113 protein-coding genes and 1 riboswitch (2 of these 114 only partly in view) are annotated in these 110,721 nt (G+C 64.2%); of the genes, 30 read left to right on the top strand and 83 right to left on the bottom strand.

Going from position 1 to position 110,721, the window contains the following annotated elements:
- A protein-coding gene (metG, locus tag RVU70_RS16840) for a methionine--tRNA ligase (protein ID WP_363348352.1) crosses the window boundary here: on the bottom strand, positions 1–331 show its beginning. Its footprint begins 1,235 nt before the window's first position; 331 of the gene's 1,566 nt are visible here — the first part of the coding sequence; its start codon is at positions 329–331; its stop codon lies off the left edge, out of view.
- A gap of 242 nt (positions 332–573) precedes the next feature.
- Between metG and RVU70_RS16835 the strand changes: the two genes are divergently transcribed.
- Positions 574–816, top strand: a complete 243-nt coding sequence (locus RVU70_RS16835) for a hypothetical protein (protein ID WP_405044886.1) — start codon at positions 574–576, stop codon at positions 814–816.
- Here the strand turns inward: RVU70_RS16835 and RVU70_RS16830 are convergent.
- Positions 788–1,981 carry an MFS transporter gene (locus tag RVU70_RS16830; RefSeq protein WP_363348348.1) on the bottom strand — a complete coding sequence of 398 codons (1,194 nt, stop codon included), beginning with the start codon at positions 1,979–1,981 and terminating at the stop codon, positions 788–790. The genes RVU70_RS16835 and RVU70_RS16830 overlap by 29 nt on opposite strands.
- Positions 1,982–2,107: 126 nt before the next feature.
- On the opposite strand from RVU70_RS16830, the gene hemC reads away from it, so the two are divergent.
- Entirely contained in the window at positions 2,108–3,034 is a 927-nt protein-coding gene (gene hemC, locus RVU70_RS16825) for a hydroxymethylbilane synthase (RefSeq protein WP_363348346.1), read from the top strand.
- On the top strand, positions 3,031–3,753 hold the full coding sequence (locus RVU70_RS16820) for a uroporphyrinogen-III synthase (protein WP_363348344.1): 723 nt from the start codon (positions 3,031–3,033) through the stop codon (positions 3,751–3,753). The genes hemC and RVU70_RS16820 overlap by 4 nt, the downstream gene beginning before the upstream one ends.
- Before the next feature lie 279 nt (positions 3,754–4,032).
- Here RVU70_RS16820 and cysG read toward each other — a convergent pair whose 3' ends face one another.
- The 8 genes from cysG to mog all read right to left on the bottom strand — a co-directional run bounded on the left by cysG (position 4,033) and on the right by mog (position 12,727).
- Entirely contained in the window at positions 4,033–5,442 is a 1,410-nt protein-coding gene (gene cysG, locus RVU70_RS16815) for a siroheme synthase CysG (protein ID WP_363348342.1), read from the bottom strand.
- 512 nt (positions 5,443–5,954) lie between these two features.
- Positions 5,955–6,452 (bottom strand): DUF4405 domain-containing protein, encoded by a 498-nt coding sequence (locus tag RVU70_RS16810; RefSeq protein WP_363348340.1) that lies wholly within the window; start codon positions 6,450–6,452, stop codon positions 5,955–5,957.
- Positions 6,453–6,505: 53 nt separating this feature from the next.
- Complete coding sequence (locus RVU70_RS16805) at positions 6,506–8,944, bottom strand: TonB-dependent receptor domain-containing protein (protein WP_363348338.1); 2,439 nt, start codon at positions 8,942–8,944, stop codon at positions 6,506–6,508.
- A gap of 277 nt (positions 8,945–9,221) precedes the next feature.
- Positions 9,222–9,617 (bottom strand): cytochrome c-554, encoded by a 396-nt coding sequence (locus RVU70_RS16800; protein ID WP_363348336.1) that lies wholly within the window; start codon positions 9,615–9,617, stop codon positions 9,222–9,224.
- Positions 9,618–9,829: 212 nt separating this feature from the next.
- Positions 9,830–10,453 carry an alpha-ketoglutarate-dependent dioxygenase AlkB gene (locus tag RVU70_RS16795; RefSeq protein WP_363348334.1) on the bottom strand — a complete coding sequence of 208 codons (624 nt, stop codon included), beginning with the start codon at positions 10,451–10,453 and terminating at the stop codon, positions 9,830–9,832.
- A gap of 30 nt (positions 10,454–10,483) precedes the next feature.
- Positions 10,484–11,110 carry a 2,3-bisphosphoglycerate-dependent phosphoglycerate mutase gene (locus RVU70_RS16790; RefSeq protein WP_363348332.1) on the bottom strand — a complete coding sequence of 209 codons (627 nt, stop codon included), beginning with the start codon at positions 11,108–11,110 and terminating at the stop codon, positions 10,484–10,486.
- A gap of 15 nt (positions 11,111–11,125) precedes the next feature.
- Complete coding sequence (dapB, locus tag RVU70_RS16785) at positions 11,126–11,941, bottom strand: 4-hydroxy-tetrahydrodipicolinate reductase (RefSeq protein WP_363348330.1); 816 nt, start codon at positions 11,939–11,941, stop codon at positions 11,126–11,128.
- Between the two features lie 243 nt (positions 11,942–12,184).
- Complete coding sequence (mog, locus tag RVU70_RS16780) at positions 12,185–12,727, bottom strand: molybdopterin adenylyltransferase (protein WP_363348328.1); 543 nt, start codon at positions 12,725–12,727, stop codon at positions 12,185–12,187.
- Between the two features lie 347 nt (positions 12,728–13,074).
- Between mog and RVU70_RS16775 the strand changes: the two genes are divergently transcribed.
- Entirely contained in the window at positions 13,075–13,554 is a 480-nt protein-coding gene (locus tag RVU70_RS16775) for a septal ring lytic transglycosylase RlpA family protein (RefSeq protein ID WP_405044822.1), read from the top strand.
- 88 nt (positions 13,555–13,642) lie between these two features.
- Here RVU70_RS16775 and RVU70_RS16770 read toward each other — a convergent pair whose 3' ends face one another.
- The gene (locus RVU70_RS16770) at positions 13,643–13,855 is read right to left on the bottom strand and encodes a hypothetical protein (protein ID WP_363348326.1); all 213 of its coding nucleotides are present in this window, start codon (positions 13,853–13,855) and stop codon (positions 13,643–13,645) included.
- A 186-nt stretch (positions 13,856–14,041) separates the two neighbouring features.
- On the opposite strand from RVU70_RS16770, the gene RVU70_RS16765 reads away from it, so the two are divergent.
- Entirely contained in the window at positions 14,042–14,602 is a 561-nt protein-coding gene (locus tag RVU70_RS16765; protein ID WP_363348324.1) for a Uma2 family endonuclease, read from the top strand.
- 14 nt (positions 14,603–14,616) lie between these two features.
- Here RVU70_RS16765 and thiC read toward each other — a convergent pair whose 3' ends face one another.
- Entirely contained in the window at positions 14,617–16,443 is a 1,827-nt protein-coding gene (gene thiC / locus RVU70_RS16760; RefSeq protein WP_363348322.1) for a phosphomethylpyrimidine synthase ThiC, read from the bottom strand.
- Between the two features lie 90 nt (positions 16,444–16,533).
- A riboswitch (TPP riboswitch) is annotated at positions 16,534–16,628 on the bottom strand.
- Between the two features lie 164 nt (positions 16,629–16,792).
- Here thiC and RVU70_RS16755 point away from each other — a divergent pair.
- The 7 genes from RVU70_RS16755 (at position 16,793) to RVU70_RS16725 (ending at position 23,222) form a co-directional block, all read left to right on the top strand.
- Positions 16,793–17,122: a hypothetical protein gene (locus RVU70_RS16755; RefSeq protein WP_363348320.1), complete on the top strand. Its 330-nt coding sequence runs from the start codon at positions 16,793–16,795 to the stop codon at positions 17,120–17,122.
- 123 nt (positions 17,123–17,245) lie between these two features.
- Positions 17,246–19,732 (top strand): cation-translocating P-type ATPase, encoded by a 2,487-nt coding sequence (locus RVU70_RS16750; RefSeq protein WP_363348318.1) that lies wholly within the window; start codon positions 17,246–17,248, stop codon positions 19,730–19,732.
- Positions 19,733–19,818: 86 nt separating this feature from the next.
- Positions 19,819–20,310, top strand: coding sequence for a sulfur carrier protein DsrE2 (gene dsrE2 / locus RVU70_RS16745; RefSeq protein WP_363348316.1), 492 nt, complete (start codon positions 19,819–19,821; stop codon positions 20,308–20,310).
- 8 nt (positions 20,311–20,318) lie between these two features.
- On the top strand, positions 20,319–20,546 hold the full coding sequence (locus tag RVU70_RS16740) for a sulfurtransferase TusA family protein (RefSeq protein WP_363348314.1): 228 nt from the start codon (positions 20,319–20,321) through the stop codon (positions 20,544–20,546).
- 119 nt (positions 20,547–20,665) lie between these two features.
- On the top strand, positions 20,666–21,301 hold the full coding sequence (locus RVU70_RS16735; RefSeq protein ID WP_363348312.1) for an outer membrane protein transport protein: 636 nt from the start codon (positions 20,666–20,668) through the stop codon (positions 21,299–21,301).
- Positions 21,189–21,965 carry an outer membrane protein transport protein gene (locus RVU70_RS16730; RefSeq protein WP_363348310.1) on the top strand — a complete coding sequence of 259 codons (777 nt, stop codon included), beginning with the start codon at positions 21,189–21,191 and terminating at the stop codon, positions 21,963–21,965. Before RVU70_RS16735 ends, RVU70_RS16730 begins: the two co-directional genes overlap by 113 nt.
- 690 nt (positions 21,966–22,655) lie before the next feature.
- Entirely contained in the window at positions 22,656–23,222 is a 567-nt protein-coding gene (locus RVU70_RS16725; protein WP_363348308.1) for a Panacea domain-containing protein, read from the top strand.
- A 919-nt stretch (positions 23,223–24,141) separates the two neighbouring features.
- Here RVU70_RS16725 and RVU70_RS16720 read toward each other — a convergent pair.
- The 24 genes from RVU70_RS16720 to RVU70_RS16605 all read right to left on the bottom strand — a co-directional run bounded on the left by RVU70_RS16720 (position 24,142) and on the right by RVU70_RS16605 (position 46,844).
- Positions 24,142–24,705 carry a hypothetical protein gene (locus tag RVU70_RS16720; protein ID WP_363348306.1) on the bottom strand — a complete coding sequence of 188 codons (564 nt, stop codon included), beginning with the start codon at positions 24,703–24,705 and terminating at the stop codon, positions 24,142–24,144.
- Positions 24,706–24,815: 110 nt separating this feature from the next.
- Positions 24,816–25,382: a hypothetical protein gene (locus RVU70_RS16715; RefSeq protein WP_363348304.1), complete on the bottom strand. Its 567-nt coding sequence runs from the start codon at positions 25,380–25,382 to the stop codon at positions 24,816–24,818.
- Between the two features lie 322 nt (positions 25,383–25,704).
- Positions 25,705–26,730, bottom strand: coding sequence for a hypothetical protein (locus RVU70_RS16710; RefSeq protein ID WP_363348302.1), 1,026 nt, complete (start codon positions 26,728–26,730; stop codon positions 25,705–25,707).
- Positions 26,731–27,053: 323 nt separating this feature from the next.
- The gene (locus RVU70_RS16705; protein ID WP_363351383.1) at positions 27,054–27,221 is read right to left on the bottom strand and encodes a KGG domain-containing protein; all 168 of its coding nucleotides are present in this window, start codon (positions 27,219–27,221) and stop codon (positions 27,054–27,056) included.
- A 679-nt stretch (positions 27,222–27,900) separates the two neighbouring features.
- Entirely contained in the window at positions 27,901–28,119 is a 219-nt protein-coding gene (locus RVU70_RS16700) for a hypothetical protein (RefSeq protein ID WP_363348300.1), read from the bottom strand.
- A 474-nt stretch (positions 28,120–28,593) separates the two neighbouring features.
- The gene (locus tag RVU70_RS16695; RefSeq protein ID WP_363348298.1) at positions 28,594–29,385 is read right to left on the bottom strand and encodes a hypothetical protein; all 792 of its coding nucleotides are present in this window, start codon (positions 29,383–29,385) and stop codon (positions 28,594–28,596) included.
- Complete coding sequence (locus RVU70_RS16690) at positions 29,378–29,926, bottom strand: hypothetical protein (RefSeq protein WP_363348296.1); 549 nt, start codon at positions 29,924–29,926, stop codon at positions 29,378–29,380. The genes RVU70_RS16695 and RVU70_RS16690 overlap by 8 nt, the downstream gene beginning before the upstream one ends.
- Before the next feature lie 13 nt (positions 29,927–29,939).
- Positions 29,940–31,538 (bottom strand): hypothetical protein, encoded by a 1,599-nt coding sequence (locus tag RVU70_RS16685; protein WP_363348294.1) that lies wholly within the window; start codon positions 31,536–31,538, stop codon positions 29,940–29,942.
- A 1-nt stretch (position 31,539) separates the two neighbouring features.
- A complete protein-coding gene (locus RVU70_RS16680) occupies positions 31,540–32,025 on the bottom strand; it encodes a hypothetical protein (RefSeq protein WP_363348292.1) in 486 nt (161 codons plus the stop codon).
- Positions 32,026–33,235: 1,210 nt separating this feature from the next.
- Positions 33,236–34,564 carry an AAA family ATPase gene (locus RVU70_RS16675; protein WP_363348290.1) on the bottom strand — a complete coding sequence of 443 codons (1,329 nt, stop codon included), beginning with the start codon at positions 34,562–34,564 and terminating at the stop codon, positions 33,236–33,238.
- A complete protein-coding gene (locus RVU70_RS16670; RefSeq protein WP_363348288.1) occupies positions 34,561–35,832 on the bottom strand; it encodes a hypothetical protein in 1,272 nt (423 codons plus the stop codon). Before RVU70_RS16670 ends, RVU70_RS16675 begins: the two co-directional genes overlap by 4 nt.
- 172 nt (positions 35,833–36,004) lie before the next feature.
- On the bottom strand, positions 36,005–36,553 hold the full coding sequence (locus RVU70_RS16665) for a hypothetical protein (protein WP_363348285.1): 549 nt from the start codon (positions 36,551–36,553) through the stop codon (positions 36,005–36,007).
- A 40-nt stretch (positions 36,554–36,593) separates the two neighbouring features.
- Positions 36,594–36,800 carry a hypothetical protein gene (locus tag RVU70_RS16660; protein ID WP_363348284.1) on the bottom strand — a complete coding sequence of 69 codons (207 nt, stop codon included), beginning with the start codon at positions 36,798–36,800 and terminating at the stop codon, positions 36,594–36,596.
- A 47-nt stretch (positions 36,801–36,847) separates the two neighbouring features.
- Positions 36,848–37,189 (bottom strand): hypothetical protein, encoded by a 342-nt coding sequence (locus tag RVU70_RS16655; protein ID WP_363348282.1) that lies wholly within the window; start codon positions 37,187–37,189, stop codon positions 36,848–36,850.
- A gap of 65 nt (positions 37,190–37,254) precedes the next feature.
- Entirely contained in the window at positions 37,255–37,908 is a 654-nt protein-coding gene (locus tag RVU70_RS16650; RefSeq protein ID WP_363348280.1) for a hypothetical protein, read from the bottom strand.
- 383 nt (positions 37,909–38,291) lie between these two features.
- Positions 38,292–38,621, bottom strand: coding sequence for an AlpA family transcriptional regulator (locus RVU70_RS16645; protein ID WP_363348278.1), 330 nt, complete (start codon positions 38,619–38,621; stop codon positions 38,292–38,294).
- Positions 38,622–38,734: 113 nt separating this feature from the next.
- Positions 38,735–39,232: a hypothetical protein gene (locus tag RVU70_RS16640; protein ID WP_363348276.1), complete on the bottom strand. Its 498-nt coding sequence runs from the start codon at positions 39,230–39,232 to the stop codon at positions 38,735–38,737.
- On the bottom strand, positions 39,229–40,485 hold the full coding sequence (locus RVU70_RS16635; RefSeq protein ID WP_363348274.1) for a phage integrase central domain-containing protein: 1,257 nt from the start codon (positions 40,483–40,485) through the stop codon (positions 39,229–39,231). The genes RVU70_RS16640 and RVU70_RS16635 overlap by 4 nt, the downstream gene beginning before the upstream one ends.
- A 525-nt stretch (positions 40,486–41,010) precedes the next feature.
- On the bottom strand, positions 41,011–42,120 hold the full coding sequence (locus tag RVU70_RS16630) for an Mrp/NBP35 family ATP-binding protein (RefSeq protein WP_363348272.1): 1,110 nt from the start codon (positions 42,118–42,120) through the stop codon (positions 41,011–41,013).
- Positions 42,121–42,194: 74 nt separating this feature from the next.
- The gene (locus tag RVU70_RS16625) at positions 42,195–42,407 is read right to left on the bottom strand and encodes a GDCCVxC domain-containing (seleno)protein (RefSeq protein WP_363348270.1); all 213 of its coding nucleotides are present in this window, start codon (positions 42,405–42,407) and stop codon (positions 42,195–42,197) included.
- A complete protein-coding gene (locus tag RVU70_RS16620; protein ID WP_363348268.1) occupies positions 42,404–43,363 on the bottom strand; it encodes a 2-oxo acid dehydrogenase subunit E2 in 960 nt (319 codons plus the stop codon). The genes RVU70_RS16625 and RVU70_RS16620 overlap by 4 nt, the downstream gene beginning before the upstream one ends.
- A 4-nt stretch (positions 43,364–43,367) precedes the next feature.
- On the bottom strand, positions 43,368–44,792 hold the full coding sequence (locus RVU70_RS16615; protein WP_363348266.1) for a pyruvate dehydrogenase complex E1 component subunit beta: 1,425 nt from the start codon (positions 44,790–44,792) through the stop codon (positions 43,368–43,370).
- A 166-nt stretch (positions 44,793–44,958) separates the two neighbouring features.
- Positions 44,959–45,960 (bottom strand): pyruvate dehydrogenase (acetyl-transferring) E1 component subunit alpha, encoded by a 1,002-nt coding sequence (pdhA, locus tag RVU70_RS16610; protein WP_363348264.1) that lies wholly within the window; start codon positions 45,958–45,960, stop codon positions 44,959–44,961.
- 107 nt (positions 45,961–46,067) lie between these two features.
- On the bottom strand, positions 46,068–46,844 hold the full coding sequence (locus tag RVU70_RS16605; protein WP_363348262.1) for a DUF1499 domain-containing protein: 777 nt from the start codon (positions 46,842–46,844) through the stop codon (positions 46,068–46,070).
- 188 nt (positions 46,845–47,032) lie between these two features.
- On the opposite strand from RVU70_RS16605, the gene RVU70_RS16600 reads away from it, so the two are divergent.
- Entirely contained in the window at positions 47,033–47,230 is a 198-nt protein-coding gene (locus RVU70_RS16600) for a hypothetical protein (protein WP_363348260.1), read from the top strand.
- A 221-nt stretch (positions 47,231–47,451) separates the two neighbouring features.
- Positions 47,452–47,733, top strand: a complete 282-nt coding sequence (locus tag RVU70_RS16595; RefSeq protein ID WP_363348258.1) for a TonB-dependent receptor plug domain-containing protein — start codon at positions 47,452–47,454, stop codon at positions 47,731–47,733.
- An 89-nt stretch (positions 47,734–47,822) separates the two neighbouring features.
- On the opposite strand, the gene tuf is transcribed toward RVU70_RS16595, so the two are convergent.
- The gene (gene tuf / locus RVU70_RS16590; RefSeq protein ID WP_363348256.1) at positions 47,823–49,013 is read right to left on the bottom strand and encodes an elongation factor Tu; all 1,191 of its coding nucleotides are present in this window, start codon (positions 49,011–49,013) and stop codon (positions 47,823–47,825) included.
- Between the two features lie 190 nt (positions 49,014–49,203).
- On the opposite strand from tuf, the gene RVU70_RS16585 reads away from it, so the two are divergent.
- Positions 49,204–49,518: an endonuclease domain-containing protein gene (locus RVU70_RS16585; RefSeq protein ID WP_363348254.1), complete on the top strand. Its 315-nt coding sequence runs from the start codon at positions 49,204–49,206 to the stop codon at positions 49,516–49,518.
- A gap of 194 nt (positions 49,519–49,712) precedes the next feature.
- Here the strand turns inward: RVU70_RS16585 and gyrA are convergent, their stop codons facing one another.
- The 13 genes from gyrA to RVU70_RS16520 all read right to left on the bottom strand — a co-directional run bounded on the left by gyrA (position 49,713) and on the right by RVU70_RS16520 (position 64,090).
- The gene (gyrA, locus tag RVU70_RS16580; protein WP_363348252.1) at positions 49,713–52,451 is read right to left on the bottom strand and encodes a DNA gyrase subunit A; all 2,739 of its coding nucleotides are present in this window, start codon (positions 52,449–52,451) and stop codon (positions 49,713–49,715) included.
- 350 nt (positions 52,452–52,801) lie between these two features.
- On the bottom strand, positions 52,802–54,829 hold the full coding sequence (locus tag RVU70_RS16575; RefSeq protein WP_363348250.1) for a DUF2167 domain-containing protein: 2,028 nt from the start codon (positions 54,827–54,829) through the stop codon (positions 52,802–52,804).
- 141 nt (positions 54,830–54,970) lie between these two features.
- The gene (locus RVU70_RS16570; protein ID WP_363348248.1) at positions 54,971–55,342 is read right to left on the bottom strand and encodes an iron-sulfur cluster assembly accessory protein; all 372 of its coding nucleotides are present in this window, start codon (positions 55,340–55,342) and stop codon (positions 54,971–54,973) included.
- Positions 55,343–55,361: 19 nt separating this feature from the next.
- Positions 55,362–55,787, bottom strand: coding sequence for a VOC family protein (locus RVU70_RS16565; RefSeq protein ID WP_363348246.1), 426 nt, complete (start codon positions 55,785–55,787; stop codon positions 55,362–55,364).
- A 12-nt stretch (positions 55,788–55,799) separates the two neighbouring features.
- Positions 55,800–56,111: an SUF system Fe-S cluster assembly protein gene (locus tag RVU70_RS16560; protein ID WP_363351381.1), complete on the bottom strand. Its 312-nt coding sequence runs from the start codon at positions 56,109–56,111 to the stop codon at positions 55,800–55,802.
- An 82-nt stretch (positions 56,112–56,193) separates the two neighbouring features.
- Positions 56,194–57,435, bottom strand: a complete 1,242-nt coding sequence (locus tag RVU70_RS16555; RefSeq protein WP_363348244.1) for a cysteine desulfurase — start codon at positions 57,433–57,435, stop codon at positions 56,194–56,196.
- Positions 57,432–58,721: a Fe-S cluster assembly protein SufD gene (gene sufD / locus RVU70_RS16550; protein WP_363348242.1), complete on the bottom strand. Its 1,290-nt coding sequence runs from the start codon at positions 58,719–58,721 to the stop codon at positions 57,432–57,434. Before sufD ends, RVU70_RS16555 begins: the two co-directional genes overlap by 4 nt.
- Before the next feature lie 4 nt (positions 58,722–58,725).
- Positions 58,726–59,478, bottom strand: coding sequence for a Fe-S cluster assembly ATPase SufC (gene sufC / locus RVU70_RS16545; RefSeq protein ID WP_363351379.1), 753 nt, complete (start codon positions 59,476–59,478; stop codon positions 58,726–58,728).
- 80 nt (positions 59,479–59,558) lie between these two features.
- Positions 59,559–59,924 carry a HEPN domain-containing protein gene (locus tag RVU70_RS16540; protein ID WP_363348240.1) on the bottom strand — a complete coding sequence of 122 codons (366 nt, stop codon included), beginning with the start codon at positions 59,922–59,924 and terminating at the stop codon, positions 59,559–59,561.
- The gene (locus RVU70_RS16535) at positions 59,921–60,277 is read right to left on the bottom strand and encodes a nucleotidyltransferase domain-containing protein (protein WP_363348238.1); all 357 of its coding nucleotides are present in this window, start codon (positions 60,275–60,277) and stop codon (positions 59,921–59,923) included. The genes RVU70_RS16540 and RVU70_RS16535 overlap by 4 nt, the downstream gene beginning before the upstream one ends.
- Positions 60,277–61,746, bottom strand: a complete 1,470-nt coding sequence (gene sufB, locus RVU70_RS16530) for a Fe-S cluster assembly protein SufB (RefSeq protein WP_363348236.1) — start codon at positions 61,744–61,746, stop codon at positions 60,277–60,279. The genes RVU70_RS16535 and sufB overlap by 1 nt, the downstream gene beginning before the upstream one ends.
- Before the next feature lie 62 nt (positions 61,747–61,808).
- Positions 61,809–62,969 (bottom strand): aminotransferase class V-fold PLP-dependent enzyme, encoded by a 1,161-nt coding sequence (locus RVU70_RS16525; RefSeq protein ID WP_363348234.1) that lies wholly within the window; start codon positions 62,967–62,969, stop codon positions 61,809–61,811.
- A gap of 65 nt (positions 62,970–63,034) precedes the next feature.
- On the bottom strand, positions 63,035–64,090 hold the full coding sequence (locus tag RVU70_RS16520; RefSeq protein WP_363348232.1) for a hypothetical protein: 1,056 nt from the start codon (positions 64,088–64,090) through the stop codon (positions 63,035–63,037).
- Positions 64,091–64,237: 147 nt separating this feature from the next.
- On the opposite strand from RVU70_RS16520, the gene RVU70_RS16515 reads away from it, so the two are divergent.
- Entirely contained in the window at positions 64,238–64,912 is a 675-nt protein-coding gene (locus RVU70_RS16515; RefSeq protein ID WP_363348230.1) for an alpha/beta hydrolase, read from the top strand.
- A gap of 10 nt (positions 64,913–64,922) precedes the next feature.
- Here RVU70_RS16515 and RVU70_RS16510 read toward each other — a convergent pair whose 3' ends face one another.
- The 7 genes from RVU70_RS16510 to RVU70_RS16480 all read right to left on the bottom strand — a co-directional run bounded on the left by RVU70_RS16510 (position 64,923) and on the right by RVU70_RS16480 (position 74,370).
- Complete coding sequence (locus RVU70_RS16510; RefSeq protein WP_363348227.1) at positions 64,923–65,546, bottom strand: redoxin family protein; 624 nt, start codon at positions 65,544–65,546, stop codon at positions 64,923–64,925.
- A gap of 58 nt (positions 65,547–65,604) precedes the next feature.
- On the bottom strand, positions 65,605–66,720 hold the full coding sequence (locus RVU70_RS16505) for an anhydro-N-acetylmuramic acid kinase (RefSeq protein ID WP_363348225.1): 1,116 nt from the start codon (positions 66,718–66,720) through the stop codon (positions 65,605–65,607).
- 299 nt (positions 66,721–67,019) lie between these two features.
- Complete coding sequence (locus RVU70_RS16500; RefSeq protein WP_363348223.1) at positions 67,020–67,202, bottom strand: hypothetical protein; 183 nt, start codon at positions 67,200–67,202, stop codon at positions 67,020–67,022.
- A gap of 75 nt (positions 67,203–67,277) precedes the next feature.
- On the bottom strand, positions 67,278–69,353 hold the full coding sequence (locus RVU70_RS16495) for a hypothetical protein (RefSeq protein WP_363348221.1): 2,076 nt from the start codon (positions 69,351–69,353) through the stop codon (positions 67,278–67,280).
- A 142-nt stretch (positions 69,354–69,495) separates the two neighbouring features.
- A complete protein-coding gene (locus RVU70_RS16490) occupies positions 69,496–72,270 on the bottom strand; it encodes a DUF4159 domain-containing protein (RefSeq protein ID WP_363348219.1) in 2,775 nt (924 codons plus the stop codon).
- On the bottom strand, positions 72,270–73,190 hold the full coding sequence (locus RVU70_RS16485) for a DUF58 domain-containing protein (RefSeq protein ID WP_363348217.1): 921 nt from the start codon (positions 73,188–73,190) through the stop codon (positions 72,270–72,272). The genes RVU70_RS16490 and RVU70_RS16485 overlap by 1 nt, the downstream gene beginning before the upstream one ends.
- A 181-nt stretch (positions 73,191–73,371) precedes the next feature.
- Positions 73,372–74,370 (bottom strand): MoxR family ATPase, encoded by a 999-nt coding sequence (locus RVU70_RS16480; protein WP_363351377.1) that lies wholly within the window; start codon positions 74,368–74,370, stop codon positions 73,372–73,374.
- Positions 74,371–74,646: 276 nt separating this feature from the next.
- Here RVU70_RS16480 and RVU70_RS16475 point away from each other — a divergent pair, with 276 nt between their 5' ends.
- Entirely contained in the window at positions 74,647–74,904 is a 258-nt protein-coding gene (locus tag RVU70_RS16475; RefSeq protein ID WP_363348215.1) for a DUF6111 family protein, read from the top strand.
- On the top strand, positions 74,901–76,133 hold the full coding sequence (locus RVU70_RS16470) for a CCA tRNA nucleotidyltransferase (RefSeq protein WP_363348213.1): 1,233 nt from the start codon (positions 74,901–74,903) through the stop codon (positions 76,131–76,133). Before RVU70_RS16475 ends, RVU70_RS16470 begins: the two co-directional genes overlap by 4 nt.
- Positions 76,134–76,312: 179 nt before the next feature.
- Here the strand turns inward: RVU70_RS16470 and RVU70_RS16465 are convergent, their stop codons facing one another.
- The 6 genes from RVU70_RS16465 to RVU70_RS16440 all read right to left on the bottom strand — a co-directional run bounded on the left by RVU70_RS16465 (position 76,313) and on the right by RVU70_RS16440 (position 83,227).
- Complete coding sequence (locus tag RVU70_RS16465) at positions 76,313–77,395, bottom strand: DNA polymerase III subunit delta' (protein WP_363348211.1); 1,083 nt, start codon at positions 77,393–77,395, stop codon at positions 76,313–76,315.
- Positions 77,392–78,063, bottom strand: coding sequence for a dTMP kinase (gene tmk / locus RVU70_RS16460; protein ID WP_363348209.1), 672 nt, complete (start codon positions 78,061–78,063; stop codon positions 77,392–77,394). Before tmk ends, RVU70_RS16465 begins: the two co-directional genes overlap by 4 nt.
- On the bottom strand, positions 78,060–79,244 hold the full coding sequence (locus RVU70_RS16455) for a D-alanyl-D-alanine carboxypeptidase family protein (protein WP_405044821.1): 1,185 nt from the start codon (positions 79,242–79,244) through the stop codon (positions 78,060–78,062). The genes tmk and RVU70_RS16455 overlap by 4 nt, the downstream gene beginning before the upstream one ends.
- 106 nt (positions 79,245–79,350) lie before the next feature.
- A complete protein-coding gene (locus tag RVU70_RS16450; protein ID WP_405044820.1) occupies positions 79,351–80,319 on the bottom strand; it encodes a septal ring lytic transglycosylase RlpA family protein in 969 nt (322 codons plus the stop codon).
- 317 nt (positions 80,320–80,636) lie between these two features.
- Entirely contained in the window at positions 80,637–82,445 is a 1,809-nt protein-coding gene (recJ, locus tag RVU70_RS16445; protein ID WP_363348205.1) for a single-stranded-DNA-specific exonuclease RecJ, read from the bottom strand.
- A gap of 128 nt (positions 82,446–82,573) precedes the next feature.
- The gene (locus tag RVU70_RS16440) at positions 82,574–83,227 is read right to left on the bottom strand and encodes a MarC family protein (protein ID WP_363348203.1); all 654 of its coding nucleotides are present in this window, start codon (positions 83,225–83,227) and stop codon (positions 82,574–82,576) included.
- A gap of 126 nt (positions 83,228–83,353) precedes the next feature.
- Between RVU70_RS16440 and RVU70_RS16435 the strand changes: the two genes are divergently transcribed.
- Positions 83,354–84,235, top strand: a complete 882-nt coding sequence (locus tag RVU70_RS16435; RefSeq protein WP_363348201.1) for an aldose 1-epimerase family protein — start codon at positions 83,354–83,356, stop codon at positions 84,233–84,235.
- A gap of 33 nt (positions 84,236–84,268) precedes the next feature.
- Entirely contained in the window at positions 84,269–85,300 is a 1,032-nt protein-coding gene (locus tag RVU70_RS16430) for a cysteine synthase A (protein ID WP_363348199.1), read from the top strand.
- A gap of 26 nt (positions 85,301–85,326) precedes the next feature.
- Here RVU70_RS16430 and mobA read toward each other — a convergent pair whose 3' ends face one another.
- Positions 85,327–85,938 carry a molybdenum cofactor guanylyltransferase MobA gene (mobA, locus tag RVU70_RS16425; protein WP_363348197.1) on the bottom strand — a complete coding sequence of 204 codons (612 nt, stop codon included), beginning with the start codon at positions 85,936–85,938 and terminating at the stop codon, positions 85,327–85,329.
- Between the two features lie 77 nt (positions 85,939–86,015).
- On the opposite strand from mobA, the gene RVU70_RS16420 reads away from it, so the two are divergent.
- The 3 genes from RVU70_RS16420 (at position 86,016) to RVU70_RS16410 (ending at position 87,557) form a co-directional block, all read left to right on the top strand.
- Complete coding sequence (locus RVU70_RS16420) at positions 86,016–86,408, top strand: thioredoxin family protein (protein WP_363348195.1); 393 nt, start codon at positions 86,016–86,018, stop codon at positions 86,406–86,408.
- 1 nt (position 86,409) lies between these two features.
- The gene (locus RVU70_RS16415) at positions 86,410–87,132 is read left to right on the top strand and encodes a cytochrome c biogenesis protein CcdA (RefSeq protein ID WP_363348193.1); all 723 of its coding nucleotides are present in this window, start codon (positions 86,410–86,412) and stop codon (positions 87,130–87,132) included.
- Between the two features lie 149 nt (positions 87,133–87,281).
- Positions 87,282–87,557 carry a DUF1153 domain-containing protein gene (locus tag RVU70_RS16410; RefSeq protein ID WP_363348192.1) on the top strand — a complete coding sequence of 92 codons (276 nt, stop codon included), beginning with the start codon at positions 87,282–87,284 and terminating at the stop codon, positions 87,555–87,557.
- Between the two features lie 64 nt (positions 87,558–87,621).
- Here RVU70_RS16410 and RVU70_RS16405 read toward each other — a convergent pair whose 3' ends face one another.
- Entirely contained in the window at positions 87,622–88,617 is a 996-nt protein-coding gene (locus RVU70_RS16405; protein WP_363348190.1) for a lysylphosphatidylglycerol synthase domain-containing protein, read from the bottom strand.
- A gap of 168 nt (positions 88,618–88,785) precedes the next feature.
- Here RVU70_RS16405 and RVU70_RS16400 point away from each other — a divergent pair, with 168 nt between their 5' ends.
- On the top strand, positions 88,786–89,352 hold the full coding sequence (locus tag RVU70_RS16400) for a Yip1 family protein (RefSeq protein ID WP_363348188.1): 567 nt from the start codon (positions 88,786–88,788) through the stop codon (positions 89,350–89,352).
- 35 nt (positions 89,353–89,387) lie between these two features.
- Here RVU70_RS16400 and RVU70_RS16395 read toward each other — a convergent pair whose 3' ends face one another.
- The 8 genes from RVU70_RS16395 to RVU70_RS16360 all read right to left on the bottom strand — a co-directional run bounded on the left by RVU70_RS16395 (position 89,388) and on the right by RVU70_RS16360 (position 96,079).
- Positions 89,388–90,590 carry an acyltransferase gene (locus RVU70_RS16395; RefSeq protein ID WP_363348186.1) on the bottom strand — a complete coding sequence of 401 codons (1,203 nt, stop codon included), beginning with the start codon at positions 90,588–90,590 and terminating at the stop codon, positions 89,388–89,390.
- Positions 90,591–90,697: 107 nt separating this feature from the next.
- Positions 90,698–92,764 (bottom strand): ATP-binding protein, encoded by a 2,067-nt coding sequence (locus tag RVU70_RS16390; protein ID WP_363348185.1) that lies wholly within the window; start codon positions 92,762–92,764, stop codon positions 90,698–90,700.
- Between the two features lie 109 nt (positions 92,765–92,873).
- Positions 92,874–93,344: a molybdenum cofactor biosynthesis protein MoaE gene (locus tag RVU70_RS16385; protein WP_363348183.1), complete on the bottom strand. Its 471-nt coding sequence runs from the start codon at positions 93,342–93,344 to the stop codon at positions 92,874–92,876.
- Complete coding sequence (moaD, locus tag RVU70_RS16380; RefSeq protein ID WP_363348181.1) at positions 93,344–93,595, bottom strand: molybdopterin converting factor subunit 1; 252 nt, start codon at positions 93,593–93,595, stop codon at positions 93,344–93,346. Before moaD ends, RVU70_RS16385 begins: the two co-directional genes overlap by 1 nt.
- Positions 93,592–94,200 (bottom strand): CDP-diacylglycerol--glycerol-3-phosphate 3-phosphatidyltransferase, encoded by a 609-nt coding sequence (gene pgsA / locus RVU70_RS16375; protein WP_363348179.1) that lies wholly within the window; start codon positions 94,198–94,200, stop codon positions 93,592–93,594. Before pgsA ends, moaD begins: the two co-directional genes overlap by 4 nt.
- Before the next feature lie 95 nt (positions 94,201–94,295).
- Positions 94,296–94,685, bottom strand: coding sequence for a DoxX family protein (locus RVU70_RS16370; protein WP_363348177.1), 390 nt, complete (start codon positions 94,683–94,685; stop codon positions 94,296–94,298).
- An 8-nt stretch (positions 94,686–94,693) separates the two neighbouring features.
- The gene (locus tag RVU70_RS16365) at positions 94,694–95,290 is read right to left on the bottom strand and encodes a malonic semialdehyde reductase (RefSeq protein ID WP_363348175.1); all 597 of its coding nucleotides are present in this window, start codon (positions 95,288–95,290) and stop codon (positions 94,694–94,696) included.
- A gap of 30 nt (positions 95,291–95,320) precedes the next feature.
- Positions 95,321–96,079 (bottom strand): tetratricopeptide repeat protein, encoded by a 759-nt coding sequence (locus RVU70_RS16360; protein ID WP_363348173.1) that lies wholly within the window; start codon positions 96,077–96,079, stop codon positions 95,321–95,323.
- Between the two features lie 231 nt (positions 96,080–96,310).
- On the opposite strand from RVU70_RS16360, the gene RVU70_RS16355 reads away from it, so the two are divergent.
- A complete protein-coding gene (locus tag RVU70_RS16355; RefSeq protein ID WP_363348171.1) occupies positions 96,311–96,568 on the top strand; it encodes an acyl carrier protein in 258 nt (85 codons plus the stop codon).
- 70 nt (positions 96,569–96,638) lie between these two features.
- Here the strand turns inward: RVU70_RS16355 and RVU70_RS16350 are convergent, their stop codons facing one another.
- Entirely contained in the window at positions 96,639–97,166 is a 528-nt protein-coding gene (locus tag RVU70_RS16350) for a Uma2 family endonuclease (protein WP_363348169.1), read from the bottom strand.
- Between the two features lie 149 nt (positions 97,167–97,315).
- On the opposite strand from RVU70_RS16350, the gene ilvD reads away from it, so the two are divergent.
- Positions 97,316–99,154: a dihydroxy-acid dehydratase gene (gene ilvD / locus RVU70_RS16345; protein WP_363348167.1), complete on the top strand. Its 1,839-nt coding sequence runs from the start codon at positions 97,316–97,318 to the stop codon at positions 99,152–99,154.
- Positions 99,155–99,267: 113 nt separating this feature from the next.
- The gene (locus tag RVU70_RS16340; protein WP_363348165.1) at positions 99,268–101,163 is read left to right on the top strand and encodes a CHASE3 domain-containing protein; all 1,896 of its coding nucleotides are present in this window, start codon (positions 99,268–99,270) and stop codon (positions 101,161–101,163) included.
- A gap of 28 nt (positions 101,164–101,191) precedes the next feature.
- Here the strand turns inward: RVU70_RS16340 and RVU70_RS16335 are convergent, their stop codons facing one another.
- The 4 genes from RVU70_RS16335 to RVU70_RS16320 form a co-directional block, all read right to left on the bottom strand.
- Positions 101,192–102,181, bottom strand: a complete 990-nt coding sequence (locus tag RVU70_RS16335; RefSeq protein WP_363348163.1) for an NAD(P)H-dependent glycerol-3-phosphate dehydrogenase — start codon at positions 102,179–102,181, stop codon at positions 101,192–101,194.
- 84 nt (positions 102,182–102,265) lie between these two features.
- Positions 102,266–102,814: a phospholipase D-like domain-containing protein gene (locus RVU70_RS16330; protein WP_363348161.1), complete on the bottom strand. Its 549-nt coding sequence runs from the start codon at positions 102,812–102,814 to the stop codon at positions 102,266–102,268.
- Between the two features lie 3 nt (positions 102,815–102,817).
- Positions 102,818–103,879: a tRNA (adenosine(37)-N6)-threonylcarbamoyltransferase complex transferase subunit TsaD gene (gene tsaD, locus RVU70_RS16325; protein ID WP_363348159.1), complete on the bottom strand. Its 1,062-nt coding sequence runs from the start codon at positions 103,877–103,879 to the stop codon at positions 102,818–102,820.
- A gap of 122 nt (positions 103,880–104,001) precedes the next feature.
- Positions 104,002–104,775 (bottom strand): SDR family oxidoreductase, encoded by a 774-nt coding sequence (locus RVU70_RS16320; RefSeq protein WP_363348157.1) that lies wholly within the window; start codon positions 104,773–104,775, stop codon positions 104,002–104,004.
- A 196-nt stretch (positions 104,776–104,971) separates the two neighbouring features.
- Here RVU70_RS16320 and lysM point away from each other — a divergent pair, with 196 nt between their 5' ends.
- Positions 104,972–105,487, top strand: coding sequence for a peptidoglycan-binding protein LysM (lysM, locus tag RVU70_RS16315; RefSeq protein WP_363348155.1), 516 nt, complete (start codon positions 104,972–104,974; stop codon positions 105,485–105,487).
- 7 nt (positions 105,488–105,494) lie between these two features.
- On the opposite strand, the gene RVU70_RS16310 is transcribed toward lysM, so the two are convergent.
- The 4 genes from RVU70_RS16310 to RVU70_RS16295 all read right to left on the bottom strand — a co-directional run bounded on the left by RVU70_RS16310 (position 105,495) and on the right by RVU70_RS16295 (position 108,288).
- Positions 105,495–106,088, bottom strand: coding sequence for a glutathione S-transferase N-terminal domain-containing protein (locus RVU70_RS16310; RefSeq protein WP_363348153.1), 594 nt, complete (start codon positions 106,086–106,088; stop codon positions 105,495–105,497).
- 74 nt (positions 106,089–106,162) lie between these two features.
- On the bottom strand, positions 106,163–107,008 hold the full coding sequence (locus RVU70_RS16305; protein ID WP_363348151.1) for a 23S rRNA (adenine(2030)-N(6))-methyltransferase RlmJ: 846 nt from the start codon (positions 107,006–107,008) through the stop codon (positions 106,163–106,165).
- A 3-nt stretch (positions 107,009–107,011) separates the two neighbouring features.
- Positions 107,012–107,782 (bottom strand): ribonuclease T2, encoded by a 771-nt coding sequence (locus tag RVU70_RS16300; protein ID WP_363348149.1) that lies wholly within the window; start codon positions 107,780–107,782, stop codon positions 107,012–107,014.
- 32 nt (positions 107,783–107,814) lie between these two features.
- Positions 107,815–108,288, bottom strand: a complete 474-nt coding sequence (locus RVU70_RS16295; protein WP_363348147.1) for a hypothetical protein — start codon at positions 108,286–108,288, stop codon at positions 107,815–107,817.
- A 105-nt stretch (positions 108,289–108,393) separates the two neighbouring features.
- Between RVU70_RS16295 and RVU70_RS16290 the strand changes: the two genes are divergently transcribed.
- Together RVU70_RS16290 and RVU70_RS16285 are read left to right on the top strand one after the other, a co-directional pair.
- A complete protein-coding gene (locus RVU70_RS16290) occupies positions 108,394–109,680 on the top strand; it encodes an SGNH family hydrolase (protein ID WP_363348145.1) in 1,287 nt (428 codons plus the stop codon).
- Positions 109,681–109,804: 124 nt separating this feature from the next.
- Positions 109,805–110,482 (top strand): L,D-transpeptidase, encoded by a 678-nt coding sequence (locus RVU70_RS16285; RefSeq protein WP_363348143.1) that lies wholly within the window; start codon positions 109,805–109,807, stop codon positions 110,480–110,482.
- Between the two features lie 79 nt (positions 110,483–110,561).
- Here the strand turns inward: RVU70_RS16285 and RVU70_RS16280 are convergent, their stop codons facing one another.
- Positions 110,562–110,721, bottom strand: partial view of a hypothetical protein gene (locus RVU70_RS16280; RefSeq protein ID WP_363348141.1) — the 3' portion only. Its footprint extends 50 nt past the window's final position; 160 of the gene's 210 nt are visible here — the last part of the coding sequence; the start codon falls outside the window, past its right edge; the stop codon is at positions 110,562–110,564.

Here is a 110,721-nt window from a genome sequence, read left to right as displayed (position 1 = left end):
GCCAGATCTCGAGCACCGCCTGCTTGTGGCGATCCTGAGTGGTGCGCACGATGTCGTCGGCGCGCGCGTTCAGCGCTTCGCCCATGCGGGCGAATTGCGCCGCCGTGCGGTCCGCCAGACCTTGCGGGGAAAGCCCCTCCTTCTCGGCCGTGCGCTGCATCTTCTGGCCATGCTCGTCCATGCCGGTGACGAACAGCACGTCGTAGCCGTCGAGCCGCTTGAAGCGCGCGAAGGCGTCGGTGGCGATGCGCTCATAGGCGTGGCCGATGTGGGGCGCGCCATTCGCGTAGGGAATAGCGGTCGTGATCATGTAAGTGGGGCGCTCAGACATGCGGCCCGAGATAGCGCGCTTTTGCGAAGCGGGAAAGTCGCGGCCTTCGCCATTGCCGCGCAAAAAGCCGGCGCCTGCCTCGAGCCTGGCGGCATTGGCGGCCGGGCGGGCGCGTCTTCATCTCCTTGAAACAGTCGCCGGATTAAGCCTCGGGAGCAGGGACCAGGCTCATGCGATTCGACTCCCCTTCCGCTGGGCGGCGCGTTATGTTTTGCAGGAACTCGAAGGAAAACGTCATGAGCATGTCCAGGTCGCCGAGGGACATTGCGCGACGGCTCAGCAAGAAAAGCCGGGCCGGAAGCGACAAGGGCGACGGCTGGCGGCGCGAGACCTTCACCCTGCCCCGCACGGACGCCCGCGCCAAAGCACGCGAATGGTTCGACCGCTATCCGAAAGCCGCCTATATGACCGAAATCGAATTCTGGCGGGAGCTCGACGACGGCCGAATCGAATTCGTCATGCGCCGGCTGCCAAGCGCCGACTGATCCACAGAAAAGCGGCGACGGCCGCGATCGCGACCAGCCACCAGCCGAAGACATAGGTTCCCGTCGCGTCCCGCAGCGCGCCGAAGGCCGGCGGCGTCAACACGACGACAATCTGGTTGATCGCCAAAGCGACGCCGATCATCAGGCCAACCGCCCCGCGCGGCGCGGCTTCGGCGACGAGCGCGATCCACGGGCCGAACCAGCCATAGCCGAAAAAGCCGAGCCAGGCGGCGATCAGCGCCACCGCCCAGAGCGGCGCGCCGGGCGCCGCGATCAGCGCCGCCAGCCCGACCAGAATCGCGGCCATGCTCATGACGAGCGTGAACTCGCGCCCCCGCCGGCTGCGGTCGCTCCACGCCGCGAGCGCGACACGGCCGAGGGCGCCGAAGAATTGCGCCAGGAACAGAAGCCTTACGCCGGCCTCGACCGGAATGTCGAAGCGGTCGCGCAGATCGAGCGGCAGATAGACCGTGATGCAGAACTGCACGCTGACGAGCGTCACGCCGGGGAGCGCGATGGGCGGCAGGCGCGGCGCCAGTTCCTGAAGCCGCGACCGCCAAAGCTCCGTCTTTCGATGGCGTTCGGGCAGGGGCTCGGGCGGCGAGCGGTAGAGAAAGGCGAAGAGAAGCCCGCTTCCGAGCGCGGCGAGGGCGCCGAGATCGAAGGCCGCGCGCCAGCCGTGGCGTTCGGCCGCGACGGGCAGGAGCAAAGCGCCGAGCGCCGCCCCCAGCGGCAGGCCGGCCTGCCTGACGCCCAAGGCGAAGCCGCGGGCGTCGGCCGGAAACCAGGCGGCGACGACTTTTCCGCCGCCGGGCTGCACCGTGCAGTAGCCGATGCTGGCGACAAAGAGCCAGAACAGGATGTCCGCATAGGTCTCCCCGCGCCCCGCCACGGCCAGCGCGGCGGCGACCATGGTCGCCCCCAACCCGACGATGAGCCGCTCGCTGAAATGGTCGAGCAGCATGCCCGCGACGATGAAGCCGACGATGGGGGTCGTCTGGGCGGCGGACATGGCGAGGCCGACCTCGGCGGCGTCGAGGCCGAACGCCGCCTGCAGCGCCGGACCGAGCGCGCCGAGCCCCTGCACCAGGAAGCAGCCGCCGACCTGCGCCGACGTGGCGAGGGCGAGAACGACCCAGCGATAGGGCGAGAGGGGTCCGTGCAAGAGGGGTCTCCAAAGGTGGAGCTAAACAACGGCCGCCCCCTCCTCGCAAGCTTGAAAGCGAAGGCGCCTTGCCCTTCCCCGCTCGACCCTTATAGTCCCCCCGTCCTCCCAGGCTGGAAAGGTTTGATGACGATCGAGAGCCTTCGCATCGGCACGCGCGGCAGCCCGCTGGCGCTCGCCCAGACCCATATGGTTCGCGCGCTGCTCGCCAAGGCGCATGGCGTCGCGGAGGATCATATCGCCATCGAGATCATCAAGACGACCGGCGACATGATTCAGGATCGCCCCCTCTCCGAATCCGGCGGCAAGGGCCTCTTCACCAAGGAACTGGACGTCGCGCTGATCGCTGGGACGATCGACCTCGCGGTGCATTCCTCCAAGGACCTCCCGACGCATCTTCCGTCCGAGATCGTCATCGCCGGCTATCTGCCGCGCGAGGATGTGCGCGACGCCTGGATCGGCCGCAATGGCGCGACCATCGACGCCCTGCCGCCGGGCGCGGTCGTCGGCACCGCCTCGCTGCGTCGCGCGGCGCAAGTCAAACGCCGCCGGCCGGACCTGCAAACGACTCTGCTGCGCGGCAATGTCCATACGCGCCTCGCCAAGGTTGAAAGCGGCGAGGTGGACGCGACCCTGCTGGCGCTCGCCGGGTTGAAGCGGCTGGGCCTCGCCGACCGCGCGACGGCGCTGCTGCCGCTGCAGGATTTCCCGCCTGCCGTCGGACAAGGCGCAATCGGGATTACGGCGCGCGCCAAGGACCCCAAGACGCGCGCCGCCTTGGCGCCCATTCTCGACGAGGCGACGGCGCTGGCGCTCGCGGCGGAGCGCGCCTTTCTCGCCGCCCTCGACGGCTCCTGTCGCACGCCGATCGCTGGCCATGCGACTGTCGAGAATGGCGAACTCTCGTTCTACGGCGAGGTTTTGAAATCCGACGGCAGCGAGGTCTGGACGACGCGCCGCAAGGGCCGCGCGATCGACGCGGCGATGCTTGGCGCCGACGCCGGCAATGAAATCGTTCTGAAGCTGCCCCATGGCCTCGCGGGGCTCATGTGACCTGCGCGCTCGTGCTGCGCGCGCGGGAGGACGCCGCGCGCACGGCCGCGAAATTGCGGGAGATGGGCTACACGCCCCTGCTCTCTCCGGTGCTGGAGATCGTCGCGACCGGCGCACCGATTCCGGCCGGAGCCTATGACGCCGTGCTGGCGTCGAGCGCCAAGGGGATCGAATGCGCAGGCCCTGCAGCGGAACCTTTCAAGTCATTGCCGCTGCATGTCGTCGGCGCGAAAACGGCCGATGCGGCGCGGGCGCGGGGCTGGCGGCTGGACATCGTCGACGGAAACGCGGCGGCGGTTCTGCCGCTGCTCGTAAAACGTTATACGCATCCGGCGCATTTCCTCTATCTCGCGGGCCGTGACCGCCAGCCTGCGCTGGAAGCGGGGTTGCGCGCCGGCGGTCACACGATTACCCCCGTAAATGTCTATGAAGCCCGCGCCGCCGCGCGCCTTTCGGACGACGCCCGCGACGCGATTGAGGCCGGAACGATCGATCTGGCGCTTCACTACTCACGACGCAGCGCCGAGATTTTCCTTGATCTCGTCGCAGCGGCAGGGCTGACGCCGGGCCTCAACCGGATGGCCCATGCAGCCCTGTCGAACGATGTCGCAACGCCGCTGCGCGACGCAGGCCTCGATCCGGTGGTCGCTACAAAGCCAGACGAGGCCGGGCTGCTCGAGGCGGCGAAAGGCGCGCTGCCTGGTTTACGCATCACGTAAATAAGCGTTACGCATTGCGTATAAGAGCGTTCTTACTCGGAGCGTAATTATCCATGCCAAGAGTCGCCGTGCGACATTGGAGAGCGGGAGTCGCCGTGCGACGTTGGAGAGCGGCTGGAAATGAGGCGAACGTCGCCTCGGCGCGCCCCACGCCCGACGGCGTCGGCAACCCCGCGACTCCCGTTCTGGTTCAGACGAACCCGTCAGTGTGCGACGTCCGCTGGCTGTCGTTCTAACGCTCGTTCAAACGAACATTTGTTATAACGAGCGGGGGCAGGCTCAGTTCTCGATCAGCGCCCAGCCGATCAGAACCATCACGGGCCCGACGAGATTTTCGTGCGCGACCTTGCCGGGGAGGTCCGCGATCGTTCCGCGGATGATCCGCTCGTCCGGCGTCGAGGCGCGCTCGACCAGGAAGGCTGGCGTGTCATGGGCCATGCCCTCCTCCAGGAGGCGGCGGGAGAGCGCGGGGAGCGTGCGGTTGCCCATATAGACGGCCGTTGTGGCGCGGCGATCGGCGAGCGCGCCCCAATCGAAATCCTCTGGAAACTCGCCGTCCTTGGTGTGGGCGGTGATGAACTGCACGCGCCGCGCCGTCTCGCGGCTCGTGAGCGACGCCCCGAGCGCGGCCGCGCCCGCGCAGGCGGCGGTGACGCCGGGAATGATCTCGATCGAAAAACCGGCTCCGCGCAGCGCCGCGATTTCCTCGTTGGCGCGGCCGAAAATCAGCGGATCGCCGCCCTTGAGCCGCACGACATTCTTGCCCGCCCGGGCAAGGTCGACGAGCAGCGCCGTGATCTCCTCCTGGCGCACCGAAGGCGCATAGCCGCGCTTGCCGACGTTGATGCGCGTCGCTTCGCGGCGGGCGAAGTCGAGGATGCTCGCGGGCACGAGGTCGTCGAAGAGCACCACATCGGCGCCCGCGAGCGCCCGCATGCCCTTGAGCGTCATCAATTCAGGATCGCCCGGCCCTGCTCCGACGAGCGTCACCCGTCCGCGCGCCATATCGTCGCCGGCCGCGCGCGCCTCGGCGAGCAGCGCGTCGCGGTCCGCCTCGGCCGGCGCCCGCTCAATGTCGTTGAAGGCCAGCCGCGTGAAGCGGCGCCAGAAGTCGCGTCGCGCCAGAAAGTCGAGGCCGGAGGACAAGACCTGCGGCCGCCAGTCCTGCGCCGCCTTGGCCCATGCGGCGAAGGTCGCCGGCACGAGCGACTCGATGCGTCCGCGCACCGCCTGGGCGAAGACCGGAGAGGCGCCGCCGGTCGAGACGCCGATCACCAGCGGCGAGCGGTTGACGATCGCCCCCATGATGAAGTCGCTCATCGCCGGCCGGTCGGCAAGATTGAGCGCCACCCCCGCCGCATCCGCCGCCTGGCGGGCGGCGTCGGCCTCGGCGTCGTCGAAGGTCGCGCCAAAGGCGAGCGCCGCGCCCTCGAAGTCCGCCGGCCCCGCGGCGCGCGCATGGAGCTGCACATTGTCCCTGCCATTGGCGATCTCGAGGAGCTTCTCGCACGGATCGCAGGCAAAGACGTCGACCTGCGCGCCCGTGGCCGCCGCGAGATCGACTTTCCAGGCCGCCCCCTCGCCGTCTCCGATCACCACGACCCGCTTGCCGGCGAGGGGATAGAACACCGGCAGCGTCTCGAGCGGCTGCATCAGATTGGAAGAAACTTCGTCGGGTTTACGCGTCACGGTCGGGCCTGTGTGCTGGACGGCACACGCATAGCCCATCCCGCGGCGCCGCAAAAGGCCGGCCGCGGGAGCAACGGCGCCGCGCCCCCTCCGCCGTAAGCGGAGGAGGACGCTCGCGCTCAGCGACGGCAAAGAGGGCGAACCGCCCGTTCATCTCCTCTCGCGACGGCGCTAAACATTATCGTATCTCGCGCAAGGCACCTGGATTGGACGCGTCACCCTGACGGTGCTGAACGGCCGATAGTAGCGACAAGAATGGCTCCAGCCGTCCTCCGATCTCCGATCGCTGAACAGGAAGGATTTATTGTCGACAGCCAGCCCCGCGTGGAACGAAATCAGCCCGACAAGGATCAAGAAGAACGCCCCGCGTTTCAGCATAGCTCGAGCCTCCGCCGGGGAGTTTCGTGGCGGGTCCTTAACTTTTGGTTGCTTTTGGGGCTTTGCACACCCGCAATATCTTGCTCGTCCGGCCGAGGGTTAGCCGCGCGCAGCGCCACCGCCCGGTCGGGCGCTTAGTTGCTTTTTCCGAACAAGACCGCGATCGCCTTTGCCTGCAACTCGCGATTGTGGCCGATCGCGTTTTCGAGGCTGACGCCGCCGCTCGCCACAACGACGCCGGCTTTGGCGAGATCGGCGATGGCTTGCTCGGTCGAACGTCCCGACAGCGGCGCAACCTTGGCGAGAGGCGCGCTGACGATCGCCCGCATCGCCAGTACCGGCGGCGGGAGGCGCTTCTCGCCGGTCCAGGAGAAAAACGAGCCGGCCAAAACGATCAGGCTGAAAGCGATGACGCCGCGGCTGAATGCGCCCGACAGAAAATACCGCTTGAAAGCGGCCCAATTGGCGATGGCGTGCGCGGCGACGCCGCCGACCATCACCAGCCCAACCCACTCATGCGCCAGCTTATTCAGGCCCATCTCGGCATGGAAGAACATCAAGAGGCCGGTCACGCTCATCAGGCTGAAGGCGCCGATGGTGAGGGGCGTCGCCCATTCCCGGGAGATTTGCATCAGGCTTTCCTCTATCGCCGGAGAGGAAGGCGATTAAGCGCTCCTCTCCCGCATCAGAACTTCGCGTTGACCGTCACATAAGCGGAACGCGGCGCGCCGGGCATGATGTTGTTGTTGTTGTGCGCCGAGGCGTAATAATAGGCCCCGAGAATATTCTCCACATTGACCTGCCCATAAATGTTGTCCGTGAGTCTGACATAGACGGCGCCGTCCCAGCGGGCGTAGCCGGGAATGATAACCGCATTGTCGAGCGCCGCGAAGAATTTGCTGTTGTAAATCACGCCGCTGCCCAGTCCCAGAACGCCCGGCGCAAGGCCGATGAGCGACGAGACGTCGTATTTGTTCCAAAACGAGAAGGTGTTCTGCGGCACCGAAGGCACGACCTTGCCGCGCTCGGTGAAAAAGACGCCGCTGCCAGTCCCCGCGAGCGCGATGTTGCGGTCGGAGCTCGTCACATAAGCGTGCTGATTGCCGTAGCCGAGCGAGACTTCCCATTCCTTGGTGAGATAACCGACGAGGCTCACTTCGCCGCCGACCGTGCGCGTATTGGTCAGCACATTGTAGAAGGCGTTGACGGCGATCGGCTGATTGGTGCGGTTGAGATTATACAGGGCGCCCGTGAAGAGGAGCGTCGGCGTGATCTCCGCCTTGAAGCCCGCTTCGGCGTTCTCGAAGCCTTGCGGTTGCAGCGTGGCGGACGACACCGACAGCGTGTTGAACTGATCTCCCGCCGCCGGCAGGAAGGAACGCGAATAGGAGCCGTAGAGCGAGAGCTGCTCGAAGGGATGGAACACGAGACCGACGCGCGGCGACCAGCGGCTCGTGTTGCTGTAGATCGTTTGACCGCGGTAATTGTCGAAGGTCGGATTTGTCCCGGCGAAGTTATTGACGAATTTCAGATTGAAATTGTCGAAGCGCACGCCCGCGATAATGTCGATATATTTCGTGAGCGTGATCTGATCCTGCACATAGCCCGCCGCCAGATCGAGATCGGTATGGCGGCGGAACGCGCCCGTCCCGTTGGCGTTGTTGAACACGACGGGGAAGAATACGGTCGGCGCGCCAAACGAGGTGTTAATGTTCGCCGACCCATTGAAGGGGTTGAGCCAGCGCGCATTGTTGCGGTTGGTGTCCGACTTTTGATTGCCGAACTCCATGCCCGCGAGCAGGACATGCTTGACCTCCGGCGCCATGACGAGCGTGTAGGTCAGATCAGTCTGATTGAAGATGTTCTGGCGGGGGGTCTCGTTGTTATAGCCTGAGAGCTGCACGCAAGGCGGCAGCGCCCCGGCGCAGGCGGCGTTCAGGATGACGCCGCTATTGGCGAAAGTGTTCTGATAGAACTTGGCGTAATTGGCGAAAACGGTCTGGTTCTTGATGTTCAGGCCGAAGTCCGTCGTGTGGTCGATCATCAGCGCGGCGCGATCGACGTCGGTCTTCGCGTAATTGACGGTCGGGTTGCCGAAGAATGTCGAGCGCCATGTCGGCGCCGGATAGCCGGGGAAAAGATAGCCCAGGCCTTGGCTCTGCGCCCTGACGGCGAACGGGGCCAGGTTGAAGTTCGCGGAGGGAATGCCGCGGTCCACCGTGCGGTAATCGAAATAATGCTCGTAGCTGAGCGTGATAAACGTCTTGTCGAGAGGCCTCCAGGTGAAGGTCGGATTGACGCCCCACCGCCGCATGTTGAAAAAGTCGCGGTAGCTGTACGACTGTTCGAAGAGGCCATTGAGGCGGAAAGCGAGTTGATCGTTGATCGCCTGCCCGACGTCGAAGGTGACGCGCTTGCGGCCGAAGCTGCCGGTGCTGATCTGCACGTCGCGCCGCAGCACGCCGTCGGCCTTCTTGGTGACGCGGTTGACGACGCCGCCGCCGCCGCCGCGCCCGAAGATCAGGGCGCTCGGGCCCTTGAGCACCTCGACCGCCTGTATGTTGTAGAGGTCGCGGTAATATTCGGCGTCGTCGCGCACGCCGTCCGTGTAGAAGTCGGCGGTCGTCGGCTGGCCGCGAATGGTGATCTGGTCGCGCTGCCCCTCGCCCTGAGCGACCGTCACGCCCGGCACATAGGTCAGCGCCTGATTGAGCGTCAGGCTGTTGCGGTCTTCGAGCTGCTGCTTGGTGAGGATCGTGATCGACTGCGGAATGTCGAGAATTGGGGTGTTCGTCTTTGTCGCCGTCGACGTGCCGCCCGCGAAATAGCCATGCACGTCCGTCGGCCCGCGCCCGACCTGGACGCCCGCGGGAATGAAGGAGCCCGTTCCGGTCCCCGCGCCGGAGCCGGGCTGGGGCGCCGCCACGACGGAGGGCGCCGCCTGAACGGGCCTGGTCGCGCGCGGGCCCGTCGACGTCGCCGTCCGGCGGGCGCCGCCGACGTTGATGGTCGGCAGAGATTGCTGAGCCCAGGCGCTATCGGCGAAAGCCAGCACGGCGGAAAGCGCATAGAGGCTAACGAGCGACCGTCTGACGGGCTTGGGCGGCAGCAATGCGAACATCATGAAAGGCTCCTCGAAAGCATGCGCCCGACCCTCCGCCTGAGACGGGAGCGTAATTGCTTCCAAGTATTGCTGTGAATGGTTTGCGGTCAATCCAAAGGTCAAAACCTTGGAAAGATTGTAAATTTGTAGCAGTAATTGAGCTAAACCCAACCATATCCTGTGTTAGAAATGTTCCGTTTCGAACAATACTATTTTTTCTTGACTGTTGCATAAATGAAACAAAAAAAGCGGCCCTGAATCAGGGCCGCTTCTCTTCGTAGATAGACTGGGCTTGCGATTACTTCTTGCCCTCGGCGCTAAACTGCGCGAGATAGGCCCAGACGTTTTCCTGATCGGCGTCGTTGGCGAGGCCCTGGAAAATCATCTTGGTCCCGGGCACCTTGGCCTTCGGGTTCTTGATGAACTCCTTGAAGCTGGCCTCATCCCAGGTGATGCCCGAGCCCTTCATCGGCTCTGAGTAATTATAGCCCTCGACCGAGCCGGCCTTGCGGCCGTTCAAGCCGTTGAGTTGCGGCGCGACCGCGTTCTTGGCGCCTTCGCCGACCTGATGGCAGGCTTTGCACTTGGCGAAGACCTTTTCGCCCGCGGCGGCGTCGCCAGCGGCGGAGGCCTGGCCGACGGAGGCGGCGAAAGCGACGCTCGCAGCGAACGTCAGCAGGGAAATCGTCTTCATCCTTGTTCCTTTCCTCTCTTGGCGTTCGCTTACGGGCGATCGCCTTAATTCTTGAAACGCGCCTTGCCAAAGGTCAGCGCCGCAGCGGCGCTCTTTAGACGGGTTGGAAACTACAACGAAGCGCCCGCCCGACACAATACGCCACTCTGCTAGGCGACGGCGCAACCTAGCGGGCGGCAGCTGAATGCGTGCTGAACCAGCAGCCAAGCCTTTCACGTCACGCGTCGCAAGGTGAGATTGACCCGCGCGCCGAGGCCCGCGAGCTGTTGCGGGAGCGGCGTGAGAATCGACGGCAGGATGCGGTCGACGCCGTGAAAGAAGCGGCGCGCCGGGCCCGAGAGAACGAGCGCGTCGCCGCCCGACAATGTAAAGGCGACCGTCTTGTCCCCACGTTTCTGGCCGCCCAATCGGAAGCGGCAGTCTGCGCCGAGCGACAAGGAAAGAATCGGCGCGTCGAAATCGCTTTCGTCGCGATCCTGATGCAGACCCATTTTGGCGTTGTCGGAATAGACGTTGATGAGACAGGCCTCGGGCGGCTTCGGATAGCCCGTCAGCGCCGCCCAGGCGTCGAGCAACATCGAGGGGATCGGCGGCCAGGGCGTGCCGGTTTCGGGATGCGCAGGCTCATAGCGATAGCCCCGATCCTTGTCGCTCATCCAGCCGAGCGGCCCGCAATTCGTCATGCGCACCGACATCGGCAGGCCGGATTTCGGCAGGCGCGAAACGAAGAGCGGCGCACGGGCGATCGCCGCGGCGATCTCGAAGGCCAGCCGCTCCTGCGCGGCGGCGTCGAGCCAGCGGGGATAATGAATGGCGCCGGGCCCGTGTTCGAGCAAGGGCTTGGTCTCTTCTCGCCCGTGGGAGGGTCAGGGCTCCAGCACCGTCTTCGACGCCACCGTCGAATCGGCGTTGAGTCGGTAGATGAGGGGCACGCCCGTCGCGAGTTCGAGAGTCGGAATGCTTTCCGGCGTCATCTGCTCCAGCACCATGCAGAGCGCGCGCAGCGAATTGCCATGGGCGGCGACAAGCGCGCGCTCGCCGCGCATCACCGGCGGCAGGATGCGCTGCACATAGAAGGGCACGACGCGGGCCACCGTGTCCTTGAGGCTTTCGCCGCCCGGCGGCGGCACGTCATAGGAGCGCCGCCAAAGCCGCACCTGCTCCTCGCCCCATTTCTCGCGCGCCTCGTCCTTGTTGAGCCCGGAGAGGTCGCCGTAATGGCGCTCGTTGAGCGCGCGGTCCTTCACGGTGGGCACGTTGGACTGGCCGAGTTCTTCGAAGATGAGTTGCAGCGTATGCTGCGCGCGCAGCAGCGACGAGGTGAAGCCGATGCTGAACAGGAGATCGAGCTTGCGCAACTCGCGTCCGGCGCGGCGCGCCTCTTCTTCGCCGAGCGGCGTCAGGTCCGGATTCTTCCAGCCCGTGAAAAGGTTCTTGGCGTTCCATTCGCTCTGGCCGTGCCGGACGAGGACGAGTGTGCGATTCATGCTCATAGACTGCTCGAGACTTTAGGCGCCGGTGAGGCCGAGCACGTCGGCCATGGAGTAAAGTCCCGGCGCCTTGCCCCGGGTCCAGAGCGCCGCCGCGAGGGCGCCGCGCGCAAAGATGCCGCGATCCTCGGCGCGATGCGAGAATTCGATCCGCTCGCCCATGCCCGCGAAAATTACCGTGTGATCGCCCACGACCGTGCCGCCGCGCAGCGCCGCGAAGCCGATGTCGCCGGGCTTGCGCGGGCCGGTCACGCCGTCGCGGCCGCGCGCGCTATGTTCGGCGAGATCGATCCCCCTGCCCCGCGCCACCGCCTCGCCGAGCAGCAAGGCGGTGCCCGAGGGCGCGTCCACCTTCAGCTTGTGGTGCATCTCGACAATTTCGGCGTCCCAGGCGGGGCCGAGCGCCCGCGCCGCCTTCTCGACGAGGCCAGCGAGAAGATTGACGCCGAGGCTCATATTGCCGGAGCGCACGACGACCGTCTCGCGCGCCTCCTCGGCGATCCGCGCGAGATCCTCCGCCGTCAGTCCCGTGGTGCCGATGACATGGGCGACACGCGCCTTGGCGGCCGCTGTGGCGATAGCGGCCGTCGCCGCCGGCGTGGAAAAGTCGATGACGGCGTCGGCTTCCGACAGCGCCGCGGCGACGTCGCTCGTGACTGGAACGCCCGTCGGCTGCAATCCGAAGGCGGCGCCGCTGTCCGCCCCGAGCGACGCAGCCCCGTCGGCCTCCAGCGCCGCGACCAGCCGCACGCCCAGCGTGTCGGGGATGGTTTGCGTCAGCATACGGCCCATGCGGCCCGCGGCGCCCACCACGACCAGACGCAAATCACTCATCCTTCAAAGCCCTCGCCTGTGGCGCTCCATCGGAGTTCGTCTGTTGCGGCCCGCGACGGGACGCTCGCTCCAGCGCCTTGTTTGGACACGCTTTCGCCCACGACCCGTTGGGGCGGAAAACGCTTCTACGCGCGAACAGGCGACTGAGGCCTTCTGGCGCGTTCCCTCCTATACAGACCGGCGCCCCGGAAGAGAAGCCTTCCTATTGTCGCGGCGGCTCGTAATTCCTACCCGTACGGGCGGCTACTTTTTCGGCCGGAAGGCTTTCACGCGGGCCGGATCGGTTTCGATATAGGCGGCGCCGATGAGGTCGAGACAATAGGGCACGGCCGGCATCACGGCGTTGAGACAAAGCTCGATGGCGGCGGGCTTGCCGGGCAGATTGACGACCAGGCATTTTCCGCGATGCGCCGCCACCTGCCGCGAGAGAATGGCGGTGGGGGTCTGCGCCAGCGAGACCTGCCGCATCAATTCGCCGAACCCCGGCAGTTCGCGTGGACAGGCGGCGAGGGTCGCTTCCGGGGTAAGGTCGCGCGGGCTCGGGCCGGTGCCGCCGGTCGTAACGATGAAATCGCAGCCGACGACGTCGGCCAGTTCGATCAGCGTGTCGCGCACGCTCTCGAAGCCGTCCGGAATGATGCGCCGCTCGATGCGGAAGGGCGTGGTCAGGACGGCTGACAGATAGGCCTCGATCGCCGGGCCGCTCTCGTCCTTATAGACGCCGGCGCTGGCGCGGTCGGAGGCGGTGACGACGCCAATGACGGCCTCTCGTTTGATGTCGGTCATGTGAGAATCTCCCGCCGCCCTTTTGGCGCCTCGCGGGCGGCTTGTCAGCCCGCCGCGCCCGCCGCGCCTAACGCGCCGACAGAGTTTTCTTCTTGGCGGAACAAAAGAGCTTGACGCCAAGAGGAACGCGCGTGGCGCTCAATATCAGCCAGAACAAGGTTACGCTTTGCCACATTTGCCAGGGCAATACGTCAAATTTCTTGGATGTTTTCGCCATGATTAACCGATAGAGACGCTCCCGTCTCATCTCCCGCATTGTCAGTTCGGATCGGAATACATCTGCCTCACCAAATGGAGGCGCATGTATTTCTTCTGACTCGTGGGGTTATACAGGAGTAGACTACCGAATGAAGCGTATCTCTGTTGTGGGCGTCCTGCTTGGTCTAATGACTTTTCCCGCCGCGGCGGAAGTTCTTTCCGCAAGCGGCCCAGGCGCTGATCCACAACAACAGCAGGCGTCCGAGGGTCACTACGGCAAAGCGAATCCGGGCGTTCCCGGCCATGTCATGCCCGAGGGCGCCCGCGCTTTCGTCGCCAACGCATCCTACTATGGCGGCGGTCCACGCCGGTTCGAGCCGAACACGCATACGGCGAGCGGCGAGCGTTTCAATCAATGGGGCCTGACCGCCGCCCATCGCACCTTGCCGCTGGGCACACGGCTGCTGGTGACGCACCAAGGCCGCTCCGTTGTGGTTCGCGTCAACGACCGCGGGCCGGCGGCCTGGACGGGCCGCAGCCTCGATCTGTCGCGGGGCGCCGCATCGCGCATCGGACTGATTTCCAATGGCACGGGCCCTGTGCTGGTGCAGGTTCTCAACGGCGGCTGAGCGGCGACCGCCTAGATTATCAGGCGCCCGGCTTCGCGGAGCCGGGCGCCTTCTTCGGTCCGCTGGCTGAACCGCTGGAGAGCCCGGCTCAGACGAACATTCCGAAGATGCCGGACAGTATGGTGAAGACAATGACCGTCGCGGCGACGATCCCGACCTCGGTGGTGCCCCAGAGCGCCAGGATCAGGCCGAGAACCGCGCCGGCCGCGGCGCAGATGATGACATTCGGGGTGATGGCGAAGTCGAAACTCCGCATGCCGGTATATTTATCCTTCGGCAGGTTGGTTTCATGATTGGCCATGGACAGTCCCTCCTCCATGACGCGCGAGCAAGGGCGCGCCGAATATCCGAAGGGTCACGCAACGCCTCGAGGAGAGACAGACGGTTTGTGGTCAATCTGAGCGCGTTCTTCGCCAAGCCCCTGGCGCGCGGACTTGTGCTTCGTCGGCGCGTGGCGAATTTCGAGCCCTGATGCTAGATTCCACCCATGACCACGCCAAAACAGACGCCGCCGAAAATGACGGTCGAAGAGTTTCTCGCCTGGGCTGAAGGCCGCACCGGTCGCTATGAACTCATCGGCGGCGAAATCGTCGCCCAGGCGTCAGAGCGCGCCAAGCACTGGAAGATCAAGCTCGCGACTCATGTGGCCTTGCTCAATGCAGTAAAAGCGAAAGCTTGTGGATGCCACGTGGTGCCGGATGGGGGGACTGTACGCATCGATACATCGACGGCTTACGAGCCGGATGGAATGGTGTATTGCGGCCCTGAAGTCCACGGCGAGTCGATGATCGTCGAAAATCCACTCATCGTGGTCGAAGTCCTTTCGCCAACAACGGGCCGTAACGACAAGAGTCGCAAGCTTGCCGACTATTTCCGCGTGCCGAGCATCGTGCATTACTTGCTCATCGACGCGGATGCGCCGCTGATCATCCATCACCAGCGGCGTTCGGACGGAGATATACTGACCCACATCGTTCGCGAAGGCGTCGTAACGCTCGATCCGCCGGGAATCACGCTGTCCCTCGCGGACATTTACGCGAGCGGCTGACGCTCGCAGCGCCATCACCGCGCGACATAAATCTCCGCGCCCTTCTCCAGAAACTCCTCCGCTTTCTCCGCGAGGCCCTTCTCGCGTTCGGCGATGGCGGCCGCTTCCTTGCGAAGGTCCTGCGTGATCTGCATGGAGCAGAACTTCGGGCCGCACATGGAGCAGAAATGCGCGACCTTGTGCGCCTCCTTGGGCAGGGTCTCGTCGTGGAACTCGCGCGCCGTGTCGGGATCGAGGCCGATCTCGAACTGGTCGGACCAGCGGAAGTCGAAGCGCGCGCGGCTCATGGCGTCGTCGCGCTCGCGCGCCGCCGGATGGCCCTTGGCGAGGTCCGCCGCATGCGCGGCGATGCGATAGGTGATGACGCCGGTCTTCACGTCGTCGCGGTCGGGGAGGCCCAGATGCTCTTTCGGCGTGACGTAGCAGAGCATCGCCGTGCCGAACCAGCCGATCATCGCCGCGCCGATCCCGGAGGTGATGTGGTCGTAGCCCGGCGCAATGTCGGTGACGAGCGGCCCGAGCGTATAGAACGGCGCCTCGCCGCAGGCCTTGAGCTGCTTGTCCATATTGGCCTTGATCTTGTGCATCGGCACATGGCCGGGGCCTTCGATCATGACCTGGCAGCCCTTCTCCCAGGCGATCTTCGTGAGTTCGCCGAGCGTCTCCAGTTCGGCGAATTGCGCCGCGTCATTGGCGTCGGCGTTGGAGCCCGGGCGCAACCCGTCGCCCAGCGAGAAGGAGACGTCATATTTGCGCATGATGTCGCAAATCTCGTCGAAGCGCTCGTAGAGGAAGCTCTCCTTGTGCTTGGAGAGGCACCAGCGCGCCATGATCGAACCGCCGCGCGAGACGATGCCGGTGACGCGGCTTGCCGTCAAAGGCACATAGGCGAGACGAACGCCAGCGTGGATGGTGAAGTAATCGACGCCCTGCTCCGCCTGCTCGATCAACGTGTCCTTGAAGACCTCCCAATCGAGCTTCAGCGCGTCGCCGCCGACCTTTTCCAGCGCCTGATAGATCGGCACGGTGCCGATCGGCACGGCGGCGTTGCGGATGATCCAGTCGCGGATGTTGTGGATATTGCGGCCGGTGGAGAGGTCCATCACCGTGTCTGCGCCCCAGCGCGACGCCCAGACCATTTTCTCGACCTCTTCCGCGACGGAAGAGGTCACGGCCGAATTGCCGATATTCGCGTTGACCTTCACCAGGAAGTTGCGGCCGATGACGACGGGCTCCAGCTCCGGGTGATTGACGTTGGCCGGAATGATGGCGCGCCCGCGGGCGATCTCCGAGCGCACGAATTCGGGCGTCACGAATTCCGGAATATCCGCGCCGAAGCTCTCGCCGTCGGCGATGCGCGCTTTCGCGACGTCGAGCGCGCGCTCACGGCAAAGGTTCTCGCGATGCGCGACATAGATCATCTCTTCCGTGACGATCCCCGCGCGGGCGAATTCGAGCTGGGTGACAGGCCCCGAGCCGGCCGCGCGATAGAGCTTGCGCTCGGCGGGGCAAGCCGGGACCAGCCGGTCGCCTTCCGCGAAGCCGTTATCCTCGGGCTTGGTCTCACGCCCCTGATAGATCTCGAGGCCGGCGCGTGTCGAAAGCCAGGGCCGCGCCGCCGGCAGGCCCGCCGAGAGGTCGGGGGTGAAATTCTCGCAGCCGTAGGGGCCGGACGGATCATACACGCGCAGCGGCGGCTCGCCGGAGGACGGATCGAGCGGAATCTCGCGGTAGGGAACGCGGATGTCAGGGCGTCCGGCGGGCGAGGAATAGACCTTGCGCGACTTGCCGATCGGGCCGGTGGTGACGGTCAGGGGCGTGCGTTTGTCGTGCAGGTTCATGGTCGCGCTCCAGTAATCGCGCTCCGTCAAGGGGAGCGGATTGGAAGGATGATGCAGACGAAGCGCGGAATCCGGCCTGAAGGGCGCGAGCCGCCCTGCCCCTGGCATTCCCTCCGCCGGCATGACCCGGATCAGGTTCGATGGGTGCTTCTCAGCCGCGACGCGCGGCGCCCCTCGCCAATGGGCGGAAGCTAGCGCGTCGAGTTCACGGGGGCAAGGCGCCGCCGCGCAGGCCGAGCCGTCCTGCGGGCCGGGGGGCGTCACATTTCTTTTTTGTAACTGTGCTTCGCCTTGGGGCGCGAGCGTGAGGCTCTGTCGAACCAACTCCTCCGGCCAACCGAGAGATGCCATGAAAAAGTTTCTGTTTCTCTTCGCGATTCTGCCCACCCTGGCCTACGCCGGCGACGACGCCGTCGACTGCGCCAAGAAAAACGACGGCTCGGTGAAATGTGACGTCAAGAAGGACCAGGTCGTCGTCGACGCCATTGTGGTCAACGGCGGCGATTGCCCCGTGGCCGAAAACGACAAGGTTCTCCATCACGCCTACAAGATCGGCGAGAAATTTACGGTGCCCGCCAAGAGCGACAGCCCCTTGCCGGGCTTTGGCGGCTGCAGCTATGTCCGCGCCGTCACGATCAAAACCAACGACGGCAAGCAGAAGACCTTCGCCCCCTTGTAAGCAGTTGAGCGCAAGATGGCCGCGCCCCCCTCGCGGCCATTTTCTTTTGTCTCGGGGAGGCTTTCTCGGCGCGCCGAAGCCGCGCTAGTTTCCGGCCACAGCGAATCGCCGTCCGGGAGCCGCATGACCCATCCCAGCCTGCCGGGCCTGACTTCCGAAGAGGCCGCCCGGCGCCTCGTGGAATATGGGCCCAACGCCCCTCCCGAGGCGCCCCGGCGCGGCATTCTGCAAATTGCGCTCCGCACGCTGAAAGAACCTATGTTCTTCCTGTTGGCTGCGGCGGCGACCCTCTACCTTTTCGTGGGCGATCTGGGCGAAGGCCTGTTCATGGTCGCCGGCGCGGCCGCCTCTATTTCGCTCGTCGTCATTCAGGAGTTGCGCAGCGAACGCGCGCTGGAGGCGCTGCAGAGACTCGCCGAACCCATGGCGCATGTCCGGCGCGACGGAGTTGAGCAGCGCATACCGGCGCGGGATCTCGTGCCGGGTGACATTGTCCTGATCGGCGAGGGTCAGCGCATTCCAGCCGACGCCCTGCTTGTTGCGGGCGACGCGCTGGTCATCGACGAATCCATTCTCACGGGCGAATCGGCGCCGGTCACGAAGACCTTGGCGGGGGACGGCGCGACGCTGGATTTCCCCGATCCGGGGGGCGACGGCACGCCCTTCGTCTATGCAGGCTCGATGATCGTGCGCGGCTCGGGCGTTGCGCGCGTCGGGCGCACCGGCGCGCTGACGGCCGTCGGCGGCCTTGGCGCCTCGCTTGCCGCGATCAAGGGCGAGCCGAGCCCGCTCCAGAAGCGGACCGGCGAGCTGGTCGCGCGGCTCGGCGCCTTTGCGCTTTTCTTCTGCGCGCTGGTCATTCTCTCCTATGGGCTCGTGCACGGCGACTGGTTCGAAGGCGCCATCGCCGGCATCACGCTCGCCATCGGCCTGCTGCCGGAAGAATTTCCGATGGTGCTGGCGATCTTTCTTGCGCTTGGCGCCTTCCGGCTGGCGCGCCGCAATGTGCTGGTGCGCCGTTCGTCGGTGACGGAGACGCTGGGCTCCACCTCGCTGCTCTGCGTCGACAAGACCGGCACGATCACCGAAAACCGCATGACGGTCGCAGCGCTCTACACGGGGGGCGCCGTCGAGCCCGTTCCGGACTCGCCCGACGCCGATGAGCATCGGCTCATCCGCGCGGCGCTGCGCGCCTCCTCGGAAAACCCGGTCGATCCGATGGACCGCGCGGTGCACGCGCTCGCCGAGCGGCTCGAAATCCCGGCGGGCGGCGCGGTCATCGAGAGCTTTCCGATCCGGCCGGAGCTTCTCGCCTTCACCCAGTCCTGGCGGGTCGAGGGCGGCGCGCTCAAGGCCGCCAAAGGCGCGCCTGAAGCCATTCTGCGGCTCGCGGATGCGGACGCCCCGACCCACGCGCGCTACAGCGCCGTCGTTGAAGAGATGGCGCGCGACGGGATGCGGGTGCTCGCCGTCGCCGAGACCGAGCCGGTCGTGAGCGATCTCGACGCGGCGGCTTATGTCCTGAGGGGCCTCGTCGCCTTCGAGGACCCCATCCGCGACGACGTTCCGCAAGCGGTGGCGGCCGCGCGGCGGGCGGGCGTTTCGGTCGCCATGATTACCGGCGACTATCCCGCCACAGCGCTCGCCATCGCCCGCGACGCCGGCATCGACGCGACCGGCGGGGTGCTGACCGGCGCGGAGGTCGCCGCGACGCCTGTGGAGGACATCGCGCAAAAAATCCGCGATGTGCGCGTCTTCGCCCGCGTCATGCCGACAAACAAGCTGGCCCTCGTCGAAGCCTTCAAGGCCGCCGGCCATATCGTCGCCATGACAGGCGACGGCGTCAACGACGGCCCTGCCCTCGCCGCGGCCCATATCGGCGTCGCCATGGGCCAGCGCGGCTCCGACGTCGCGCGCGAGGCGGCGCATATCGTGCTTCTCGACGACCGCTTCGCCTCGATCATCGCGGGCATCGAGCTCGGCCGGCGCATCTCGAGCAATCTGCGCAAGGCGCTGACCTATGTCACCGCTATCCACATCCCGATCGCTGGCCTCGCCCTCGCGCCCATTCTGATGGGCCTGCCGCCGATGCTGCTGCCGGCGCATGTTGTGCTGATGGAGCTGATCATCGACCCGACCTGTTCGCTCGCCTTCGAGGCGGAGCCCGGCGAAAAAGACGCCATGCTCAAACCGCCTCGCCCGCAGAGCGAGCCGCTGTTCGGGTTGCGGGACCTGATCTTCGGGGCGGTTCAGGGTCTCGCGGTCTTCCTCGCGGTTCTCAGCATTTACGTCCTGGCGGTCAGTTTCGGCGTCGATGAAGCGCAAAGCCGCGGCCTCGCCTTCGCCACGCTGATCGTCGGCAATCTGTCGCTCGCCCTGTCGGACGCTCTGCCGAAGGGCGTCTCGCCCTTCGCACGTGAGAATGCGTTCTTCTGGGTCATTGCGACAGTGGCGCTCTCGGTCGTCGCGGCTGGCCTCTATTTCCCGCCGCTTGCCGCCCTGCTGCGCTTCGCCCCGCCGCCGCCCGAGGATCTCGCCTTGGCGGCGCTTCTCGGGATGAGCGCGGGCGGGTGGTCTGGGTTGTGGCGGCGGCTCGCGTCGTCAGGCTGATTTAGAAAAGCGGGCGTTTGCATTTCCGCCGCGCCGGCTGGTATGGGCTTTGCCTCGCCCGCTGCGGCGCAACCAACGGACACCACGTGACAGCCGAGAATCGCAAATCGCTCTCCATCATCGTCTCCAAAGGGACGCTCGACTGGGCCTATCCGCCCTTCATCCTGGCGACGACCGCGGCCGCCATGGATATGGACGCGACGCTGTTCTTCACCTTCTACGGCCTGGGCCTGTTGAAAAAGCAGCTGGATCTCGAAGTCTCGCCGCTCGGCAATCCGGCGATGAAGATGCCGGTCGGCGGCCTGCATCTCGGCATGCCCAATCTCGTCGCGGCGCTCCCCGGCGTCACCGCCGGCGCCACCGCGATGATGAAGAACATGATCGCCAAGAAGGGCGTCGCCAGCATCGAAGAATTGCGCGACATCGCCCTCGAAAGCGGCGTCAAGCTCGTCGCCTGCCAGATGACCATGGACCTTTTCGAGTTCAAGAAGGAAGACATGATCGAGGGCGTCTGCTTCGGCGGCGCGGCGACCTATCTCGAAGAGGCCGTAAAGGCCGACGTCAATCTTTTCATCTAGGACCCCCGATGACAGACCGGACCTTGGACGCGCGCGGCCTCAATTGTCCTCTGCCAATTTTGCGCACCAAGAAAGCGCTGAAGGAGATCGCGGTCGGCGAGACGCTCGAAGTGCTCGCGACCGACCCCGGCTCGATGGCTGATTTCGCGGCGTTTGCGCGCCAGACCGGGGACGAGCTGGTGAGCGCCGAAGAACTCGACGGCCATTTCCGTTACGTGCTGCGGCGCAACAGCTGACTTGTTGCGCGGATGTCGCACGGCAGGCTTTTCCTTTGAAGCGCGCCGTTCCGCCTTGCGTAAGGCCCGGACATTAGGCTGATCTTCACCATAAGGTTTGCCTAGCCCTGGCCCACGCCATGCGTATGTATTTTTTGCGCTCCGTCGCGCTTGTTCTTCTGATTTTCCTTTTCGCCGACGCCGCTGTCGCCGCGGACGGCTATTTCCTGATTGGCTACGGCCCGCGCCAGAAAGCGCTTGCGGGCGCGGGGGCCGCCGATCAACGCGACGCCATGGCGCTGTCGGTCAATCCCGCCGGCATTGTCGGGTTGAGGCGCCAGTTCCAGCTCGGTATGACGGTCATCAACGCCGAGCGCGGCTATTACACAAGCGGACCGACCCGCGTGATCGCGGCCGGCTATGTGGAAAGCGGCCGCCCCTGGTTCCCGGTGCCGAACAGCGGCTACATCCGTCCGATCGACGACAATTCCGCCTGGAGCGTCGTGAGTTACGCCAATGGCGGCATCAACACCTCCTTCGGCTGGGGCAATTGGCGGGCGCCGAGGGGCGGTCTTTTCGGCGGCGGCTTCGCGGGGGGTCGATCTGCAACAATCTTTCACCAGCGTCGGCTACGCGCGCCGTTTTCCGACGCCGCTGGGCGAGGTGACCCTCGGCGTCGCGCCGACGCTCGCCGTGCAGATGCTCAATGTGCAGGGCGCGGGGGCCTTTACCCCCTATTCCTCCAATCCGTATCGGCTGTCGGACATGGGCTATGATTGGTCCTGGGGCGGCGGCCTGCGCGCCGGCCTCACCTGGGCCTTGACCGGCAACGCCCGCTTCGGCTTCTCGGCCTCGACGCCCTTGTGGATGACGCGCTTCGAGAAATATGCGGGCCTCCTCACACAGAGCGGCAATTTCGACATTCCCGCCACCATGCAGGCGGGCGTGGCCTATGATCTCTTGCCCAATCTCACCGCCATGCTCGATTGGCGGCATGTCTTCTATTCGGCGGTTCCCTCCCTCGGCAATCCGTCCAATCCGCTCACCTACGGATCATTGGGATCGGAGAATGGGCCAGGGTTCGACTGGACCGACGTCGACTCCGGAGCGGTCGGCCTGGAGTGGCGCTATTCGCCGGCGCTGACGCTGCGCACCGGCTACCACTACAGCTCAAACCCGTTGCGGTGGCGCTCGGTGACAGTGAATACGCTGTCGCCGATCACCAACCGCCATCACGCGGCGATCGGGGCCAATTACGCCGCGACTCCCAATTCCGCCTTCGATTTCGCCTTTGTCTACGGCTTCAAGAATTCCTTCACCGGCGTGGAGTGGATTCCGCAGCAGCCGACCCTGCCCTTCGGCTCCGCCAATCCGCGCGCGACGATCACACCCTGGGCGCAGGGCTGGGAATTGACGCTCGGTTATGACTACAAGTCATAATAACCCCGGTTTTTCAAGGCGTTTAACATGATCTTTGCTTTTATACCCACAGCCGTATCACACATGCGCATGACGGGGGCGAGAGCCTGCCGGACGGCTGCGACAATTGCGCGCGCCCCTGCCCCGGTCCCTTATAGCGAGGTCGATTCGGACAAACGACGCAACCCGAGCAATGAGCGGCATATGCGATGGCTTGGCCGTTTGCCTCACGTGAGGCAAACCGTCAAGCTTTTGAACTTGGCTGTGCGCGTCACGTGACACTCACTGTCAAGCCCACACTTGGCCGGGGGCAGGGGGCAACCCTCCCCCGCTTAGTTTTAGGCTAAAGTTAACGGCAAAATTTGCCGTTACCTTTTCTTGACCGCGCCCCACGGCTGGCGTCGCCTCCGGCCGGACCTTTGCCGTTTGTCTTTTGCTGCGCTCGCGTTCGACGCTACCCGGTAAAGGTTTTATGCTCGGTTAGAGTATAAGGTAAGGCCCATGGCGCGCTTTGTCTGCGCTGGCGCTGTGGACATAGGTAGGAACAAACCCACCCATTCAGTTGTTTTTTACTATCCTAAAGGGTCTAATTTTCTATACTTTTGGTGGCTTAGAATCGTCAGCGCTATTGCCCATAATCTAGCGAGCGGACGAACACAGCAGCGTTTCTTGTTGGAGGGAGCGCCCTTCCAAATGGGGCGAGAGAGAGTGATGGCGGTCTATAACGCCAGAAAAGCAGCACAAGTCATAGCATATTTTGCTCTGAAAGAGCCGAGCAAACGTATTGACGTTCTCAAAGCCGTTAAACTCGTTTATCTCGCTGACCGAGAAATGATTAAAGAGCACGGCTTTCCGATTATGGACGAGCCGCATGTGTCTATGCCACATGGGCCTGTAAACTCAAAAACATATTCTCATATTCAAGGCGAGTTTGACTTGGTTAGCTGCGGATGGGCCGATTTCCTGCGCGACCGCGCAAATCATCAGGTTTCGGTAAAACACGAAGCGCCGCTGGATTGGGATGAATTAAGCGACGCAGAAATTGCTATATTGAACCGGGTTTGGGATAGATTCGGTGGCATGAATAAATGGCAGTTGCGGGATTGGACGCACGACCCCGAGAACGTGCCGGAATGGGAAGACCCGGATGGAAGCTCCCTACCGATCCCTCTAGAGCGCATCATGCTTGCTGTTGGCGTCCAAAATCATACGAAGCAGGCTCAATCCGTAAAGGAACAATACGCGCTTGACGACGTGTTTTCTAATTTGAAACAATAATGCCGGGTTATCAACCGTACAGGCGTGGCACGATTTTAGTGCCATCCGGCCCTTCTAACGACCCCGATAAGCGGCACTTATTTGTTATCTGCACGGATAAATGTGAGAAAGGTTGTTTTTTAATCGTGCCCATATGCACATGGATAAACAACCTATGCGATCCAACATGCATCCTTGCGGAATATGAGCACAGCTTTTTGTGCAGGAAGTCGTATGTTCTTTATCGAAATGCGCGAATAGAAGACGAGGATGTTTTAGTTAAGGGCGTTGAGCAAAGGGTTTTTACTAAACATAACGATATGAATGGGCAGACATTTGGCAAAATAAGAAATGGCATTTGTTTATCTCCACACACAAAGCGTCTTATAAGGGCTTACTTCGGTTGTCCTCCTATAGGCAACTGAAAATTCCGCCGCCTGCGTGGTTGCGTCGCCCTTTGTCCCAAAAAATCACCAGCAATCGTCCCCTTCTGACGGTTTAGAGAATGAAACCGGAGCAAGCAATGTCACGTCTGCTTATCGGATTTTTCTCACTGTTTCTACTCGCGACGCGAGCAAGCAGCGAGTCGTTGGATGCGACAATGGGCGACTACTTTTCGTGGTCGAAGGACGAAAGGGCCGCGTTTGCAAGTCATGCAGCCGACATACTGAGACCCAATCATCCAAACATAAATTGGGCATCAATAAAGTCATGCTTGGACCGCCAAACGCAGGCTGCGCGAATGGATTTAAAAAAGGCAGCTATCCTTTGCGTGAACGTTATGGAGCGCATGAAGTGATAGTATTCACTTGTATTTAAACGCCGGCGAAGGGCAAAATCAGCGCCTGTTAAGTTTTTGGGGCATCGTTTGCCTTTATTTGTGTTTGAGTCCCTGCCCTGCAAACGGCCCGCCCATCGCCTCCCGAACGCGGGGCCTTGCCTAACGCACCAATGGCGGCGAGATACTCATGAGTTGATAACAAGCGCCAACAAAACACAGGAGAGATAGCCACCCGACCATGTGCGAAGCAATGAGCGTAAATTGCACCCGGCCCCGTGCTGATTTGGAAAGAATTGTTGACTTTTCCCTTTCATTCTCAAACAACGCCTTATACTCAGGATTAGCGATTACGGCTGGCTGAACAATTCGGACTGAGTGCAATTCCACAGCACAGTCATGATCAGCGTGTCTAGCAATAGATTCATAGTTAAAATATGCGGTCAACGCGCATAAAAGTCCGAAGATTAAGCCGAACGCAAAGAGTAGGCCCGGACAAAACAAGAGAGCAAACTTTCCAGCCCATGGGATCGTGCTGATGCCGATGAAATTTGCTATAACAGGAAGTGCGCCAAGCCCGGCGGCGTTGATCCAAATCAGATTAGTGACCATCAGTTTTGAAAAGTCGGCCGAGAGTCTGGTAGCTTCGAAATATTTTTTCAAATGGAACTCACGCAGTTTCAACTCATATTCTGCCCATTTCAAAGGGTCGCTGATGTTTTCCATATGTAATATCCTCTTCTATAGGAACCTTTGATGTGCGGTTTCACGCGTCATATGCCATGCGTGAACGCGGACGGGACTCTGACCGGCCGGTGCGCGCGACGTTTCCCATGTCATCTATTGCCGCACCGCGATTTTGCCTCAGCCGCAACCCCTGCGAAAAACTCACGCATTGCCGATGAAGATTTCTCCATTGCCGTTGCATCATCCGGCGTAAGTTTCTCTAGAGCGACCTTTGTAACGCAGTCGCAAAGCGATGCTTGGGCAGGCAAGATTTTTCCGCCCATATTATTTTCTGATGCAGCCGCCTGTTTGCAGGTTTTTGCTATCGTTTCCCTGCTTGCTTCTTTAAACTGAGCAAATTGTTTCGGGGTCATTTGCTGATAAGTAATCGTTCCGGGTGTAGGAGAAACTGCTTCTCGCCAGTCAAAATTTCCAACGTAAAAATAATATGCTCCCAAAAATGTCAGCACGACATAACCAAGCTGGCCAAAGATCGGAATCGCGCCTAGGAGGACAGCCGATAGGAGAGCCACCCACCAACTCCAACCCTCAAGCCGCATAAGTGCGATCACGTTGAGCGGCAGAGATAGCACCATGATGATCACAACCGCGAGCCAAGCGCCTATGCCCAACGTGCCTAGGAGCATGCTGGAAAGAATATCGAGAACCTTTTTCATTATATGTGCCCCCTATTCTCGCGAGAAAAAATCCAGAAGAGTTCATTCTTATGGATCACTACCCCAATCATTTGCAAACCGACCGCCACCCAGCGCTGGCGCGGATCACGGCGCGGGCGGCGTAACGGTCACGGCGAAGGCATAACGGTCGCCAGCGTCCGATTTGAACGCCAGCTTGACAATAGACGAGCCATAGAACAGCGTTCCTATGCGTCAAACCGGGTTGGCCGGTATGATCCTGCCTCCCCGGATCGGCGCGCATATGGGCGGGCGGGAGTCCTCGAAAGACGAAGGCCGCAGGTCGGGCGGCGGGCGGCACAGATCACTCTGCCGCGCCGTCTACGGGGTCTGCGGCGACGGGCGCGGCCTTCTTCCGCTTCGCCCTCTTCGCCGCCTCAGTCGGCTTGCGTTCTGCATCATGCGCGCGCTGACGCATGGTGCGTTCGATATGATCCAGCCATTTTCGATCATCGTCCATGCCCAACCCATTCTTAGGGCGGTTTGACCGCTCTATGGTCGTCAATCGTTTGCGTTCGTGCGGTTTCAAAAATTTGTCATGCGCCTTCAAACAGTCGGCGGCGCGGGTTCGATTCTTTTTGCGAATCTCGGCGTTGTGTAGTGTGTCGGATTCGGCCATATGCTTAGAAGCCGCATCATTGTTATTCCCTTCGACCGGCGCGGGTTCCTCTTCAATGTCGTAGCGACCCGAGAGGAAATCTGCGACTTTGCGCCATTTATCTTCCGGCAAAGCGTCCACCAATTGCTTGGCGATTTCTCGCGCGGACGATTCTTCCCATTTCGGCGCAAAGCCGTTTTGATACAATTCGACTTGCTTGCGCAGACGTTCCGCTTCAAACACAGCGTCGTCACGTTGCTTCTGCGCTTCAATGATCGCCTGCCCATCGGTTGGGGCGAGCGCCCCATCAGGCGCTTCCACTTTCGGCTTGCGCGGCGTAGGCGGCTGCGTCGCCCTTTTCCATGCGCGCAGCACGGTGCTCGGATGATTGAGTCTCAGGGCCTTGGTCGCGCCAATATTCTGGCGAAACTCTTCGATGGCGTCCTGATTCGCCATGCAAGTCGCTAGGTGGCTGCGCGTCGCCTTGTCGATCTTGTCGAAGCCATGGGTTTTGAGCCACTCGCTAAAGGCGTGATCGCGGTTGCCCCGCCCCGCTTTCTCGATTTCAGCCTCAACCTGTCTGCGGCCGAATTCGAGGGCTTCGCCGACTTCCAGCCAGTCGAGCCACGTTGCTCCCGATTGAATGCGCATCCAAGCCTCCCGCCCGCTATGCACAATGTTATCGCCCGGCCTAACCTGCCCGGCGACCGTCGCCTGTTCCACGTCAATCATGTCCGCCACCGCCATCCGCCAACGCGAGGGTTAGATCATCTAACCCTCGCATGTGGAGTTAGATCGTCTAACCCTGCGGGCAAGCTTGGCGGCTGGGAGACTCTCCCAAAACGCTTCGTTCACGTTGGAGGCTCAGGCAAGCAACCCTATCCCGCCCTTCGGCGTGGTTATGTCAACCGTCCTGCAACAGTGAAACGGCGTTCATAAATCCGGCCGGCTGCATCTTTGAACAATGTTTAGAGAGGAATACCTGCCTTGGCAGGGTATGAGGACCCCGGCAGCCGGGGTCCGGCGGAATCCCTAGAGAAGTATAGGGAAACCGCTTAAACATAACTATAAAAAAGGAGCCGCGCTTTGCTCGACCCGGTGACGGAGCCGCCCTTCGATCCTGCACGCGCCGCGAGGCTGCGGTCCGTCGAAAACGAGCGTTGCTCCGGTGTAACCGCCTTGCCGCCCATGCGGGCAATGGCGCGTCGCTTCTCGGGGCTCATCGAGGCGAAGCCGCGTCGTGATTTGGCTTTCGTCTCCATCTTGCCGAATTTCTCTGACGGTCACGCCCTCTCGCAAACTCAACAAAACACTGACGCCAAGGTTTCTCGAACGAAGAGTCAAAAAACGATGGTCGATTGACGCCGGTTCGTCTTCGCAATTTGCTCGCTGCCCAATTCAGGACGCACGTTCATTGACGATTGATCTTTTCCACGTGGCGAGGAACGAAATCCAAACAGTCTTCGCCAGCACTTTCCGCCGCGACGCTGCGGTTCCTTGCCCATGGCGATGGCGGCTGCGGTCTTTATGGAGAGCTACCATTGCCCCTGAGCCCCCCGCTTCGTGCGCCACGAGGCGTTCGACAGTGTTCATAATTAGGCTTCGCCGGACGCGGCGCGTCGTCGAGTCCCATCAAAGACGAAAGACGAAGGCCGTGCAGCGCGTAGCCTTCGACGTTAGTTTCATTCCATGCCCCGGCCAGCGTGCGATCATCGTCGCAAAGATTGACTCGGGCGCGCTTAAAGAAGCGGCGGCTAAGCGGAAGGCAGAAGGCCAGAAGAAAGGCCGTGACGTTCGGTATGGGCTGGTTGCTCCCGAAATCGGGAGCAACCAACAAAGCGGATATGTCGAGCGTCAGCTTGCCGACATGGCTGGCGTGGGGAATGGCGCAGGCACACTCACTTACGCCCCGATCAGTTCGCGCAACGCGGCAAGAATACGTTCCTCAAAGCTCTCGCAAGTTTCATCGACGGCGCGCGTCCATTCAAGCGTTCCATCGGCGAAAGAAACATAGACGAGTTGCCCGTGACGGAACCTCCCGATTAACGGCGGCTGCTTCAATCCGCGTCCGGAAAGGCGCTGGAAACGAATGGGTGCAGGGTTCGGAGATTCGACTTTCATTGATCGACTCGGGGCGCATGGCGTCTTCGTTAGGTGACCAACGTGGGTTTAGGGGCGAGCCCGCACCAACCGCCCCGGAAAAAAACGGCGATGCGGGCTCTAAGCGGCGCGTAGGAGATGAAGCCAAAACCGCGTCGCTGTTCGTTTGAAATCGCCGGGAAAAGCTTCGACAAACATTTCCCGACGATCAATTTTTTGCTATGAGATTGCACAGTCGAGCGCCCCATAGCGAAATGAATAAAGAGGCAGGCGGAAAAGCGCATCCTCAAAGCCGCCTGCCCCCAACTCGCACAGAAGACACGGGGCGCTGTGAGCTACGCATCTTCCATGCGTCCCGCAAGGAGAAGAAACTTGCGGGGAACACAGAAAAGAACCGCCGGTCCGTCCAATATCGGATGCAGTTGATACGTGAACGGGCCGGCGTTTCCCACCACGAAGAAACGAGGAAACCCACATGGCGGGAATTAGCGTCATCTAGAGATTCTCGTCTCCTGGCAGTAAGTCGATGGCGAATTGCTCGATCATTGATCGGCTACGCTTTTGTGGGCGGTCTTCGTTGAATTCCGCCTCGGGATCAATGCGCAATCTTGCCCAATAATCAGCAACGCGAGTTGAGAGTTCTTCCCGCATCTTTAGGCCACCACGAATATCGAAGTCGCCCATGACTTCCTCGTGGACCGCCGCTGCGACCGATTGCGGCATTGAGATATTCCGAGTGTGGCCTTGCCCATAGAATTGTCCGCCGGTCAGGCTGCGCGCATTTGGATCACGGCGGACTTGGCGCAAGGCCATGAAGCGAAGGCGAATCGACATTCGACGAATCTCAGCGAGCTTCTGCATAAACTCCTGCGCTAATCGTTCGGCTTCGTCCGCGAAGACACGTTCGCGACAGAGTTCCACGGTGTAATCCGCTTCTTCGGCGGCGCGACGGGCGTCGGTCAATTCAGCTTCCAGAACGGGAAGGGAATCGTGCACCCCGGCAATTTGTTGGTCCAGATGATCCCGCGCGATAAGCGCCGCTGCAAAGCCTCCGGGCTCCTGCAACAAGTGGGCGTTCTCGTCGCCTTGAATTGCGCGTTTCAGATTGTCGGCTCGCGCTCTTCCCATTTCGTCGTCCAGATTTGCGAACTGTTCGTCCCGCTTCTCAACCAACGAGTCATACAGGCTATGGGCGCGATCGAGCATGTTTTCAGCGTGACGCAGTTCGGATAAGGCGGCGGCGCTGGCTTTTATTGCCTCGCGTAACTGTTGCCGGGGATTAGACATTTGAAGCCGCCTTTTCCTTCTTCCAGATTCTGTCGGAAGCTTCCTTCATTCGCTGCGCTATAAGCGTGTTACGTTCATAATCAGCCATCCGAATGGATTTCTCTCTAGCTGCATCTTGCGTCTGCTTTGTGCGCTTCGCTGCATCGGCGGTTCGTTCTCGCACCATGGATTGCGGCGGGAAGCCTTTCGTGACCTTCCCGTTGACATGCTGAACGTGCTGCTCACTTCCAATGTGCTTAACGTGATATTCGCCTACCGCTGCTTGTGGATCGGCGGGAGATTGATAGACCACTTCGAATTGATCAGGCGCATTGCCTTTTTGAATTTCGACGTTCCTCGATTCATTACCAAGTGGGATTATCTCGGGTTCACCCTGCCCATCGAATAGGACGGCAAAACCGTGTTTACGTTGACCACGAAGAGCATCATGGATATGCGCGCAATCGCGGGAATAGCCGCCGATGGCGCGGAGTTGTGCTTCAAGGTCGATAGCGGCGCTTTGCAGGGCCTCGATATGCCGACGCGTGTCGATGGCGGTCATTGGGTTGGTTCCTTTAGAGTTGGATGATCCGTGTGACAGACGAAGATTCGTCGTCGATTGACGAAGGTTCCGCGTCGGCTTGTTCTGCGCCCTTACGGGATTGGCGTTCGGCTTCCTGCTTTCGACGTTCTTCTTCTTCGCGCGCTTTGCGTTGGGCGCGCTCTTCGTAGAGCGTCGGCTTTCCGCCGTAAGCGCGGAGGAACATATCCAGCGAAAAGCCATCTGTATCGCGAATGACCGAAGATAAACCTGCGATAACGTTGGATACGTCGTCATGCATTCCGACAGGATGTGAGACCCTATCTTTGCCAGCGAAGCCTGTTCGACGTTCGAGGTTCGCTAACTGATTTATGCTCTTGGTGTCGTCAAGTAACTGGATTTTCTTTGCGTTGATGGTGCCCAGCAAATTCAGGTATAATTCTGATGTATTGAGTTTGACCGGCTCATAGGCAACGCCCTTTTTGGTGAACAACTCGCGCACGAAGCCGCTTGCGAAATTGTCGCCGTGGACTCGCGTGACGCCATAATAGGAAAGCAGTTCGGAAAGCTCGGTGACAACGTTCTCGGGAGAGAAAGGCGGCGTGAAAGCTCTCAGGGCGTCCACAATCAGCACGTCGCCTTCAAGATGACCAATCGCCATCGCGAAATCGTCCTGTCCTGATCCTGTAGCGGCGTCCACAAACGCAGAGTAAGTTAGGTCAAACGAAGGTGCTATTTCATAAACACCCGGTGCTACGCAGGCGCGTATGGCTTCCATGCTCAGGAAGCCTTCTAGGTCGGTTCTGAATTGGCCCAGCCATTCACTCTGCGCCAGTGCATAATCTTCTTCCAACGCTGCTTGAATTTCGTCTTCGTCGATTGAAGGATTGAAGTCACGACTTGCCCCTTGCGCCACAATGGTTAGAGGATCACCCTTCGGCCCGAAATGTTTGTTATAGAATTTCCAGAGGACGCCTTTGCGAGCATACGGAGAGCTAATGACGATCAACATTCCACGTGTTGTCATTAACGCCGGTTGAATAGCGCCGTTGATAATCTCGCTGTCTGGATTGGTGCTTGCTGATTCTTCCGTAAACCAGAAGGCGGACTCATCGCAGATTGCTGCCACACACGTTACGCCACGCAATCCTCTAAACGACGAAGGACGAACGGAGATTTGAATTCCATTCTTGAAGGTAACCGTTAGTGCCGTGGCATTGGCCAATTCCTTGCACAAAATCGGTTGAGACTGCACAAGTCCCAAGCAATAAGAGAATACGACCTTCGCTTGCTCGACGTTCTGCGCGCACACTAATACGACACCTACCTCCCCGACAGACAGGTTATGTGAATGATCACATAACAACGCAAAATAGATTGCTAACGCGGCTGCTATTCTTGATTTTCCACTTCGTCTTCCTGCAACCACTACAAGCCGCTTTGCGCGTTGCAAGGACTCGCATTCTCTACCACCCGTAAGCTTTGAAAAGATCGGGCGCTCGTCTTCCGTCAATGGTTCGCCCATTGCCGCAATTGCGAGCGTGCGCATGGGAAGCCATGACGCGCCTGACAATTCAGCCCCAAGCAGGTTAGGGTCCGTCAAAGCCTCGCGAATGGGAATGATAGGGAGCATGTCAGTCGCCGCTTTCCAGTGTCACGACTCGGCGCTGGCGCTTTGAAACGTATTGCCCAAGAGAAGGCGTAACGTCCTTGGCGACCTTGTTTCGCAGGGACAGGCCATTCAATGCTTCATGCATTCTTCGAACGTGGCCAGCGACGCGTGCGTAAACGTCGATACTGATGTCCTTGCCCTGCGCCATACGCATTTCCATTTCTTCGAGGCGCAATTCGCAAACGCTCACGCGACGAATTAGGCTCAACTCGGCTTCGGAAAGAGCCTCGCCGCCTGCTCCCCTAGAGAGGCAATCGACATGAAGCGCGATGATATCGCGCAGGCGGCGGGCGAATTGGGAGCGTTCGTCAACGTCGCCCATCAGCAACTTTCCGCCGTTCGTGACCCGGCTGCGCGCCTTCGGTTTGCGCACAGTTCTCTTTCTCTGCATTTTTGCAGAGCTTTCGCTTGTCAGTTCCTCATCTTGCGGGACAGTTTCGAACGTCATTTTTTTGGCTTGGACTTCGGCTTTCAGGGAGGCGGCTATTCGTGCCCCTGCTTTTCTCCCAACTGGTGAGACTGTGCATTGCGCTGTGGGTTACAGAGATGATGTATTCAGAACGGCAGAGATATCAAGCTGTTCCGATTGGAATAGGATTACAATGTATAATCGGGCGACTGGATTCGCTGGCGAAAAGACGCCCGGCGAGCGCCTCGGAGGCGGTCTGGTCTCGGCGCGCGACGTTCCTCGTTTGAATTGCGCAGTTAGAGACTGGTCGAGAGGGCGCGCGGTCGCAGGAAAAATGCTCGGCGAGCGTCTTTGTCTAGTCTCAGGTTTTGAGCCCCATAGCGCCCCGCCCATACGCCAAAATGGTCGAGAGCTACCAATATGGCCCCTGCCCGTGAGAGGCGCACCACGGGCCGGTGGAGAGAGAGGAATACGCCTCACCCGTCTTGTTCTCTCGAACGGGTGTGTGTCCAACTTCGCCATCAAAAACGGGTGTTAAGAGTCATTTCGAACGGGCTTGGTCCTGACCGCCCGCGTTGCAGCGTTGCATCCCTATAGGGGAGGGATGCAACGCAACGCGCAACGCAATGGTGAATTGTCAAGATTGCAACGCAGATGCAACGCAGATGCAACGCAGGTAAACTCTGGCGTTTTTGCTAAACCGTGGCTATTGATGCAACGTAAATGCAACGCACCAAAGCTCCCGCTCTCTACAGCTAAGCGTGCAACGCAAATGCAACGCACCAAAGCTCCCGTTGAAACGCACCCAAGGTCGAGATTCGCCAAACGTCGAAAAAGACAGGCCCACCTACACACACCCCATCTTCTGCATTTTAATCTGCTCGAATACATTGCGGCGCTGATCCGCTTTTGTGCGCCTAAGTCTAGAGATTTCGCTTGGTGTCATACGATGCGCTTGGCACGTCATCAAACAAAACCGGGCGCTGTCTTCATCCGCACTAATCGGAGCAAGCATTCGAAAAGACGCTCCACAAATGACGCATTCCGATTCCCATTCGGCAAGTATCATATCGACTCCGGCCTTCGTTCGATGATCTTTGAAACCGACACACTTCCATATTCGAACGCCGTGAATTGCAGATACATTTTTTATCTCATCTCCAATATTAGCCGAGTTTTTCATAGTTACCCCCTTTCTCCGCTTGGATTTTCAGATTCGCCAAACGACGAAAGACGCCCGTCACCCGCCTTACATCGGACACGCCGGGTCCATCGGGTCCAAAGGCCGCCACACCCACCCGTCCTTCTCTTCCAGCGCCTTGTTATTCAGAAGTTCCATTTTCGCCCTATGAAGCTTGCTCCGGGCGGTGCTGGTCACTTGACCTTTCTTTTCATCGGTTTCCAAATAACCATTGCGCCGCAACTCTTCGCGTATGGCGTTCACTTCAACTTTATTCACCCATGCGCCGTTTCCATCCGTCGCTTCCACCTTCGCCGCGAGTCGATCATAGGCGCGCATGAATTCCCGCCGTATCGTTTCATTCTCATTCTTTGGCCGTTCTGTTTGATAACTTGTCGTTTCGTCTCTATAGACGAAGCCATCCGCCGTATCGTGAATAACCTTCGTAGCGAATTGCTGATAATTGGTCCCATTGCGCAAACGCGCCTTTGTGAATTCCATCTTCAACGCCGCCAAAACTTCGGAAGGATCGGCGTCGGTTTCGATCTTGGTCAATATCGCAACGGTGTCCATTTCCCATTCACGGGTCTTCGTCCCATATCCTCTATTCGCGTCGTGTCCGGTATGATGCAGCCAGATTTGCGCAACGCGCCGCCGCGTTATTTCGCGAATCAACTCCTTCATCGGACTCCAACTTTCCTCTTCCGACATATTGCCGATCATTAGCGACATGATGGCGTCGAAAACGATCAAGTCCGGCTTTACTTTCTCAATCTCGCGCAGCAACCATTCCTGTCCTTGTGGCGTATTGAACGCGGGCATTTCTTCCGGGTTGTTTGTCGTCAGATATTCACGACTATAAGCGAATAGCGCGATATCCTCGCCGTAGCGGTCGGCGACGATGTTCAATCGTTCTTGGAATGTCTCTTGCGATAACTCCCCGTCGAGATACATGACGCGCGCCTTCCGCCGTCCCTCCCAACCAAGGAACTCTCGCCCGGAAGCAATCGCCGCCGCCATATCGAGCGCTAAGAGCGTTTTGCCGACGCCCGTTTCGCCGATAATCAGCATACGCGACGCTGTGGAAAGTAGTTCGCCGAGCAAGAAATCTCTTGGCGGCAACTCCCGCTTTCTCCATGCGGCAAGGGTTAGATCGCTGCGATGGTCGGGATCATAGAATGGGTTACGTGGATCAAACGCGCCACTCGCTTTGCCGTTGCCGCCAGCGCGGTCTTTGATCTTTTCTTGCGTGCGCAGAAACTCGTCTACGTCGCGTTCGATTCTTTGCTGGTCGAAAGCGAATCCAATCGAAGCTTCCGCGATAGCATCGGCGCGTAAACCGGGTGACAATTGCGCAATCTTGAAGATCGCTTCGAAGTAGGCCGGGGGGGCGTTCATTGTCCCGACTCCTCTTCGAATTCGTCTTCGTCATAAACACGCCCCTCTTGTGCCCGCAATTCATCTGGCGTTAGCCGGTATTTCTCGTGCTCCCGTTCTAATACCCAATCGAAACATTCCTCGGTTTCACGTTCATCCTTTCCAGCGGCGATTGCGGCTTCGACAATTTCTTGTCGTGCCGTTCCCTCATCGAGTTCGCCCGATAAAATACTGAGCGCGACGATCCCGCAAGCTCTAAGAATCGCCGAATGACGATCCCCAACTTGCGCTTGTTCTATTTCACCAATGGCAAGCGATAGCAGACTATGGTCGCCAGCCTTTGCATACTGTAAAGGGCGCTGGGCGAAGCTCCTTCGCTCGGTAGTCTTCAATACATCGGCGCTCGGCGGCTTAACGAAGCGCGCGCCATCCAACCAAACGAGTCTGCCGTTCGGCAATGGATCGGCGGATATATCCTCGAAGATCGGCGCGCCTGTGTAGATCACTTGATTGCAAGAGAAAATTGACACGTCAATTTTCACCTTGCTCCAATCTTTCAGCCAGTTGCGCTTCTCCGTTCCCGTTAGCGCACGGTCCAGCATAAAGAACAACCGATAGCGCAACCCCGGTTTCAGTAGATGACTCCCGGTCGCAGCGCCGATACAAGCAACGCCATGAAACGCTTCCGGCAATAGCTTGCGCAGATAACGGGTGACGGCTTCTAGGTCGCGTGGATCGAGCCAATCGGGACACGGAACCGAGTCAAGATCGAGCGCAAGCAAGCGCCGTGGAACGTCGAATAGCGTTGCTCTCTCGCCGGTCTTCATATCGTCACGCATCAAGCGACGGGCGTAGTTTGTATTGGTTCCTTCGACAATCGCGCCATGCACCAAGCAACAATCGGGACGATGTTGCAGCGTGGAGAGTAAATCGAACAACGATTGCAGATTAGCGATATCAACCTTCATCATCTGAAAACGCGCCGCGCTATCGTAATCAGAGATATCGCCATTGCGGTTGACGAGTTTTGCTAGGCGCGGACCTTTGGAGCGCAGCGCCGTGAAGCTCCATTCATCGTCTGTAGCAAGCTTGCCACGGCGGAGTGGATAATCTCGCTTGGCGTCTGCCGCGAGGGTGCGAAAATCAACGCGGTTGTCTTGTGCAGGGTCAGCCGATGTTGTAGATTGATCTTCGCGCTTGCCCGGCGCATTTGTATCCTCAGAAGAGCCCGCGTCCCTTCCACCAAAGGGGTGCGGGTTTTCTGTGTCGTGAATATCGTGCTCACTCATAACGCAATCCTCTCCGTGCGCCTCTTGGGGCGCAATTCGTTTTCAGGAGTGGGTTGCGTTGGTGAAACCTGAAGTCTGCCGTCCCTCCACGGGATCGGACTCACGACTAGCAATCCGTCAGGACTTTGTAGCTCACAGTGCCCTTGGGCGATGGATATTTCGTGGGTTCTCGTTAGAGAGAATCAGAAACTTGTTCTTCTTTTGCGCGTGCGCGAGCGCGTTGTTTCCTTTCAAGACGTTTACTAAATCCAGCTTTGAAGATTTCCATATTATCGAGCCAATAGTCTACGCGAAGATAACGGACTCTCCCGTCAGGGCATAATAAGACAATGGCGCTTAAATCATATGGAGCGTCTTCGAACATCGTGTCATCCTCGATGGTTTCCTCGATTTGTTCGTTTATAAAGGCGCTGAGCCCAACGGGGTAAGTCATCGTCGTTGCACAATCACATATCCAACCGATCACAGGTTCCTTCTCATAAGATGCAACACCATCGCTGTTGATTCTTTCAACAATAATGAAATAACCCGGTTGTGCAGATGAAAAGCTCTTTGCCATTTCTAATCGGCGGACTTGCCAACTATGTATCTGACCGACTAGGACGCCATCCGTATTAAAGACATTCGAGGGGTAGCCGTTCTTTTTATTCGGAGTGATTTTGCCAATTTGCGATACCGCGATGTGATCGCCATTTTCCAGTGATAGTATGATCGGTTGCATTTCATTTACTCCTTTCGGTTCGTAGCTCTAATCGCCCAAATCAGCGGGCGGGGTTGATCGCTTGGGCAATCAACCCAAGTCCGTTCTCGATGTATTCAGCCGCAAAGAGTTTCGAGGCTTGTTCGAAGTCCGATGCGCAGGTTTGCATGAACGCTGCGACCAATTCAGGATGTTTCGCCGCATATCCTTCACCAAGCTTTCCATCAATCGCTCGGACTGCATCGACCATATACGACTGCGCGGTCATTGGCGCTTGCCTAAGTAGTGTCATCCAATCGGCTGATATTCTCTGAGTCATCCGTTTTGCTCCTTCTGTTGCATTTCGAAATAACCGCTTTTCCATAGCGAATGGAACGCGCGCGCAAACTGAGCGGGCAATTCAACGGGTCTCTTGAACGACGCGGGGTCAGGGTCAATAAAGCCTACATACTTTTCAATGAGCAACCGAGTTGCATGAAGATCATGCGGCGGTTCGATACGCGCCTCCCGTGGGATTGCGGCGTTGAGCAACTCCATAACCGGCGTCAATTCAACATCCTTGGCCGGGCAAGGGCATTGTCGTCTTTTGGCTAATTCCAATCGCGCAGTGGGATTGTCATTGTAGTCCCACCATGTTGTTGTTTTGACTTGACCCATTTTTCTTCACTCCCCTTGTTCGAGTCCACTCGAAACGACGAACGCCGCTTATCACGCAGCACCCGTCACAACTCGGTTATGTCTTTCAGAGGGTTCGTCGCTACTGGTTGCAACAGTGGCGTTAATTGACGACGACGCAGCACTTTATGCAGCGTCAGTTTCTGAGCGATGGCGCGAACCACAGGTTCGTTGTCTTTGAGTGTGCGGAATACGACGTGTTGCAATTTGGCTGTGAACGACAATTCTTGCTCGATAAGCCCCGATTTACGCGCGACGTTGCCCGCCAGTCCGTTGAAGATCACCACTTCGTCGAGTGAGCTTCCGAGTTTGTAATCATCGCCAGCGAACAGCATTTCGCTTGCGACTCCCGCGAAGAAGATCATCGCCATATGAGCATCGGCGAGCGCCGAGGTCGTTTCGTCGGTGCGCCATTCTTGCGCGGAGTCGTAGGTCGTGAACCCCTCCCAACGCCAAGCACCGCAAGCGTGCACGCGCCACACCTGCACCTTCTGGACGGGCTCGCCGAGCGTTCGGGCGACGACGGCGTGTCCCGCTTCATGGATGGCGGCGGCCTTGCGGGTCTGGTCGAAGGCGGCCATTCCCTGCGTCTCAAAAGCCATGCGGGCGAGGTCGTGCACGCCGCGCGAGATTGCGTTCGCGGTAGCTTCGTCGTGAAGGTGGAGGCCGGGCGCAGCGAACCGGCGGAGGTCGTCAGTCATGCGCCGCCCTCCCCATGGGGGGCGCGACGATGGCCCCGCGCCGGGGCTGCGGAAGCCGCTGGCTGACGTTTGCGATCAGGCGGGCACATGGGAAGCGGGGGCGAGGAAATAGCCCTAGACGCGCCTCGCGCTCTGGCCTATTTTCGTCGTGTCCAACTACTGCCACTTCGTTACCGGCGCGCTCTCCCTTGCCACAGGGGGCGCGCCTTCTCTTTGGGTGCATGACCTTCAACCTTCTTCTTGACAGCAAAAATCAAACGTCAATTGTCTAGTTACAGAAAACGTAAGTGGCGCATGTAACTCAGGTTGCCGCTGGCGCTGGCCGTTACAGGATGGGCAGGCGTCGGCCGACATATTCCGCAGGTCGCCGACGCCATCGCTGATCACTCCGCAGGCGTTGCCGCCGCCTCCGGCGTCTCGCGCTTGGCGCGGTCCTCGATCCATTTGCGGATTTCTTCCTCGCGCCAGCCGATGGCGCGCCCGCCCTCTACAAGTTTGTAGGGTTGCGGAAACTGGCCGAGCTTCATTAGGTCGTAGAGTCGCGAAGTGCGAAGTCCGACGAGCTCTAAGACTTGCGGGAGACGTAAAATCCTCGGACCTTGCGGCTCTTGCGCGGGTTTCGGCGCGTCGCAAATGGCTTCGTGTATGGCGCTCACGTCGCGAGTGAGGGCGTCGAGCCGTGTCATTATCGAGTGCAGCGAGTCTGTCGCCATGGTTGTCGTCTCTCACGTGTTCCGATGAGAGACAAATAGGCCCGAGAAAACGGTTTGAAAACAACAATAAGCCACTCAAAAGCAGTGGTCGTTTTCAAGCGGCTTTTTCGGCTTCAACGGGGATTCTTTAGCTTGGCGTATGCGCCCCGCTGGCGCGGGAGTCGGTAATTGCGTTCCAATTCCTCGCGCTGGATCGCTTTGCGTAAAACCCCGTCATTGAACGGACCTTTTTCGCATATGTCTTTCACAACGTTATCAAGAGACTCGCCGTTCATTACCCGCGCGAAAGCTCCCGCCGCCGCAACACGGTAACGTTCCCGCGTTTTGTAAGAACGCGGGACTTTCCGTTTTTGAATGACAACTTCAAAGGGTCCGAATGCGCCGACAGAAGGAATATGCGCGCTAATGCGACTCCCGTTCGCGATGAAATCGGCGAGCATCTTCGCCATGTCCGCGTCAAAAGGTTTGCCGCTTTCGACATAATCGGCAAGCGGCTGTTTGTCGCCAAACCATGTCAGACAATAGAACGCTTCTTCGAATGATCCTTCGCCCCACAGTTCTCGCATGTGTTTTCTGTGGTCGAATGGGGCGCTGGCGGACGGCTTTTTCATTTCGCGCGCCCGCGCAATTCAATTACGTTGTCCGTATCCCGTTCTCCGGCGCAAAAGCGCGACCACGCTTCCATCAGCACACGGCGCTTTTCGATCGCTGTTCCGCGTCGATAGGATTGCTCGCTTTTGTCGCCAACTTTATGCGCGAGCGCCGCTTCTGCGATTTCACGCGGGAATTCCGTATGGTCGCCGCACCAATCGCGGAAGCAGGAGCGAAAACCATGAACGGTTACGTCGAGTCCCTCACGTCGAATGACGCCTCGAAGGGCGCGCGCATTCAATCCAGCGCCGCTACGCGGACCAAGAAACACATGGCCGTTCGCCGCTTCCCGATAGACGGATTTGAGGATGGCGACGGCGCGGGCGGACAGGGGGATGACATGCTCCTGCCCGGCTTTCATTCGGTTTGCGGGAATTGACCATGTGGCGGCGTCAAAGTCGATTTCAGACCAGCGCGCCCCTAGCACTTCATTGGCGCGGGTCGCGGTCAGGATGCAGAATTCCAGCGCCTTCGACATGACGCCGCCTTCGGCGCGAAGTGCGGCCATAAAGCCCGGCAAGTCGTCTAGCGCCATCGCCGCATGATGTTGGGTGCGGGCGATCTTGGCGTGCGACTCCAAGGTTTCGGCTAAATGGCGTTGCCATCGGGCGGGGTTGTCGCCAGCCGGGCGAAAACCGTTCACTTGCGCCCATGCTAGGATTTTCTCGATACGAATCCGCAACAGGCTTGCGACCGTGGGAATTGTTTTCCAGATCGGGCGCAACACGCTCAGGACGGCGGCGGTGTCTATGTCGGCTATGGCCATGCTTCCGATGACCGGAAAGACATAACGCGCCATGGTTGAGTTAAAGGCTTGGCGCTGCGCGTCGGTTTTCCACTCGCCAGCCTTCTCTTTGAAGTAGCGTTCCGCCCCTTCCTTGAAGGTCAGCGCCTTGACGTGCTTGGCGATCAGCGCCGCCTTGCGTTCCTTACGGACTTCGACCGGATCGACGCCATCGAGAAGTTGAAGGCGAGCCTCACGGGCTTTCTGCCGGGCCGTGGTCCAAGTGACGAGGGGATAGGGACCGAGCCCCATCCATCGGGTGCGACGGGCAATCTGATAGCGCAATACCCATGACTTAGCCTTTGGGGTTGTGACCTGAAAAAACAGCCCCGCTATCGTCTGATCGGAATAGCGTCCCTTTACCTTTAGCGTCTCTAACTGCTTAGCTGACGTGATGACTTTGGGCTTGTCGCTCGGCTTGAAGGTCACTGTAATCGGTCCTCGGCCCGTTTTTCGGTTCCCCGGCGCTACCCACAGGCGGGCGGTCGGAAGATACCGGATTACATCGGGGCTTTGTGGACCAACTTAAAGGCGCAAGCGACGAAAAAGCCAAGATAAACCTGAATTTCCAAAGGGCTTTATGGAAGTCGCCGGAACGGGAAAATCGCTATGACTACAAATGGGATCAGGGCGACGATTCGCTCGTTCCGCTGCATTTTTGAGAGGGATGCGGCGCCGCCCCTCGTGCTTCGAGACGCCGCCTTCGGCGGCTCCTCATGCTTCGAGACGCCGCCTTCGGCGGCTCCTCATGCTTCGAGACGCCGCCTTCGGCGGCTCCTCAGCATGAGGGGCTCTTGCATCAATCACTTAGGCCTCATCCTGAGGAGCGCGCGAAGCGCGCGTCCAAAAGGGCGTCAGAGGCTCTTGCATCAATCACTTAGGCCTCATCCTGAGGAGCGCGCGAAGCGCGCGTCTCGAAGGACGAGGCGCCTCGCCCCATAATGACGAAGTGGTTCACCCCACGACGATATTGGGCGCGGCGCGATGCTTGGTCGTCTCCAGCAGCGTCTTCACCTTGGCGGCGAGATTGAGATAGACCGCCGCCTGCGGGCTGTTGGGCTCGGCGCCGACGACGGGCTTTCCGGCATCCGACGTCTCGCGGATCTTCATGTCGAGCGGCGCCTCGCCGAGGAAGGGCACGCCGAGCTTTTCCGCGTCGTGACGCGCGCCGCCATGGGAGAAGATTTCCGAGCGGCCGCCGCAATGGGGGCAGAGGAAATAGCTCATATTCTCGATGATTCCGAGAATGGGCGCCTCGACCTTCTGGAACATCGCGACGGCGCGGCGCGCGTCGATGAGCGCAAGGTCCTGCGGCGTCGAGACGATCACGGCGCCGGCGATCGGTGTCTGCTGCGCCATGGTGAGCTGCACGTCGCCGGTGCCGGGGGGCATGTCGACGACCAGCGCGTCGAGGTCGCCCCAGGCGACTTCGCCGAGCAGTTGCGTCAGAGCCTGCGCGACCATCGGCCCGCGCCAGACCATGGGCGTGTCCTCGTCGACGAGGAAGCCCATGGACATGATCTTGATCCCATAGGCCTCGAGCGGCGCGAGCTTGCCGCCCTCGACCTTCGGCTTTTCGTGCAAGCCGAAGAGCCGCGGCGCCGAGGGGCCGTAAATGTCGGCGTCGAGCAACCCGACGCGCCAGCCCTGCGCCGCGAGACCCAGCGCCAGATTGGCCGAGGTCGTGGATTTCCCGACGCCGCCCTTCCCCGACGCCACGACGACGATGTAGCGGATCTTGTCGAGCGTCGGCGACATGCCGCGGCGCTGCGGCGGCGGCGGCGCGGCGTGGGAATGGCCATGATGGTCATGCCCGGCGGCCCCGGCCGCGCGCTCGGCGGTGAGCGTCACGATGGCGGCTTCGACGCCGGGCAGCGCCCTGATGGCCTTCTCGGCGTTGACGCGCGCGGCCTCCCAGCCCTCCGGCTTGGCCGGGTCGCCGGACAAAGAGACGAAAGCCTTGGCGCCGGAGAGATTGACGCCGCTCACCGTCTTGGCCAGCGACACGCCGCCGGGGCCGTAGAGATTTTCGAGGGCTTTGAGAATGTCAGCTTCCGTCGCCACAGGCCGCTCCTTGGCTGTTTAGAGTAATTCTAGACAAGGATATGCCGCTAAATCCCGCCCGCGTCCACGCGTAATTAAAGCGGATTGGCGCAACCGCAGCCCTGCGCCTGCACCGGCGGGCATGGAGCGTCGCCATAGGAGCAAAAGACGCAGCAGTCGCCAGGTTTTGGGGTCAGGCGCATCCCGCAGGCCGGGCAATCATAGACGACGACGCAGGCGTCCATCGGCATGGCCAGCACCTCGGCTTGGCCGCAGCGCGGGCATGTGACCGACGACTCGCGTTTCATGCGAAGAGCCCCATCGGCTGCTCGATGAGTTGCTTGAAAGCCGCCAGCAGCTCGGCGCCGAGCGCGCCGTCCACCGCGCGATGGTCGCAGGAGAGCGTCACGCTCATGATATTCGCCGCCACCGGCGCGCCGTTCTTCACGACCATGCGCGGCTCGCCCTTGCCAACTGCGAGGATCGTCGACTGCGGCGGGTTGATCACCGCTGAAAAGTTCTTGATCCCATACATGCCCAGATTGGAGACGGCTGAAACGCCGCCTTCATACTCCTGCGGCTTGAGCTTGCGCTCGCGCGCTCGGGCGGCGAGCTCCTTCACCTCTTCGGAAATTTCGCGAACGGTCTTCGCCTGCGCGTTGCGGATGATGGGCGTAATGAGCCCGCCGGGGATGGCGACCGCGACCCCGATGTCGGAGGCTTTGTGCTTCAGCATCGACTCGGGCGTGTAAGTGACATTCGCTTCTGGCACGCGCTGGAGCGCGAGCGCCAGCGCCTTCACGACGTAATCGTTGACGGAGGTCTTCCACTCGGGCGCCCCGTCCGCGCGCTTCGGCGCGGCGGCGTTGAAGTCCTCGCGGACCTTCAGCAGCGCGTCGATCTCGCAGTCGACGTCGAGATAGAAATGCGGAACGCTCTGGATCGATTCCGTTAAGCGCCGGGCGATCGCCTTGCGCATCGAATCGTGCGGAACTTCGTCGAAGGACCCCGGCTCGTAGAATTTGCGGGTCGTCGCGGCTGACGGCCCCTCCGCAAGCGCAACCGGCCGCGCTTCGGCCGCCGGCGCGGGCTTGCGGGCGCCGCCGCCGGCGAGCGCGCCTTTCACGTCGCGCTCGATGACGCGGCCATGCGGGCCGGAGCCCGTAACCGCGGAGAGGTCCAGCCCTGCCTCCTTCGCCAAGCGCCGCGCGAGCGGCGAGGCGAAGATGCGCGGCGCGCCGCTGTCGGGAGTCACGAGCGCCATGGGTTTAGTCCCTGTAGAGAACGGCCTTGGCGGCCGCGACCACGTCGGCGACGCTCGGCAGCGCGAGCTTTTCGAGATTGGCCGCGTAAGGCATGGGCACGTCCTTGCCGGTCACGCGCAGGACCGGCGCGTCGAGATAGTCGAACGCCTCCTGCTGCACGCGCGTCGCGATCTCGGCCGAAACGCCGCATTGCGACCAGCCCTCCTCGATGGCGACGCAGCGGCCGGTCTTCTTCACGGACTCGACGATCGTTGCGCTGTCCATCGGGCGCAGCGTTCGCAGATCGATGACCTCCGCCTCGATCCCTTCCTTCGCAAGCTCATCGGCGGCGGCGAGCGCATAGGTCATGCCGATCGAGAAAGAGACCAGAGTCACGTCTGTTCCCGGCCGCGCAATGCGCGCCTTGCCGATCGGGAGCACGAAGTCCTCGAGCGCCGGCACTTCGGACGTCTTGCCGTAGAGAATTTCATTCTCGAGGAAGACGACCGGATTGTTGTCGCGGATCGCCGCCTTGAGCAGGCCCTTGGCGTCGCTGGCGTTCGACGGCGCGATGACGATGAGCCCCGGCACCTGCGCATACCAGGCCGAATAATCCTGGCTGTGCTGGGCGCCGACGCGCGCCGCCGCGCCATTCGGTCCGCGGAAGACGATGGCGCTGTTGATCTGCCCGCCCGACATGTAGAGCGTCTTCGCCGCCGAATTGACGACGTGGTCGATGGCCTGCATCGAGAAATTGAAGGTCATGAATTCGACGATCGGGCGCAGACCCGCGAAAGCCGCGCCGACGCCGATGCCGGTGAAGCCATATTCGGTGATCGGCGTGTCGCGCACGCGCATCGGGCCAAATTCCTGCAACAGCCCCTGCGTGACTTTATAGGCGCCCTGATACTCCCCGACCTCCTCGCCCATGATGAAGACATTGGGGTCGCGGCGCATTTCCTCGGCCATGGCGTCGCGTAGCGCTTCGCGCATGGTCATCGGAATCATGGTCGTGCCAGCCGGCACTTCCGGCGCCGCGCTGACGGTCGGCGGCGCGGCGACGCTGACCGGCTTCGGCGCGGGCGCGGCGGCCTCTTTCGCCGCCTCGATGCGGGCTTCATTCGCTTCGCCCGCCTCGTCCTGCGGCGCGCTCGGCGGCGTTGGCGGCTTGGCTTCCGGGGGCGCGGCGACGGCCGAAGCGTCCTCGCCCTCGCCGGCGATCACCGCAATCGGCGTATTGACGGCGACATTCTCGGTGCCGCCGGGGACGAGGATGCGCGCCAGCACGCCCTCGTCGACCGCCTCGACCTCCATGGTCGCCTTATCGGTCTCGATCTCGGCGATGACGTCGCCGGCCTTGACTTCATCGCCTTCGCTTTTCAGCCATTTGGCGAGCTTGCCCTGCTCCATGGTGGGCGACAGGGCGGGCATGAGGACATTGACGGTCATTTGGTCACCGCATCGCGCCGTTGGGGACATTGACGGCGCGGGTTGGGGTCAATCAATCCCTTCCCGCAACGAGGAGGGATGAACCGCATCATCGTGTCGAACATCGACAAACCTTCTCCGCAATCGCCCGGGGCCGTTCCCGGTCCCTCGCCTGCCCTCAAAAAAGTCACGCCAGCACGTCCGTATAAAGCTCGGACGGATCCGGCTCCTTGTCGCTCATGGCAAAATCCGCGGCTTCCGCGACGATCTTGCGAACATTCGCGTCGATCTTCTTCAATTCGTCCTCGCTGACCCCGTCGGCGAGCAGACGCAGGCGCACCTGTTCGATCGGATCGTGCTCCTCGCGCATCTTCTGCACTTCTTCCTTGGAGCGATATTTGGCCGGGTCCGACATGGAGTGGCCGCGGTAGCGATAGGTCTGCACCTCGAGCAGATAGGGACCCTTGCCCGAGCGGCACCAGTCGAGCGCCTCGGCCGCCGCCGCGCGCACGACCCGCACGTCCATCCCGTCCACCTGCCGGCCCGGGATGCCGAACGCGGCGCCGCGCATGGCGAAATCCGTCTGCGCCGCGGCGCGGGTCAGCGAGGTGCCCATGGCGTATCGATTGTTTTCGACGATGAAGAGCACCGGCAGCTTCCACAGCGCCGCGATGTTGAAGGTCTCGTAGACCTGGCCCTGGTTGGCCGCGCCCTCGCCGAAGAAGGTCAGCGACACCCGGCCGTCGCCGCGATAGAGATTGGCGAAAGCGACGCCCGCGCCGATCGGCGCCGGCGCGCCGACGATTCCGTGCCCGCCGAAGAAGCTCTTCTCCCGCGAGAACATGTGCATCGAGCCGCCCTTGCCCTTGGAATAGCCCCCGCGCTTGCCCGCGAGTTCGGCCATCACGCCCTTGGCGTCCATGCCGCTCGCGAGCATGTGGCCGTGGTCGCGGTAGCTCGTGGTGAATTCATCCCCGTCGCGCGCCGCCATTTTGGCGCCGACGACCACGGCCTCCTGGCCGATGTAGAGGTGACAGAAGCCGGCGATGACGCCCATGCCATAGAGCTGCCCGGCCTTCTCCTCGAATCGCCGGATCAGCAGCATGTCGCGCAGGGCGCGCAGCTCTTCCTCTCGGGTGAAGGGTGCAACGGATTGAGCGGCGTTCGCGCCGTCGCCTGCAGTCGCCATCGGCTGTTCTCGGCCTCCCAACCGTTATGTGGAGAACGAGCGGAACAATACCAGAGTCGCCGTTCAAAGACGAGCGCCCCCGCCCGCCGGCTACCTGAGGCTGCGGCTTATTTGGCGTCGAGCTGCGTCTGCAGCTCTTCGGCGAAAGCCATGATGCGCTTGGCGTTGGCTCCGAAATCGTGACGCCCGTAGCGGGAGGCGGCGCGCAGATCGATGCGGGTCTGTCCCGGCAGCGGCTTCAGGCGAACGGTCACATCCTCATCGAGGCCCATGACCAGCGTCTTGTCGACGAAATCTGCATGTCCTTCGCCCGTCCGGCCGCCCGGCGCGCGCTGGTCCACGACCTTCCAGCCGATGGCTTTCGCGGTCTTGAGGACCAGCGCGAAGGCTTCGTCCGCGTCGAGATCGACAACGATGGGCTCGACGTCGGGATAGGCGGGACGCTGCGCCTCGCGCGCTTTCCCGGGCAGCCCCTTGGGCTGGAAGCCGCCCCGCGCCGCATAGGCGTCTTTGGACAGAGAGAAATAAGGCGGGTTCGAGATATCGGTGGAAATGTCCGAGAGCACCGGCAGACGCACCGCCTCGAAGGCGAGATAGGCGGGATAAGCGACCGTGGCCAGCGCGATGAAGGCCCCGCCGAAGGCCGCCCCCGTCCCGCGCCGCCCGGTGTTCCAGATGCTGACCGAGGCCGCGCCGACGAGCAGCAGCGCGACGAGGGCCAAGGCCACCGCGGCGCCGAGCGAGGCGAGCGCGGAGACCGGCCCGATCACGTTCAGCCGCACCAGCAGCACCGAGAGGATGGCCACGGTCGCCGCGAAAACGGCGACGCTTTGGCTCCATAGGGCGGCGCGCGACCATGGCTCCGGCGGAAGGGTGCGACGCATGGACGTTAACGGCCTCGCTCATTCGCCGCGACGCGGCAGTCGGCGCATTTTTCGCCAAACCACAGGAGAAATGCAACGTGTCGCGCCGCCTCCTGAAAAACAACCAGCGCGTTAGCGCGCCGTTAAGCAAATGTGGCGAATTTGAGAAGGTGCATTTTGCTGTAGCAGCGTCCGCGTAGAGGTCCGTAATGTCGGAAGCAATCCCAGTCGAGTTGAACGAACCGCAAGCCGGCGGCCATCCCCATGATCTCCTCGCGCGGCTCTATCGCGAGATTGGCGTTTCCGCCGTCGCCGCCGCGCTCGAAGCCGCGCAATTCTCCGACCCCGCCGGCGACTCGCAAGACGACGACGCCTGGACGGCGCTTGGCGGCGAGATCGCAGCCTGAGACGATGACCCCTCCGACCTGACCTTTGCCTTTTGGGTGTGAATGGGACCGCCGCGCCCTGTTGCGTCGCGACCGTCTTGTTTTCACCTCGGCGTCACGCGCTCTCGCGTGACGCCGAAGGAATGGCCCACGGCCTTCTCGCCGCCGATCGCCTTCCCGGACGACCACGCCTTGGCGTCGCTGCTTCCTATATGATGAGAAGCGCGCCCCGAGGAGAACGCATGCGCAAGATCATTTTGACGCTCGCCGCCGCGAGCGTTCTATCGTCACTTGGCGACGCCGGGGTCGCCGGCGAAAGGCGGCGCGCGGCGACCAGGACCGGGCGGGATGTCGGCTATTTCTCGAATGACCTCACCGGCCCTGGCGGGACCAAGATCCCGCTGCGCGATTACCCGGGGTCCGCGACGGTCATTACGCGCCAGATGATGGACGATATTCAGGCCCGAAGCCTCTGCGACGCGCTGCGCCTCGCGCCAGGGGTCACGGTCGGCAACTGCTGGTGATTTTACGCGTATAACTTATCTGGCCGCAGCGCAGCCTTGTCGATAAAGAGAAAAGCGCGGCGAACCGCGCTTTTCTCGGATTGGCGTCCTTACTCGATGATGCTCGCGACGACGCCCGCGCCGACCGTGCGGCCGCCTTCGCGGATGGCGAAGCGCAGCTTCTCCTCCATGGCGATCGGCACGATCAGGCTCACTTCCATCGTGACGTTGTCGCCCGGCATCACCATCTCGACGCCCTCGGGGAGCGTCACGATGCCGGTCACGTCCGTCGTGCGGAAGTAGAACTGCGGACGATAGTTGGTGAAGAACGGCGTGTGGCGGCCGCCCTCTTCCTTCGTCAGAATGTAGGCCTCGGCCTTGAACTTGGTGTGCGGCTTCACCGAACCCGGCTTGCACAGCACCTGGCCGCGCTCCACGTCCTCGCGCTTCGTGCCGCGCAGCAGGCAGCCGACGTTGTCGCCCGCCTCGCCCTGATCGAGCAGCTTGCGGAACATCTCGACGCCCGTCACCGTCGTCTTCGTCGTCGGACGAATGCCGACGATCTCGACTTCCTCGCCGACCTTGACCACGCCGCGCTCGATGCGGCCCGTCACCACCGTGCCGCGGCCCGAAATCGAGAACACGTCTTCAACCGGCATCAGGAACGGCTGATCCTTCGGACGCTCCGGCTGCGGGATGTAACGGTCGACTTCCTGCATCAGCTTCAGGATCGCGTCATGGCCGATCTCGGGGGTCTTGCCCTCGAGCGCCGCCAGCGCCGATCCCTTGACGATCGGAATGTCGTCGCCGGGGAACTCATACTTGGACAGCAGCTCCCGCACTTCGAGCTCGACGAGCTCGAGAAGCTCCGGATCGTCGACCATGTCGACCTTGTTCAAAAACACCACCAGCGCCGGCACGCCGACCTGACGGGCGAGGAGAATGTGCTCGCGGGTCTGCGGCATCGGGCCGTCGGCGGCGGAGACGACGAGGATCGCGCCGTCCATCTGCGCCGCGCCGGTGATCATGTTCTTCACATAGTCGGCGTGGCCGGGGCAGTCGACGTGGGCGTAGTGGCGGTTCTGCGTCTCATATTCGACGTGCGCCGTCGAAATCGTGATGCCGCGCGCCTTCTCTTCCGGAGCCTTGTCGATCTGGTCATAGGCCGTAAACGTCGCGCCGCCCGTCTCCGCCAGAACCTTGGTGATCGCCGCCGTCAAGGACGTCTTGCCATGATCGACGTGGCCGATCGTCCCGATGTTGCAGTGCGGCTTCGTGCGTGAGAATTTTTCCTTGGCCATGGTCCCGTTCCAGTGAGGCGGGTCCACTACCCGCGCGCGGGCGTGCCTTTACGGCGGATGGAGAAATTCTGCAAGGGGCGTTCGAGTGTGTGACGAGGGGGTGAAATCACCCCCTACCCCCTCTCCCCGCTTGCGGGGAGAGGGTTGGGGTGAGGGGCCTGGGGCCTCTTTGCATCTTCTGGAGGATTGTATGCGCGGCCTGCGACTTCATGAAAGAACGCGCGCACGTGAACTCAGGCGCGCCCAGACGCCCGCCGAAGAGCGCCTCTGGAACAAATTGCGCGGGCGCCGGCTGGGCGGGTTCAAATTTGTCCGGCAAGCGCCCATTGGGCCGTTCTTCGCCGATTTTCTTTGCAGGGAGCAAGGATTAGTCGTCGAGATCGACGGCGCCACCCATTCGACCGACGAAGAGCTACAAAGAGACGCACGAAGGAGCGCGTTCATCGAAGCCCTGGGCTACCGAATTCTTCGTTTTCCGATGGGGTGTGTGAGACGATCCTTTTGATGCTCTGAAAATCTGTAACTCACCCCCTGGCCCCTCACCCTGCCCTCTCCCCGCAAGCGGGGAGAGGGCAGGGTGAGGGGCTGGGGCCTCTACGCTCTTGGATGACAATGCGAGTGGTCTGGCAAACTGGGTCGGCCAATGGGTTGAGAGGTCTGTGACTCACGCCTTGGCCCACTCCCCACTGCGGGGCGAAATCACTCAGCCTCGTCCCCCTCGTCCTCCGCTTCGCCCACATCCCCGATATGCTCGACCGACACCACGCGCTCGTCCTCGGCCGTATTGAAGACGATCACGCCCTGCGTGCCGCGGCCGGCGATGCGGATGCCGTCGACCGAACAGCGGATCAGCTGGCCGCCGTCGGTGACGAGCATGATCTCGTCGCCCTGCTCCACCGGGAATGACGCGACGAGCTTGCCGTTGCGGGCGTTGACCGCCATGGCGACGATGCCTTTGCCGCCGCGTCCCGTGATGCGGTATTCGTACGACGACGTTCGTTTGCCAAAGCCGTTTTCCGAAACCGTCAGAATGATCTGCTCGGCCGCCTGCATCTCGTAGAAGCGCGCCTCCGAGAGTTCGACGGACGTCCCGGCGTCTTCCGTGTCGGCCCCCGTCTCCGGCGCGACGTCCTCGCCCATGCGGCGACGCAGGGCGCTGGCTTTCTTCAAATAAGCGCCGCGCTCGTCGCCGTTCGCCTCGAAATGTTTCAGGATGGAGAGCGAGATCACCTTGTCGCCGGCGCCGAGCGACACGCCGCGCACGCCCATCGAGGTGCGGCCCTGGAAGACGCGCACCTCGGGAACGGCGAAACGAATGCACTGGCCGTCGCGCGTCGTCAGCAGAATGTCGTCGGCCTCGGTCGCCGTGGCCACGTCGACGATCGCCTCGCCCGCGTCGAGCTTCATGGCGATGAGGCCGTTGCGGCGCACGTCGACGAAATCGGAGAGCTTGTTGCGCCGCACCGTGCCGCCGGTCGTGGCGAAGATGACGTCGAGCGTCGACCAGCTCTCTTCATCCTCGGGCAACGGCATGATGGTGGTGATGCGCTCGTTCTGCTCCAGCGGCAGCATATTGACGAGCGCCTTGCCGCGCGCCTGCGGCGCCGCCAGCGGCAGGCGCCACACCTTCTCTTTATAGGCCTTGCCGAGCGAGGAGAAGAACAGCACCGGCGTATGCGTATTGGCGACGAACAGCCGATGGACGAAATCCTCCTCCTTCGTCTGCATCCCGGAGCGGCCCTTGCCGCCGCGCCTTTGCGCGCGATAGGTCGAGAGCGGCACCCGCTTGATGTAGCCGGCGTGCGAGACGGTCACGACCATGTCCTCGCGGGCGATGAGGTCCTCGTCCTCGACCTCGCCGTCGGCTTCGATGATCTGCGTGCGGCGGGGCGTGGCGTACGCCTCCTTCACCGCCAGCATCTCGTCCTTGACGATGCCGAAGAGCTTTTCGCGCGAGCCGAGAATCTCGAGATATTCCGCGATTTCCGCCGCGAGCTTGTTCAACGCCTCGGCGATCTCCTCGCGGCCGAGCGCCGTGAGACGCTGCAGGCGCAGGTCGAGAATGGCGCGCGCCTGCGCCTCGGAGAGACGGATCGTGCCGTCGTGGGAAAGCTTGTGGCGCGGATCGGCGATGAGTTCGACGAGCGGCGCCATGTCCTTCGCCGGCCAGTCGCGCGCCATCAGCGCTTCGCGCGCCGCCGCGGCGTCGGGCGAATTGCGAATCAGGCGGATGACTTCGTCGATATTCGCCACTGCAATGGCGAGGCCGACCTGCAGATGCGCGTTGTCGCGCGCCTTGGCGAGGCGGAACTTGGTGCGGCGCGTGACGACCGTCTCGCGGAAGTCGATGAAAGCGCGCAGCACGTCGGTGAGCGTGAGCAACTCCGGGCGCCCGCCGTTGAGCGCGATCATATTGACCGCGAAGCTCGACTGCAGCGCGGTGTGGCGCCAGAGCTGGTTCAAGACCACGTCGGCGACCGCCTCGCGCTTCAACTCGACGACGATGCGCATGCCGTCGCGGTCGGACTCGTCGCGCAGATCCGAGATGCCCTCGATCTTCTTTTCCTTGACGAGCTCGGCAATGCGCTCGATGAGCGCCGCCTTGTTCACCTGATAAGGAATTTCCGTGAAAATGATCGCTTCGCGCTCTTTGCGCAGCGTTTCGATGTCCGCCTTGGCGCGCATGATGATCGAGCCGCGGCCCGTGGCGTAGGCGTTGCGGATGCCGCCGCGGCCGAGGATCGTCGCCGCCGTCGGGAAGTCTGGCCCCGGCACGATCTCCATGAGCTCCGCGACCGTCATGTCGGGACGGTCGATCAAGGCGATCGCCGCGTCGATGACTTCGCCCAAGTTATGCGGCGGGATATTCGTCGCCATGCCGACGGCGATGCCGCCCGCGCCGTTGACCAGAAGATTGGGGAAACGCGCCGGCAGGACCGTCGGCTCACGCTCCTTGCCGTCATAATTGGGCTGGAAGTCGACCGTGCCTTCGTCGATGTCCTCGAGCAGCGCGAGAGCGGGCTTGGCGAGACGCGACTCGGTGTAGCGCATGGCCGCCGGCGGATCGTTGTCGACCGAGCCGAAATTGCCCTGCCCGTCGACGAGCATGAGCCGCATCGAAAAGGGCTGCGCCATGCGCACCAAAGCGTCATAGATCGCGGCGTCGCCATGCGGGTGATATTTACCCATGACGTCGCCGACGACGCGCGCGGACTTCACATAGGGCTTGTCCGGCGTAATGCCGTTTTCATGCATCGAGAACAAAATGCGCCGATGCACGGGCTTGAGGCCGTCGCGCACGTCCGGCAACGCGCGGCTCACGATCACGCTCATCGCGTAATCGAGATAGCTGCGCTTCATCTCGTCGGCGATGGATACGGGCCTGATGTCTGAACCGGGCTTGTCGGAACCGTCTTTTTTCGTGTCGTCGTCGGCCAAGGGCGCGCCAATCCGAGTGAATTTCAGCCTCTCGATCCTATAGGCGATTCTCGGCGCCCGCGCCAGTTTCTGAGAGGAAAGAACAGCAAATAAAAGCAATAAGTTAGGAAAAGGGTAATCAAAGCGGAGCTTTGGGCGCCGATCTGTGCCCGCGCTTTCTCTCGGGACGCCGCTCGTGGGGAGATAGACGGACTCTTGCGGGCGCGGTCCGGGGCCGTTCCTCCCGCCGGCCCCGCCTCCTTCGCCGCCGCCTCAGATTGAAGCGCAACGCTCTGATAAAGCGAGGGAAAGCCTCCCGAGCGAGGCCCCCCTCCGCAGCGGCGTCACGTCGGAAGCGCCATGGGCTTGATTTACGCCATGGCCCGCCGGGCGCGGGCGGCGGCGATGGCCGCAGAGGCGGCGGCGTCGCCCGGCTCGATCAGGCTGAAATCTTCCTGGTCGACCGTCGGCGACGCGGGCGCGCGAGACGTGGTCGAGAAGTCGTCCGCGTCGCGGGCCGCCTGCGACGAGAACGGCGTCGTCATCTCCGCTTCGCCGGCGCCCTGCGGCGTCGCGTCGGCCGCGTCTCCCTCGTTGCTGTCGAGGATCACAGCGTTCAGATCGAAGTCTTCAGCGAGCGCCGGCGCGGCCCCGCCCATTCGTCGCCGCCGCAAGGCCCGCGCCGGGTCAACGGCGGGCGGCGGCGGTTCTTGCGGTCGGCGCATGCGGAGGGCGAATTTCCGAAGCACGGAAACCGGCTCCTTTGCGCCGTCGGCCGCGCCCTGGCTCCGCGTTTGCAGGCCGGAAACTTCCGCCGCCAGGGCGGCGACAGTCGATGCGTCTTCCTGCTGCGCTGGCGTGGCGGCGGACGGGCGCGCAATTCTGCGCGCAAGCCGCGCATGCAGCGTCGGCAGCAGGCGGGCGACAAGCGACGCAGGCGCGGCCGAGGGAGGCGCGCTCTTGACCTCTTGCGAGCGTTCGGTCGCGGGGTCGGAGGGTTGACCTTGGCGCGAGCGTTTCGCGCGCATATAGAGAAGCAGCGCCCCGAGGCCCATGAGCGGCAAATAGATCGTGACGAACTGGTCGAAGAACGACGTCTCGTTCGCCGCAGCCGCCGGCTCCGCCGGCTCGGGCGTCCTGGCGCTGACGTCGTGAATGAGCAGATCGGCGGCGCGATACGGCGCGACCTTATCGGCCGCAGCGTCGAAATCGTCGTAGCTGTTGCCGTGATTGAAGACGATCGTGCCGGCCAACGCCCTGATTTCGTTCTTGAGACGCTCCGCCTTCCCCGCCCCCTCGACCAGTCCGATCTTGATGGCCCCTGAGCGCCCCAACGCCCAGGCCTCGCAATGGAAGAACCGGTTGGGCGCGTTCGGCCCCTCGGCCGCGACCGCCACGCAGGCGGAAAGGCGGCGCTTCGCGTCGAGGGCCGGCGGCTCGAGCCAGCCCTCGAGCGTCACGGCGGGCTGCCCTGTGGCGGCGCGTTTGGCGTTTACTGCCGGCAGGCTCTCTCTGAAGGCCGCGAGCGCCCTCTCCGGGTCGAGCGACCCGGGGTCCCCAATCTCGATATGGCCATCATCGAGAAGTTCGACCGGGGCCAACCAGTCGAGCGCGCCGCTGGCCGGGGCGACAATCCCCTGCATGCCGCCGCGCCAGTCGAGGCCGACCTCCGCCGCGAGCTTGCGGGCGGCGTCCAGCGGGATGAAAATCCGGCCCGCCGGCAGCCACAGCGTCGCGCGGTCGGCGATCCGCGCCTCAACCGGGCCGACGAGGCCCTCGGCGAGAATCGCAGTGATACGCGCATCGGCGGGCGACTCGGCGGCCGGTTCGGCCGCAGCGGCCGTCTCGCGCGCAGGTTCGGCGGCGGGAGGCGCCGCATCGGCGACGGGGTCGAGCAGCGGAACCAGAGACGGCGCGTCGCCGCTTTGCAGCCCCGCCGACAAACTGAGCGTGCGCGCCGGCGCATTCGGCTCCTGGACGGCGATTCGAGCATTGAGCGCCACAGTCGGCAGGTCGCCGGATGCGGGGCCGCTGGTCGACGCCTCGGGACCCTTTGCGGCGAGTGCGACGGGCGACGGCGCAGATGGGTGCGACCCTCCCGCCGCGACAGTCTGCGGCTGCGGCGGCTGTGGCTCCGCCGGATTCGCAGCGGCGGACGTCGGCTGATCCGCAACCGCCGCGGGCGGAACCGTCGGCCCCGCCTCGACGGCGGGCGACGCGCCTTTGTTCGCCAGGGCCGGCTTTTTCATCGGCGCGGCGGCGCCGGTCAGCGGCTTCAACGGCGGCATGACAAAAACGAGGTCGTTGGCCTCCCGCGCCTGCCCCGCCGCCGCAAATGCGGCGAGAGCGGCGAGGAGAGCAAGGCTCGACGCGACGGCAGGCGGTTTGCTGAAAGACATTGGCGGCTCCACGCATAAACGCATGGCGGGAGCTTTGCCGTTGGTTACTGAAAAAAATGCTATTTACTCGACCGCCCGGCCGACAACGCGGCGGCAGGGTTAACGCCCTGTTCTCGCCTTCGACGATTGCGGCGAGAGGCGCTAGGCGGCGCCCAGAGCGGCTGGGTCAGCCGCTTTCAGCTCAACGCTTTCCCCGCAGCCGCAGGCAGACGTCTGATTTGGATTTTCGAAGACGAAGGTAGAGGAAAATTGCGTGGTCTTCACGTCCATGCGCGTGCCCAGCAAATACAGCACCGCAGCGCCGTCGACGATTACGCGGCCTCCCTCGAATTCGATGACTTCGTCTCCCTTTTGCGGCTCGGCGAGGTCCATCTTGTAGGACATCCCCGCGCAGCCGCCCTTTTCGACTGAAATGCGCAGCCCGGCGCCCGGTTCGGCGTTGGCCAGAAGACCGCGCACGCGCTCGGCGGCGGCGGGACTGACTGTCATGACATCCAGTTTTGGCAGGGCCATTTCAGTTTTCTTCCTTCTCTCAATAATTCGCCCAGAGCCCTGGGGTCGCCAGTTCGACCAGATGGCCGTCTGGGTCGCGGAAATACAGGCTCTCGCCGCCGCGCGGCCATTTCATCCGCGCTTCTATCTCGACGCCGCATTCGGCCAGTCGCGCTTCCCACCCGGGCAAATCCGCCGCCTCCACCGAAAAGGCGAGATGCAGCGGCCCGCTCCCGTCATGTGGCGGGATGCGCCCGCCGGGAAGCTCCACCGCCTCCAGCGTTCCGCCGCGACGGAAGAGCAGCAGCACGCTCGCCGGTCCGCAGTCGAGCGCCCACATGCGGCTGTCCTGCGTCATGGGCTCGAGCCCGAGCGCCTCGCCGTAGAAGCGCCCGGCGCGGGCGAGATCGTCGACGTAAAGCGCCGTCTCCAGAACTTTGGGCCTTGTCTGCGGGACGCGCTGCATGGCGCCCTCCTCTCACCACATGTCGAGCGCCACTCGCGCCTCGTCCGACATCCGGCTTTGGTCCCATGGCGGATTGAACACCATGTTGACCTTGACGTCGCTGACGCCCGGCACGGCGCTCACCGCGTTCTTCACCCATATGGGCATTTCGCCGGCGACGGGACACCCCGGCGCCGTCAGCGTCATGTCGATCTCGACAACGCCGTCCTCCGAAATGTCGACGCGGTAAACCAGGCCGAGCTCATAAATGTCGGCGGGGATTTCGGGATCGTACACGGTCTTGAGCGCCTTGATGACGTCATTGGTCAGGCGCTCGTTCTCCATGGCCTCGGCGGCGTCGCTGGTCTCCGCCGCGCTTTGCGTCCCGCTGGTGTTGAGAGCTTCGCTCATCAGCAAGAGAACCTCCTCACGCGAAAAGTTTTTGAGCTTTTAGCAAAGCCTCTGCCAACCGGTCGATCTCCTCGCGCGTGTTGTAGAGCGCGAAGGAGGCGCGGCATGTCGACGTGACGCCGTAATGCGTCAACAGCGGCATGGCGCAATGCGTTCCGGCCCGCACGGCGACGCCGGATCGATCGATAATCGTCGCAATATCATGGGCATGGGCGGAAGCCATCTCGAAGGCCACGATCGGCCCCTTGTCCGGCGCGGCGCCAAAAATGCGCAGTCCGTCGATCTCGCCGAGGCGGCTTTGTGCATAAGCGGTGAGCTGCGCCTCATGAGCGCGGATGGCGCTCTTGCCGATCTTCTCGACATAGTCGAGCGCCGCAGCGAGTCCGACCGCCTGCGCGATCGGCGGCGTGCCAGCTTCGAAGCGGTGCGGCGGCGCGTTATAAGTCACCGTCTCGCGGGTGACCGTCTCGATCATCTCGCCGCCGCCAGCGTAGGGAGGCAAATTCTCGAGCCATTTCCTCTTGCCGTAAAGGGCGCCGATCCCCGTCGGCCCGTAGAGCTTGTGGCCGGTGAGGATATAAAAATCCACGTCGAGCGCCTGCACGTCGACGTCGAGATGCACGGCCCCTTGCGAACCGTCCACGCAGATAGGGACGCCGTGCGCATGGGCGATGCGGGCGATCTGGGCGATCGGCGTCGGCGTCGCCAACACATTGGACATATGCGTCACCGAAACGATCTTGGTGCGCTCGGTGAACATCTTCTCGAAGGCGGCGAGATCGATCACGCCGTCGTCGTCCGGTTCGATCCATTTGATCACGGCGCCCTTGCGCTCGCGCAGGAAATGCCAGGGGACGATGTTGGAATGATGCTCCATCAGCGAGAGAATGATCTCGTCGCCTTCGCCGATATGCGCCAGGCCGTAGGAAGCCGCGACGAGATTCAGCGCCTCCGTCGCGCCTCGGGTGAAGATGATTTCGTCCGTGGACTCGGCGTTGAGGAAGCGCCGCACCGTCTCGCGCGCGCCCTCATAGCCCTCGGTCGCGGCGTTGGCGAGATAATGCAGGCCGCGATGCACGTTGGCGTATTCGTGCTCGTAGAAATGCGTCAGCCGCTCGATCACCGCGCGCGGCTTCTGCGCCGAGGCGGCGTTGTCGAGATAGGCCAGCGGCTTCCCGTAGGGACGCTCGGCGAGGATCGGGAAATCCGCGCGGATCGCCTCGACGTCATAGACCTTGAAGGGCGCGTTCTCGTTCATGCCGATCTCCCGGCAAGCCAGGCCGACACGCGCGCCGAGAGGAATTCGAGCAGCGCGAGATTTTCGAGCCCGGAGAAGGCTTCATTGGCGAAGCCCTCGATCAACAGCGACTCCGCCTCGCGACGGGGCACGCCGCGCGCCATGAGATAGAACAGCTGGTCGCGGTCGAGCCGGCCGCAGGTCGCGCCATGGCCGCACTGCACGTCGTCGGCGAAGATTTCGAGCTCCGGCTTGTTGTTCATCGTGGCGCCGTCGGTCAGGAGCAGCGCCTTCGACTGCATGGCGCCGTCGGTCTTTTGCGCATGCGGCCGCACGACGACCTTACCCTGGAAGACGCCCGTTCCCTGTTCGTCGAGGATGTAGCGAAACCGCTCGCGGCTCGCGCCATGGGGCAGCGCGTGATCGACGACGAGCGTCGTGTCGACATGCTGGCGCCCGCGCGCCAGCGTCGCGCCGTTGAGGGAGACCTTCGCCTGCTCGCCGTCGAGCCGCGCGAAAATCTGCCGTCGCAACAGGCCCGCGCCTTCGAGAAGCGCATAGGAGGCGAGCGTCGCGCCCGCGTCGAGATGGGCGATCAGGCTCATCACCCGAACGAGCGCGTCGCTCTTTCCGGTCGCATGCGTGACGAGATCGACCGTGGCCCCCAACGCAAGGCGCAGGATCAGCGCCTGATTGTCCTGCGCGGGCCCGGGGCCAAGCGCGCCGGCGCTCTCGACGATGGTCGCTTTGGCGTCCTTGCCGACGATGATGAGCGAACGCGAGAAGCTCGATTGCGCCGTCTCGCCCGAGACCAGATTCGTCAATTCGATCGGCTTCGCCACCGTTACGCCGGCCGGAATGCGCAGGACGACGCCGTCCTGCATCAGCGCCGCGTTGAGCGCGACCATGGCGTCGTCGGCCTGCACGTCGGCGCTGGCGATCAGCGCCATCAGGCCTGGCGCGCCCTGGGCCAAGGCGTCTCGCAGCGGTTGCGCCTTGACGCCTTGCGGAAGCCCGGCGAGGTCGGAAAGGTCGGGACGGAAGGCGCCGTCGAGCGTGACGAGGCGGATCGTGTCCTGAGTGCGCGCGATTGGCGGCGCGCCGCCGACGCCGGGCGCAATGGGGGCGGGCTTTGCAAGCGCCGCTTTGAGATCGGTGTAATGCCAGGACTCCACGCGGCGGTTCGGCAGCCCCATGCGGGAGAAGCTCTCCCAGGCCGCCTCGCGAAAGGCGCTCGCCCCTTTGGCCTTCATCTCCTCGAAAAGCGAAGCGAAGGCGGCGTCGGTCTCTGTCGCGAGTTTAATCATGCGCCTACGCCGCCTCTTCGGCCAGATATTCGTGATAGCCGCGCTCTTCGAGTTCAAGCGCCAGCTCCGGCCCGCCCGAGCGCTGGATGACGCCCTTGGCCATGACATGCACCGTGTCGGGCTTAATGTAATCGAGCAGCCGCTGGTAATGGGTGATGACGAGGAAGGAGCGCTGCGGCGACCGTAGCGCATTGACGCCTTCCGAGACGACGCGCAGCGCGTCGATGTCGAGGCCGGAGTCGGTCTCGTCGAGAATGCCGACGGAAGGCTCGAGCAGCGCCATCTGCAGCACTTCCATGCGCTTCTTCTCGCCGCCGGAGAAGCCGGAATTGAGCGGCCGGCGCAGCATCTCCTGCGACACGCCGAGCTTCGCCGCGGCGTCACGCACGCGCTTCATGAAATCCGGCGTCTGCAATTCCGCCTCGCCGCGCGAGCGGCGCTGGGCGTTCATCGCCGCCTTGAGGAAAGTCATGGTGGCGACGCCGGGGATTTCGACCGGATATTGGAAAGCGAGAAACAGCCCTCGCGCCGCGCGCGCATGCGGTTCGAGCTCGAGGATGTTCTCGCCATTGAGCAGCACTTCGCCGTTGGTGATCTCATAGCCCTCGCGGCCGGCGATCACATAGGAGAGCGTCGACTTGCCGGTGCCGTTCGGTCCCATGATGGCGGCGACCTCGCCGTCCTTTACGGTGAGCGTCAGGCCCTTGAGAATCTCTCGGTCGCCGACCGAAACGTGGAGGTTTTTGATTTCGAGCATCTTCACGGCCTATTTTTCCTGGGGGCCAGCGTTGCTGACCATTCTTCACCACTTTTCGAGCAACCGGCTTACATCGCTCTTTAACCGTTCAATGTGTTCCTGGCGCCTGCACGCGTCGCCGCTCGGTGGGGATGCAATCGCGCCCGAGGCGGTCGGATAACGAAACCGCGTTGCCGCGGAACCAGCGTCTCGAACTCCAGAAACCGCGCTTTCAGGACGTGATCTGGAGGCAGCATATCGGCAAGCTGACGAATATTGTGCGTGGGGCCAACGGGCACGCCTTCCGCCTCCAGAACAGCACGCAGCAATTTCTCCACGCATTGTTGCTGAAAGTAAGCCGCCTGCCGAGGCAACCTTGCGAGCAGCATGCCTGCCGCTCCAAACTCCTCCTCGGCGAGGGAGAGAAATGAAGCGATGCGTCGCCGCCGTTGCGCTTCTGCACTCATGGCGCACTGGCGTCATAGAGCTTCCTTCCCTGGCCGATGATGTGCGAAACAAACGAAGTGGGAAGTTCCGCGCCATCGTCAAAGTCTTCTGCGGAACACGGAACCACGTCGCAACCGACGCCCGAACCGGCCAGAGTCGCATCGACCAATTCGTAATCGTCCGAGCCGAAAGCGCCGCCGCGTTTCGCCACGACGAGAAGGTCGAAATCGCTATCGGGCCGCGCATCTCCACGCGCCCGACTGCCGAAAAGCCAGATTTCCTTCGGATCGAGCGCATCTCGCAGGCGAGCGACAATCGCCGCGAGAGCTGCGTCTTCGTTCGAAAAAACGCCGTGGTTCGGCCGCACCCGCATCAACCCACGCTCCCCTCGAGCGAGATCGAGATCAGCTTCTGCGCCTCGACCGCGAACTCCATCGGCAATTGCTGCAGCACGTCGCGCACGAAGCCGTTGACGATCAGCGCCGTCGCCTCTTCCGCCGACAGCCCGCGCTGCATCGCGTAGAAGAGCTGATCCTCGGAAATCTTCGAGGTCGTCGCCTCGTGCTCGAACTGCGCGCTCGGATTCTTCGACTCGATGTAGGGGACAGTATGCGCGCCGCAGTCGTGGCCGATCAGCAGACTGTCGCATTGGGTGAAGTTGCGCGCGCCTTCCGCCTTGCGATGCGCCGAGACCTGCCCGCGATAGGTGTTCTGCGACTTGCCGGCCGAAATGCCTTTGGAGACGATGCGGCTCTTCGTATTGCGGCCGAGGTGGATCATCTTTGTGCCGCTGTCGACCTGCTGATGGCCGTTCGACACGGCGATGGAATAGAACTCGCCCTGCGAGCCGTCGCCGCGCAGAATGCAGGACGGATATTTCCAGGTGATCGCCGAGCCCGTCTCCACCTGCGTCCAGGAGATGTGCGAATTGCGCCCGCGGCAGTCGCCGCGCTTGGTGACGAAATTATAGATGCCGCCCCTGCCCTCGCTGTCGCCCGGATACCAGTTCTGCACGGTCGAATATTTGATTTCCGCGTCGTCGAGCGCGACCAGCTCCACGACGGCGGCGTGCAACTGGTTCTCGTCGCGCTTGGGCGCCGTGCAGCCTTCGAGATAGCTCACATAGGAGCCTTCGTCGGCGATGATCAGCGTGCGCTCGAACTGCCCCGTCTTCTGCTCATTGATGCGGAAGTAGGTGGAGAGCTCCATCGGACAGCGCACGCCCTTCGGCACATAGACGAAGGAGCCGTCGGAGAAGACGGCGCTGTTCAGCGTCGCGTAGAAATTATCGGTCACCGGGACGACCGAGCCGAGATATTTGCGCACCAGCTCGGGATGCGTCTGCACGGCCTCCGAGATCGGGCAGAAGATCACGCCCGCCTTAGCCAGCTCCTCCTTGAACGTCGTCGCCACCGAGACGGAGTCGAACACCGCGTCGACCGCCACTTTGCGCGTCTCGACGCCGGCGAGAATCTCCTGCTCGCGCAACGGAATGCCGAGCTTCTCATAGGTGCGCAACAGTTCGGGATCGACCTCGTCGAGCGACTTCGGACCCGGCGTCGATTTCGGCGCCGCGTAATAGTAGAGGTCCTGGTAATCGATTGGCGGATAGTTGACTCGCGCCCAGTTGGGCTCGCGCATGGTCAGCCAGCGGCGGTAAGCCTCGAGGCGCCATTCGGTCAGCCACTCGGGTTCGTTCTTCTTGGCGGAGATGAAGCGAACAATCTCTTCGCTCAGGCCCTTGGGCGCCTTCTCCGACTCGATATCGGTCGTAAACCCATACTTATAAGCGTCGACGTCGATTTCCTCGACGCGCGCAACGGTCTCCTGACGAGCCGCCATTTTCTCTTTCTCCTCGTCACGACGGGTTCAAGGCCCGCCGGCCGATCAGGTTCCGCCTCTTTTCAGGCGACGGAACGCCGCGACCTGATACGGTCCACGACTTCCGCAAGAACCATTCCAAACTGTTTTACATCCTCGTCGCGCGTAGACCAACCCAGACTGACGCGCAACGCCTCTTTTTCTTGCGCCCCCATCGCGGCGAGCACATGCGACTCGCGCACCTTGCCCGACGAGCAGGCCGAGCCGCTCGACACGGCGACGCCGGAAAGATCGAGCGCCATCAACAACGTATGTGCCGGCATGCCCGGTATCGCGAAGGCCGAGACGCAAGCCGCTCGCGGCGACCCGCGTCCGAAGAAGCGCGCCTGCGGGGCGATTGCGGCGACGCGCTCTTCCAAACGGTCGCGCAGCGGCCCGAGCCTCGCGGTTTCCGCCTCCCGCGACGTCAGCGCAGCCTCGAAAGCCGCCGCGAATCCGGCGATTGCGGGGACGTTCTCAGTCCCAGCGCGCCGGCCGAACTCCTGTCCTCCGCCGCGCAGCAGCGTTTCTCCTATGTGGAGATCATCTTGCGCCGCCGCAAGCGCCCCCGCCCCGGCGGGACCGCCGAGCTTGTGTGAGGAAAAGAACAAGAAATCGGATTGGGTTGTCGTGAATGTCGTCTCGATTCGGCCAATCGCCTGGGTGGCGTCGCAGACGACGAGCCCGCCCGCGGCATGGACCCGCGCGGCCGCCTCGCGAACCGGCTGAATGACGCCCGTTTCATTGTTTACCGCCTGAAGCGCGAGCATGAGTCGCCTGCCGGCATGGCGCGCCAGCGCCGCCTCGAGCGCCGGCAGAGACAGGGCGCCTTCAGGCGTGAACGCGACGCGCTCGATTGCGCCGGCCGCGAACCGTCCCCCCTGCAACACCGCCGGGTGCTCCCCCGCCCCGAGCAGCGCGACCTCGATCGGGCCTCCTTCCTTACCGCGATGCAACATCGGCGAGAGAACGAGAGTCGCGGCCTCCGTCGCGCCGCTGGTGAAGGTCACATTGCGCGCCGCGGTCCCGAGGCCCTTGGCGATCGTCGCGCGCGCCTGCTCCAGAACCCCTTTCGCCGCCCGCCCCTCGGCGTGAACGGCGGAGGCGTTGCCCGGCCCCTCCATCGCCGCCAGCATCGCCGCCCGCGCCTCGGGGCGCAGCGGCGAGGTGGCGTTATGGTCGAGGTAGATTCGATTGCTTGACATAGAGCAGATTTACGCCTTCCCGGTCCTCAGCGGGAGGGGTCGGCGGGTCACTTCCCCGCGCGGCGTCAAATCCTCCGCCCCAGCCAGAATCCGAAACGCTGCGCCAGCAGCGCGAGCCCCAGCAGCGCGCCGATAAGCGCAAAGATCGCCTCGACCGCCGCGCTCGCGAGCCCGGCGAAGACCAGCGCCCCCCGCCCGAGCGTCGCAAGGATCGCCCGCGTCGTGCCGCCCCGCGCCGCCGCAAGACGCGCGGCCTTGCGCAGCTCTGCGCCATTTTCGGCGACAGCCACAACGTCCTTCACGCCCCGCGCGCCGGCGCGGCGATAGATCGTGGCGGCGTCCTCGCCGAGCGCGCGAAAGCTCGCCAGCGCGCCGGGACGCAAGACCCTGGCCGCGGCGGCGCGGGCGGCGGCGAGGTCGAAGCGGGCGGCGGCCCCCAATCCGGCCGTCAGCGCCTCGCGATCCACGGCCTTGCCGGCGGCGGCGGTCAACGATTTCGCGAGCGGCGCCGACAGGCGGCCGGCCTTCTGGGCGCCCTTGACGAGGGTGACGCCGGAGCGCGCCGGCAGCAAGGCGCCCACGCTCGACCATGTGGCGGCCGAGAGCGCGAGCCCCGCCGCCGCCAGGCCGACGACGAGTTCGTCCGCCTGTTCGCCGCGCCGGACCTTCTCGGCCTCGCTCAAGAGATCGCGCAGATCGCCGTAGCCGGTGAGGTCGCCGGCGAGCGCCCCGGCGAAGGCTGCGCCGTTGTCGCGCGACCCGTGCAGAAAGCCTTGCGCGAAATCCTCTGCGGCGGTCTCGCCCGCCTTGGCGCGCAGCGCCTCGAGCCGCGCCTGCTGCTCCGCCGTCGCCGACAGGCCGCGCATACGGCCGAGCGTCACGAAGCTCTCGGCGAGGTCGGCGTCGCCAGCGGAAAGCCCCGCATCGAGCCCGGCCGAGAATCGCGACGGCGTCAGCGTCTGATCGAGCCGCGCGTCGGAGAGCGCGACGGGATCCTCTTTCGCGGCGGCAATGCGGAGCCCGTCATAGGCGGGCGCGACGTTCTTCGCCGCGAACCACAGGAGAATTGCGGCGAGAGCCAGGAAGACAGACGTGCGCGCGCGGGCCGAAGCAAGGGTCATAAGCGAGATGTAGGCGCGCCGGCGGCGCAGCGGGAGATGCGGCGAATCCGCGCCCGACGCAAACGCTGCTTCGCGTCGAATTCCCTTGCATTTCACTCGGTCAAGCGTGTTAAGAAGCCGGCCTGCCCGTTTCCACAGGGATTTCCCATGCCCGAAGTCATCTTCACCGGTCCGGCCGGCAGGCTCGAAGGCCGCTTCCATCAGTCCGCCACGCGGGGCGCGCCGATTGCGATCATCCTGCACCCGCATCCGCAGTTCGGCGGGACGATGAACAATCAGATTGTCTATCATCTCTACTATGCCTTCGCGGAGCGCGGCTTTTCGGTGCTGCGGTTCAACTTCCGCGGCGTTGGTCGATCGCAGGGCGCCTTCGACCATGGTTCCGGCGAATTATCGGACGCCGCCGCCGCGCTCGATTGGGCGCAGGCGGTGAACCCCGAAGCGCGCGCCTGCTGGATCGCCGGCGTCTCCTTCGGCTCGTGGATCGGCATGCAGCTTCTCATGCGCCGGCCGGAGATCGAGGGCTTCGTCTCGGTCGCGCCGCCGGCGAATCGGTTCGACTTCTCCTTCCTCGCCCCCTGCCCGTCGTCGGGCCTGTTCATCCACGGCGATCAGGACCGCGTCGCGCCGCTGAAGGAAGTGACCGGGCTGATCGAGAAGCTCAAGACGCAGAAGGGCATCGTCATCGAGCACGCGGTCGTCGAGGGCGCGAACCACTTCTTCGAGAACAAGGTCGAGCCGCTGATCGCCCATGTCGACGCCTATCTCGACAGGCGGCTGGGCAATCCGCCGCGGATCCAGATCCCCGCGCGCGGCGATTGAGCCTCGGTTTTTATCCTCTCTCCCCGCCGGCGGGGAGAGAGGGGCCGCGCCCCAGTCGCGGCGCAATTTCCCTGTCGACCACCGCCTCCGTCAGCCCTTCGTAGGTTGACCATTCTATGATGGGTCCGGGCCCGATCACAAAGGTCGCGGGCACGCCGCGCGCGCCCAGCGCGCGCTGAACATAGGTCTCCGTATCCGCCCCGACCGCGGCGAAGGGATTGCCGTATTTCGCGAGAAAATAACGGGCGCGCGCCGGCGGGTCCTTGACGTCCACCCCGTAGATTGGGGCGAGATTGCGCTTCGCCAGCGCCATGAGATGCTTGTGCTCGTCCCGGCAGGTCGGGCACCAGGACGCCCAGAAGTTCAAAAGGCAGCGCTTGCCGGCGAGATCGGCGCTTGAGAGGCCCGGCAGCGGTTTGCCGCTGGCGTCCAGCAAGCCCTCGACCGGCGGCAGTTCGAAACGCGCGAGCGAGAACGGGTTGAAGAGCCGCGCCGTCATGTCCTTCTTCTTCCAGACATGTTCGACGACCGCGCCGCCGGCGCCCAAGCCCATGACGCCCATCGCTCCCAGAACAAGGCTGCGCCTTGTGGCGAACCATTCGACCTTCTTGGGCGCGTCTGCGGAGGCGGTCATCGGCAATGCTCACAGCATTTTGCCTGAGGCTTAGCCGATAAGACCTAAGAAATTCCTATCACATGCTCGCGACGGGCCGCGCCAGCCGCCCGCCGGGCATGGGCTCCGGCGCGCCGGTCGTCGTCGGGAAGGTGATCGGCAGCCCTTGCAGCATGCGCGCGGCGAGATAGGCGAAAGCCTGCGCCTCCATCGAATCCGCCGACCAGCCGACGGCGTCGGCGGTCGTGACCTTGCACGGGAGGCGCATCACCAGTTCGCGCACGAGGATCGGATTGCGCGCGCCGCCGCCGCAGACGATCAGCAATTGCGGCTGCGTCGGCAGATGCGGGAAGAGCCGCAGCACCGAGGCCGCCGTGAAGGCGGTGAGCGTCGCGGCCGCGTCCTCGGTCGCGAGCTTGGCGATCGGATCGAGCGAGAATGCGTTGCGGTCGAGCGACTTCGGCGGCGGCTGATCGAAGAAGGGATGGGCGAGCATGCGCAGCAGCGCCGCCTCGTTGACCCGCCCGCGCGCCGCCATATGGCCATCTCGGTCGATGGGCGCGCCGGTGCGCTGGAGCATGAGGTCGTCGATCAGCGCATTGCCCGGGCCGGTGTCGCAGGCGATCGGCTGCTCGCCGTCCGCGATGTAGGTGACATTGGCGACGCCGCCGATATTGAGCAGCGCGACCTCGCCTTTCATGCCGCCGCCCAAGACCAGAGCCCGGTGAAACACCGGCACGATCGGCGCCCCCTCGCCGCCCGCGGCGATGTCGGCGGCGCGGAAGTCATAGGCCACGTCGACGCCCAGCCGATCGGCGAGCGCCTGTCCGTCGCCGATCTGGATCGTGAGCTTCTGCTTGGGCTTGTGCAACACCGTCTGGCCGTGGAAGCCCACGATGTCGATCGAGCCGGGCTCCAGGGCATTATCGCGCAGAAAGGTCTCGACCGCCTCCGCGTGCCGGTCCGTCACCATGCGCTCCGCGAAGGCGAGAACGCCGGGCCGCGCGTCGCGGTCCTCCAGGGTCGCGGCTTCCGCGAGGGCGTTGCGCAGCAACGCACGGTCCGCGTCATTATAGGGGCAATGCCCCGTCGGCCCAAAGGACACCGCCGCGTCGCCGTCAGTCTCGATGAGCGCGACGTCGACGCCGTCCATCGAGGTGCCGGACATGAGGCCGATGGCGCGATAGGTGGGCAAGGGCGATTCTCCCGGGAAACGGGAGCACAATAGCAGGATGGGCCGCCGCTTGCCTCCCCTTGCATGGGGCTTCCGGGGAAAGGCGTATTGCCGGGCGTTTGAATAGCGCCGATGCAGCGCTCATCCCTCCCCTTTACGGGGAGGGTGGCCCCGCCGTCAGGCGGGGTCGGGTGGGGTAAGCCCCAGCCACAGTCTAGCGGCGCGAACCCCACCCGGCGGCCGTTGGCCGCCGACCTCCCCGGAAAGGGGAGGCGTTGCGCAGACACAGATGGCCGCTTTTCCTGATGCGCTGCGAGGGCTCAGCTCTGATGCGGCCCGAGCATCTCCTTGATGGCCGCCTCGATGCGCCGCCAGGTGGTCGCCTCGTCGGCTTTCCCCTGCTCTTCGAGAGCGCGCGCCTTCTGCGCCGCCTCAGCGGCGGCTTTGGGCCCATGCGCCTGAAACAATTGGCGGGCGAAATCGGCGACTTCCACTCCTTGCATGGCGATGCTCCATCTTCCCCTCGCGCCCCCTGTCCATATAGGGCGCGAGCGTGAGGAGAAGCCCGCAGGCGGGCTTTACCGCTTGCCTTCCCACGCCCAGGCTGTGACCACGACGCTCAGCAGGGCGAGCATCGCCCAGAGCCCCAGCCCCAGCGGCGCCGTTTCGACCCCAACGAGCGTCGAGGCCCCGGTCTGGCGAATCCCGATCCAGTCCGCGCCGCCATAGCGGCTGGCGTCGGTCATCTCCACGATGCGCGGCAGGGTCACGGCGTCGCTGCTCTTGCTCAGCCGCCGCACCGTGCCGCCCGTCGCCTCGGCGAGCGGCTGGAGTTTCTCCGTGGTCGAAGCCACCTCGCGGAATTCGCGCGGGTTCGCGGGCCCGACGTTGACGAGCGCCGTCAGCCCGTCGCTCTCGAAGCGCCACAGGCCCATTTCCTTGGCGTCGAGCCCAGCGCGCCACAGGCCCGGCTCGCTCTGGCGCAGCGTCAGCTGCTGCGTTGCGCCCGAGGGCGCGGTCGCCCTCACCGGCGCCGCTTCGTCCTTTAAGGTCTGGCGCTCGATCGTCACGTCGCGGCCCCGCGCCTGCGCGCGGAGCGCCTCTTCTTCGAGGTCCGGCTGCTTCATCAGCCAATGGGCGAGGCGGCGCGTGAGGTCGGCGTTGGGGCCGCCGCCGTCGAAGCCGCGCGCCCACAGCCAGATCTGGTCGGAGAGCAGCAGCGCCACCCTTCCCTTGCCCTCATGCGAGAGCACGAGCAGCGGTTTGTCGCGCGCGCCGGAGAGGATCGAATTGCCCTTGAGCACGTCGGCGTCGACCTGCCGGAACCATTCGCCCCATTGCGGCGGATCGGCTTTCGCGCCCGGCAGCCCGCGCGTGACGGGATGCTTCTCGCCGTCCTTGCTCACGCGCGCCTTGAACGGCTGTTCGTAAAGCGCCCCCTCGGGGCGCGCGGGCAGGATGTTTTCGAGCGGCGAGTAATAGAGCCCCTGAGCCGTGGCGTAATCCGGCCCTACCGCGGCCAGGAAGGCTCCGCCGTTTTCGACGAAGCGCGCGATATTGTCGAAGTAGATCGACGGCAGCAGCGTCTGGTTCGAATAGCGGTCGAAGATGATGAGGTCGAATTCATTGATCTTGCGGCCGAAGAGGTCTGCGGTCGGGAAGGCGATCAGCGAGAGTTCGGACGCCGGCGTCACGTCGAGCTTTTCCGGCGGGCGCAAAATCGTGAAATGGACCAGTTCGACGTTGGCGTCGGCGCGCAATAGATTGCGCCAGCTGCGCTCGCCGGGATGGGGCTCGCCGGAGACGAGCAGAACCTTCAGCCGGTCGCGCACGCCTTCGATCGACAGGACGGCCTTGTTGTCGGCGAGGGTGATCTCGCCCGGCGCCGGCGGGACTTCCAGTTCGACGATATTGGCGCCGCCGTGGGTGATCTTGACCGGGATGTTGACGACGTCGCCCGGCACGGGGCTATAGGTCGGGAGCTGTTCGCCGTCGCGGCGCACGGTGATCGGCGCGCGCGCGCCGTCGCCGCCGGTGTCGACGACGCGGGCGCGGACCGTCTGCTCCTTGCCGACGATGCCGAAACGCGGGGCCTCGACAAGTTCGATACGGCGGTCGCGCTCGCCCTCGCGGCCAGTGATCAGCGCATGGACCGGCGCCCTGAATCCGAGCGCCTCGGCCTTCGCCGGAATATCGTGAACGACGCCGTCGGTGACGAGCAGCGCGGCGCCGACGCGCTCCGGCGGCACGTCTTTGAGCGCCTGCTCCAGCGCGCCGAAGAGCTTGGTGCCGTCATTGCCGCTGGCGTCGTTCGTGACCGAGACCACGCGCGTTTCGACGTCGCCGAATTTGGCGAGCGCCGCCTCGAGCCCCTTGCGCGCCTCCTCGGTCTGCTGGGCGCGTGCGCCGAAGTTCTGACTCTCACTTCGATCCAGCACGACGGCCACGACGGACTTTTGCGGGTCGCGCTTCTCGCGCACGAGCGAGGGGTCGGTCATCGCGGCGAGCGCCAGCGCCAGCGCAAAGGCGCGAAAGAGGGTCGCGCGCTGCCCGAGGGTCGCCCCGAGAATGAGCGCCATTGTCGCGAGCAACGCCAGCGCGGCAAGCAGCGGCCAGGGGAGCAATGGCGCGAAGGTGAGGTTGAGGTCGGTCATCGGCGCTTCCCTGTCGCCCGCCCGTCGGCGGCGTCAACGCCGAGAGGCCACGCCCTCATTCGGAGCGAGCCCGCAGCCGGCCCTCGCGGACGGCCGGGCCGAGCTTGGCCATGACGGGCGGAGATGCCGGCGTTCAGGACGATCACTGCCCCAGCCTCTCCAGCAGATCGCGCACATGCACCTGGTCCGATTTATAATTCCCGGTCAGCGTATACATCACCAGATTAACGCCCCCGCGCAGCGCCAATTCGCGCTGGCGGGCGCCGCCGGGCGTCAGCGGAAAGAGCGGCTGGCCGCGCCGGTCCATGGCCCAGGCGGCGGCGAGATCGTTCGAGGTGATGACGATGGCCGAGACGCTGTCCGTCGCGCGGACCGGCCGGGCGGCGTCATCCTTTGATTCCCGGGGCAACGCCTCCACCCATGTTTCGCCGCTCGCATAGCGGCCGACGAATCCATCGAGCAGGTAGAACGTCTTGGTGATCACATGATCGCGCGGCACGGCCTCCAGCTCCGGAACGTCGAGCCCCTTGGAGAAGTCCCGCAGCCATTGGCTCTCCGGCGTGGCGGGGCCGCCCGGCCGCTGGTTCAGGGCGTCGCGCGTGTCGAAGACGATGGTGCCGCCCTCCTTCATGTAAGCGGCGACTCGCGCCGTGGTCTTGGCCGAGGGCTGCGGCGCGCTGGCGACGACGGGCCAGTAAAGCATGGGATAGAAGGCAAGTTCGTCCTTCGCCGGATCAATCCCGACCGGGTCTCCAGGCGCAAAAGAGGTGCGCAAGGCGAGCGCCTTCGACAAAGCCTCGAGCCCGAGGCGAGACACTTCGTCGACCTTGGGATCGCCTGAAACGACGTAGGCTAAACGCGCCGTCAGCGCCGCCTCGCGATCGCGCTGGGTCGCGGCCGTCGCCGCCCGCGCGTCGGGGGGATTGGCCACGGCGGCGACGACCACGAGAACGCCCGCCATCGCCGCGAGCGGCCGCAGGCGCAGCTTTCCGGAAAGAACCAGCACGACGAGCGCGTCGACGACGAAGGCGAGGACCGCCGCGGCGAGCAGCGGCCCGCGAAAATCAACCGGCGCGCCGGAAGCGAGCGCGCTCGGCGAGAGGCCCGCCGCTGCGAAGTCGAAGCGCGTCAATTCGTCGGACGGCTGCAGGGTTTGCAGGGCGACGAAGGCGTCGCCGGCCCCATAGAGACCCGGCGGATGTTCGGCGCCGGCGCGTCCCGCGAAATGCGCGGGAATCGGTTGCGCGTTGGGTCCCGGCGCGCCAAGAACCCCGAAACCGTCGAGCGCCTCGAGCGGCGCGAGGACGCGGGCGTCGCTGGCGGCGGCTGCGTCCCCCTCCTCGGGCAGCGGCGCCGATTCTCCAGCCATCGCGAGAATGCGCTTCAACATATCGACGAACAGGCCGGAAATCGGCAAATTCGACCAGCTGGTGTCGGCGTTGACGTGGAACAGCACGATCAACCCCTTGCCGCGTCGCTCGGCGGTGACGAGCGGCGTGCCGTCGGAGAGACGCGCCCAGGTTTTTTGCACGAGCCCGGGCTCCGGCTCGGCCAGCACCTGGCGCAGCACGCTCACGTCCTTCGACGCCGGCAGGCCGTAGAAAGGGCTCGCCGGTTCGAATTCCGCCAGCGCCTTGGGCGTCTCCCAGGACATGGCGCCGCCGAGGACGCGGCCGTTGCGGCGCAGATGCACGGGCAGAAGATCGTCGGCGGCGTTGGCGAGGCGCGGCCCCGCGAAGCGCAACAGCGCGCCCCCTTCTTCGACGAAGCGGCTGAGCGCATCAAACGTGTCGCCCGGCGCAAGGCCGACGTCGGCGAGCGCGACAACATTGGGCCGATCGGCGAGCAGCGTCTGGATCGGATCGACCGCGCCCGGCCGGGTCTGGCGCAATTGCGCAACCGGCGCCAGCGCCTTGTCGAGATAATAGAGCGGCGAGAGCAAGGGCTGCGCCTGGTCGAGGCCCGCCCCGCCAACGAGCGCCACACGCCGCACTTTGGAGCGCGCGTCGAGCAGCGCGACGGCGCCGGCGGAGTTTTCGCCGACGATGCGCAGGAGGCTCACGTCGTTGCGCAGCTCGACCGGCAGATCGAACCGGGCGCGCGCCCGCAGCGCCGCGCCGAAGTCGGCGCGCGCCTCGCCGATGATCTGGCCCTTCGAGTCGAAGGCCGCGACCGTCGCCGCGGCGGGGCTCGAGGGATCGGCGCGCAGGGCCTCGACGGAGAGGGTCGACGCGTCATTTTCGGGCGCAGCCAGCGCCAGCGGCGCATGGTCGTCGACCAGAACCTCCAAGCGCGCGCCGGCGCCGGCGGCGGCCTTTAATACATTGGCGAAAGCGGCCGCCTCGCCTTGAGCCAGCGCATCGGCGATCCAGACGATCCGGCTCTTGGGATGCGCCTTTACGAAGGCCGCCACCGCCTCGGCCGACGCGCGCCGGTCGGAGAGATAGGGCTTGGGCCTAATCGAGCGCAGCTTTTCGAGCGCGCGGGCGCCGTCGGCGAGGGCGGGCGCCGCGGTCTCGGAGACGGCCATGATGGCGACCGGCGCCCCCGCCCGCGCCGCGCTGTCGACGATGGCCCCCGCGGCGGCGACGCGCCGCTCCCAGGAAGGGGCCGCAGCCCAGCCGTCGTCGAGCGCAATCAGCGTCGCCGTCGAGGAAGCCGCCACGCTTCCTGTCGGGCTCCACACCGGCCCGGCCATGGCGAGGATGAGCGCCGCCGCCAGCGCGAGCCGCAACGCAAGCAGCCACGGCGGCGTCCGCGCCGGCGTCTCCTCCTCGGGGCGCAGCTCGCGCAGGATTTTGGTTGGCGCAAAGACGATCTCGCGCGGACGCGGCGGCGTCACGCGCAGAAGCCAATAAATGAACGGCAGGCTGACGAGACCAATCAGCGCCAAGGGCGCGGCGAAGGAGAAGCCCATCAGTTCTCCTCCTCGACGCCGTGCAGCCCCATGGCGAGGGTCAATGCGGCCTCCGCCGCCGGCCGGTCGGTGTGATGCTGAAGAAAGAGAAAGCCCGTCTCGCGCGCGGCCGCGCGCACCGCCTCGCGATGAGCGTCGAAACGCCGGGCGTAGGCCTTGCGCAGACTGCCGGCGTCGCCTGCGCGAAAGGCGGGGCCGCCGTCGGGGTCGAGAAACATCGTCTCGCCCGTGAAGGGGAAGCTTTCTTCGCAGGGATCGATGACCATCAGCAGCGCGCCCGTAGCGCCCGAATCCGCAAATCGGTGCAGCCGGGCCGAGAGCGTTTCGATGTCGCTCAAGAAATCCGAGATCAATACGACGCGCGCGCGCGGGCGCAGCGCCGCGTCCGGCGGGACCTCGTCCCGCGCCGTCTCTTCAGCGTGCTCGTAGAGCGCGCGCGCCAGCCGGTCGATGACGTCGCGCGCGGAAATGGGCGCGGTGAGGCCCAGCGCGGCGACCCGCTCGCCGCCGCGCACCAGCACGTCGGCCAACGCGAGGCCGAGCGTCACGCCACGCGCCAATTTGTCGTCCTGCGCCAGAGACGAGGCGAAAGCCATGGAGGGCGAACAGTCCATCCAGAGGAAATAATCGTGCGCGGCTTCCCACTCGCGCTCGCGCACATAGAGCTGATCGCCACGCGCGGAGCGACGCCAGTCGATGCGATGCGCCGCCTCGCCGGCGGTGAACGGTCGATATTGCCAGAAGGTCTCGCCGAGCCCGGCGCGCTTGCGGCCATGGACGCCGTAGGCGACGCTCGCGGCGATCTCATGCGCCCGGTGAACGAGCCGCGGCAGGCTGGCGGCGAGGTCGGCCGAGACGGCCCCGTCTATCGGCTTGCGCCGCGCGGGGTCGTAGGCGCGGGTTTCAATCGCGCGGATCATGCGCCCACTCCAGAGTGAGCGCCGCAAAGCGATGCAGCGCGGCGGCGGATATCAAATCCCTCCCCATTGCCGGGAAGGAGCCCCCACCCGTCGCGCTGCGCGCGCCACCCTCCCCGCAAGGGGGAGGGATGAGATCCGCACGACTTCTCTTCAAATTCCCGGGAAAGCCGTGCGCTGCCCATCACGCGATCCGCGACACGAGCTTCTCGATCAGATCCGCCACGCTCATTTCCCGACGGGCGGCGAAGTTGAGCGCCATGCGGTGGCGCAGCACCGGGGCCGCCAGAGCCGCCACGTCGTCGAGCGAGGGCGCGAGGCGGCCGGTCACCAGCGCCCGGGCGCGGGTGGCGAGCATCAGCGCCTGCGCGGCGCGCGGTCCCGGCCCCCAGGCGACATGCGGCGCGATCTTCGGATCGCCGTCGCCCGGCCGGGCCGCGCGCACCAGATCGAGGATCGCGTCCACCACCTTGTCGCCGACCGGCATCCGCCGCACCAGCCGCTGCGTTGCGATCAGCTCCTCGGCGTCGAGCGCCTGCACGGGCTCCGCCGCAGCCTCTCCGGTCGTCGCCAGCAGCACACGGCGCTCGCTCTCGCGGTCGGGATAATGCACGTCGATCTGCAAAAGGAAGCGGTCGAGCTGCGCTTCGGGAAGCGGATAGGTGCCTTCCTGCTCCAGCGGATTCTGCGTCGCCAGCACGTGGAACGGGCTCGGCAGATCGTAGCGCTTGCCCGCGACGCTGACATGATGCTCCTGCATCGCCTGCAGGAGCGCCGACTGCGTGCGCGGCGAAGCGCGGTTGATCTCGTCGGCCATCAGAAGCTGCGCGAAGATCGGCCCCTTGATGAAGCGGAAGGAGCGCGAGCGGTCCGCCCCCTCCTCCAGAACTTCCGAACCGATGATGTCGGCCGGGAGCAGGTCCGGCGTGAACTGCACGCGCTGCTCGGCAAGGCCAAGAACTGTGCCGAGGGTCTCGACGAGTTTGGTCTTGGCGAGGCCGGGCACGCCGACCAGGAGGCCATGGCCGCCAGCGAGAATGGTGACGAGCGCCTGCTCGACGACCTCGTCCTGGCCGAAGATCACGGCTCCGATGGCGGCGCGGGCGCGCCCAATATGGTCGAGGGCGCGTTCGGCCGACTCGGCGGCGGCCGTCTCGAGAGGCGCGATATGGATCGAATTCATGGGCGCGGAAGGGTCCATCTGCCACGGTTGCAAGAGAAGATAGGGATCGGCGCCCGCGATTGCATCCATCCGGACGGCGCGCCATCTCATCGGGGGAAAACGCTTCCCTCGGGCGCGATTGTGGACGCTCGGCGGCCTCGGCGTCAAACGCGCGTCTGTTTGACCGCGTTTAACGCCCGAGCAAAAGAAAATCAATCGCTTCCGTCAGTCGGGCGGGGAATGCGAAAAGAATGTATAAAGCGAGCGACGTGAATCGCCGGAAAGGCCCCCTCGCCCATGTGGCGCGCATTTCTCGAGACGACCCTTCTTTTTCTCACCCCTTTCCTCGCCTATGTGGCGTTTCAGCTCCTGCAGCGCCGCTGGCCCTTCGTTGCTGAATTGTGGCACGGACGGATCGTCTCGGCGTTGACCATCTCGGGCTTGTTGCTCGCCATTGGCGGGATGGTGACGCTCGCCCTCACCTGGCGGGAACAGGGCGCTTACGTCCCGGCCCATGTCGAAAACGGCCGGCTCGTTCCGGGCGAGTTCCGATGAACGCCGAACGCCTTCTCGACGATCCGCGCCTCGCGACTCTCTTCGCCGCATTGGCCCGCACCGGGGCGGAGACGCGCGTCGTCGGGGGCGCCGTGCGCGACGCGCTCTTCGGCCTGCCGCCGCATGAAATCGACCTCGCGACGACCGCTTTGCCGGAGGCGGTGCTCGCCGCCGCCCGCGCCGCGGGGCTCAAGGGCGTCCCGACCGGGATCGAACACGGCACAGTGACGATCGTCGTCGCCGGCACGCCCTTCGAGGTGACGACGCTGCGCGAAGACGTCGAGACCGACGGCCGTTATGCGGTGGTGCGCTTCGGCGGCGATTTCGAACAGGATGCGCGCCGCCGCGACTTCACGGTAAACGCGCTCTCGCTTTCGCCCGACGGCGCGCTGCACGATTACACCGGCGGGCTGAAGGATATCGCCGAGAAGCGCATCCGCTTCATCGGCGACGCCGCGACCCGGATCCGCGAGGATTACCTCCGCGTCCTGCGCTTCTTCCGTTTCAACGCCTCGCATGGCGAAGGCGGCTTCGACCGCGAGGGGCTGCATGAGGCGATCGTCGCCAGAGACAATCTCGGCCGGCTCTCCCGCGAACGCATCCGCGCCGAAATCATCAAGCTGCTGCCGGCCCGACGGGCGCCGGAGATCATGCGCGTGATGTCGCAGGCCGGCGTCATCGAGGTGCTGCTCGGCATGGGCTATCCTGCTCGGCTGGAGCGCCTCGCCGCTTTCGAGGCCGCCCAGGGCAAGAAGGGCGACGCCATTTTGCGACTCGCCGCCTTCTCCGTGCTGATCGCCGAGGACGCCGACCGCCTGCGCGACCGGCTGCGGCTCTCGAACGAGGAACATGCGCGCCTTCGTGCGGCCGCCCGCGCGCTCGCGCCTCTGCACGGACGCGAGACGCCGCCGCCTGTTTCCCACTTACGCGAAATGCTGTTTCACTGCGGCTCCCGCGCCGCCGCCGACGCTCTGGCGCTGGCGTTCGCCGAAAGCGGCGCGGCGCCGGCCGATGCGGGCTGGCTGGAAGCGGCGAGATATCTCGAGCTGACGTCGGCCCCGGTTTTTCCGATCAAGGGCGCCGATCTCCTCGCGCGCGGCGTCTTGCCCGGCCGCGAACTGGGCGCGACGCTGAAAGCGCTTCAGGCAAAATGGATTCACGCCGGCTTTCCGCGCGACCCGGCGACAGTGCGGCAGCTGTTGGAAGAAGCCGTGCGAGAGCGCGATTGAGGAATAAGGAGAAAGAGGCCCGCTCCCTCTCCCCGCATGCGGGGAGAGGGTTGGGGTGAGGGGCTGGGGCTTTGGAGGTCGCGCTTTCAACGATGAGCAGCGCCGTCGCCGGCCCCGCAGCCCCGTGGTTCATCCCTCGGCCCCTCACCCTGCCCTCTCCCCGCATGCGGGGAGAGGAGTCACGGCGCGCTGCTCTCCGACTCCGCCTTCGCCAGCCGATCGAACGCCCCCAGCACCATCGCCTTTTTGTCGAAGTTGAACACTTCCGTCTCACGGGCGAGGCTGCGGATGTCGTCCCAGGCGCGCGCGTAGCCAATGAGGCGCGTCGGCGGGGCGCGGGTTTGCGAGAGCGTTCTCACCCGCGTGTCCAAATGCTTTTCCAGCGCGCGCATAAAAGTCTCGTAGGCCGCTTCATTGTCGCGGCCGGTGAGCTTGTCGGCGAGCAGATGCACGCCAAGCCAGTCGACGCGCGGCAAGCCTTGCAGCAGGCGCGCGACAGCGGCGTCGAAGGCCATGGCGTCGCCGCCGAGCAGGCGCAGCGTCTCGCGCACCGAGCCTTCCGCGCGGGCGGCGGCGGCGGCGATCTCGTCGCCCCGCCCGCTCCAGGGCGCGCCCAGCGCCTCGACCGCCGCGATGGTTTCAGCCTGGGTCAACGCGCCGAGCATCAGCTTGCGGCAGCGCGAACGGATGGTTGGCAAGATGCGGCCAGGCTGATGCGCGATGAGCAGAAAAAGCGACCGCTCCGGCGGCTCCTCGATGAGCTTGAGCAAAGCGTTGGCGGCGCTGCGGTTGAGATCGTCGGCGCAGTCGATGACGGCGACGCGCCAGCCGCCGGCGCCGGAGCCCTGATGAAACGCCCGCGTAATCTCGCGAACGTCGTCGACGCGGATTTCGGTGAAATGTTTCTTGGTCTTCTCGTTCCATTCGCGCCGAAGCAGAAAGATGTCCGCGAGCGCCAGCGTGGCGATGCGTCGGGCGGCCGTATGGCCTTCCGGCACGGCGAGCGACGTCGCGCCTTGCACGTCGGCCGCGGTGGGATCGCGATGGGCGAGGAGGAAGCGCGCGAAGCGCCAGGCGAGCGTCGCCTTGCCGATCCCCTCCGGCCCGCAGATGATCCAGGCCTGCGCAAGGCGGTTGCGCTGATAGGCGTCGAGCAGCTCGCGCTCGGCCGACGCATGGCCGAAGAGCGCAAGCGTCTCGCGCGGATGCGGCGCGTCCTCGAAGCGGTCGCTCTCCGGCGGCCCGGCGGGCTCCTTGCTCATTGGGCGGCGGCGGCCTGCGTTTCCAGGAAACGGGCGTTCACGATCTGGCGGATCGCCCGCGCGGTCTCCTCGAGCGGCTGGGACGCTTCGATGACGCAGCAGCGCTCCGGCTCCTGTTCGGCGATGGCGAGAAAGGCGCGGCGCAGCCCCTCGTGGAAGGCGGCGTCCTCGGCCTCGAAACGATCCGCCCTCAACCCTGTGGCCGCCCGCCTCTTGGCGGCGCGCGCCATCCCCTGCTCATGCGGCAGGTCGAGAATGATGGTCAGGTCGGGGCGCAGATCGCCGACCGCCGCCTGTTCGAGAAGCGCCAGCGTTTGCGGATCCACGCCGCCGCGGGCTCCCTGATAGGCCCGGGTCGAGTCAGTGAAGCGATCGCACAGGACGAAGACCCCGCGCGCCAGCGCCGGGGCGATCAGCTTGTCGACATGGTCGATGCGGGCGGCGGCGAAGAGCGCCGCCTCGGCGAGCGGACCGAGCGGCGCGATGCGGCCGGATAGCAAGACCTTGCGCAAGGCTTCGGCCTTCGGCGTGCCGCCGGGCTCGCGCGTCGTCACCACTTCGAGGCCGCAGGCGCGCAGATGCGCCGCGAGGCGGTCGAGCTGCGTCGACTTGCCGACGCCCTCGCCGCCTTCGAACGTGATGAAGCGGCCCCTCTCGGCTTCCGTCATTTCTTCGCCAACAGCTTCTCGTGGATTTTTGCGGCGGCATATTCGTAAACGGCGTCGAAGGCGCGGCGGGACAGCGACCCCTCCTCGACGGCCGCGCTCGCTTCGAGCGGCTGTTCGAGCACGACGCTCGATCCGCGCTTGATTTCGAGACGTCCGATTTTCTGCCCCTCCGCAACCGGCGCGATGACTGGCCCCTCATAAACGATCTTGCCGGTGAGCCGTTCGCTGGCGCCCCGCGGCAGCAGCACTTTGACGTCGGTTTTGGCCACGAGATCGATGGAGCCCTGCGTGCCGCCGTAGATCTGCGCCGGCCCCACCGGTTCGCCGGCCTTGAACAGCTCTTTCTCTTCGAAATTGCGGAACCCCCATTGCAGGAGCTTGCGCGCCTCCTCGGCGCGTTCCTTGGCGGTCTTGGCGCCGTAAACGGCGACGATCAGGCGGCGTCCGTCTTGGACGGCGGAGCCGACCATGCCGAATTCGCCCTTTTCGATATTGCCGGTCTTGAGCCCGTCCGCGCCAATGCTCATCGTGAGCAGCGGATTGCGGTTCTGCTGGCGGATGTTGTTCCAGGTGAACTCCTTCTCGCCGTAATACTTGTAATATTCGGGATAGGTCTGGATGACATAGAGCGCGAGCTTGGCCATGTCGCGGGCCGTCACCTTCTGATCGTCGCCCGCTTTGCCCCAGGGATTGCCGAAGCGCGATTTTGTCAGACCGAGCTCCGCCGCGCGCTTGTTCATGCGAATGACGAAGGCTTCCTCCGAGCCGGCGAGGCCCTCCGCCAGAACCAGCGCGGCGTCGTTGCCGGACACGATCGTGAGGCCGCGCAGCAGGTCTTCGACGCTGGCGCTGCTGTTGACCTTGAGAAACATGGCCGACCCGCCCGCCGGCGCGCCGCCGTTGCGCCAGGCGTATTCCGACACCGGAAACTGGTCGGTGAGCTTGAGCCGGCCTTCGGCCAGCTCGCGGAAGACGAGTTCGGCCGTGAGGATCTTCACCGTCGAGGCGGGCGTGGCCAGCTCATCGGCGCCTTTTTCAAAAAGCACGGTATTGGTGGCGGCGTCGATCAAGATCGCCTGTGGAACGCTGGTCTGAAAAGGCTGAGCCAGAGCGCCAGAGGCCAGCGCAAAAGAGAAGCAAATGAAATAGGCGATCGATTTTAAGGGATTGCGGTCAAACAAGGCGCACGCTCCGCTCGCATGCGACGCCTTCACCCGGCGACGCGACAGAGAGAATGGCCTCCCAAGGGCGAAAATGCAACGAGACGGGGCGGGTTTGCGCCGGCTTTCAGTTCGCTGCGCGACGCATCGGCGGCTTCGGCGCAGCGGCGTGGGACGAACCGAAATCCGGGCGAACGGGCGGCAGCGGCGGAGCCCGGAACGACTTCGTCGACCCGCTCGGCGACGCCGCCGCGCTCGACTCGCCCTTCTCGTCCTCGACGCTGGCGGCCTGGCTCGGCGCAGCGACGGCCGCGCCCGTCTCCGACGCGGCATAGGCCATCATCTCCACCTCGCCGACGACCGGCTGCGTCGCCGGCGAATTGTCCTCCTGGGCCCGGTCGGCGAGCGCAGCGGTCCGCACCGGCTCCTGCCTCGCGGCGACCATGACCGGCGCGCCGCCGTCGATCTGCGCCGGTTCGCCGTCGTCGCGCAAGGTGGCGAGGAGTTTGGCGTCGTCGTCGCCGGCGAGATTGGCCTTGCCGACCCATTCCACCTTCACCCGCGCCATGCCGACCGATCGGAAATCGAGCGCCTCCGCGACGCGCTGCGAAACGTCCATCACGCGGCCGCCGTGATAGGGGCCGCGATCGTTGACGCGCACGATGATCGAGCGGGAGTTCTTCATGTTGGTGACGCGGGCGTAGCTCGGCAGCGGCATGGTCGGATGCGCAGCCGAGATCGAGTCGCGGTCGAAAACTTCGCCGTTGGCGGTGCGGCGGCCGTGGAAGTCCGAGCCGTACCAGGACGCGGTGCCCGTCGCCGTATAGGGCCTTTCGCTCGGCACATAGGTGAGGCCGGCGATCTTGTAGGGCTTGCCGACCATGTAAGAGCCGCCGCCCTTCGGCACCTCCTCGCCGTCGGCCACGACGCGGGGGCTGGGCCGCACCCCGTATCGGGGGTCGACCTGACTCAGACTGGCGACGCTCGGGTAACGCGGCGCGGTCGCCGTCGAAGCGCAACCGGCGAGAGACGCGAGCGAGAAGAATAACACCGACCGGCGCAGGGAGACGACCGTTTGCTTCACAGGGCTCAACAAGCAATCACGCTCCCGGGACACGGCAAATCGCATGCGAAACGGTCCTTGTCGAAGGCGACGTTCGGCGGCCGCTATCGGAACTTCGCCCGCGTCCGACTCATCCGCCGCGCTGGCGGTGGATCGGACCGCATGGCCTGCCCGGCCATGACGAAGCGAACGTCCGAAAGCTTCCTCCATAAGTCTAAAAACGGCGTTAACGACACGGTCAGGCTGCGGCCGCAAGGGGGCGGAAATCCGGCGAAAATCAGACATTGCCCAAAGCTTGCGCCCTGACGGCGTTTTCCGAAACAGCTGTGTCCAGGGCGCCACAGTTATCGTTAACGCTTTTCGGCGCGCGCCAGATCGACCAGACGGGCCTCCACCCGCTCGACGCCGCGGAAGCTGTTGGGCGAGAGCCTGGCCGCGACATGAAAAAGCTCGCCCCGCCCGTTGAGCAGCGCGTCGCCGAGCGGCGCGCCGACGCAGCGAAAGGCGATGGTCTCGATCGAGGCGCCGTCGCCCGAGCGCAGGCGGGCGCGGACGTGACGCTCGCCGACGACCATGGCGTCGGTCAGCCGTTGTTCCGGCAGCGCAAAAACGGGCTCCGGGTTTCCCTGCCCGAACGGGCCTGCCTTCTCGACCCGCCGCAGGAGCTCCAGATTGACGGCCCGCGCTGAAAGCGCGGCGTCGATCACCAGCGCGTCCGCGTCCCGCGCCGCGTCGACCGCCTCGGCCAGAACGTCGCCGAGGAAGGCTCGGAAGTCGGAGAGCTTATCGCGGGAGAGGGTGACGCCGGCCGCCATCGCATGGCCGCCGCCCTTGACGGCGAGCCCCAGATCGACGGCGCGCCGGACGGCCCGGCCAATGTCCACGCCACTTAAACTTCTACCAGAACCTGTTCCTGTTTCTCCATTAAAAGCAAATGCGAACGCTGGTAAGTTGAAGCGGTCCTTGAGCCGTGAGGCGATCAATCCGACGACGCCCGGATGCCAGTCGTCGGCCTCGACGACGAGGCAGGACAGGCGGTTCGATCTCGTGAAAGCCAGCTCCGCCTTCGCGATCGCCTCCTCCAGCGCCTGGCTTTCAATGACCTGCCGTTCGCCATTCAGCCGGTCCAGTTCGCGCGCGATGCGGGTGGCCTCCAGCGGGTCCGAGAGGGTCAGAAGCCGCGCCCCGAGGCCGGCGTCGCCGATCCGGCCGCCGGCGTTGATCCGCGGCCCGAGCGCGAAGCCGAGATGATAGGCGCGGGGCGGCCCATCCAATCGGGCGGCGTCCATCAGCGCCGCCAGTCCCGGCCGCGCGCGGTTATGCATGACGGCGAGCCCCTTGGCGACGAAGGCGCGATTGAGTCCCTTGAGCGGGGCGACGTCGGCGACGGTGGCGAGGCCGACGAGATCGAGCGACGCGAGAAGGTCGGGCGCGCGCCGCGCCTCTCCCCAGAACCCCTTCGCCCGCAGCCGCCGGGTGAGGCCCGCAAGCGCCAGAAAGACGACGCCGGCGGCGCAAAGACCGCCCTGCCCCGAGAGATCGTCCTGCCGGTTGGGGTTGACGATGATGGCCCGAGGCAGGTCTTCGGGGGCCTGATGGTGATCGAGAACGATCACGTCGAGGCCGCGTTCTCTCGCCACGGCGAAGGGCTCGTGGCTGGCCGTGCCGCAGTCGACCGTCACCAGAAGCGTCGCCCCCTTGTCGGCGAGCATGCGAATGGCGTCGGCGTTGGGGCCGTAGCCCTCGAAGATGCGGTCGGGAATGTGCACCAGTGGTTGGGGCGCCCCGGCCGCGCGCCAATAGTCGACGATCAGCGCCGAGGAACAGGCGCCATCGACGTCGTAATCGCCGAAAACGGCGATCTGCTCGCCGGTCTCGATGGCGTGCCCCAGCCGCTCAACCGCCTCGTCCATGGCGGTCAGGGTCGAGGGGTCGGGCATCAGATCGCGCAGCGTCGGGTCGAGATAGCGCGCGGCCTCGGTCACGCTGACGCCGCGGCCGGCGAGGACGCGGGCGAGAAGGTCGTCGAGCCCGTGCGTCTGGGAAAGCGCCAGCGCCGCCGCCTCGCCGGCCGCGTCGAGTCGCGCCCGCCAGGGACGGCCCAGAATGGAGCGCTCGACGCCGAGAAAGGCGCGCGGCGCAGCGATGATGTCAGACATCGGGCGGCTCGGCTGATCGCTGAGGTCCGGCGCAGCGGCCGGGCCGGAAGCCTTCGCCATAACCCACCGGCCGGGGGCCTTTTAAGGCCGCCCTGGGGAAATCCACAGGAAGCCGCCCCCTGGCCTTGCTACAGCACGACCTTGACCCCGTAGGCGCCGAGCGCGCCCATAATGCCGTTGAAGACCAGCGACACGCCCATGGCGGAGACGAAGAAGCCGACGATTCGGGTGACGGCGTCGATCCCGGCGCGCCCGAGCCATTTCACCAGCCGCCCGGCGAAGGCGAGGCAAAGGTAGGTAACGAAGACGGCGAGTCCGCCAGCCGCCAGGATCGCCACATAGCCCCCGATTTCGCTCGGGAACTTCTCGATCGTCGCCACCATGCCAAGCACGGTGGCGATCACGCCGGGGCCGAACATGAGCGGCATCGCCAGCGGCATGAAGGCGATATTGGCGTCGGGGCCGGCGTCGAGGAAGGCGCTCTTGCCGGAATCCGAAGGGGTAAAGAGTTCAAAGCCGATGCGGGTCAAGACGATGCCGCCGGCGATCCGCACCATGTGCAGCGACACGCCGAAAATCTCGAGCACGAGGACGCCGAAGAACAGGAAAAACAGGATCAGCAGGGCCGTATAGAGGGAGGCGAGAAAAGCGATCCGGCGACGCCCGGCGTCGTCCTTGTCGTGGGTGAGGGACAGAAAGACCGGCAGAACTTCGAACGGGTTGATGACAGCGAGCAGCGTTGTGAAGGATGTAAAAAACAACGGCAAGAGCTTGGTAGCCACGTTCGCTCCTCGAAAAATGAACCCCCGTAGCGCCGATGGGTTTTCGAGAGGCGACACTATCGGCGGCCCTGCCCTGTCTCAAGCCCGCGACGCGACAGGACCGTCCGGACATGCAAAGGTCAGGCAATGCGCGACGCGATTCTTCTCGAAGCCGACGGCGACAGCGCCGAAATTCTCCCCTTTGGCGCAGAGCTTTCCGCTTGGCGCGCCGATGGCGTCGACATGATCTGGGCCAACGACCCCAAAGTTTGGGACCGTACGGCGCCGGTTCTGTTTCCCGTCGTCGGCTGGACGCGCGACGGGCGCGTCGCCGTCGAGGGGAAGACCTATCCGCTGGCGCTCCACGGCTTCGCCTGGAAGAAATGTTTCGAAATCGCCGAGCGCCGGCCCGACTATCTGCGGCTCGTCCTGCTGGACGACGCCGAGACGCACGCGCTCTATCCCTTCGCCTTCCGATTCGAAGTGGAGTTTCAGCTGCGCAAGGGCGCGCTCGAGAATAATCTCATCGTGACCAACACCGACCCGCGCCCCCTGCCCTACGCCTGCGGCCTGCATCCGGCCTTCCGCTGGCCGCTCGCGGGCTCGACAGCCGAGCATGCGATCATTTTCGAGAAGCCCGAAAGCCCGGAGGTCCCGGTCATCGGACCGGGGGGCCTCTTCTCCAAACCGGTGCGGAGGACGCCGCTCGAAGGCGCCCGGCTGCCGCTCGAGCCGTCGATGTTCGCCCGCGACGCCTTGTGCTTCCTGAATTTGAACAGCCGCAGCCTCGCCTTCGACAATGGCGCCGGCGCGCGGCTGAAGGTGACGCTCGACGATTTCCCGCATGTCGGTTTCTGGACGCTGCCGCCGGCGCCCTATCTCTGCATCGAGCCCTGGACCGGCTATGGCGATCCCGAGGATTTCCATGGCGACCTCTATCAAAAGCCGTCCATGCGCATTCTCGCGCCGGGGGCGCAAGCGCGCCACGGCGCCAGTTTTGCCTTTGAGCAGAGCGCCGCTTCCGGCTAGGAAAAGCCTCCCCGCCTCTACAGGAATCGTTTCATGACCATCGCCGCCAGCGTCATCGAGGCCATCGGCCGCACGCCGCTCATCGAATTGCGCGCCGCGTCCAAAGCCACCGGCTGCCGCATCCTGGGCAAGGCGGAGTTCATGAATCCCGGCGGCTCGGTGAAAGACCGCGCCGCCCTCTTCATCGTGGAGGACGCCATCGCCAAGGGCGCGCTCAAGGCGGGCGGCGTCATCGTCGAGGGCACGGCGGGCAACACCGGCATCGGCCTGGCGCTTGTCGCCAACGCCATGGGCTTTCGCACAGTGATCGTCATTCCCGAGACGCAGAGCCAGGAAAAGAAGGACATGCTGCGGCTGCAGGGCGCGCAGCTCGTCGAAGTGCCGGCCGTCCCCTACGCCAATCCCAATAATTATGTGAAGCTTTCCGGCCGCCTCGCCGAGCGGCTGGCGAAGGAAGACCTGGCGGGCGCGGTCTGGGCCAATCAGTTCGACAACGTCGCCAATCGCGAGGCGCATATCATCACGACCGGGCCGGAGATTTACGACGCCCTCGACGGCAGGGTCGACGGCTTCGTCTGCGCCTGCGGCACGGGCGGGACGCTCGCCGGCGTTGGCATGGCGCTGAAGGCGCGCAACCCCGAGATCAAGATCGGACTCGCCGACCCCTTCGGCGCGGCGCTGTATTCCTACTATACGAGCGGCGTGCTGAAGGCCGAGGGCTCTTCCATCACGGAGGGGATCGGCCAGGGCCGCATCACCGCCAATCTCGAAGGCGCGCCCATTGACGTCGCCTATCAGATCCCCGACAGCGAAGCGCTGGACATCGTCTTCGCGCTCGCCGAAGAGGAAGGGCTGCTGCTCGGCGGCTCCTCGGGGATCAATGTGGCGGGCGCCATCCGCCTCGCGCGCGACCTCGGCCCCGGCCACACCATCGTGACCATCCTCTGCGACGGCGGCGCCCGCTATGCGTCGAAGCTGTTCAACATCGACTTCCTGCGCAGCCTGAACCTGCCGACGCCGAAATGGCTCGAGAGGCAGGTCGCGATCGATCCCGGGTTCGTGTGATCATGGCCCTTCCGCAAGGACTGGGCTCAAAACTTGGCCAGAATTTCCTCCGCCCGCCCAACGTCCTCCGGGCGGTTGACATTGAAAAACGGGTCGTATCGCGCAACCGGCCAATCGACAGTCACATTGGAATAGCGCGCGATAAAAGCGGACACTTTCCGGACGTCCTCTTCGACGAGCGCCCGGCGCAGGTCCTCGCGCAGCGCCACGGGCCAAAGCGCCACCGCATGATGGACGCGCCCGCCCGACGCCGCCACGGCGATTTGAGCCCTCGCCGCCTGCCGCGCAGCGCCGAGACGCTCGACGAGGTCGGCGGGCAGAAAGGGCGTATCGGCCGGAGCGCTGAGGATATCCGTCACATGGGGAGAATTGGCGCGCGCGTGATCCATTCCCGCCAGCACGCCCGCGAGCGGACCTGCAAAGCCCACGACGCTGTCGGCGACGACCGGTAGACCAAAGGCGGAAAAGCGCGCCGGATCGCCGTTGGCGTTGAGGACCAGGGCAGCGCATTGCGGACGCAAGCGCTCGATCGCCTCCGCCAAAATCGGACGCCCGCCCAGCGCCAGCAGCGGCTTGTCGCCACCGCCCATCCGCCGGGCGAGACCGCCCGCGAGCAGAACGCCGACACAGCCGTTCATAACCTTCGCCGATCTTGCAAGAGACGCCTCGAGCCTCGATCTAACCTGAGACGCCCATTTTCGGAAAGGACCTCTTCATGCTGTCTCGCCGCGCCCTCCCCGCCTTTCTGGCCTCTTTCGCCCTTCTTGGCGCGCTCACTGGGGCTGTCGCCGCCGAGAAGGCGTTTTCGCAGCAAGCCTTTGCAGCCGCGCAGGGCGCCGGCAAGCCGATCGTCGTGCATGTCTACGCCCCCTGGTGCCCGACCTGCCGGGCCCAGGAGCCAATCCTCCACAAACTCGAAGCCGATCCCAAATTCTCGGGCGCGGAAGCGTTCCGCGTGGATTTCGACGGCCAGAAAGAGGCGGTGCGGGCGTTGAAGGCCTCCGCGCAGAGCACGATCATCGTCTTCAAGGGCGGGAAGGAAGTCGGCCGCTCGGTTGGCGAGACCAATCCCAAAGCCATCTCCGACCTGCTCGACAAGGCGCTCTGACATGGGCGCCGGCGCCCTCGGCCTCGCTTTTCTCGCCGGGCTGCTTTCGGCGCTCTCTCCCTGCGTGCTGCCGCTGCTGCCGCTCGTGCTGGGCGCGGCGGCGGCTGAACATAAATGGGCGCCGGCTCTGCTCGCCCTGGGGGTCGCGCTCTCCTTTGTCGTCATCGGGCTTTTCGTGGCGACGATCGGTTTTTCCATCGGCCTCGACGTCGACGTCTTCCGAGGCGCGGCGGCGGCCTTGATGATCGCTCTTGGCGTGCTTCTGCTCTTCCCGGTCCTACAGGCCCGGGTCGCCGCCGCGGCGGGGCCGATGAGCGACCGGCTCAACGCCGCCTTCGGCGATACGCGATCGCGCGGCCTGTTCGGGCAATTTACCGTCGGGCTGCTGCTTGGCGCGGTCTGGAGCCCCTGCGTCGGGCCGACCCTGGGCGCGGCCTCAGTTCTGGCGGCGCAAGGCGAGGATATTCCCGCCGTCGGCGCGACCATGGGCGTCTTCGGCCTCGGCGCCGCCGCGCCCCTGCTCCTTCTCGGCCTGCTGTCGCGCCAGGCTTTCGCGCGCTGGCGCGATCCGCTCCTTGCTGCCTCGAAGGGACTGAAACAGGCGCTGGGACTTCTGTTTCTGGCGCTCGGCGTATTGATCGTCAGCGGCGCGGACAAGTCTCTCGAAGCCGCGCTGGTGTCCGCCTCGCCGGAATGGCTCACGCAGCTGACGACGCGTTTTTGAGGCGGATCAACAAGCGGGGCCGGCGCCGCACCTTCTAACAATTGGTTTAAATCCATTCGCCTAAGCGTTTGGTCCTTTAGGCAAATATTAAAAGGGCTTGCGCTATAACGTCGCCACTGTGTGATTGTAGAGTTTGTGAGTTCGACGAAATGACCGAGACGCATCGTCCGCGTGTCAAATATGTGATCGGCCCCGACGGCAGCCCACTGACCATCGCCGACCTCCCCCCGCCGACGACAAAGCGCTGGGTCATTCGCCGCAAGGCGGAAGTCGTCGCCGCGGTGCGCGGCGGACTTCTCTCGCTCGACGAGGCGTGCAGTCGCTACACGCTTACGGTCGACGAGTTCTTGAGCTGGCAAATGTCGATCGACCAGCACGGCCTCGCTGGCCTGCGCACCACCCGCCTCCAGCAGTATCGCATCTGAGCGCTACCGGCGACGTCCAAAGCTTCCCCGTCTCTCCCCCTTGCAGGGAGGGATGTCCCGCGGCCTACGCAGGCGGCGGTCCTTCCGTCTCGCCCTCGACGGCGTGGCGCAGCTTTTCGACGAGCTTCTTGCGCTCGAACAGCGCCACGACGATGAGCGCCGCGAGCAGCGGAATGATGAGATAGAAAAGCCGCCAGACCAGCAGCGCGGCCAGCACCTGCAGGCGCGGGACGTCCGGCATCAGATTGATGAAGATGAGTTCGAAAACGCCGAGCCCGCCCGGCGCATGGGAGACGAGCGCCGCCGAGAAGGACAAGAGAAAGGCCCCGAGGACAACGATATAGCCTGGATTTCCCTGCTCGGGCAGCGCGAAATAGATGATGCCGGCGGCGCCGATCAGCTCCAGCGGCGCCGCGAACAGCTGCCGCACCATGATGTCGGGGCGCGGATAGAGAATCTCGAAGCGGCCGAAGCGGAACGGCCGGAAATGCATCAGCGAGCCCGCGATATAGAGCGCGACGAAACCAAGGCAGAGCAATCCGACCGTGCGGGCCGCGTGCGGATGCGTGAAGATATCCGGCAGGAAGCCGGACAGGCGCTGCATCATGCCCGGATCGTAGGTGAGCAGCAGCCCGCCAAGGAGAACATTGCCGAAGGCGAAAGTGTAGGAGCAGAGCACCACCAGCGCCGCGACCTGCGTCGCCGACAGGCCCTTCGTCGAATAGGCGCGGTACCGCACCATGGCGCCCGAGAAGACGCTCGCGCCGATATTATGCGACAGCGCGTAAGTGGTGAAGGAGCACATCGAGATGAACATCCACGAGATGTGCTTCACCCCGAGATGCAGCAGCGCAATACGATCGTACCAAGCCAGAGCCGCATAGGCGACGAGCGTCGACAGAAAGGCGAAGAAATAGTCGGTCGTGGGGATGGCCTTTAGGTTGGCCCAGACTTCCGTTCCGACGGACTCGCCCTGAAACTCGTGGTAGAGCAGGTAGAACGATCCGACGACTGCGGCGAGCCCGACTACGGGCCAGAAGTATTCTGCCAGTTTTTTCATGCAGCCCGTCGGGTTAGACCTCATCGGTCATGCTTCGGAAGCGAGGCCGCTACTGGCCTGAGCACTCCCTCGCATGTAAGAAGGCCGCGGGCAAGCGCCAAGTGGCTGAGCAGGCGCCGTGGCCCCGCGGACCAACGAAAAGAGCCTGAAACCAATCGGATGGACGCTATGAAGGAGCTGATTTCACGAGTCAAAGGCTTGATCCTGGCCCCGCAGAAGGAATGGGAGCTGATCGAGACGGAAAGAACGTCGATCTTCGACCTCTACCGTCGCTACATCGTCATTCTCGCGGCCATTCCGCCTTTCGCCAGCTTTCTCGGCGCCTGGCTCTTTGGCGCGCGCGGGCTTCATCCGACGTTCACCGCCGGGCTTTTCCGCGCAGCCGTCCAATATCTGTTGAGCCTGCCGGCCCTGTTCGTGGTCGCCTTCGTGATTTCCATGGCCGCGCCCCATTTCGACGGCAAGAGCGACGACCGGAGGGCGCTGACGCTCGCCGCCTATTCCTACACCCCGGCGTGGCTCGCGGCCGGCTTCGGTCTCGTGCCGGGGCTGCGCTTCCTCGACGTTCTCGGTTTTTATGGGGTTTACGTCTTCTCGCAGGGCCTCACCCGCATGATGCGCGTTCCCAAAGACAATCTGGACGTCTTCACGCTGGTGACGCTTTTCTTGACCGTGGCCATGGGCGCGCTGCACGCGTGGATCGTCTCGGCGATTGCGCCGCAGCAGCTTATTTGACAGGCTAGGAACCGGGCGGCGACTGGGCCCGGCCGTCAACAGCCAATTTCGACGGAGCCGTCATCTCGGCGTTTTCGTCGCGCGTCCGCGCCATCTGAGGCGCCCGCCCTATTTGAAACGATCGCAGCGCAGCCCTCGCCCCTCGACCACGCGAGGATCGCGCTTCGCGCCGGCGTCTCGATATAGCGCCACGCCAGATAAGACAGCCAGATCGTCAAAAGGATGAACAGCGCGAACGCCATACTGTGCGGCAGCCCGCTGCTTCTCAAGATATAGCTCTGAATAATTTGATGAAGCATATAAATAGCGAAACTTATTTCTCCTGCGACGACGTAAAGCCGCTGCGATAATACGCGAGAAAGCACACCTTTCTGCGCGGCAAATATCATAATGATAACGGCGAAGATTGGCGCCTCTCCCGATCGCTCCAACCAGAAACCAAGTGATGCGGGCAAGAGATGGCCGGGGTAGTGTTTTATGTAAAATTCCGTGTTCAGCGTGAGCGAAAGTCCAAATAGCGCGACGCCCGCCAGCTCTAGCCCGGTCCCGAGAAACAAGCCTTTTGGCGCCATGGGCGAGAAGCGTTCGAAGAGGACCGCCGCGCTCATCCCGAGGGTGAACTCGAACAGCCGGGCCAGCGGATTAACGTAAAGAACGGTATCGAGGCTGGCTGAGTGGCGGTCGACGACCGGCAAATTCAGCGAATTGGCGAGCCAAATCAGCGCGATGGCCGGGACGAGCCCGACGATCGGCAGGAGGCGCCAGTGTCGGTCTCTGAGTTGCACGAGCCCGATGAACGCGACGTAGAAGAACGCCTCTACGGAAATGCTCCACGACACCGCGTTATAGCTCATATTGTAGCATGTATAGGGCGACCATGCCTGAAGCAGCGACAGATTGAGCACAGCAGCGGCGCTGCCTTCTGGAGTTGAAAGGTAGTGTGGAACCCAATCCAGCGCCCAGAACAAGGAGAAGAACGCGACAGCATGAAGGGGCCAAATTCGCGCAAATCGAGCCACCAAGAAGCGGCGGCTCTCCTCAAAAGATTTGAGGCGCGGATATCTCAATGTAAGTATAAAACCAGACAGAACAAAGAAAAAAGACACGCCCTGATAGGACGGGAATAGTCTTGTCCACTCTTGAGGAAGACCAAAGGTCCCATTCGAGTGTCCAATTACCACCATCGCAGCGGCGAAAAACCTCAGTGACGTCAGCGTCGCAATGTCTTGTCTTGTCAAACGGGACCCCAGCAATCGCCATAAAATAACACGACGGTGTGGCAAATGCTGTATAGCACAGTTCAAGCTTGTTGCAAGCTAAGGTCAAGGCAGCGGTAGAGCCGCCCCTAGACCCGGGCGAAAGCGAAGGCCTTTGCAACGTCCTCCAGCGAGGCGGGCTTGGTCATGTGAAGATCGAACCCCGCTTCGCGCGTTTGGCGCCGCGTTTCTTCGCCGCCCCACCCCGTGAGCGCGACAATGGTCGCCGACCTGCCGGCCGGGATGGCCCGCAGGCGGCGGGCCGTTTCGAAACCGTCGATGCCCGGCATGCCGAGATCGAGGAACACCAGCCCCGGCAGGAAGCTCTCGAAAGTCTCGATCCCGCGCGCGCCGTCATAGGCGGCGCGGACCTCGGCGCCCATGGCGCGCAATAACATCGCCATGCTGATGGCCGCGTCCTCATTGTCGTCGATGACGAGCACGCGCTCGGGCGGCGGCGCCAGCTTGCCCTGCGATCCAGATTCCTGCGGGACCGCGCAGGCTGCGCCCTGCGACAGGGGGAGACGCAGGACGAAACGGCTGCCCCGCCCCGGCCCCGCGCTCTCGGCGGTCGCCTCGCCCCCATGCATGGTCACGAGCGTGCGCACCAACGCCAATCCGATCCCCAGCCCCCCTTGCGCGCGGTCGCGGGTGCGGTCGACCTGAGCGAAAAGCTCGAAGATATGAGGCAGCATCTCGGGCGGAATGCCCGCTCCGGTATCGGCGACGCTCACAACCGCCTGGTCGTCCCGGGCATGCGCCTCAATATCGACGCGGCCGCCGGCTTCTGTGTATTTCGCCGCATTATTGAGAAGGTTGCAGATGACCTGCGTCAGCCGCACAGGATCGGCCTCGATATGGAGCGGCCGGGTCGGCACGCGCACCGACAGGGCGATCCCGCTGGCGTCGAGGAAGGGCCGGCTCGCCTCTATGGCCTGGTGGATAATGGTGGGGACGTCGACGCGCTCCATCTTCAGCTCGATCTTGCCGCTGCGGATGCGCGACACTTCCATCAGGTCGTCAACGAGCCTGACGATATGGTCGACCTGCCGCGCCATCATCTCCTGAACGCGCGGCGCATTCGGGTCCTGCCTGTCGAACTGCCGCAACAGGTGCAGGCCGGTGCGGATCGGCGCGAGCGGATTGCGCAATTCATGCGCGAGCGTTGCCAGAAACTCGTCCTTGCGCCGCGCTGAGTCTCTCAGCGCCTGCTCCATTTTGAGCCGCGCCATCGCCATGGCGACGAGATGGCTGACCGCCTGCATGACCTCGATCTCGTCGAGCGTGAACGTCGGGCGGGATTTTGCGCCGAAAGACAGCGTACCGATCAATTTGCCCTGCGAGAGCAGCGGATGGCAGCAATAGGCTTCGACGCCCAAGGATTTCACCAGCGCCGTGCGCACGTCCTCGTGGCAGGAAATGTGTTCGGCAATGATGCGTTCGCCGTCGCGCGCGACACAACCGCAAATCGCAACGCCGAAATCCAGCCATTCGATCTGCGCGGCTTCCGCCTCGCCGATGCCCCCGCAGGCGTTGAGGCGCAGGCGCTTCGCGCTCTCGTCGACGACGAAGTTGAAAAAGACGTCGCAATTGATGAACCGCATCAACTCCGCGCAAAGCTCGGAGACGACGCCCTGGACGTCGCGCGACTGCAGAAGCCGGGCGGCGGTGTTCGACAGAAGCTCGTTGCGGCGCACGCTCCATTGCAGCGCCGTTTCGACGGCTTTGCGGTCGGTTATGTCCTGTGTGATCCCAAAACCGCCGAGCAGATTGCCGTTCGCGTCGAAGTCCAGATCGGCCTTTTCGCGGACCCATTTGACGGCGCCGTCGACGATGATGCGGTGCTCGAGGTCATACGGCTCGCCACGAAGCGCGGCGTTCCATCTCTCGTCGACATAGTCACGGTCGTCGGGATGGACCGCTTCGAGAAAGGTCTCGTAGGTCTGCGAGGCGCCGAGCGTTACGCCAAAGATCCGGTAATTCTCCTCGGACCAGGTCAAGACGTTCCGGCGCGTGTCGAGCCGCCACCAGCCGATCTGGCCAAGCTGCTGCGCGCGGGCGAAATTCTGGGAACGGTCGAGGCCCAGCGCCACGTCGACGGCGCGCCTCCCTTCGTCGGGACCGCAACCGACCACCACCTCGGCCATTTTACCCATGACCAGACCTGTACAGACGCCTCAAGCGTCGATTTTTCATACGACTTGACGGCGCAAGCAAGCTTGGCGCTGCTCCGCAACGCAAAAATTACGCGGGATTAATGGAAAATCACTCGGGATCCGACGACCAGCGCGCCGCCGCAGCGTCATCTTCTTTTTTCGCCGCCACCCAACCGCCGTCGGAGCCGTCGATGCGTCGCTCCTTTTTCCAGAAGGGCGCGCGGGTCTTGAGATAGTCCATCATGAATTCGGCGGCGGCGAAGGCTTCGCCGCGGTGGCGCGCCGCCGTGACGACGAGCACGATAGGTTCGCCGGGCCGAATGAGGCCGTGACGATGGATGACGGTGAGGCCAATGAGCGGCCACCGCGACAGCGCCTCTTGCGCGACGCGCGAGATCTCGTCCTCGGCCATGCCGGGGTAATGTTCGAGCTCGAGCGCGACGAGCGAACCGTCCTCGTCGCGGCAGAGACCCGTGAAGGCCACGACGGCGCCGACGTCGCGGCGTCCCTGCGTGAGCAGGGCTTCCTCTTTGGCGGGGTCGAACCCCTCGGCCTGAACCCGAACGGTGGGAGACGTCATCAACCGCCCGTCATTGGCGGGAAAAAGGCGACCTCGCGAGCGCTGGCGATGGGCGCGTCGGGGCCCGCGTGCGTCTTGTCGATCGCCGCGCGGATCGTCTTGGGATTGGCGAAGGCGGCGGCGTAGCCCTCGCCCCGCGCCGCCAGCCAGTCGACGAGCTGACGAACCGTTTCGACCTCGCGCGGCGGAGAGATTTCCTCTTCGGCGCGCCCGATCCGCTCCCGCACCCAGGCGAAGTAAACCGCCTTCATGATCCGTTTTCGTCCCCGAAGTGAGAGAAGGCCGCCTGCAGATAGTCTGCGCCCGTATAGAGCGTCAGCACGGCCGCGACCCAGAGCATGGCCGAACCGATCTTCACCGCTCCGGGCATCACTGTCTCGCCGGCCGGACCGGCGATGAAGAAGCCGAGCGCCACAAGCTGAAACGCCGTCTTCCATTTGGCGATGGCCGAAACCGGCAGCCGAACCTTGAGCTCCGCCAGATACTCCCGCAGCCCGGAGACGAGAATCTCGCGACACAGGATGATGATGGCGGCCCAGATCGTCCAGCCGACAAGGGTCTGGTTGGCCACGACGGCGAGGATCGTCGCCGCGACGAGCAGCTTGTCGGCGATGGGGTCGAGCATGCGGCCGATGGGGGACTGCTGTTGCCACGCCCGCGCCAGATAGCCGTCGAAGAAATCCGTCACGGCCGCAGCCGTATAGACGCTCAGCGCCGCCCAGCGCGTCCAGTCTTCGCTGGACGCGAGGAGAAAGCCCGCCACCACGGGCACGGCGAGACACCTCCCGTAAGTGAGCAAATTGGGCAGCGCCAGGGCGTGAGAACGGCGCTTGGTCGTGACGGCGGTCTCGGTCATGTCCGCAAGGGAATAGGTCAGGCGTCTCTCTTGTCAATAGACACGGCGGCGGCCTTGCTTGCGACACGTCGCTCGCGTGCGCCGCAATATGAACCTCACTCCCTGTCGAGCGCGAATTTCCCCGGTCCCGCGACCGCGAAGAATAGAAACACGAAACAATAAAGCGCCGCGAGTTCGCCCTTGTTCTGGATCGGCCAAAACGCCTGAAAGGCGTGGAATCCGAAATAGGCGACCGCCATCTCGCCCGACAGCACGAAGGCGGCCGGCCGCGTGAACAGGCCGAGAAGCAGCAAAATCCCGCCCACGACCTCGATGACGCCAGCGGCGCCGAGGAAAGAGAAGAGCTTCAGGTCATTGAACATGTCGACATGCGGATAGCCGAAGAGCTTCGCCGCGCCGTGCTGCAAAAACAGCAAGGCCGTCGCAATTCTCAACACCCCCTGCACGTGCGGCAGGTAGCGCTCCGGTATGATTCGACGCGTCATGGCGAGCCTCAAATAATTTTGGCGATGTCCTCGAAAGCGAAGCGCGGGCCGCGGGGATAGAGCTTGGCGCTGTCCCCATAGCCGATATTGATCAGGAAATTGCTCTTCACGCGCGTGCCGGCGAAAAACTCGGCGTCCACCTTGGCTCTGTCGAAGCCGCTCATGGGGCCGGCGTCGAGCCCCACGGCGCGCAAGGCGAGAATGAAATAGCCGCCCTGCAGCGTGCCGTTGCGGACCGCCGTCTCCTCGATCAGCGTCTCATTGCCGGCGAACCAGGAGCGCGCGTCCGTCGCGGGATAGAGAAAGGGCAGATGCTCGTGAAAATCGAGGTCGTAGGCGACGATGGCCGTCGCTGGCGCCGCCATCGTCTTTTCGAGGTTGCCTTGTGACATGGCCGGCGCGAGGCGCTGCTTGGCCTCAGGCGTGCGCACGAACACGATGCGCAGGGGCGAACAATTGGCGCTGGTCGGCCCCCATTTGGCGTAGTCCACCGCCAACTCGAGAAGATCGTCGGGGACCTCCTTGTCGATCCAGCCGTTGTGCGTGCGCGCGGCGGTGAAAAGCTGTTCCATCGCCTCCGGCGGGAGATGTTTTCCGTCAGTCACCTGGCTCTCCTTCGGCTCGCGCGCCGTCTTTCAGATTCCGCGCCCCTCCACGTCGAGGCGCAGGCGCTCCTCGTCGCGCTGAAGCGCCGCGTCCTTGGGAGAAATATCGAGCGCCTTGCGATAGGCGTCGAGGGCGCGTTTCTTGTTGCCGGTTTTTTCCGCTAGGGCCCCCAGCGCGGCGAGCGCGTCGAACCGCCTGGGCTCCAGCCGCGCGGCCGTCTCCAGATCCGCGAGGGCCCCTGCGTAGTCGCCTTCGCTCGCCGCCACGCGCGCGCGGCGCACGAAGGCCTCGGGCCAGCGGGGCGACAGGGCCACGACATAATCGAGCAAAGCCTTGGCGAGGGCGGGCGCGCCCGCCGTCTCGGCGACGAGCGCGCGGGCGGTCAGCAGGTCGATCGTGTCGGAACCCGACTGCGCCCAGCGGCGCAGGATGGCCGCGGCCGCGCCCTGCGCCTCGCGTTCGTCCTCGGCGTTGGCGAGGCGGGCAAAAAGACGGTTCAGGTCCCGCGCCTGCTGCGCCTCGGGGGAAAGCGGCGGCTCGGGGGCCGGCGGCCGCGCCCGCGGACCAAGCGCCCTCGGCGCGACCCCCTCCTCCGGCTCGGCGGGAAGCGACGGCGAGAAGCTGCGCGAACCCGGCGGCAACGGGATGCGGCCGATGCCGGGGATAAAGAGAAAACGTTGTCCGTCAGGATCTTCCGTGATCGTCGGGGGCGCGCTCTCCTGGGCGAAGGCGGCGATCGTCAGGGCTCCAGCGAAGGCCAGAAGCGCAAGCGCGCGGAACTTTTTCATGGGCCTGTCTTTTTGAGCAACGCCGCGGAAATCGCCCGCGCCGTCAACGTTTGATTAAGGCTACGATACATCAAATTTTATGAAAATGCCGGGCAATTCATTTTCGGTTCAGCAGCGGCGCCCCATTTCTTTCCTTGATATTCACGATTGTCCCCGACAGTCGCGACGTCACTTCGAGCACAAGCCTCGGCCCGCGCAAGAATACTGGCGCGCGCCCCTGGAGTTGGACCGATGATCGAGACCATCCGGCGTCTTTTGCAAGAGAACGGCCGCCTGCATACCCCGATTGAGACGCTGTCCGACAGCGCCGATCTCTACGAGGCGGGGCTGACGCCATTCGCCGCCATCCGGACCATGCTTGCGATCGAGGAGGCTTTCGACGTCGAGTTTCCGGTCGCCATGCTCCGCCGTCAGAGCTTCGTTTCCGTCAACGCCATCGTCTCCTGCCTCAACGAGCTGGCCCCCCACGCCGACCGAAAGGCCGCTTAACTTCAGGACGCTCGCGCTCACAAGGCCCGAAGGCGGGCGCCACGTCTGGCGCGCTTTCGGGCCTGTGTTTTTACGACCCGTAGAGTTCGGAGAGCGCAAGTTCGACCCCCGGCGGATCGAGCTTCGCGGCGCCCTCGGTGAGAATGTGGCTCACCACTACGCCGTCAGCGCGGCGCTCGTGATGGACGACGAGCCGCTCGTCCGGGTCGACGATCAGATAATGGCGGATGCTCGGCACGGCGAAATAGCCGGCAAGCTTGCGCGTGTGGTCGTTGCGGCCCGTCGTCGGCGAGATCACTTCGACGACCGCCACGGGGTTCTCGACGAGAAGAGCGTCCCCCCGGAGCTTGGGGCCGCAATAGACCAGCGCATCCGGCTCATAGACCGTCGTGGCGCCGACGCGAACGCCCATGCCGTCGACCATCGCACGGCGTTCCAGCCCTTTGGCGCGCAATGCGGTCATCAGGGCGACCGCGACGTTCAGCTTCATCTCCGCATGCGCGGCCCGCTCGGCGGCCTGGGCGTAGACGACGCCGTCGACCAGTTCGAAGCGCCCCTCCTGAGCTTCGCTCCAGGCGAGAAATTCCTCGACGGTCATGCGGTCTTTGGGTCGCGCGGACATGTCGGCAAGCATAACGCGTTTTCGCCCCCGGGCCATAGGCGCGTTCCGGGCCGCGGAGGTTGCGGGGGCGCGCGGGCTGGGCTATCGCCTTGTCTTAAAATTCCGCTCAGCAGGAAAGATTGCTCATGCCTCCCTATCGCTCACGCACCACCACCCATGGCCGCAACATGGCGGGCGCGCGCGGCCTCTGGCGCGCGACGGGCATGAAGGACGAGGACTTCGGCAAGCCGATCATCGCCATCGCCAACAGCTTCACCCAGTTCGTGCCCGGCCATGTGCATCTGAAGGACCTCGGCCAGCTCGTCGCCCGCGAGGTTGAGAAGGCGGGCGGCGTGGCCAAGGAATTCAACACCATCGCCGTCGACGACGGCATCGCCATGGGCCATGACGGGATGCTCTACTCCCTGCCCTCGCGGGAGATCATCGCCGACAGCGTCGAGTATATGGTCAACGCCCATTGCGCGGACGCCATCGTCTGCATCTCGAACTGCGACAAGATCACGCCCGGCATGCTGATGGCCGCGCTGCGGCTCAACATTCCGGCGGTCTTCGTCTCGGGCGGGCCGATGGAGGCCGGCAAGGTGGTGCTCGCGGGCAAGGAACATTCGCTGGACCTCGTCGACGCGATCATCGCCGGCGCCGATGACAAGGTGGCCGAGAGCGACGTCATGGCGATCGAGCGCTCCGCCTGCCCCACCTGCGGCTCCTGCTCCGGCATGTTCACGGCCAACAGCATGAACTGCCTCACAGAGGCGCTCGGCCTGTCGCTGCCCGGCAATGGCACGACGCTCGCCACCCACGCCGACCGCAAGCGGCTCTTCATCGAGGCCGGCCATCTCATCGTCGATCTCGCCCGCCGCTATTACGAGCAGGACGACGCAAGCGTGCTGCCCCGCTCGATCGCCAATTTTGAAGCCTTCGAGAACGCTATCGCCCTCGACATCGCCATGGGCGGATCGACCAATACGGTGCTGCATCTGCTTGCGGCGGCCCATGAGGCCGAGGTGCCCTTCACCATGGCGGACATCGACCGCATGTCGCGCCGCGTGCCGGTGCTCTGCAAGGTCGCGCCCTCCGTCCCGGACGTGCATATGGAGGACGTGCATCGCGCCGGCGGCGTCATCGCCATCCTCGGCGAGTTGCATCGCGCCGGCCTGCTGCATGGCGAGTCGCCAACCGTGCACAGCGCCACCATGGCCAACGCCATCGCGCGCTGGGACATTGGCGTAACGACGAGCGAGACGGCCAAGACCTTCTTCCGCGCCGCGCCCGGCGGCGTGCCGACGCAGGTGGCCTTCAGCCAGGAGCGGCGCTTCGACGACCTCGACGCGGACCGCGCCAAGGGCGCCATTCGAGACGCAGCGCACGCCTTCTCGAAAGACGGCGGCCTCGCCGTGCTGTTCGGCAATCTCGCGGAGGACGGCTGCATCGTGAAAACAGCCGGCGTCGATGAATCGATCCTGAAGTTCTCAGGCCCCGCCCGCGTGTTCGAAAGTCAGGACGCGGCCGTCTCCGGCATTTTAACTGGCGCGGTGAAGGAAGGCGACGTGGTGGTGATCCGCTACGAAGGACCGCGCGGCGGCCCGGGCATGCAGGAAATGCTCTATCCGACGAGCTATCTGAAATCGAAGGGTCTCGGCAAAGCCTGCGCGCTCATCACCGACGGGCGCTTCTCGGGCGGCACCTCTGGCCTCTCGATCGGCCACGTCTCCCCCGAAGCCGCCGAGGGTGGGACCATTGCGCTGGCGCAGGACGGCGACCGCATCGAGATCGACATCCCGAACCGCAGGATTACGCTGGCCGTAGGCGAGACGGAACTCGCCGCCCGCCGCACGGTTCAGGCCGCGAAGGGCTTTGCCCCGGCAAGCCCGCGCTCCCGCAAGGTCTCCGCGGCGCTTCGCGCCTATGCGGCGATGACGACCAGCGCGGCGCGCGGCGCGGTGCGCGAGGTCCCAGAAGCGTAAGGGGCGGCTCCAGCGGGCGCCCGCTTGGGCGCGCCCGCTTTGGGCGTCGCGAGGCTAGCTTTTTTGACTTTGCAAGCGCATAAGATCGCCGCATAAGGTTCCTAGGGTCGCGCATGGCCGCGTCGAGACGGTTTCTGTCTTTCGAGACAGTCAGTCTGATTGCCGCTTTCGCCATTCTCGCATCGGCGGGCATGGCCACCATTCGTACGGAACAGCATCGACGCGAAAGCGGCGCCCTGGTGCGCCACGCGCTCCAGGTCGGAAGCGCCCTGCACCATCTCGAGGGGGAAATCCGCCGCGCCGAGAGCGACGAGCGCGGTTACATCATCACCGGCGATCCCAGCTATTACCGGTCGGAGCTCAACCTTGCCGAACATCTCAAGGGCGAGATGGCGGCGCTCGAAAAGCTCCTCGCCGACAATCCCCAGCAATTGCTTCGCCTGCAAAGGCTGCGTCCAATCCTCGAGGAACGGCTCGAACTCCTGCAGCGCAAGCTGGCCCTCATGAAGGACGGCCGCTCCGACGAGGCGGTGGAGGTCGTGCGCGGGGGGCGCGGCAAGGCGCTCACCGATCAGATCGAGGCGCTGATTGGAGAAATGATCGCCCAGGAGGAAGAACTCTACCGCATTCGCGACGAGCGCATGTCTCAGGCGACGGATTCCCTGGAAATGGCCATTGGCGTCATGATCGTCCTTTTGGGCTTCGTCGCCATGTTCGCGGTCCTTCAGGCCGAAAAGCAACTCAGCGCCTTGCGCAAGTCGGGCGAGTCCCTCCGCCGCGCCTATGACGAACTCATCGAGGAATCGACCAAGCGCGGCGCGCTGGAGGCGCAACTGCGCCAGTCGCAAAAACTCGAGGCGCTCGGCCAGCTCGCAGGCGGCATCGCCCACGACTTCAACAACATGCTCGGGGTCATCGTGGCGAGCCTCAATATCATGAGGCGCAAGCTCAAGCGTGACGACGATGGGATCCATCAGCTGATCAATTCAGCCATGGACGGAGCGGAGCGCGCCGCCGCGCTGGTGCGCAGGCTCTTGTCATTCTCCAGGATTCAGCCGCTCAATCCGACGCCGCTCGACGCCAATCAGCTCGTCACCGGCATGTCCGCGATCCTGCATCGCACGCTGGGCTCGCATGTGGAGCTCGACACCCGGCTCGGCAAAGACCTTTGGCCGGTCAAAGTCGACGCAAACGAACTCGAAAGCGCCATTGTGAATCTCGCGGTCAACGCCCGCGACGCGATGCCGGACGGCGGCACGCTCACGATCGAGACCGCCAATGTCGAACTCGGCGAGGAATTCGTCGAGGCGAACCCGGAAGTGCGGCCCGGTCTCTATGTCCTGCTCTCGGTCTGCGACACGGGAGAAGGGATGGCCCCGGAGGTCATTGCAAAAGCCTTCGATCCCTTCTTCACGACGAAACCCATCGGCAAGGGCACCGGGCTGGGGCTCTCCCAGGCGCATGGATTCGTCCGTCAATCCGGCGGGCACATCAAAATCTATTCGGAGATCGGCCACGGCACCTGCGTCAAGCTGTATCTGCCCCGCCACGTCGAAGAGTGCGAAGCGCCGGCCGCCGCGCCTCAGCGGAAAGAGGATGATTTCCCGCGCGGCCGGCCGGAAGAAATCGTGCTTCTCGTCGAAGACGACGAGCAGGCTCGGCGCGTGACCGCCCAGGGCGTGCGCGAACTCGGCTACACCGTGCTCGAAGCGGCAAGCGGCAAGGAGGCGATTCAAATCATCCGCACGCGGGCCGACATTTCGCTCATGATCACGGACGTCATCATGCCGGGAATGGACGGGGCGCGGCTTGCGCGAGAAGCCGTGTTCCGTCGGCATGCGCTGCATGTGCTGTTCATCACCGGCTACTCGCAGCACGCCATCGTTCGCAACGGCATTCTCGATCCTAACGTCAATCTGCTGACGAAGCCCTTCACCCTGGCGCAGATTGCGACAAAGATTCGCGAGGCGCTCGACGCGCGCGCCGATCTGTCGAAGGGGAACGCTTAGTCGCTCCGACCCGGCCCGCCTCTGGTTTCTAACTCTCCGCCTTGAGCGGGCGCATGAGCAGCGCGTCGATGGCGGCGTCGACGCTGAGCCGCGCCGCAAGGATGTCGTCCACCGCTTCTGCGATCGGCATTTCGACGCCCGCGGCCTTGGCCATTTCGACGAGCACATGCGCGGTGAAGGCGCCTTCCGTGAGCTTGCCGCCACTGGCGTCCTTGGCGGCCGCGCCGCGCCCGAGCCGCTGGCCGAAGGCGAAATTGCGCGACTGCGCCGAACCGCAGGTGAGCACGAGATCGCCGAGGCCGGAGAGGCCCATCAGCGTCTCGCTGCGCGCGCCGAGCGCCCGGCCGAGGCGCGTCAATTCGGCGAAACTGCGGGCGATCAACGCGGCCTGCGCGCTCGCGCCGAGCTCGCGCCCGGAGGCCATGCCGGCGGCGATGGCGAAGACATTCTTGGCGGCGCCGCCGATTTCGACGCCGAGCAGGTCGGTCGAGCGATAAGGACGGAAGGTCTTGGTCGAGAGCGCCTCGCAGAGGCGCTGCGCCAGCGACTCTTCCTGCGCCGCGAGCGTCACGGCGGTCGGCAGGCCCTTGCAGACGTCGGCGGCGAAGCTCGGACCCGAGAGAACGGCGGGCTTCGCTTGCGGCAGCTCCTCCGCCACGACCTCGCTCATGAAGCGGCGTCGATCGCGCTCGATGCCCTTGGCGCAGATGACGAAGGCGGCGCCGTCGGCGAGATGCGGCCGCGCCGCCCGCGCCACATCGCGCATCGCCTGCGCCGGCACGACGGCGAGCACGATTTCCGCGCCGCGAATGCAAGCGAGATCGGCGGTCGGCGTGACCGCGCAAGCGAGCGGCAGACCCGGCAAGTGCCGGCGATTTTCGCGATGTTGCTCCAGCGCCGCCACATGAGCGGCGTCATGCGCCCAGAGCGGCACGCGGGTGCGGCCCTGGGCGGCCACGTTGGCGAGCGCCACGCCCCACGCCCCGGCGCCGAGAACTGCAATGCTGTCGCGCGTCATGATTCCAGTCCAAAAAGCGGCGCATTGAATGTGCGAGGCGCCCTCGGCTCTCTATAGCGAGCCCATGTCGCGCCTCAAAGACGGTCAGCGCAAGCCGAGCTTCTGATTGTCGGGACGCGACCAGAGTCGCTCGAACGCCTCGCGAAAGCGCGCCGCCGCCTGCGGGCTTTCGACCACGATGAGGTCGTTGTCCTGATGAACTTCGCCCGAGACCGAGAAGTTCGCCGAGCCGCTGCGCAAAACGCGGCCGTCGACCTGATAGCTCTTGAGATGCATCAGATCGCGCCCCCGCCCCTTGCGGCGCACGTCGAGATTGGGCGCGTCGGCGATGTCGAGGATCGCCGCCGATCGGTTGAGCTCCTCGCCGTCGAGATAGACCCTGACTTTCACGCCGCGCATGGCGGCGCGGCCGAGGGCCGCGACAAGCGCGCGGTCGGTGAGCACATAGGCGGCCATGTCGAGCGAACGCCGCGCGCCATTGATGAGGCGGGCGTCCACCGACTCGAAGTCCTCACCGGGGCCATAGAAAATATGCAGCCCCGCGACGAGCGGCTCCTGCGAGAGCGGACCCGCCGCCTGCGGCTCTGGGGTCAGCGTCAGCGCAGCAAGCGCCGCGAGGAAGGTTCGCCGCAAGGGTCAGGCCTTGCCGTGATGGGCTCCGCTGGCGACGGCGTCGAGCGGCCAGCGCGGCCGCGGGGCGAAGCCGAGATCGCTGGTGTAGCCGCATTTCAGACGCTCGAGCCCCGCCCAGGCGATGATCGCGCCATTATCGGAACAGAGATTGGCGGGCGGCGAGATGAATCGCAGGCCGCTTTCGGCGCAAAGACGCGTGAGCGCGCGGCGGATCGCGCCATTGGCCCCGACGCCGCCGCCGATCACGAGTCCGCTCGGGCGTCCCTCGCTTTGGCTGAACAGGCGAATGCCGCCGCGCACGCGGTCGACGATGACGTCGACGATGGCGGCCTGGAAGGAGGCGGCCAGGTCTTTCTTGTCCTGCTCGGTCAAGGTCTGGATCTTGAGGACTTCCTGCCGCACCGCCGTCTTGAGTCCGGAGAGCGAGAAATCCGCGCCGCCGCGCCCGACCATTGGACGGGGGAAATCAAAGCGATGGGAATCGCCTTCCTGGGCGAGGTCCTCAATCTGCGGGCCGCCGGGATAGGGCAGCCCGAGCATTTTCGCCACCTTGTCAAAAGCTTCGCCCGCCGCGTCGTCGACCGTCGAGCCGAGGCGGCGATAGTCTCCGACGCCGCGCACGGCGACGAGCTGCGTGTGCCCGCCGGAGACCAGGAGGGCGATAAAGGGAAATTCAAGATGGTCGGTCAGCCGCGCGGTGAGCGCGTGCGCCTCGAGGTGGTTCACGGCGATGAAGGGCTTGCCGAGAGCAAGCGCCAGCCCCTTGGCGGCGGTCAATCCCACCAGCACTCCGCCAATGAGGCCTGGCCCCGCCGCGGCGGCGATGGCGTCAATGTCCTTGAGGTCGACCTTGGCGTTGGCGAGGGCGCGGACGATGAGACGGTCGAGCGAGTCGATATGGGCGCGGGCCGCGATTTCCGGCACCACGCCGCCATAGGCGGCGTGCTGGGCGATCTGGCTCAGCACCTCGTTGGAGAGAATGTCGCCGCCGTCCCCGCCCAAGCGATCCGACACGACGGCGACGGCCGTCTCGTCGCAGGTGGTTTCGATGCCCAGAACGCGCATGCACACTCCTTGGCGCAACGCGCCGTCTTGAACGCCCGCAGGCTGTAGCCCCGCGGGGAGCGGACCGCAACTGACGAAAGCTTTATTCCCTTATGGTTTGCGAAGCGTTTACGTGGGCCGTCCTATTCGGGCGCCACATCCGGCGTCCGCCAGGCGAGATGCTGGCCGCTGTCGACCGCGATCATCTGGCCGGTGACGCTCTTCGCTTTTGAGAGAAAGATCACCGCGTCCACCACCCCCGAGACATCCGCGGCATGGCCGAGCGGCACGCCGCTGGCTTCGATCTCGAACTCGCGGTCGCCCAGCGCTTCGTTCGGAAACACCGGCCCCGGCCCCACGGCGTTGACTCGGATTCTCGGCGCATAGGCCTGAGCCATTGTGCGCGTCGCCGTCCACAGCGCGGACTTGGCGAGGGTATAGCTGAAATAACGCGGCGTCAGGCGCCAGACCCGCTGGTCGATCATATTGACGACGGCGCCTTCCACGTCCCTCGGAAGTTGCGCGGCGAAATCGCGGGCGAGCAGCAGCGGCGCGCGGAGATTGATTGCCATGTGCCGTTCGTAGCTGTCGAGCGAGAAGTCATGCGCCTCGTCGACCTCGAAGATGGACGCGTTATTGACGAGAAGCGTCGGCGGCCCGAAGGCGCGTGCGGCAAAGCCGATGAGACGCTGCGTCTCCACGGCGTCGGCGAGATCGGCGACGGCGACGACAGCTTCGCCGCCGCGCGCGCGGATCGCTTCCGCCGCAAGCTCCGCCTCGTCGGCCGAGCGGCGTGAAGAATGCAGCACGACGGGTCGCCCCTCGCGCGCGAGACGCCCGGCGATGGCGAGGCCGATGCGCCGCGCCGCCCCCGTCACCAGCGCCGGCCCGCCGGGCGTCTCCTTACTCTCGCTCATCGCCGCTCTCCTCTCGGGTCGGGCCGCTTCTCACGATGCGCGCTCAGCGTCAACGAAGGCCGGCCCAGCGCCGCATATAACGCCTCTAAGCTCTTCACCCGTCGAAAAATCCGCGCGCACGGGTGTTAAGCTGAGCGGCAGCGCCTAGATTAGGTCGGCGGGGGCAAAAATCCGGTTTTGTCAGAGGAGAGTTTTCATGGGCATCTTCGACTTTTTCACCGGCAAAAGCAAAGCTGCGCCCGCGGTCGCCGGCGCGACCGACAATGCGGCGGCCCCGGCCGACGCGCTCGCAAAGGAGCTGCAGGGCTACGGCTTTGACGTCTCGGGCGTGGACATCGAGGTCAACGGCGACACGGTGACTCTGAACGGCGCGGTCAACTCCCGCGCCGAGCTCGAAAAGATTGTTTTGGCGGTGGGCAATAGCAAGGGCGTGGCCAAGGTCGAGAACAATCTCATCGCCCCCGACCACGATCCGACGCAGCCATCTGGCATACATGTCGTCGTCGCCGGCGACACCTTGTGGAAGATCGCCGAAGCCCATTACGGCGATGGCGCGCGCTACGAAGAGATCTTCGAAGCCAACAAGCCGTTGCTCAAACATCCCGACAAGATCTACCCCGGCCAGCGTCTGCGAATTCCGGGCGCGAGCGGCTCTGCGCTCGCACAGGCCGGCGGCTGGGCGCCCCCGGCCGAAATTGCCGGCAAGGCGTAAGACAGGCTTACGCTTTGGTCGCCTCGAAGGCGGGCGTGTTTGTCTCGAAGTCCGAAAGCCAGGCGACGAGCTTCGGATGCGTCGCGCGCCAGGCGCCCTCGAAGCGCAGATCGAGATAGCCGAGCGCGCAGGCGACGGCGATCTGGCCCACGTTGACGGTCCCCTCCGGGGGCGCGGCCTCGAGCGCGGCGAGCGCGCGGTCGATCTTGCCCTGCTGCAGATCGATCGCGTCCTGGTCGCGCAGGGCGGCCGGGCGCGTCGCCGTCTCATAGCGAATGAGCAGCGCCGCATCATTGATCCCGTCGCCGAGCGCCTGAAGCCGCAAAACGTCGAAGCGGCGAAGCGGATCGGCGGGGATCAGCTGATGACCGCCGAGGTAATCGAGATAATCCACGATCACGCGGCTGTCATAGAGCGCCGTTCCATCCTCGAGCAGCAGCGTCGGAATTTTGCCGAGCGGGTTTTGCTGACGCAGCGAATCGTTCGGGTCCGTGGTGCTCGCCGCGACAACCTCGATGCGTGACGAGAGCCCCAGAAGCTCCGCGGCGATACGGATCTTGCGCGCATAGGGGGAGGCGGCGGAGTAGCGAAGGATCATCATAAGCTTTTGTCTTTCGTCGGTGAGCGTTCCACTGTCAATCAGCCGGGGCGGGACGGCTGCCGCCGATAACGCCCCTATGCCCCCGTGAGCCGCTCCAGGTCAAAGCCCGCGCCGGGGCCTTGCGCCAATTTCGGCGCCAGATACGCCAGGATGCGGCGCGCCTCGTCCTCGAAGACGAAAGGCGGATTGACGACGACCAGCCCCGTGCGGCGCAAGCCCTCGCCGCCGCCGGCCACGGCGAGCGACAGGCGCAAGGCGCGCTTCACGCCCTCGCGCTTGAAGCCGTCGAGGAAGTCGCGCTCGCCCTGTGCGTCCTTCGAGGGATGCCACAGCGCGTAAACGCCCGTCGGCCATTTTTGATAGGCCGCGAGAAAGGCTGAAAACATCGCCGCAAATTCGTCCGTGCGCTCGAAGGGCGGATCGATGAGGACGAGGCCGCGCCGCTCTTTCGGAGGCACATAGGCGGAAAGGCCGGTATAGCCGTCGATATGAATCGTCTTGACGCGCGCGTCGCGACCGAAGCGATAGCGCAGCGCCCCGAAGGCGTCCGGGCGGAGTTCGCAGAAAATGGCGCGATCCTGCGGGCGCATCAGCCGCGCGGCGATCAGCGGCGAGCCGGGATAAAGCGCGGGTCGCCCATCGGCGTCGAAGGCGCCGAGACACGCGAGATAGGGCGCGAGCAGATCGCGCGTCTCGTCATCGGCGGCGGAAAGATCGGCGAGGCGCCCGACGCCGTCGCGCCATTCGAGCGTGCGCTCGGCTTCCTCGGCGGCAAGATCGTAAGCGCCTTCGCCGGCATGCGTGTCGATGACGCGAAACGGGGCGTCCTTCCGCGTCAGATACAGGAGCAGCCGCGCCAGCAATGCGTGCTTGAAGACATCCGCAAAATTGCCGGCGTGGAAGCCGTGTCGGTAGTTCATGCGTTACAACGGCGCGGGCGCCGCGATCTCCCGCTGACGGCAGCCACGGCGGACGACGTCTGGACAGGCGCGAAACTCACGCAGATCCTTGGAGAGGCAGATGCGCACGCCCTCCAGCACGTCACGTCGGCAGGCGACCGCCATCATGCCCGGCCGCAGGCGCGGATTGGCGTCGTAGAAGGCGCGCTCCACGTCGATGGGCGTGAAGGTCTGGTCGCGCGTCGGCTTGACGAAGGGCTGCGGGATCGTCACCGCCTCGCGCGCGCGGGCGACGTCGGCGAAGAAGTCGCTGGGGCTCTTGCCTGAACAGGTCCCATGCTTGCGCCATTCGTAACGCGCCAGCCGTTCGTCGGGAAAGACGCCATTGGCGCGCTCGAGCGCAATACGCGAGGGCGAGCGCGGCCCGGGACAATCGCTCGGATAGCCCTGCTCATATTGAGGCCAGAGGCCGTGCACAACGAAGCCCTGCCCCTTTCCCGGTTCGCACTGGTCATGCGCGCCGCCGACATGCTCGCAGAACCCCGGCGACCAGCTCAACGCCAGAACATAGAAGTCGAAGTCCCGCGCGGGCGCGCCGCCGCGAAAGCCGGCGTCGGCCTTCTCGGGCTCGGGCGCGGGCGTCTCGCTTGGCGCCTTGGGGCCCAAGCGATCGGCGCAGCGATCGAGAATACAGTCCGCATCCTTCGCCTGAGCGGGGACTGCGAGGGCGGACCCCCATAGAGCGGCGACGAGCGGCAAAGCGCGCGCGAGGGCGGCGGCGTTGAAACCAAACATGAGAGACCTCTGGGCTGCGGCGGCGGCCCAGATCAAGGTCCGGCCGCGCGGCAATTCGGACTGAACGCATGGTTGCGGTCAAGTCCGACGATGCACCATGTCACGCCCGAGCCAATGCCGATGAAGCCGAGCGCCTCCGCAATATTATAGACCACGCGACGGCGCAGGCCGTCGTTGAACAGCGCGTCCGCCTGACAATAACGGCGCGGAATGTAGCTCAAACCATCGGTGCGATAGCCGTATTCGAACGGGGGGTAGAACGAATCGATTTCGAGGCCCGACCCCCAATACTCCCACTCGCGTCCCTTGAAGCTCCAGGAAATCTCGGCCAGCACGCCCGGGTCGTTGCAGGCCGGCAGCGCGCTTCTAAAGGGCGGGTAGCGCTCTTCGGCAAGCGGGCGGTCCTGCTCGCCATAGGTGACGATCCCAGCGGCCGCGGCGCCGCCGCAGGCAAGGGCCGAAACGACGAGACCCACGGCGACGCGTCCCAAAGCGAAGTTTCGCATGCTTTCCTTCCCGCACCCGACTCGGAGCGGGATTGGGCCCCGAAGCCTCCCTCCGCGTCAAGTCGCGATTTGCACGACGAACCGCCACGCCCTTATAGTGTGGCCATGGCGAAGAATTTCAGAGCAAGAGCCGTTCTTTCGCGCCTCTTGGCGATTGCGGCGATCGCGCTCGCCGCCGTTCTCGCGGCCGCGCCGAGCGCCCATGCGCAAGACCCCTTCTCCGATTTCTTCGAAGGCATTTTCGGCGGGCCGAGGCGCGCGGCGCCGTCCCGCGCCACTGAGCAGCCGCGCGTGCGGCGCATCATGCCGCATCAGGAAAACCGCCCGCCGACCTATTGGCGCAGCGGCGACGCCAGCCGCGCCGCGAAGCGCTCCAAGCGCGGCGAGCCGACGGACTCGGCGGCGCCGGAGAAGCCCGACCTCGCGGCAAATTATTTCGTCGCCGTGATGGGCGACAGTTTCGGCGTGCTGCTCGGCAATGGGCTCGAGGAGACCTTCGCCGACAAGCCGGAAATCGGCGTCGAGAAAAAGGCCAAGGAAAATTCCGGGCTGGTGCGCGAGGATTATTTCGACTGGCCGAAAGCCGCCAAGGACATCGCCAGCGGCCCGCAGAAGGTCGATGTCGCGGTCATCATGATCGGCTCGAACGACCGTCAGTCGCTGCGTGACGGGACCAAAAGCGAGGAGCCGTTTTCGCCGCGCTGGCGGGAGCTCTATCAGGCGCGCGTCGACGCCATGCTGGCGCCGTTTCGCGAGAAGAAGATCACGGTGGTGTGGGTCGGTCTGCCGATCATGAAGAATGAGAGCTTTTCGGCCGATATGGCGAAGCTCAACGACATTTATCGCGCCGCCGTCACAAAGGACGGCGGTGTCTTTGTCGATTTGTGGGAGGCTCTCGCCGATGAGCGCGGCCAGTTCAGCGCCTTCGGGCCGGACATCAACGGCCAGATCGTGAAGCTGCGCACGGCCGACGGCGTGCATCTCACCGACGCCGGCGCGCTGAGCGTCGCGCATTTCGTCGCGAATGAAATCAAGAAGCTCTACGAGGGCAATCACCCCGTCGCGCCCGAACAGCAGCCGACGGCGACGGCGCCCGCCGAAACGCCCGCCGCGCCGCCGGCCCCCGGCGCGCCCATCGTGTTCCGGTCTCCCGTCAATCCGGCGGCTTCCAACGCCCCCGCGCTCCCCGAGCGACCCGCGATTGGTCCGGTTCAGACGTTGAGCGGATCGGCGGCGGCCGCGAGCGCCGAACTGGCCCGCCCCGCGCCGAAAACGGGCGCTTCGGGCGCCGATGCGCAGGCGCTCGCCCGGCACGTGTTCGTCGACGGCGGCGATCAGCCGTCGCGCCCCAATCGCGCCGACGACTCGTCGTGGAGGGCGCCAGCCCAATGATAGCGCCCTTCCATTAACCCTTGTGTCGACATTTGGGCAAAAATTTTGAAGGTTGCCTGGTTTCCAGTGGAACCCTCAGTCAGGCTCACGCATTTCCCGCCAAGGAATATTCGGAGCCATGAAGATGCCGCATTTTGCCAAAGGCGCTCGTCGCTTTCTCTCGATTGCCGCTTTCTCGCTCGTTGCGATCGCGTTTTCGACCCCGTCGTTGGCCGACGGACGCGGCTTCTTTGCGCTCTTCGACAATGAACCCGCGCCCGATGCGCGCAACATGATTGCTTATTATGGCGAGCCTCAGCAGACGGCACCGGCAGACATGCAGGACGAAACCCGTCTGGGCCGCGAATATCCCGCGACGACCCGCGAGCGCATCGCCGATCCGACGGGCGAGCGCGCCGGCGTCATTACGGTCGACACGGCCAATCGTTATCTCTATCTCTCGCTCGGCAATGGCGAGGCGATGCGCTACGGCATTGGCGTCGGTCGTGAGGGCTTCACCTGGAAGGGCCGCGTCCGCATCGGCCGCAAGGAATCCTGGCCGGATTGGACGCCGCCGAAGGAAATGCTGAAGCGCCGTCCCGATTTGCCGCGCCACATGGCCGGCGGCCAGGACAATCCGCTCGGCGCCCGCGCGATGTATCTCTATTCCGGCGAGCGCGACACCATGTTTCGCATCCACGGCTCCAATGAGCCCTGGACGATCGGACAGGCCGTCTCCTCGGGCTGCATCCGCATGACCAATGACGACGTGAGCGACTTGTTCAGCCGGGTGAAGGTCGGAACGACGGTTGTGGTGCTCTGATTGTTTGAGAGTTGGCCCCTCGTGCTTCGAGACGCCGCCTGCGGAGGCGCCTCAGCGTGAGGGGCTTTCTCTTCTCTAATCAATCCAGATTGCAGCTAAACACGAAATTGGTCAGCGCCGAGAAGGACACTGTCACCGCGATCCATATCCCGATCAGGGTCCAGCCGAGTCTCTTCTTATCGCGCCCGTAGAGAAAAGCGCCGACGAGCGGCAGCACCAGAAAGAAGAATTGCCACGGC

This window comes from Methylocystis echinoides, from assembly GCF_040687965.1.
GTDB classification, from domain to species: Bacteria; Pseudomonadota; Alphaproteobacteria; order Rhizobiales; family Beijerinckiaceae; genus Methylocystis; species Methylocystis echinoides_A.
This window is presented reverse-complemented; position numbering and strand designations above follow the sequence as displayed.

What these genes read in the sequence shown, in the direction of transcription:
- RVU70_RS16835 (WP_405044886.1), top strand. Translation starts at nt 574, where the DNA reads ATGTCCAGGTCGCCGAGGGACATTGCGCGACGGCTCAGCAAGAAAAGC.
- hemC (WP_363348346.1), top strand. Translation starts at nt 2,108, where the DNA reads ATGACGATCGAGAGCCTTCGCATCGGCACGCGCGGCAGCCCGCTGGCG.
- RVU70_RS16810 (WP_363348340.1), bottom strand. Translation starts at nt 6,452, where the DNA reads ATGCAAATCTCCCGGGAATGGGCGACGCCCCTCACCATCGGCGCCTTC.
- RVU70_RS16805 (WP_363348338.1), bottom strand. Translation starts at nt 8,944, where the DNA reads ATGATGTTCGCATTGCTGCCGCCCAAGCCCGTCAGACGGTCGCTCGTT.
- RVU70_RS16800 (WP_363348336.1), bottom strand. Translation starts at nt 9,617, where the DNA reads ATGAAGACGATTTCCCTGCTGACGTTCGCTGCGAGCGTCGCTTTCGCC.
- RVU70_RS16790 (WP_363348332.1), bottom strand. Translation starts at nt 11,110, where the DNA reads ATGAGCATGAATCGCACACTCGTCCTCGTCCGGCACGGCCAGAGCGAA.
- dapB (WP_363348330.1), bottom strand. Translation starts at nt 11,941, where the DNA reads ATGAGTGATTTGCGTCTGGTCGTGGTGGGCGCCGCGGGCCGCATGGGC.
- mog (WP_363348328.1), bottom strand. Translation starts at nt 12,727, where the DNA reads ATGACCGACATCAAACGAGAGGCCGTCATTGGCGTCGTCACCGCCTCC.
- RVU70_RS16775 (WP_405044822.1), top strand. Translation starts at nt 13,075, where the DNA reads ATGAAGCGTATCTCTGTTGTGGGCGTCCTGCTTGGTCTAATGACTTTT.
- RVU70_RS16770 (WP_363348326.1), bottom strand. Translation starts at nt 13,855, where the DNA reads ATGGCCAATCATGAAACCAACCTGCCGAAGGATAAATATACCGGCATG.
- RVU70_RS16765 (WP_363348324.1), top strand. Translation starts at nt 14,042, where the DNA reads ATGACCACGCCAAAACAGACGCCGCCGAAAATGACGGTCGAAGAGTTT.
- thiC (WP_363348322.1), bottom strand. Translation starts at nt 16,443, where the DNA reads ATGAACCTGCACGACAAACGCACGCCCCTGACCGTCACCACCGGCCCG.
- RVU70_RS16755 (WP_363348320.1), top strand. Translation starts at nt 16,793, where the DNA reads ATGAAAAAGTTTCTGTTTCTCTTCGCGATTCTGCCCACCCTGGCCTAC.
- RVU70_RS16750 (WP_363348318.1), top strand. Translation starts at nt 17,246, where the DNA reads ATGACCCATCCCAGCCTGCCGGGCCTGACTTCCGAAGAGGCCGCCCGG.
- RVU70_RS16740 (WP_363348314.1), top strand. Translation starts at nt 20,319, where the DNA reads ATGACAGACCGGACCTTGGACGCGCGCGGCCTCAATTGTCCTCTGCCA.
- RVU70_RS16735 (WP_363348312.1), top strand. Translation starts at nt 20,666, where the DNA reads ATGCGTATGTATTTTTTGCGCTCCGTCGCGCTTGTTCTTCTGATTTTC.
- RVU70_RS16725 (WP_363348308.1), top strand. Translation starts at nt 22,656, where the DNA reads ATGGCGGTCTATAACGCCAGAAAAGCAGCACAAGTCATAGCATATTTT.
- RVU70_RS16720 (WP_363348306.1), bottom strand. Translation starts at nt 24,705, where the DNA reads ATGGAAAACATCAGCGACCCTTTGAAATGGGCAGAATATGAGTTGAAA.
- RVU70_RS16715 (WP_363348304.1), bottom strand. Translation starts at nt 25,382, where the DNA reads ATGAAAAAGGTTCTCGATATTCTTTCCAGCATGCTCCTAGGCACGTTG.
- RVU70_RS16710 (WP_363348302.1), bottom strand. Translation starts at nt 26,730, where the DNA reads ATGATTGACGTGGAACAGGCGACGGTCGCCGGGCAGGTTAGGCCGGGC.
- RVU70_RS16705 (WP_363351383.1), bottom strand. Translation starts at nt 27,221, where the DNA reads ATGAGCCCCGAGAAGCGACGCGCCATTGCCCGCATGGGCGGCAAGGCG.
- RVU70_RS16700 (WP_363348300.1), bottom strand. Translation starts at nt 28,119, where the DNA reads ATGAAAGTCGAATCTCCGAACCCTGCACCCATTCGTTTCCAGCGCCTT.
- RVU70_RS16695 (WP_363348298.1), bottom strand. Translation starts at nt 29,385, where the DNA reads ATGTCTAATCCCCGGCAACAGTTACGCGAGGCAATAAAAGCCAGCGCC.
- RVU70_RS16690 (WP_363348296.1), bottom strand. Translation starts at nt 29,926, where the DNA reads ATGACCGCCATCGACACGCGTCGGCATATCGAGGCCCTGCAAAGCGCC.
- RVU70_RS16685 (WP_363348294.1), bottom strand. Translation starts at nt 31,538, where the DNA reads ATGCTCCCTATCATTCCCATTCGCGAGGCTTTGACGGACCCTAACCTG.
- RVU70_RS16680 (WP_363348292.1), bottom strand. Translation starts at nt 32,025, where the DNA reads ATGACGTTCGAAACTGTCCCGCAAGATGAGGAACTGACAAGCGAAAGC.
- RVU70_RS16675 (WP_363348290.1), bottom strand. Translation starts at nt 34,564, where the DNA reads ATGAACGCCCCCCCGGCCTACTTCGAAGCGATCTTCAAGATTGCGCAA.
- RVU70_RS16670 (WP_363348288.1), bottom strand. Translation starts at nt 35,832, where the DNA reads ATGAGTGAGCACGATATTCACGACACAGAAAACCCGCACCCCTTTGGT.
- RVU70_RS16665 (WP_363348285.1), bottom strand. Translation starts at nt 36,553, where the DNA reads ATGCAACCGATCATACTATCACTGGAAAATGGCGATCACATCGCGGTA.
- RVU70_RS16660 (WP_363348284.1), bottom strand. Translation starts at nt 36,800, where the DNA reads ATGACCGCGCAGTCGTATATGGTCGATGCAGTCCGAGCGATTGATGGA.
- RVU70_RS16655 (WP_363348282.1), bottom strand. Translation starts at nt 37,189, where the DNA reads ATGGGTCAAGTCAAAACAACAACATGGTGGGACTACAATGACAATCCC.
- RVU70_RS16650 (WP_363348280.1), bottom strand. Translation starts at nt 37,908, where the DNA reads ATGACTGACGACCTCCGCCGGTTCGCTGCGCCCGGCCTCCACCTTCAC.
- RVU70_RS16645 (WP_363348278.1), bottom strand. Translation starts at nt 38,621, where the DNA reads ATGGCGACAGACTCGCTGCACTCGATAATGACACGGCTCGACGCCCTC.
- RVU70_RS16640 (WP_363348276.1), bottom strand. Translation starts at nt 39,232, where the DNA reads ATGAAAAAGCCGTCCGCCAGCGCCCCATTCGACCACAGAAAACACATG.
- RVU70_RS16625 (WP_363348270.1), bottom strand. Translation starts at nt 42,407, where the DNA reads ATGAAACGCGAGTCGTCGGTCACATGCCCGCGCTGCGGCCAAGCCGAG.
- RVU70_RS16620 (WP_363348268.1), bottom strand. Translation starts at nt 43,363, where the DNA reads ATGGCGCTCGTGACTCCCGACAGCGGCGCGCCGCGCATCTTCGCCTCG.
- RVU70_RS16615 (WP_363348266.1), bottom strand. Translation starts at nt 44,792, where the DNA reads ATGACCGTCAATGTCCTCATGCCCGCCCTGTCGCCCACCATGGAGCAG.
- pdhA (WP_363348264.1), bottom strand. Translation starts at nt 45,960, where the DNA reads ATGGCGACTGCAGGCGACGGCGCGAACGCCGCTCAATCCGTTGCACCC.
- RVU70_RS16605 (WP_363348262.1), bottom strand. Translation starts at nt 46,844, where the DNA reads ATGCGTCGCACCCTTCCGCCGGAGCCATGGTCGCGCGCCGCCCTATGG.
- RVU70_RS16600 (WP_363348260.1), top strand. Translation starts at nt 47,033, where the DNA reads ATGTCGGAAGCAATCCCAGTCGAGTTGAACGAACCGCAAGCCGGCGGC.
- RVU70_RS16595 (WP_363348258.1), top strand. Translation starts at nt 47,452, where the DNA reads ATGCGCAAGATCATTTTGACGCTCGCCGCCGCGAGCGTTCTATCGTCA.
- tuf (WP_363348256.1), bottom strand. Translation starts at nt 49,013, where the DNA reads ATGGCCAAGGAAAAATTCTCACGCACGAAGCCGCACTGCAACATCGGG.
- RVU70_RS16585 (WP_363348254.1), top strand. Translation starts at nt 49,204, where the DNA reads ATGCGCGGCCTGCGACTTCATGAAAGAACGCGCGCACGTGAACTCAGG.
- RVU70_RS16575 (WP_363348250.1), bottom strand. Translation starts at nt 54,829, where the DNA reads ATGTCTTTCAGCAAACCGCCTGCCGTCGCGTCGAGCCTTGCTCTCCTC.
- RVU70_RS16570 (WP_363348248.1), bottom strand. Translation starts at nt 55,342, where the DNA reads ATGGCCCTGCCAAAACTGGATGTCATGACAGTCAGTCCCGCCGCCGCC.
- RVU70_RS16565 (WP_363348246.1), bottom strand. Translation starts at nt 55,787, where the DNA reads ATGCAGCGCGTCCCGCAGACAAGGCCCAAAGTTCTGGAGACGGCGCTT.
- RVU70_RS16560 (WP_363351381.1), bottom strand. Translation starts at nt 56,111, where the DNA reads ATGGAGAACGAGCGCCTGACCAATGACGTCATCAAGGCGCTCAAGACC.
- RVU70_RS16555 (WP_363348244.1), bottom strand. Translation starts at nt 57,435, where the DNA reads ATGAACGAGAACGCGCCCTTCAAGGTCTATGACGTCGAGGCGATCCGC.
- sufD (WP_363348242.1), bottom strand. Translation starts at nt 58,721, where the DNA reads ATGATTAAACTCGCGACAGAGACCGACGCCGCCTTCGCTTCGCTTTTC.
- sufC (WP_363351379.1), bottom strand. Translation starts at nt 59,478, where the DNA reads ATGCTCGAAATCAAAAACCTCCACGTTTCGGTCGGCGACCGAGAGATT.
- RVU70_RS16540 (WP_363348240.1), bottom strand. Translation starts at nt 59,924, where the DNA reads ATGAGTGCAGAAGCGCAACGGCGGCGACGCATCGCTTCATTTCTCTCC.
- RVU70_RS16535 (WP_363348238.1), bottom strand. Translation starts at nt 60,277, where the DNA reads ATGCGGGTGCGGCCGAACCACGGCGTTTTTTCGAACGAAGACGCAGCT.
- sufB (WP_363348236.1), bottom strand. Translation starts at nt 61,746, where the DNA reads ATGGCGGCTCGTCAGGAGACCGTTGCGCGCGTCGAGGAAATCGACGTC.
- RVU70_RS16525 (WP_363348234.1), bottom strand. Translation starts at nt 62,969, where the DNA reads ATGTCAAGCAATCGAATCTACCTCGACCATAACGCCACCTCGCCGCTG.
- RVU70_RS16520 (WP_363348232.1), bottom strand. Translation starts at nt 64,090, where the DNA reads ATGACCCTTGCTTCGGCCCGCGCGCGCACGTCTGTCTTCCTGGCTCTC.
- RVU70_RS16515 (WP_363348230.1), top strand. Translation starts at nt 64,238, where the DNA reads ATGCCCGAAGTCATCTTCACCGGTCCGGCCGGCAGGCTCGAAGGCCGC.
- RVU70_RS16510 (WP_363348227.1), bottom strand. Translation starts at nt 65,546, where the DNA reads ATGACCGCCTCCGCAGACGCGCCCAAGAAGGTCGAATGGTTCGCCACA.
- RVU70_RS16500 (WP_363348223.1), bottom strand. Translation starts at nt 67,202, where the DNA reads ATGCAAGGAGTGGAAGTCGCCGATTTCGCCCGCCAATTGTTTCAGGCG.
- RVU70_RS16495 (WP_363348221.1), bottom strand. Translation starts at nt 69,353, where the DNA reads ATGACCGACCTCAACCTCACCTTCGCGCCATTGCTCCCCTGGCCGCTG.
- RVU70_RS16490 (WP_363348219.1), bottom strand. Translation starts at nt 72,270, where the DNA reads ATGGGCTTCTCCTTCGCCGCGCCCTTGGCGCTGATTGGTCTCGTCAGC.
- RVU70_RS16485 (WP_363348217.1), bottom strand. Translation starts at nt 73,190, where the DNA reads ATGATCCGCGCGATTGAAACCCGCGCCTACGACCCCGCGCGGCGCAAG.
- RVU70_RS16480 (WP_363351377.1), bottom strand. Translation starts at nt 74,370, where the DNA reads ATGAATTCGATCCATATCGCGCCTCTCGAGACGGCCGCCGCCGAGTCG.
- RVU70_RS16475 (WP_363348215.1), top strand. Translation starts at nt 74,647, where the DNA reads ATGTGGCGCGCATTTCTCGAGACGACCCTTCTTTTTCTCACCCCTTTC.
- RVU70_RS16470 (WP_363348213.1), top strand. Translation starts at nt 74,901, where the DNA reads ATGAACGCCGAACGCCTTCTCGACGATCCGCGCCTCGCGACTCTCTTC.
- RVU70_RS16465 (WP_363348211.1), bottom strand. Translation starts at nt 77,395, where the DNA reads ATGAGCAAGGAGCCCGCCGGGCCGCCGGAGAGCGACCGCTTCGAGGAC.
- tmk (WP_363348209.1), bottom strand. Translation starts at nt 78,063, where the DNA reads ATGACGGAAGCCGAGAGGGGCCGCTTCATCACGTTCGAAGGCGGCGAG.
- recJ (WP_363348205.1), bottom strand. Translation starts at nt 82,445, where the DNA reads ATGTCTGACATCATCGCTGCGCCGCGCGCCTTTCTCGGCGTCGAGCGC.
- RVU70_RS16435 (WP_363348201.1), top strand. Translation starts at nt 83,354, where the DNA reads ATGCGCGACGCGATTCTTCTCGAAGCCGACGGCGACAGCGCCGAAATT.
- RVU70_RS16430 (WP_363348199.1), top strand. Translation starts at nt 84,269, where the DNA reads ATGACCATCGCCGCCAGCGTCATCGAGGCCATCGGCCGCACGCCGCTC.
- mobA (WP_363348197.1), bottom strand. Translation starts at nt 85,938, where the DNA reads ATGAACGGCTGTGTCGGCGTTCTGCTCGCGGGCGGTCTCGCCCGGCGG.
- RVU70_RS16420 (WP_363348195.1), top strand. Translation starts at nt 86,016, where the DNA reads ATGCTGTCTCGCCGCGCCCTCCCCGCCTTTCTGGCCTCTTTCGCCCTT.
- RVU70_RS16415 (WP_363348193.1), top strand. Translation starts at nt 86,410, where the DNA reads ATGGGCGCCGGCGCCCTCGGCCTCGCTTTTCTCGCCGGGCTGCTTTCG.
- RVU70_RS16410 (WP_363348192.1), top strand. Translation starts at nt 87,282, where the DNA reads ATGACCGAGACGCATCGTCCGCGTGTCAAATATGTGATCGGCCCCGAC.
- RVU70_RS16405 (WP_363348190.1), bottom strand. Translation starts at nt 88,617, where the DNA reads ATGAAAAAACTGGCAGAATACTTCTGGCCCGTAGTCGGGCTCGCCGCA.
- RVU70_RS16400 (WP_363348188.1), top strand. Translation starts at nt 88,786, where the DNA reads ATGAAGGAGCTGATTTCACGAGTCAAAGGCTTGATCCTGGCCCCGCAG.
- RVU70_RS16390 (WP_363348185.1), bottom strand. Translation starts at nt 92,764, where the DNA reads ATGGGTAAAATGGCCGAGGTGGTGGTCGGTTGCGGTCCCGACGAAGGG.
- RVU70_RS16385 (WP_363348183.1), bottom strand. Translation starts at nt 93,344, where the DNA reads ATGACGTCTCCCACCGTTCGGGTTCAGGCCGAGGGGTTCGACCCCGCC.
- moaD (WP_363348181.1), bottom strand. Translation starts at nt 93,595, where the DNA reads ATGAAGGCGGTTTACTTCGCCTGGGTGCGGGAGCGGATCGGGCGCGCC.
- pgsA (WP_363348179.1), bottom strand. Translation starts at nt 94,200, where the DNA reads ATGACCGAGACCGCCGTCACGACCAAGCGCCGTTCTCACGCCCTGGCG.
- RVU70_RS16370 (WP_363348177.1), bottom strand. Translation starts at nt 94,685, where the DNA reads ATGACGCGTCGAATCATACCGGAGCGCTACCTGCCGCACGTGCAGGGG.
- RVU70_RS16360 (WP_363348173.1), bottom strand. Translation starts at nt 96,079, where the DNA reads ATGAAAAAGTTCCGCGCGCTTGCGCTTCTGGCCTTCGCTGGAGCCCTG.
- RVU70_RS16355 (WP_363348171.1), top strand. Translation starts at nt 96,311, where the DNA reads ATGATCGAGACCATCCGGCGTCTTTTGCAAGAGAACGGCCGCCTGCAT.
- RVU70_RS16350 (WP_363348169.1), bottom strand. Translation starts at nt 97,166, where the DNA reads ATGACCGTCGAGGAATTTCTCGCCTGGAGCGAAGCTCAGGAGGGGCGC.
- ilvD (WP_363348167.1), top strand. Translation starts at nt 97,316, where the DNA reads ATGCCTCCCTATCGCTCACGCACCACCACCCATGGCCGCAACATGGCG.
- RVU70_RS16340 (WP_363348165.1), top strand. Translation starts at nt 99,268, where the DNA reads ATGGCCGCGTCGAGACGGTTTCTGTCTTTCGAGACAGTCAGTCTGATT.
- RVU70_RS16335 (WP_363348163.1), bottom strand. Translation starts at nt 102,181, where the DNA reads ATGACGCGCGACAGCATTGCAGTTCTCGGCGCCGGGGCGTGGGGCGTG.
- tsaD (WP_363348159.1), bottom strand. Translation starts at nt 103,879, where the DNA reads ATGCGCGTTCTGGGCATCGAAACCACCTGCGACGAGACGGCCGTCGCC.
- RVU70_RS16320 (WP_363348157.1), bottom strand. Translation starts at nt 104,775, where the DNA reads ATGAGCGAGAGTAAGGAGACGCCCGGCGGGCCGGCGCTGGTGACGGGG.
- lysM (WP_363348155.1), top strand. Translation starts at nt 104,972, where the DNA reads ATGGGCATCTTCGACTTTTTCACCGGCAAAAGCAAAGCTGCGCCCGCG.
- RVU70_RS16310 (WP_363348153.1), bottom strand. Translation starts at nt 106,088, where the DNA reads ATGATGATCCTTCGCTACTCCGCCGCCTCCCCCTATGCGCGCAAGATC.
- RVU70_RS16305 (WP_363348151.1), bottom strand. Translation starts at nt 107,008, where the DNA reads ATGAACTACCGACACGGCTTCCACGCCGGCAATTTTGCGGATGTCTTC.
- RVU70_RS16300 (WP_363348149.1), bottom strand. Translation starts at nt 107,782, where the DNA reads ATGTTTGGTTTCAACGCCGCCGCCCTCGCGCGCGCTTTGCCGCTCGTC.
- RVU70_RS16295 (WP_363348147.1), bottom strand. Translation starts at nt 108,288, where the DNA reads ATGCGAAACTTCGCTTTGGGACGCGTCGCCGTGGGTCTCGTCGTTTCG.
- RVU70_RS16290 (WP_363348145.1), top strand. Translation starts at nt 108,394, where the DNA reads ATGGCGAAGAATTTCAGAGCAAGAGCCGTTCTTTCGCGCCTCTTGGCG.
- RVU70_RS16285 (WP_363348143.1), top strand. Translation starts at nt 109,805, where the DNA reads ATGCCGCATTTTGCCAAAGGCGCTCGTCGCTTTCTCTCGATTGCCGCT.